Genomic DNA, 111,399 nt, shown 5'->3' with positions numbered 1-111,399 from the left:
GCTCCGGCCTGCAAAGCCTCTACGAGGCGCTGGCAGAGATCGACGGCGCCCAGGTTCCGCACCGCGACGCAGCCGCCATCACCAAGGCGGCCCTGGAGGGAAGTTGCGCCCTCAGCCGCGCGACGCTGGAGATGTTCTGCGCCATCCTCGGCTCGGTCGCGGGCAATCTCGCGGTGACCTTTGGTGCGCGCGGCGGCGTCTATATCGCCGGCGGAATCGTGCCGCGCTTTCCGGATTTCCTTGCGGCCTCGGCGTTCCGCGCGCGCTTCGAAGCCAAGGGCCGCTTCCAGGATTACCTGCGTAACATCCCGACCCGGCTGGTCACGAGACCCGATGCAAGCTTCCTCGGCCTCAAGATGTTCGCCGACCACAATCCGGATTGAGGCGCACGCCGGTTCCAGTCATGCACAGCTGATTGCAGCCGGCACCCGGTTCCACGCACGATCGTGCTTGCCCGATCGTTTCGGATGAGAAACAGTTCAGCCAGTGTGTGGCGTAGTTGCGGGGGCGTGACATGCGTAAGCAAGACATTGGATTCGACTATCACCGCTATCACCGTTTGCTGCTCGAGGCGGACGACGAGAGCAAGCGGCTGGCGCTGATCGAGCTGCTCATCGAGGAAAAGGCGCGCGACCGGCTGGCCGCGCAGCGCGCTTCGGATCGCGCTGCGATGACGGCCCGTACCATTGCCAACGTGCTGAAGAACGGTCGCAACTGAGACTTGCGGGACTTTGCCGGACCGGCGGCTGCTCGCGCGAGCACGCGCCTCGATTACGGTTCCCCTAACAATCCCTCGCAGGCTCGCGTCAAACTTTTTGCTCTAGAGCGGTTCATCGATTTATTGAATCGGGAGGGATTCCGTCGGGCGGCGGTTTGTGATTCAAGATGCTGGCTGGATCGGAGGCCAGCATCAGATGGTCCGACCTCTTTCGAATGATCTTCGTGAACGAGCCGTGAAGGCGGTGGAATCCGGCGAGAGTTGCCATGCTGTGGCGGCCCGGTTCGATGTTGCAGTGTCGTCCGTCGTGAAGTGGAGGCAGCGCTATCGCGCGACGGGTTCGGTGGCGCCGGGCAAGATGGGCGGTCACCGTAAGCCGGTTCTGGGGCCGCATCGAGCGTTCATCGTGGAGCGGATCAGGCAGACGCCACATCTAACGCTGCACGGGCTGAAGGACGAACTTGCCGCGCGAGGCGTGAAAGTCTCACACCATGCGGTATGGACCTTCCTGCGACGCGAAGGTCTCAGCTTCAAAAAAAACACTGTTCGCCCTTGAGCAGGGTCGCGCCGACGTCGCGCGGCGGCGGCAGCGCTGGCGCAGCTTGCAGGATCGCCTCGATCCAAGCCGCCTGGTGTTCATCGACGAGACCTGGATCAAGACCAACATGGCCCCGTTGCGCGGCTGGGGATCCAAGGGCGAGCGGTTGCGCGGCTTTGCGCCGCACGGTCACTGGCGAACCCTGACCTTCCTCGGTGCCCTACGCTCTGACCAGCTCACTGCGCCTTGCGTGTTCGACGGACCGATCAACGGCGAAAGCTTCCGCGCCTATGTCGAACAGCAACTCGTCAAAGTGCTCAAACCGGGCGACATCGTCGTCATGGATAATCTCGGTAGCCACAAGTCCCCGACCGTTCGGCAGATGATCCGGAAAGCCGGCGCAAGACTGTGGTACCTGCCGCCGTACTCACCCGACCTCAACCCGATCGAGCAAGTCTTCGCCAAGATCAAGCACTGGATGCGCATCGCACAGAAGCGCACGATCGACGACGCCTGCGACCACATCGGCAACCTCGTCAGAAGCGTTCTGCCCAGCGAATGCAGCAACTACTTCGTTAATGCCGGATACGCTTCTATCAAAAAATGAAACGCTCTAGAAGTTCCCTCACCTGATGCAATTCAGGGTCAACAAGGGGGCTGCCGTCGAAACGCGCATCGCCGATTCTTCGTTCAAGATCATCCTGCTGTTCTGCTGCGTGGGCCTCGTCGCCTCGTTTGGCGTGATGGCACGCGGCATCGATCTTGGCGCCGCCCTGATCTGAGGCTGCGGCGCAATTGCCTGAACTCATTGGCTGCCCTCAAGGCGGCCAATTTCGTTGACGATGTCAGCGCGGCCCCTCGCCGTCGCTCAGCGTGGCGCCTTCGCCATCGCTCAGTGGGGCAACTTGGCGATCACATCTGGAAACAGCGTGTCGATGATCGCCTTGAGCTGGTCGAGGGAAATCGGCTTGCGCAGGATCGGCCTGCGCCGGAGCAAGGACGGCAGCAGCTCCGGCCCGTAGCCGGTGGCGAACAGAAACGGCTTTCCGCGGCGCTCGATCAGGTCGGCAACGGGATCGACGTAGAGGCCCATCAGGTTGATGTCGAGGATCGCGAAATCGTATTGCGCGGTCATCGCGAAGGCGCTGGCGTCCCGGACATTGTCCGCTTCCGCGACGACATGGTGGCCGAGTTCCGCGACCATGTCAGCCATCATCATCCGGATCAACGCTTCGTCTTCGACCAGGAAAACGGAGAGTCCGCCCGCCATATCAACCCCGCATTCAGCTTGCGAAGCTAATCATACCTCAGCTGCAGAGAGCATTCACGAATTCGTGGCAGGCGCCGTTAATTCAGACGACCGCAATCCGATTCAACTTGATCAATCCAGCCCGCGCTCGTGGCTGAGGCGCACCATCTCCTGGATGAAGACCTGCTTCTGCTTGTCGTCGAGGCTCGAGTAAAGCGGCTCGGCGGCATCGGCAACATTGCGCTGGTCTGCGGCGCGGTCGATCAGGAACTGCGACTCGTTGCGCATCTGCTCGATGATGTCATCCGGCGGATCGCGCTTGGCGCGGGCAACCCGCAGGTTGAGCCGCTCTGCACCATTGTGCCCCAGGTAGTGCATCGCGCTCGAGAAGCCGAACCAGTGCTTCTCCTGATCGGGGGTGAGGTTCAACTCCGTCTTGATCCGCTCGATATAGGAATCGCTGTTGGCGACGATCTGCTCGGCACTCTGTTGCGGCGTGCCAGTCTGGGTGAGGACGGTAACGTCCTTGTTGTCCTTGTTATCCTGTGGCGTGTTCCTGGCTTCCTTGCTCGCCTTGGCGCCCTTCCCCGCCTTGGCGTTCTCCTTGGCGCTCTTGGCGTCCTTGTCCTTGCCGGCGCCTGGCTGCTTGGAATCCTTGCTGGCGTCCTTGCTCGTATCTTTGGCGGGCGGCGGCGCCTGATTGTTGTTATTGTTGACGCCGAGCACGCCGGTGAAGACGCCGACCACGCCGCCGATCGCACCGCCGAGCACGCCACCGACGGGACCGGCGGCCTTGTTGCCGGCCGCGGCGCCGTCCTGAACACCTTTGACCAGGCCTTGTGCATGCGCGACCGCGGCTGCGCCGAGCAGCAATGTGAGCACGCAGCCCAGCGCGAGCCATCGCCGCAAGTGAAGCCGTGCGGGCGGTGCCGGGTTGGTCATTCTGGTCTCCATCGTCGATCCGATTGTTCTGGCGGGGTGGAAGCCACCGGCCGGTTGCAACTCTACCGTTTTCGCCGCGCCGGGGTCTAGGCGCGGACGAGTGCTGTCCACGTCCGAAAACTCATTCGCAGGAAGCGGTTATGCAGGCTTATTCGAAACTGCGGCGTAATTGCGCACGTCAGGTCCGACACGCCCTGCCAGGAGTGTGCGTCGCAAAATCAGTTGCGGAGGTTCACGCCCCGTACGCGAGCTCTGCCGCATTCCCGGCCACAACGTTAGTTCTATACGTTGCGCGTTCGGCTTCCTCGACAGACGCGATCAATCATGATCTGATCGCGCTACCAATTTGCTGCGCCTCGCGTGATTTGCCGCGCGGTGACGGCATCAACAAGAAACGGCACGAAGAAACGCCAACAACAAAAGCAACAAGCAAACTCGGGAATTCAAAGGAAACGCCAGAACAATAAAACACCCAAGCGAGGAAACGAGATGTCACGCAAGACACTGACGCGACGTCAATTTGTGGCTGCCACTGCAATGTCCTCCACGGCGCTGATCGCGGCGCCCTACGTCCGGGGCGCCTACGCCGCCGGCAAACTCTCGATCGGCTTCTGGGACCATTGGGTACCAGGTGCCAACAAGGCCTCCACCGACCTCGTCAACGAATGGGCGGCCAAGGAGAAGGTCGAGGTCTCGATCGACTACATCACCAGCAACAACAAGAAGATCGAGCTGACCGCCGCAGCCGAGGCCCAGGCCAAGTCCGGTCACGATATTCTCCAGATGCCATCATGGTGGCCGCAGGCCTATGCCGAGCAACTCGAGCCGCTCAACGATGTGATGGAGCCGCTCATCAAGCAGAACGGCGAGGTCAACGGCACCGTCAAATATCTCGGCCAGTCCGGCGGCAAATGGCTCGCGGTCCCCGCGACGCCAGGAAGTCAGATCAAGGGACCCTGCTCCCGCATCGATCTGATGAAGAAATATGCCAACATCGACGTTCAGGAGATGTATCCGGCAGGAAGCCCGCCCAAAGCCGACAACTGGAACATGGAGACATTTCTGAAGGCGGCGGAAGCCTGCCACAAGGCTGGCTTTCCGTTCGGCATCGGCTTGGGCGAGACCACCGACAGCGTCGATACGGCCGGGGCGATCTTCCAGTCGTTCGGGGCCGACCTCGTCAATGCCAAGGGCGATATCACCGTGAAGACGGACGCGGTGCGACAAGCTCTGGAATACTACAAGAAGCTGATTTCCTTCCTGCCTCCCGACGCGCCGTCCTGGGACGATGCCTCCAACAACAAATGGCTGGTCTCCGGCAAGGGTGCGCTCATCATGAACCCGCCCAGCGCCTGGGCCGTCGCCAAGCGCGACGCGCCGCAGGTGGCCGAGCAGTGCTGGACGCACGGCTTCCCCTCCGGCCCGAAAGGACGTTTCGCGCCCTACCTGCCCTATTTCTGGGGCGTCTGGAGCTTCGGCAAAAACAAGGAAGCGGCCAAGAGCCTGCTCACTCATCTGTCGCAACCGTCGTCGATCGAGAAGTTCGTCGCGGTGAGCGGCGGTTACGATCTCCCGGCCTATGCGAACACGACCAAGTTGAAGACCTGGGCCGAAGAAGGGCCGCCCAAGGGTACGCTCTTCCACTATCCGGACCCGTATAAGCAGCAGACGCTGTCGATCGCCGCATCGCCCGCGCCGCCCAAGATCGCACAGCAGATCTACTTCCAGGCGACGTTGACCAAACTGGCCCTGCGTCACGCACAAGGCGAGAAGATGGAAACCGCGCTCGCCTGGGCCGAGGGCGAGTGCGAAGGCTTCATGCGGAGCTGATGCCGGGTGTGTGCCTTGGCGGTTCGCGCATGCTCGCGTGAGCCGCCGGGGCTGCGCTTGATCCTATCTCGACTGGAGCCGACCGTTGCGCCGGCTTCGCCACTCCACATCCTTCGAAAAAGGCTGACGTAATGGCCGATATCGTCGTTGAGCAAGGTCGCCTCGCCCGTGCTGCAGGCCCGCGCAAGCGGGCCAGTCTGCAAAATGCACTCGGGCGCAAATCGACCGTGGCGTTCTTCCTGACGCTGCCGCTGATCCTCCTGATCGCGGTGCTCGTGCTTTATCCCGCGCTCTACTCTGTCCACCTGGCGACCCTCAACAAGTCGATGCAGAAGTTCGTGGGCTTCGACAACTTCACCTTCCTGTTCAAGCGCGAGACGTTCTGGATGGTGGTGAAGCAGTCCTGCATCTTCGCCATCACCGCCGTCATCTTCAAGGCAATGATCGGCTTCATCGTCGCACATTTCGTGCACAACATCCCGGCCAAGGGCCAGCGCAAATGGCGCGGCATGCTTTTGGTACCCTGGGTGATACCGCCTGCGATGAGCACACTCGCATGGCTTTGGCTGTTCGATCCGTCCTACAGCGCCTTCAACTATACGCTCTCGTTCTTCGGCATCGGTCCCATCCCCTGGCTCGGCGATGCCTTCTGGGCGCGCTTCTCCATCATTCTCGTCAATGTGTGGTACGGGGCGCCGTTCTTCATGATCATGTATCTGGCGGCGCTGAAGTCGGTGCCCGACCAGCTCTATGAGGCCGCCGCCATCGACGGCGCCAACTGGTGGCAGCGGATCTGGTTCATCACGCTGCCGATGATGCGCAACATCATCGCCATCACCACCCTGTTTTCGCTGATCGTGACGTTCGCCAATTTCGACATCGTGCGCATCCTGACATCCGGCGGCCCGCTGGACACGACGCATCTGTTCGCCACGTGGGCATTCCAGGTCGGCATCCAGAGCAGCGACATTCCGCTCGGCGCCTGCGTCTCGCTCTTCATGGTGCCGATCCTTGCCGTCGCAGCGATCTTCATCCTGCGCGATGTCTCCAAACGCGGGAACGAAGCCTGATGAGCACGCTTGCAATCGACAAGGCCGGGCCGCGCCGCAAACTGGGCAGCATGAGCCGGGATCGCACCTGGGCCCTGCGATGGTCCTATTTCTTTCTGGTGCTGTTTGCGATCTTCTCGCTCATCCCGCCGATCTACATGCTGATTACCTCCTTGAAAGGCAGCGCGGAGATCTCGGCCGCCACCAATCCCTGGTGGGTGTTTCACCCCACCTTGTCGAACTACGCCGAGCTTCTCACGTCCAGCCAGTTCCTGCGCTTCTTCTGGAATTCTGCGATCGTCTCGATCGTGGTCGTGACCATCACCATGCTGATCAGCATCCCCGCCGCCTTCGCATTGGCGCGGATGAAGTTCTGGGGATCAACGACGCTTGCGACCGGAGTCTTCCTCACCTACCTCATCCCGGACAGCCTCCTGTTCATTCCACTGTTCAAGATGCTTGCGGTCATCCAGGACTTCACCGGGATCCCCCTGCTCAACAGATGGTATGTGCTGCTGCTCATCTATCCGACGCTGACCGTACCGTTCTGCACCTGGATCATGATCGGCTATTTCGCCTCGATCCCGAAAGAGCTCGATGAGGCCGCCATCATCGACGGCGCTTCCTGGCTCCAGACCTTGACACGGATCTTCATCCCGGTTGCGCTTCCCGGCCTGATCGCGGCGACGATCTTCGCCTTCACCGTATCCTGGGCGCAATTCCTCTACCCCCTGGTATTGACGACATCCGTCGACCAGTTCGTGCTTCCGGTCGGCATCACCAGCACGCTGATCAAGGGCGATGTCTTCAATTGGGGGCAGATCATGACCGGGGCACTGCTCGGCGCGGCCCCGCCGCTGATCATCTACGCCTTCCTGATGGATTATTACATTGCCGGCCTGACCGCCGGCGCGACAAAGGGTTGATATCGTATGGCCGAAGTTGCTCTGCGGAAAGTGATCAAGCGTTATGACGACGTCGAGGCCGTGCGCGGCATCGATCTCGACATTTCAGACCATGAGTTCATCGTGCTGGTCGGCCCCTCCGGCTGCGGCAAGTCGACGACGCTGCGGATGATCGCAGGGCTGGAGGACATCACCGACGGCGACATCATGATCGGCGGCGACGTCGTCAACGACGTGCCGCCGAAGGACCGCGACATCGCGATGGTGTTCCAGAACTACGCGCTCTATCCGCACATGACGGTCGCGGAGAACATGTCGTTCGGACTGCGCCTGAAGCACTATCCCAAGGCCGAGATCAAGGCGCGGGTGACGGAGGCCGCCCGCCTGCTCGACATCACCGACCTGATCGACCGCAAGCCGAAGCAGTTGTCCGGCGGCCAGCGCCAGCGCGTCGCCATGGGCCGGGCCATCGTTCGCAACCCGAAGGTCTTCCTGTTCGACGAGCCGCTGTCCAATCTGGACGCCAAGCTGCGCGTGCAGATGCGGATCGAAATCAAGAAGGTGCACCAGAAGGTGCGCACCACCACCGTCTACGTCACCCACGACCAGGTCGAGGCGATGACGCTGGCCGATCGCGTGGTGGTGATGAACAAGGGGCGCATCGAGCAGATTGGGACACCGAACGAGCTCTATCATAAGCCCGCGACGCGCTTCGTCGCCGGCTTCATCGGCTCGCCCGCGATGAACTTCATCCCGTGCCGGCTCGAGGAGGCCGGCGGCACGCTCCAGATCCGCCTCTCCGACCGCATCGCCTTCCCGCTGCCGCCGGCTCGCGCAGCGCGCTACAACGCACTGCCGCGCACCGACAAACTGCTGCTCGGCATCCGGCCCGAACATCTCACCGAGGCCCACGCGCACCTCGAGCCCGGCGAGGAAGCCTTCGACACCGTGCTCGACGTCACCGAGCCGATGGGGATGGAGACGCTGGTCTATTTCGCTCTCGACGGCACCCCCGTCTGCGGCCGCGTCGATCCCAATGCCGGCGCTGCGGACGGGGCTCCCATGCGTTTGGCGATGGACCTCAACAACATGCACCTGCTAAACGAGGAGACCGGCGTCGTGTTGTGACGCCGGCTCAAGAAACTTGAAGCAGGCGGGGAGCGATGGCGACCAACAAGAAGAAGATTTTCGTTACACAAACTTTGTCGCAAGGGGCACGCGCCCTCCTCACCCAGCGGGACGATATCGAGCTCGTCGAGTTTCCGAACCTGATCTCGGCGAAAGACTTCGAGGCCTTGCTGAAGAGCCATGCGCCGGTCCATGGCGTGGCGCTTGGTGCCACCGCCTTCGGCGAGACCGAGCTCGAGGCATCCGGGGATATGAAGGTCGTCACCCGCATTGGCGTCGGCTACGACGCCGTCGACGTGCCCGCCCTCTCCCGCCGCAAGGTGCCGTTGATGGTCGCCGGCAGCGCGAACTCGCCTTCGGTCGCCGAGCAGGCACTGTTCATGATGCTGACGCTGGCCAAGCGCGCAAATGAGATGCACGCCTGCGTCAAGGACGGTAAATGGGCTGATAGGCTCGGCATGCTGCCGTTCGATCTCTACGGCAAGACGGTTCTGATCATCGGCTTCGGCCGCATCGGCACCCGGACCGCCAAGCGCTGCCAGGCGATGGAGATGAAGGTCGAGGTCTATGATCCCTACAAGCCCGCCGCCGAGATCAAGGTCGCCGGTTGCGAGCCGGTCGCCGATCTCGACGCCGCGCTGCCCAACGCCGATTTCGTCACCATCCACTGCCCGAAGACACCGGAAACCATCGGCCTGTTCGACGCGGCGCGGATCGGCCGTATGAAGCCCAAATCCTATCTCATCAATACCGCGCGCGGCGGCATCGTGAAGGAGGCGGCACTGTACGACGCGCTGGTCTCCGGCAAGCTCGCTGGCGCCGGCATCGACGTGTTCGAGGTGGAGCCGCCGCCGGTCAGCAACGCGCTGTTCGCGCTCCCCAACGTCATCATGGCGCCGCATGTGGCCGGCGTGACAGTCGAGGCGGTGAGCCGCATGAGCGAGCAGACCGCACGCAACATCCTGAGTGTGCTGGATGGCGATCCAATCCGGCAGAACATCATCAACCAGGACGTCCTGGGCTGAGCAAACCGAAGGGCGGCCGGGCAAAGCGCGATGAATCGTCATCGCGCTTTCGGTTATTGTTCGAGCATGATCTTTTCGGAAAACCGTTGCGCACTTTGCGCTAACGCGACTCCTGGGATCCGGATCATGCTTGGCCGCCCGCCTTCGGAACGCCAGAATGCGTCCCATTTTGGTGCAGATCGAGCCCAAACTCAGCCTTAATCAAACCCGCGTAATAAGCCCGGCCGCGGCGGCAGTGGGACAGACTTGCCGGCCGCGTCGAGTTGGAGGATGGACCCTTTGTCAGAGATCGACCCGACCGACCACGCGCTGGCGACCATCGCCAGCATCCTGGAGCACCCCGAGCCCGTCCTCGTCGTCCGCGACACTGAGGCCGAGACCGAGACGGCTGCTGCCGATGAGCATCTGGCCGCCGACGAGAATCCGGTGGTCGAGGCGCAAGAGCATCCCGTGGTCGACGAGCAGCCGCTGGTGCCGGAGCATACCGACGCCGACGGCTACAGCAAGGTCGGCCCCGGGCCGATGGTGGCGATCCGCCTGAAATGGACGGTCCATCGTGGCGACGACGGCCAGTACTACGTCCACGAGACCATCGGCGAGCAATCCGCGCCCGTGATCAGCGGCCCGATGACGAGCGAAGCCGCCGTGCATTTCGTCGACGCGCACGAGGACGAAGCCCATCGGCGTTTCGAGCTGCTGCGCAGCGAGATCGCCGGCCGCAGCTCGCTCGCCGACTACGAGCGCAAGGGCGAAGCGTAAGGATTACTTCCTTCCCAGATAATCCTTCTTCGCGAGTTCGACGCCTGCGTGCCGCAGCAGGTCGTAAGCTGTCGTGACGTGAAAGAAAAATTGCGGGACGCTGAAGGTCAGCAGCAGCGTCCGCCCGGTAAAGGGCAGCTCGGTCCCGTTCCTCAGCCTGAAGAAGACTTGCTGCTCCGCCGCTCCGTCGATCGCGACGCGCGGCAGGCTTTCGATGAATTCGATCGACGTCGCGATGCGCGCCTGAAGCCCGGCCATGTCGTGTTCCAGCGCCGGCAGCGCCACCGGCTCGCGTTTCGCCAGCAGGGCCGGCGCGACCGTCGCGTGGCGGCAGGCTTCGCCGATCTGCTGGGCCAGATCGTACATGTTCGGCGACAGTCGCATCCCCAGCAGAACGGCAGGATTGAACTTGCGGGCCTCGGCGTAGGCAACGCCCTTGTCGAGCAGTGCGGACAGGTTGCGCAGATACGGCACGAAGAGGCCGACCGAGGCCTCGTACATCGAGATCGTCACTTCAAAATTCCTCTCAATTCCATCTCGCCAGCGGCTGGCGTCTGGTCTAAATCCACCTCTGACGAGCTGCACAATGACAGCTCGCGCAGGGGTGGAAAAGAGATGATCGTTCGAATGCCTGTTCGAATCCTGGCGGCTTTGGCCTTGGCGTTGCTGGCAAACCTTTCGGCTCACGCGCAGCAGGCGCCCTCGCGCCTCGACGAGATCGTCAAGCGCGGCACCCTGCGCGTCGGCATGACCGGCGACTACAAGCCATTCACCTATCTCGACAGGGCCACGCAGCAGTTCAGCGGTTTCGACGTCGACATGGCGGAAGCCTTGGGCAAGGCGCTCGGCGTCAAGGTCGAATTCGTACCGACGGCCTGGCCGAAGCTGATGAAGGATTTCGAGGCCGACCAGTTCGACATCGCGATGGGCGGCGTCTCGGTCACGCTCGACCGGCAGAAGAAAGGCTTCTTCTCGACGCCGATCATGCGCGAGGGCAAGACGCCGATCACGCGCTGCGCCGATGTCGGCAAGTACCAGACGCTTCCCGACATCGACAAGAAGGGCACCCGGGTGATCGTCAATCCCGGCGGCACCAATGAGCGCTTTGCGCGCGCCAACATCAGGGACGCCGACATCACCGTGTTCTCCGACAACACCGTGATCTTCGACGAGATCGCCAAGGGCAATGCCGACCTGATGATGACGGACGCCTCCGAAACCCGCTACCAGCAGAAGCAGCATTCCGGCGTCCTCTGCGCGGTGCATCCCGAAAAGCCGTTCGACTTCTCCGAGAAGGCCTATTGGCTCCAGCGCGACATGGCACTGAAGGCCTTCGTCGACCAGTGGCTGCACATCTCCATGGAGGACGGCAGCTACAGGAAAATCTACGCCGCCTGGTTCGACTAGGCTGCGTCCTCCTGCCGCTTGCCCCGGCCAAACTTTGGACCGGCTCCGGATGTATTGAACCCGGAACCGCCGGACAACGACTCATACGGACAACAGTGATCTAGATCACTTTTTGCGATCGAACCGGGGCGTAAGCGTCGGTGCGGGGACCACCTGTTCAGGAGATGGAAATGAGGAAGCTGTTGGCCGCGGCCGCATTCCTTTTGGCAAGCACAGCTGCCCAGGCGCAGTACACGTTCGAATATGGCGGGCGCACCATCCGCATCGATCCAGACCGTGGCACGGTGCAGATCCCCGGCGTGTACGACAACACCGGCCAAGGCAAGGCTAAGAAGACCAAGAACGATGCCAAGGGGGCGCCGAAAGCGGACCCACAGGCACCTCAACAGGCCAAGGCTGATCCGCAGACACCGGCTGATCCCGTAGCGGCCCCCGCACCTGCCGCTGCGGCTCCGGCGGCCGCGCAGACCCCAGTCCAAGCGCCTGTGGCCGCGGCTCCGCCGGGGCCTCCGGCCGCTCCTGCAAACAATGCCCCGGCTCAAGACGCGCTTGTGCCACCGCCTCAACCGGCTCCAAGCGCCGCCCCGACGGTCGCCGCGGCGCCGCCCGCACCGCCTCCACCGCCAGCCCCCACAGCGGCCGCCGCGCCGCCGGCACCGCCCCCAGCTCCGGCGCCTGCTGCTGCGCCCGCCCCCGTTCAGTCCGCCGCCGTCACCCCGCCGGCGCCCGCAGCCGCGCCGACGCGAGATCTCAATTCACCGCTCGGCATCTGGCTCACCGAGGAAAAGGAAGGAAAGGTCCGCATCGAGCAGTGCGGCAACAATCTCTGCGGCTATTCGGTCGACAGCAAATCGAACCAGAACGGCGAGCAGGTCCTGATCAACATGAAGCCCGGCAAGGAGCAGAAATGGTCCGGCCGCATCCTCGATCCCAACACCGGATCGACCTACGATTCGACGATCGCGATGAAGGGCACGGATCGGCTCCGCGTGCAGGGCTGCGCCTTCGGCGGCATGTTCTGCGGCGGCCAGACCTGGACGCGGGTGAACTGAGCCCAGGCTCGACTTCTGATGGCGACGAGAGGGGCCCCCTTGCGGGCCCCTTCTGCTTTGTAGGCAGCGCCGCTGCATAGGTGCGCCACCTCACAATGCCCTTTCGGGCGTGACTGCCCTCACATCAACCGCCCCCGGCCCCTGACACGATGCCCCAGGTTCAACCACAGGGGCGTGCCATGAACGCGTTTCGCAAGTGTCTTTTCGCCACGATCGTTGCCATCGCATTGCCGGCCGCTCAAGCGAGCGCCAGCACCTTCGACGGTGCATGGAATGTTCGCATCTCGTCGTCGAGCGAGACCTGCGGCAACGGCGCGACCGTCTCGATCGGCATCGCCAACGGCCAGATCGCATCGAGTAGCGCGATGGTGACGGCGTCGGGCCGCGTGGCGGATGCCGGCAGCATCAACGTCACCCTGAGCACCGGCATCAAGCGCGCCATCGGCTACGGCCGGCTCAGCGGTACGACCGGCTCCGGCACCTGGCGCGGCGCCCTGTGCACGGGAACGTGGACCGCTGAGCGGCAGTAATCTGGGCGTGGATCGGCGGCGACGTATCGCCTTGGGCGATGCGTCTTGTCCGGTCACGCGAGTCTAGCCCAGCGGCGCGCCGTACTCCGCGTCCGTGACCGGCTCCAGCCAGGTCGAGAACACGCCGTCGAGCGCTTCCTGCATGGCGATGTGGCACATGCCGTTGTCAGGCGTTGCGCCGTGCCAGTGCAGTTCGCCCGGTGGAATCCAGACGGTGTCACCGGGACGGATTTCCTTGATAGGGCCGCCCTTGGTCTGGACCCGGCCAACGCCCGAGATCACGTAGAGTGTCTGCCCGAGCGGATGATGGTGCCAGTTGGTGCGTGCGCCCGGCTCGAATGAGACTCGCGAGCAGTTCAGCCGCGCCGGCGCGGGCGCCATGATCACGGGGTCCTGCAACACGGTGCCAGTGAAGTGTTCCTTGGGCGCGCGGCGGGTCGGCCGCGTGCCTGCGACAGTGATCTCCATGGGGTCGTCCTCGCTTCTGTTCTGGTTACTTCTTGCTGGCGGCGTAGCGCGCCTTGGTCTCGGCATTCATGGGATAGAGGCCCGGCAGCACGGCGCCGTTGTTCACCTCGTTGACGATCCAGGCTTCCATCCGCTCCTGCTCGACGCCCTCGTTGAGGACGTGGTCGAGCATCGCCTGCGGGATCAGCACGCAGCCGTCCTGGTCGGCGACCACGATGTCGTTCGGGAATACGGCGACGCCGCCGCAGCCGATCGGCTCGCCCCAGCCGACGAAGGTGAGGCCCGCCACGGAAGGCGGCGCGGCATAGCCATCGCACCACACCGGAAGGTTGGTGCCGAGCACGCCCTCGACGTCACGCACCACGCCGTCGGTGACGAGCGCCGTCACGCCGCGCTTCATCATGCGGGCGCAGAGGATGTCGCCGAAGATGCCGGCGTCGGTGATGCCCATGGCGTCGACCACGGCAATGCATCCCTCCGGCATCGCCTCGATCGCGGTACGGGTCGAGATCGGCGACGACCAGGATTCCGGGGTCGCCAGGTCCTCGCGCGCCGGCACGAAGCGCAGCGTGAAGGCCGGCCCCACCAGTCGCGGCAGGCCCGGGCGCAGCGGGCGCGCGCCGCGCATCCAGACGTTGCGCAGGCCCTTTTTCAGCAGGACCGTGGTGATGGTGGCAGTGGTGATGCCGGCGAGGGTCTTGCGGGCTTCGGGGGACAGCGACATGGACGAAAACGAGCTCCGGATGGGCGGGAAAGAACGCCGCGCATCTTGCGAGCCGGGGGCTTGCCGTCAAGGGCCAAGACGGCACTGGAAACGCAGGGGTGCAGCGCAGTTATGCGACGCGATAACAAGGCTTTATCGCGGACCCCTGCATTAATTTATTGGACTTGCGGGCGCATTTACGCGAAGCAGGACAGCGCGGAACTCAAGGATGAGCCCGCGTTTCTCCAGCAGCCCGATTTCGACAACTCATGGCCGCGACGCTTCCCCCGCCCCGCCTTCTGCCCAGTGGCGACAGTGCCGTCACGGTCGAGTTCAGCCGCACCATCGACGACGCCGCCAACGAGCGCGTGCTCGCGCTCGACAAGGCGCTGGCGGCAAACCCCATCGACGGCATCACCGAGACCGTGCCGACCTATCGCTCGCTGCTGGTGCATTACGATCCCGGCACCATCGGCTTCGACGCGCTCGGCGACAAGATTCTCCCGATCGCCAGCCAGCCGTTGCCGCCAGCCATGAAGGCACGGCGCTGGCGCATTCCCGTCGCCTATGGCGGCGAGCACGGCATTGATCTGGAGGATGTCGCCAAGGCGCTGAACACCACGCCCGAGGACATCATCGCCCGCCATTCCGGAGGCGACTATCGGGTTGCGATGATCGGATTCACCCCGGGCTGGTCCTATCTCAGCGGCCTCGACAAATCCCTGCAGATGTCGCGGCGGCAGTCGCCGCGGCTGCTGACCCCCGCCGGCACGATCTCGATCGGCGGCATCCAGGCCGGGATCCAGTGCCTGGCCGCGCCAAGCGGCTGGCACCTGCTCGGCCGCACGCCTGTCAAAACCTACCAGCTCCACCGGAATCCGACCTTCCTCACTGAACCCGGTGATCGCGTGACATTTTTCGCCATCGACCACAAGACCTTCGAGGAACTCCACCGCGCCGCCGAAGCCGGCGAGATCGTCGCCGAGCAGGTGACGGCATGAGCCGGCTCGTCGTCGCCTCCATCGGGCCTGCAAGCTCCGTCCAGGACGGCGGCCGCCATGGCGCGCAGCGCTACGGCCTCACGGTCAGCGGCGCGATGGACCGGCTGTCGCTGGCGGCCGCGAACACGCTTCTCGGCAACGAGCCGTTCGCAGCCGCTGTCGAGATCGGCCCGTTCGGCGCCACCTTCACCGCCCGTGACGGCGCTGTGCGCGTTGCGATCGCGGGCGCGCCGCGCAATGCCGACGTCGCCGGGAAACCGGTGGCAATGGATACATCGGTGACGCTGAAAGACGGGGAGACACTGACACTGGGCTTCGCCCGCGGCGGTGCGTTCAGCTATCTCGCGATCGAAGGCGCCATCAAGGGCGAGCTGGTGTTCGGCAGCCTTGCGGTGAATGCACGCGCGGGCCTTGGCAGCCCCTACCCGCGCCCGCTCCAGGCCGGCGACGAATTCAATGTCGATACCGCGAGCGGCGCGCCCGAGTTGCGCATCGAACTGCCGAAGCCGGTGAGCGGCCCGATCCGCGTCCTGCTGGGACCGCAGGACGACGAGTTCGACGACGTCAACAAGGCGCTGTTCCTGGACAGCGAGTGGAAGATCTCGGCGACCTCCGACCGCATGGGCTACCGGCTCGAGGGGCCCGCGATCAAGCATCTGCACGGCCACAACATCGTCTCCGACGGCACCGTCATCGGCAGCATCCAGGTGCCTGGCGATGGCGCGCCGATCGCATTGATGATGGATCGCGGCACCACCGGCGGCTACCCGAAGATCGCGACCGTGATCACGGCCGACGTCGGCCGGCTCGCGCAGACCTCGGTGGGGACGGCGTTCCGCTTCCGAGAGGTCACGATGGCCGAGGCCCAGGACGAGGCGCGCAAGTTTGCGCAACTGATCCGGAACCTGCCCGATCGCCTGCGCCCGTCCGACACCATCGAACTCAATATCGAGGCGCTCAGCGATGCCAACGTTGCGGGCTATGCGGTGAGCGCCGTGGATGCCGGGACCTGGCAGGTCGTGGCGGAGCCGTAAAAGACAGGACGACCCAAGGTGGAGAGCACCCCATGAAGACGATCGATCTCAACTGCGACCTCGGCGAAGGTTTTGGCGCGTGGGAGATGGGCAACGACGCTGCGATGATCGACCTTGCAAGCTCCATTAACGTCGCCTGCGGCTTCCATGCGGGCGACCCCGACATCATGCGCCGGACGGTGGAGCTGGCAAAAGCGCGCGGCGTCTCGGTCGGCGCGCATCCCGGCTACCGCGACCTGCACGGCTTTGGCCGGCATCCGATCATGGGCATGAAGGCCTCCGAGATCGAGAACCTCGTCGCCTATCAGATCGGTGCGTTGCAGGCGATCGCGACCGCGGCCGGCCACAAGGTGACGCATGTGAAGGCGCATGGCGCGCTGTCCAACGTCGCCTGCGAGGACGACATGACGGCCAAGGCGATCGCCGCCGGCATCAAGGCCGTCGATCCCGGCCTGATCTTCGTCGTGCTCGCAAATTCGAAGCTGGTGAAGGCCGGCGAAGACGCCAACCTGTCGATGGTGCACGAGGTATTCGCCGACCGCGCCTATGAAGACGACGGCAACCTCGTCTCGCGCAAGAAGCCCGGCGCGGTGCTGCACGATGCCAAGGCGATCGCCGACCGCGTGGTGCGCATGGTGCAGGACGGCGCGGTGGTCTCGGTGACGGGCAAGGTCATCAGGATGCGGACGGATACCGTGTGCATCCATGGCGACACGGACGGCGCTGTCGAGATCGCGCGCACGCTGCGTCAGGCGTTGAAGGATGCGGGGATCGAAGTGGCGCCGTTCAAGCGCGGAGCGTGATCAGAACGGGTGCACCGACAGCGTGCCGAACACGATGGCCGCGATGACCGCAAACGCGCTGTAGAGCGCGGCATGATGAACGCTCGCCGCGGTCCGGCGCGAGAGCGAGCGCGCGTGGAAGTGCAGCCTGGCTTCCGCCGATAGTTCGCGCATGGTCGATCTCCAACGCCCCATTTGCGGGAGTATGAGGGATCAACCCGGGCTGTGGGCAAGACGGCGGCGGAAATAGCGATGCCGGTTCTCTGAAGGAGCCGCAACGCAGGCGTAAATTCTCTTCGCCCGCGAATTCCGAGAATCTTATTCGTTAGAATCCGAACCGATTGGAACCAACTCGGAGTCATCCAACTCAAAAAGCCGAAAACAACCCCATGCACAGTAGAAACGGGTTTCCGGCGTAACGCCCGGCGCTTGCGCCGCCGGAGCAATTCACGCTGATCTCATCGCGCCTTAGTAGACGTCAGCCTGGAAGCGCCCGGTCTTCTTGAGCTCGGCGACGAAACTGACGGCCTCGTCGGTCGAGCGAGCGCCGAATTGGGCGACGATATCGACCAGCGCACGCTCGACATCCTTGGCCATGCGCTTGGCATCGCCGCAGATGTAGAGATGCGCGCCCTCGGCGAGCCATGTCCACAGCTCACGGCCGACCTCGCGCATGCGGTCCTGCACGTAGAACTTCTTCTCGCCGTCGCGCGACCAGGCCAGCGACAGCCGCGTCAATTGGCCCGACGTCTTCATCGCATTGAGCTCTTCCTGGTAGAAGAAATCGCAATCGCTGCGCTGATGGCCGAAGAACAGCCAGTTCTTGCCGGGTGCGCCGGTCGCCTTGCGGTCGAGCAGGAAGGCGCGGAACGGCGCGATGCCGGTGCCGGGGCCGATCATGATCACGGGCGTCTTCGGATCCTCGGGCAGGCCAAAGCCGTGCGCCTTCTGCACATAGACCTTGAGCTTCTCGCCCTCATTGATGCGCTCGCCGAGGAAGGTCGAGGCGACGCCGATACGCTTGCGCTTGCCGATGACGTAGCGAACGGAATCGACCGTCAGGGACAGCTTGCCGGGCGTTGCATTGTGCGAAGACGAGATCGAATAGAGCCGCGGCTGGAGCGGCTCCAGCGCCTCGACGAAGGCCTCTGGATGCGGCCGCGTGCCGGAGAACTTCTGCAGCGCCGCCATGACGTCGAGGGTCGCCGCATCGCCATCGGGATCCTCGCCCTGCGCCAGCGCCCGCGCCTTTTCGCGCTGCGCACCGCCGGTGATGAAGGAGATCAGCTCGAACAGCGAGTCCGGTGCCGGCGACAGCGAGACGTCTTCGATCAGCACCTCGCGCAGCGTCTTGCCGTTGACCTTGGTCGTATGCGAGGCACCGAGAAGCGCAATGATCTGATCGACCAGGCCGATGTCGTTGCGCGCGAACACGCCAAAGCTGTCACCGACGACGTAGTCGAGCTTGCTCTCGGAGAGATCGAACTCGACGTGATAGGTTTCCTTCTCCGAGGCGCCCTTGTTGAGCAGGCGCCGTGACAGGAAGGTTGCCGCGACCGGATTGTCGCGGGAGCGGCCGGGCTCGGCGATCGTCACGGTCACGGCGGGTGCTGCCACCGCATCCGTCTTGTCGGGCGCTTTGGCTGCGGGTGCCTTGTCGAGCTCCTCGTACAGCGACTTCAGCATCCGCGCGGTTTCCTTGCCGCCGGGAACGCAGAGATTGAGCCGCGCTTCGCTGCGGCCCGCGATCGCCTCCGAATAGTCGTTGCAATTGTAGCCGCACTGGCCGCAATCCTGCTGCGCCATTGCCGCCATCATCTTGCGACGCACGGGGCGGCCTTCGGCGAGCTTCATCCGATCGGCGATCGGCATGGTCTGGTCGTGCCATGGCGCTTCGCCGTCGTCGCCGTCACCGGCTCGCATGACCGCGGCGCCCTGCTCGGCCGACAGGGGCGTCGCCACATCAGGCGACAGCAGCCCGGCAAAGAAGCCGTTCAGCCACGAACGCTGCGCGTCGGAGAACGGCGCGCTGGCGGGAATGATGTCGAGTTTCGGCGGAGGCGTGATCTGGTTCATGCGGACACCTGTGCATCGGCAAGCTTGCGCAGCGTTTCGCCGTCATGGCGGCGCGCAAAGGAGAGGAAGGACTCATCGGGCGAGGCGCGGTGGGCGATATAGGCCTTGAGCAGTCCCTCGACCGTCTTCGGCGCGTCCTCGGCCTTGAGGTCGTGATAGACCTCCTGCCCGACATCGGCATCGGGACCGAACCCGCCGCCGGTGAAGAGGTGATAGCCTTCCACCGTGTCCTCGTCGTTCACAGGCACGCGCGCGCCGATCAGGCCAATGTCGCTGATGTAGTGCTGCGCGCAGGAATGATGACAGCCGGTGACGTGGATGTTCACCGGCTTGTCCATGGCAACGCGCGGCTCGCACCAGTCACCGATCTCGGCAGCATTGCGCTTGGTATTGGAGGCCGCGAAGCGGCAGCCGGCATTGCCGGTGCAGGCGATCAGGCCGGCGCGGATATGCGAGGCCTCGACGGCAAGCCCGATCTGCTTGATCGCGGCGATGGCGAGCTCGACATTCTGGTCGGGCACGCCCGATATCAGCAGGTTCTGCCACACGGTCAGGCGGATCTCGCCGTCGCCGAGATCCTGCGCGACCTTGGCAAGGCCCCGCATCTGATCGCAGGTCATCTTGCCCAGCGGCAGCGACACGCCGATCCAGTTGAGGCCGTCCTGCTTCTGCTTGTGCACGCCGATATGCGCCATGCGGTCCGGCGCGGGCCGCGGGGCAAACGCCTCTTCCGGCACGCGCGTGAACGGGGTCTTCAGTTGGTCCTCGACCAGCTTGAGGAATCCGTCATGGCCCATCGCGTCGAGCACATATTTCAGCCGCGCCTTGTTGCGGTTGGTGCGATCGCCATGGTCGATGAACACGCGCACGATGGCATCCGCGACGGCGGTCGCCTGCTCCGGCTTGACGATGATGCCGGAGTACCTTGCGAAGTCCTTGTGGCCGGTGATGCCGCCCAGGCCAAGGCGGAACCAGATTCCGGGCTCGACGCCGAACCCGTCCTTCACCTCATACGCCGTGAAGGCGATGTCGTTGGTCTCTTCCAGCACCGCGATCTTGCCGGCGCCGTCGAAGGCGACGTTGAACTTGCGCGGCAGGCCGTAGAGCGAACGGTCGTTGAGGATGTGGTAGTGCCACTCGCGCGCGAACGGCCGCGTATCGATCAGCTCCTGCGGATCGATGCCGGCGGTCGGCGTGCCCGTGACATTGCGGATATTGTCGGCGCCGGCGCCGCGCGAGCACAGGCCGAGGTCCTGGATGCCCTCGATCAGCAGAACAGCATTCTTCGGCGGGATCTCGCGCAACTGAAGATTGGATCGCGTCGTGGCGTGGCTGTAGGGACCGCAGAGCTCGTCGGCGAGATCTGCAAGGCCCGACAGCTGCCAGTGCTTCATGATGCCGTTCGGAATGCGCAGCCGGCACATGTAGGAATCCTGCGTCGGCGCGACGTAGAAGATGCCGTAATAGCGCCAGCGGAAATTGTCCGCAGGGCTCGGCGGCGAATTGTCCGCCGCCTGCTGGCGCAGCCGCGGATAGGCATCGAAGGGATGCTCGTCGCGCTTGAATTTCTCCTGGTCGGCGAGCTTCCTGCCCGACGCGATGACCTTGTCCTGCGCCTTGATGTGCACGGCATCGGGACCAACAGGCTCGGCATTCGCCTTGCCGGCACCGCCGCCCAGACCGCGACCGACCCGGCTGATCTGCAGACCGGTCGTGAACCCTTCGAGATAGCGTTTCTGCTCGTCGGTAAAGTCGACTGAGAGCGTATCGATCTTCATGGTCGGTAACGAAGCTCCTGCGGCCACCTGAGTGGTATCGACGGAAAATTGCACGACCCGCGAGGAGCTCGGCTGGCTCGAGAGCCGGCTTTGCGCCTAACGGTCCGGTCAGCTTCGTTGCTGCGGGACTTGGCTCAGCAGGCATCTGTGACAGGCTGGCCGCACTGCAACATACAAGTTGCGTGCCAGCTTCGTTGATTTGAAAATTGATGTATTTTCAGATGATTACGGATACTTCCGTAAAGCCCTGGGCGGGAACTCCCACGAAATACGGGCAGTGCGCTCAAAATTTAGCCGCTGGACCCTCGCGCCCAAAAACAATGCAGGCCGAATCAGGGCCTCCAGCGCCCGACTGCGAAGGCCTCAAGATGCCCCCGAATGTTGTCGGGATCGAAGGCGGGGCCGGCGAAGGCGCCGAACGCCGCGGGAGCTTCGGTGGGCGGCCGCTGACCGAGGGCTGCGTCGTACAGATCCGGCCTGAACACGGCCATGGCGGTCCGGACGCCATCGGGCATCAGCGCGGTCTGCCCCCAGCGCACCATCTGGGCATAGAGCCAGGCGGCCTGGACCGGATCGGGGCGCCCTGCCCCTTCACGCCCGACCAGCAGGTAGCGAGCGCTTTCGCGGAAGGTCCCGTCGGGCGAGATCTTCAGGCGGCCCGTGAGCGTGCGCTGGATGACCTCGCCATCGACCCCGATCCGCTCGGGCTGCGCCAGAATCTGCGCCGCTTCGGTCAGGTTCGCGGGATCCTCGATGAACTCGGCCCCCTTCACCGCCGCGCGCACTAGGCCGGCGACCACATCCGGATTCTTGTCGGCCCAGACCTGGCGAACCGCCAGCACCTTCTCGGCGGCGCGCACCAGGATGTCGGAGACGAAATGCAGGATGTGCCCGATGCCGAGATCGACCGCGACCGAATTCCAGGGCGCGCCGACGCAGAACGCATCGACATGGCCGCTCTTGAGGCTGTCCACCATGTAGGGCGGCGGCAGCACCACCAGGCGCACGTCCTCGTCGGGATCGACGCCGGCCGCGGCCATCCAGAACCGCAATTGGTAATTGTGAGTCGAGAACGGGAAGGTCATGCCGAAGGTCAGCGGCTCGGCCCCCGCCTTGCGCCGTTTGGCGACCACCTTCGCCAGCGCTTTCGCCGTGACGAGCGGATCGAATCGGTCGCCGTCGATCTCCTCCATCAGCGCCGCATGAAGCGCCGGCGAGACCGTGATCGCATTGCCATTGATACCGAGATTGAAGGGCGCGGCAATCGGCACCTTGACGTGGCCGAGCCCGAGCGAGGATGCGATCGCCACGGGCGCCAGCAGATGCGCGGCGTCGAACAGGCCGATATTGAGCTTGTCGCGCACGTTGGACCAGGACACCTCGCGCACCAGCGTGACGTCGAGCCCCTCGGCGGCGGCGAAGCCCTTGTCGACGGCGACGATCAGGGCGGCGGCATCGACCAGCGGGATGAACCCGATGCGGAGGGAGGCGGTCATTTCAGCATCTCCGACGCGGTGATGATCGACTGGGCGATCTCACCGATTTTCTTCTTCTCGCGCATCGCGGTGGAGCGCAGCAGCACGTAAGCCTCGTCCTCGTTGAGGCCTTTCACCTTCATCAGGATGCCCTTGGCCTTCTCGATGATCTTGCGATCCTCGAGTTGCGACTTGGTGCGCTCCAGCTCCTCCTGGAGTTTTGCAAAGGCATTGAACCGGGACACGCAGAGGTCGAGGATCGGCTTGATGCGCTCCTTCTTCAATCCGTCGACGATGTAGGCGGACACCCCCGCCTCCACCGAGGCCTGGATCGAGGCGGAATCGCTCTGGTCGACGAACATCGCGATCGGCCGCCGCACGGCGCGGCTGACCTGGAACATCGCTTCCAGCACGTCGCGGCTGGGGTTCTCCAGATCGATCAGGATGATGTCGGGATCGACCGCATAAATACGGGCCAGCAGGCTCTGCATTTCGCTGATATGGACGAGCTGGGTGAACCCGGCCTCCCGCAGCCCCTCCTGGAGGATTGCGGCCCGGATCGGGCTCTCGTCGACAATCACGATTTTAGGCGACTGTTCGGCGCTCATTGCTCACTCACCACCGGCGAGTCATCCATAGCATGCCGGAGCGCGATGCAAAGGGTTGTAATTATGGGCAATTGGGACTAGCTCAGGCCTGTCAATCAGGCAGATTTGGATATGGATCAGACGGCTGCGCCCAAGGTCAGCTTCGTGTCGCTCGGGTGTCCCAAGGCATTGGTGGATTCCGAGCGCATCATCACGCGCCTGCGCGCCGAGGGTTACGAGCTCGCCCGCAAGCATGACGGGGCCGACATCGTCATCGTCAACACCTGCGGCTTCCTCGACAGCGCCAAGCAAGAATCGCTTTCGGCGATCGGCGAGGCCATGGCCGAGAACGGCAAGGTGATCGTGACCGGCTGCATGGGCGCCGAACCGGAAGCGATCGAGCAGGCCTATCCCGGCGTGCTCTCCATCACCGGTCCGCAGCAATATGAGAGCGTGCTGGACGCCGTGCACCGCGCGCTGCCGCCCGCCCACAATCCGCATCTCGATCTGGTGCCGCCGCAGGACATCAAGCTGACGCCGCGCCACTACGCTTACTTGAAGATTTCCGAAGGCTGCAACAACCGCTGCAGCTTCTGCATCATCCCGAAGCTGCGCGGCGACCTGGTCTCGCGGCAGGCCAACGACGTGCTGCGCGAGGCGGAACGCCTGGTCGGCGCCGGTGTGAAAGAGCTGCTGGTGATCTCGCAGGACACCTCGGCCTACGGCGTCGATCTCAAATACGCCGAGAGCCCCTGGAAGGATCGCCAGGTCCGCGCCAGATTCCTCGACCTTGCGCGCGAGCTCGGCGAGCTCGGCGCCTGGGTCCGGCTGCAATATGTCTACCCCTACCCCCATGTCGACGAGGTCATCGCGCTGATGAACGAGGGCAAGGTCCTGCCCTATCTCGACATCCCGTTCCAGCATGCGAGCCCCGAAGTGCTGAAGGCGATGAAGCGCCCGGCCGCGCAGGACAAGACGCTGGCGCGCATCAAGCGCTGGCGCGAAGAGTGCCCCGATCTCGCCTTGCGCTCGACCTTCATCGTCGGCTTCCCCGGCGAGACCGATGCCGATTTCGAATATCTGCTCAACTGGCTCGATGAGGCCGAGATCGATCGTCTCGGCTGCTTCAAATACGAGCCGGTCGCCGGCGCCACGGCGAACGCGATCGAGAATCCGGTGCCCGAAGAGATCAAGCAGGCGCGCTACGACGCGCTGATGGCTCGCCAGCAGAAGATCTCGGCGCGCAGGCTGAAGCGCAAGGTCGGCACCCGCCAGCAGATCATCATCGACGAGGTCGGCCCGACGGTGGCCAAGGGCCGCTCAAAGGCGGATGCGCCGGAGATCGACGGCGCGGTGTATCTGACCAGCCGCCGCCCCTTGCGCGTCGGCGAGATCGTCACCGCCAAGATCGAGCGCGCCGACCAGTACGATCTGCACGGCAGTGTCGCGGGATTCTGAGAGCCTTGGTGCACGCTGGCGCGTCCACAACGTCATGGCCGGGCTTGTCCCGGCCATCCACGCCTTGACGCGCGGCACGAAGAACGTTGATGCCCGGGACAAGCCCGGCCATGACGACCTCTTGAGAATGTTCGTATGCGATAGCGCAGCCGCTAACGTCGCTGGAACTACCGCTCCGTCACGCCTGCTTTCCGTCATGCGCGGAAAACACCTCCTTGGCTGCGAACAGCCCGTTCAGCGCCGCCGGGAAGCCCGCATAGACGGCCATCTGCATGATGATCTCCACGATCTCGTCGCGAGACAGCCCGACGTTCAGACCCGCCTCGATATGCACTTTGAGCTGAGGCGCGGCATTTCCGAGCGCCGTCAGCGCGGCGATCGTCGCGATCTCTCGATCGCGCAGGCCGAGGCCCGGGCGGCAGTAAATGTCGCCGAACGGAAACTCGATCACGTATCGTGCGAAATCCGGCGCGATGTCGGCGAGTGAAGCGACGACCTTTTCGCCGGCACTGCCATCAATGCGTGACAGGGCCCGCTGGCCGCGATCGAAGCGGCTTTCGGCTTGTGTGTGGGCGCGCGTCATTTTCCTTCGTCCTCTGTTCGTCGCCGGCATAGCCGGCGATCTTGGTATCAAGGACGAGCAGGCATTCCTGGAGTTCGGCAATCTGCGTGCGAACCTGCTCCCGGTGGACTTCCAGCATCTGCCGCCGGGTTGGCCCGGTGGCTCCGCCTTCGTCACGAAGCGCCGCATAACGCAACATGTCCCGGATCGGCATTCCCGTGGTCTTGAGCCGGCCAAGGAAAGCGATCCATGTGAGGATCGATGCGTCAAAGTCACGCTGGCCGGAGCGATCCCGGTCAGCGTATGGCAGCAGCCCGATGCGCTCATAATAGCGCAACGTGTGCGTCGACAGGCCGGTTCGTTTTGCGAGGTCGCCGATCTTCATGTGTGCCCGTTCTCGTACTGACGCACGTACAGATACCCCTTCGAGCGCACTCTAAGTCAAGGGGGATCGAAGGTGCGGTTCCCGCGAGGCGATTAGTCGCCGGCAAAAAAGATTCCCTCGATGTCTTCCGCTTCCCGGCCTCCGGCTAGACTAACCCACCCGATCAGTCCGCTCTTGTCCCGAACAAGGAAGTCGTAGCGCTCACTCTCGCGCTTGGCATCTGCGACGAGCACCTCAACGAACTCACCTTTCGGAATGGTGCCGACCGCATTCGTCGCAGCCTTATCGAAATAGAACGTCAGGTCATGCAGCGTCTTTGACTTGAGGCCGACGTAGTGAAACGGCTGGCTGACTTCCTTCAACCGATCGTCGTCAAGGCAGTACTTGCGTCGGTGGTCGAACATCGTATTGACGTGACCGGAAGCATAGACGCAACCGTCGCCCGGTATCTCGAATCGGACGCCTCCGATCTCGTCTCGATAAAGATCGGCCGCGCCTCCAACCAGGTTGAACACGCAATTGTAGTCGGCACTACCGCCGGAGCTGCAGACAACCAGAAAGTGCTTCTCCGACCGAAGGCGAAGCTTCGTCTCCAGAACGTAGGTGAGAATAACGCCGCCAGCATCCGCCTCATCGCTGTTTTTCTGTTCGCCCGGAGTGATCGCGTGGGGGCGCGTGAGCGCGGGATCGATGGCCAACATGACTGGAAGGTCGGCGACGGGAATTTCCACGAGCGCGGTTTGCGCGTCTGCGGCCGAAGCGGCAGTCATCAGCAGGATCGCGAGAATGAACCGGTGACAAAGGCCGCGCATCAGCAAACTACCCGGACGAGACGCTAACTCAATCAGCAACCTGATTGCACGGCTCCGTGACGGGATTCTGACGGCGTTCGTCACACCAGCCATTTCGGCACCCAGCGCTCCGGGCGCGGGGCGCGGGCGAGATCGGCCTGCGCTTCGGTCAGTTTGGCCGGCTCGCCATCGATGGTCGGGCGCACATCGTATGCGAAGTTCGGCATGATGCGGCCGTCGGCGTAGAGTCCGAAATTCATCGCATGCCACAACCCGAGCTCGGGCTGCGCGCGGCGCATCTCCTCGCGCAGATCGCGTAACAGGGATTCGATCGAGGCGGCTTCCTCGAACGGCTGCGGCCCGCGGGTCAGGACCCGCGCCCCGTACTGCTTGCCGACGATTGCGACCTCGAAGCGCGTCTTGTCCCAGGCGTTCTTGCCCTTCGGCAGATGCGCGGCGAGCCGCCAGCCGAGCTCGGCCATCAGGCGATGGTTGGCCCAATAATCTTCGCGATCCCGGCTCCATTTTTCCACGAAGCCGCGGAAGTCGGGAAGCTCCGCTACGCCGTCATCACACGCCGCCTTGTCGCCGACCGGCTGTCCGGCAAGCCATTGCGCGAGCTCTGCCGTCTGGCACTCGACCTCGTCATGCGGCTTGAGATCACTCCAGGCCTTGTCGAATTGCTGAGACGTCAGCTTCGCCAGCAAGCCGTCGAGGCTCGGCGCGAGCAGCTCGTAGTCGCCCTCGGAGCCCAGCCCCACGATCGGCGGATTGTCGCGATCGAGACCCGCGCCATACCAGCCGCCGACGGCCGAGCCGTCGGGCAGCCGCATGAACAGCGAGAACCTGTCGCGCAACGGACTGCCGTCGAAGATCGGAGCCTGATCGGAGAACTGGCCTTGCAGGGAGAAACAGCCGACGCTGCCCCAGGGGCGCCCGTTCAGCCAATCGGCAAAGTCGACCAGCAGGGATGGCGCCTCGATGCCCGGCGGAAACGCGCCGCGAATGCTGTCGAGGTCGATCGGATAAGGCGTATCGGACAAGGCTCTAAACTATCTGGTTGGTCCCGTCCCTCTTGGTGTGAGTCGGGTTAAGTTCGGTTCGAACCAATTCGCGTCCTGCGATCACAAACGCGCTAGAGGCGCGATTGTTTCCATCGAGAAACCTGACAGGATCGGACCGCGGTCGATACTCGGGATGTCTCGATGATCCTCTACCACAACACAACGGCGCGCGTGGCCGCCCTCGCTGCAATGTGACAGTATAGTGCATTCACGCAGGGGTCACGGACTCGTCCTAACTCTCGCTCGCTTTTCAACGCGAGCGAGGAACGAGGATGAGCCACCTCTCGGACATGCTGCGCACGCAGCGCTTCGACGATTACCGCTTTTACCACCAGAGCACCGTCAACCAGACCCTGCACCTGTTCAGTGCCGTGATCTTCCTAGGCTGCTATGCGCTGCTGTTCAAGGACCCGGCGCTTGCCGGCATCGTCGGGTGGCTCGCGATGCTGACGCGGCAGACCGGGCATTTCTTCTTCGAGCCGAACGGCTACGACGCCGTCAACGACGTCAGCAACGATTACAAGGAAGCGGTCAAGGTCGGCTACAACCAGACCCGCAAGATCATCCTGCTGCTGGTCTGGGGCAGCGCGCCGATCGCGCTGTACGCCTATCCCACGCTGTTCGGGCTGTTCGATCTTCCCACCGACCGCTTCGACTTCGTCCGCCATGTCGGCGCGCTCTGGCTTGCGATCGGCATCGGCGGCGGGCTTGCGCGCATGCTCCAGCTGTTCGTCACGCGCGACGTCATCACCGGGCTGGTGTGGGCGTTCAAGGTGCTGACCGATCCCTTCCACAACATCGCGCTGTACTGGAAATCGCCGCTCAAGCTGCTGCGCGGCGAGCTCATCGACAGCGCGATTGCCGATGCGGACTGGGGCGACGAAGATGCCGGGGAAGCCGCGCATCTGACCTGACCGATGCACGCCTGGCGGGTGTTTCGCAAAACGCCCGCTTGACAAGCCCTGCCATTGGCATGTATTGCCGCGCCCCATGATCAACGCTCGGACCCATCAGCGCACCGCAATGCTCCGTCGTCGCTTCCGCGACGATGAGAGGGTGCGCCATGTCCGACGACGCCGCTGAAGCACTGAATTCAGCGCAGTTTTCGAAAAGGCCGCACCCGCAAGGTGCGGCCTTTCTGCTTTTCGCACCCCGATTCCACCCGCCCCCAGAGGAGTTCGACATGACCACCGCCACGCATCCGTATGACGCGCTGATGGACATCACCGCACGGCCCAAGGCCGTGTTCGTCCGTGGCGCCGGCTCCTACCTCTGGGACGACAGCCGCAAGCGCTATCTCGATTTCGTGCAGGGCTGGGCCGTGAACTGCCTCGGCCATTCGCCGCCGGCGATCGCCGATGCGCTCACCGCACAGGCCAAGCGGCTGCTGAATCCGAGCCCTGCCTTCTACAACGCGCCGAGCCTCAACCTCGCCAAGGCGCTGGTCGACCACAGTGCCTTCGACCAGGTGTTCTTCACCAATTCCGGCGCGGAAGCCAACGAGGGCGCGATCAAGCTCGCGCGCAAATATGGCAGCCTGCACAAAGGCGGCGCGTTCGAGATCATCAGCTTCGAGGGCGGCTTCCATGGCCGCACGCTGGCGACGATGTCGGCCTCGGGCAAGAAGGCGTTCGAGCCGTTGTTCGAGCCGAAGGTCGCCGGCTTCAAGAAGGCGAAGCTGAACGACATCGCCTCGGTCAAAGGCCTGATCAACGACAACACCGTCGCGGTGATGCTCGAGCCAATCCAGGGTGAATCAGGCGTGTGGCCGGCGACCGATCAGTTCCTGCAGCAGCTGCGCACGCTGACCGAGGCGCACGGCCTGTTGCTGATCTTCGACGAGATCCAGACCGGAATGGGCCGGACCGGCAAGTTGTTCCACTACGAGCACACCGGAATCGCGCCCGATATCATGACGCTCGGCAAGGGCATTGGCGGTGGTGTCCCGCTCGCGGCCCTGCTCGCGACCGAGCGCGCCTCCTGCTTCGAGCACGGCGACCAGGGCGGCACGTTCAACGGCAACCCGATCATGTGCGCCGCGGGGCTTGCGGTGATGGAAGCGGTCGGCCAGCCCGACTTCCTGAAGGCAGTCGCCGAGACGGGCCTGCTGCTCGAAAGCGAGTTGCAGAAGGTCTCGGCCCGGCACGGCCTCGGCGGCGTGCGCGGCCGCGGCCTGCTGCTCGCGCTCGACCTCAAGCTGCCGATCGCGCCCGGGATCGTCGCGCAGGCGTTCGAGGCCGGTGTGCTCCTCAATGCCCCCCAGGTCGACACGCTGCGCTTCATGCCGGCGCTGAACGTCACGCGGGCCGAGATCGCCGAGATGGTCGATTGTCTGGACGGGATATTGACGAAAGCGGGAGCGGCCCGGCGCGTGGCTTAGTGGCGTAGGGTGGGCAAACCGAAGCGTGCCCACCATTCAAGTGAGATGGTGGGCACGGCGCTCCGCGCCTTTGCCCACCCCACGAAACCGATGGTGACGGAAGAGCTACGGCTTCAGAATCGACGCGCCCGTCGTCTTGCGGCTTTCGAGATCGATATGCGCCTTCGCGGCGTCCTTCAGCGCGTAGGCGTGGTTGATCGGCACGTGCAGCTTGCCGTTGATGACGGCGGAGAACAGCGTGTCGGCGCCTTCCAGCAGTTCCTTGCGCGTGCCGACGTAATCGTTGAGCTTCGGCCGCGTCGCGAACAGCGAGCCGTGATTGTTGAGCTCGGCGATCGAGAACGGCGGCACCGGCCCTGAGGCATTGCCGAACGAGACGAACATGCCGCGCGGCTTCAGGCACGACAGCGAGCCCGGAAAGGTCGCCTTGCCGACGCCGTCATAGACGACGTCGCAGCCCTCGTTGCGGCTGATCTGTTTTACGCGCGCGACAAAATCTTCTTCATTGTACAGGATGACGTGGTCGCAGCCATTGGCCTCCGCAAGCTCGGCCTTCTCGCGCGAGCCGACCGTGCCGATGACGTGCGCGCCGAGCGCCCTTGCCCACTGGCACGCAAGCAGCCCGATGCCGCCGGCCGCGGCATGGATCAACACGCGGTGATGCGGCTCGACCTTGAAGGTCTTGTGCAGGAGATACCAGACCGTCAGCCCCTTCAGCATCAACACGGCGCCCTGCTCGTGGGTGATGTGATCGGGCAGCTTGACCAGCTTCTCCCAGGGGATGTTGCGCTCGCCGGTATAGGCGCCGAGATTGTGGTAGTAGGCGACGCGGTCGCCGGGATGGAAGTTGGTCACGCCCGGTCCCACCGCCATGACCTCGCCCGAGGCCTCGTTGCCGACGATGAAGGGCAGCCCCGGCGCCTTGTAGAGACCGGTGCGATAATAGACGTCGATGAAGTTCAGGCCGACCGCATGCTGGCGGATGCGCACTTCGCCGGGTCCAGGCGCCGGCACGTCGACGCTCTCATAGACCAGGGCTTCGGGGCCCCCAACCTTGTGTACACGGACGGCTTTGGTCATTACCTGACCTCCTCTCGGTCTTCTCGCGGACGAGCGAAAGACATCGCGCCCGCCTTGTCAACTCGACGCCTGCAGGAACGGATCTGACGCGACTATTTGCCGGCTTTCCGGCGGTTGCGCTTCGCCAGCACATTGAAGAACTCGACCGCCGCCGAGAACGCGATCGCGAAATAGACGTAGCCGCGCGGGATGTGGAATTGGAATCCGTCCGCAACCAGCGCGACGCCGATTAGCACCAGGAATGCCAGCGCGAGCATCTTGGTGGTGGGATGCTCCGCGACGAATCGCGACACCGGCCCCGACGAAATGTACATGATCAGGCAGGCGATCACGACGGCCGCGATCATGATCTCGATGTCCTGCGCCATGCCGATCGCGGTGATGATCGAGTCCAGCGAGAACACGATGTCGATGACGATGATCTGGACGATCACCCAGAAGAAGGCGCGGCCAGCGGATTCACGGCCGCCCTCGCCGTCATCGGATTCGACCTCGGCATGGATCTCGTGCGTCGCCTTCGCGATCAGGAACAGGCCGCCGCCGATCAGGATGAGGTCGCGCCAGGAGAAGTCGTAACCGGCAAACGAGACCACCGGCGCGGTCAGCCCGATCAGCCAGACCAGCACGCTGAGCAGGATGATGCGGAACACCAGCGCCAGCGCGAGCCCGATCCGGCGGGCGCGGTGCGCCTGCTTTTCGGGAATGCGCGAGACGATCACCGACAGGAAGATGACGTTGTCGATGCCGAGCACGATCTCGAGCGCGGTCAAGGTGAGCAGCGCGGCCCAGGCTTCCGGGCTGGTTAGCAGATGCATCATGCGATGGATCTTGCCAGACGGATCATGGCGTCGCTGAAGCTGATCCACAGCGCGATGGCGCAGAGCGCGACCGTCACGCCGGTGCCGACGCGAAAATCCATCTCCAGCGTGTAGAGCCCGAGCACCGCCCAGACCGCGATCAGCGACATCGTCAGCCAGCGCAGCCGCACGACGCGGACCGGATGCAACACATGGAACGGCACGAAGGTCAGCACCACCAGCGTCGCCACCAGCAGCGTCGACCACAACGGCGGCCAGTGCAGCAGGAACAGGTAGAACGCCGCCGCGTTCCACAGCGCCGGAAAGCCGCGAAAATGATTGTCGTCCGCCTTCATGCGCAGATCGGCGAAATATAGTGCGCTGGTGACGATGATGGCGATGCCGAGCAGCGGCGCCGCCACCGGCAGCAGCAGGCCGCTCGCCACGATCGCATAGGCCGGCACGAACACATAGGTGACGAAGTCGACCACGAGATCGAGCACGTCGCCCGACCAGTTCGGCTGCACGTCCTTGACCTTCAGCAGCCGCGCGATCGGACCGTCGACGGCGTCGATGATCAGGGCGACGCCCAGCAACTGAAACATGCTCGCCCAATGCTCGCGCACGGCCTCCAGCATCGCCAGCAGCGCGATCGCCGCACCGAAGGCGGTGAAGATGTGCACCGAAAAGGCCGCGGCGCGGATCGCCGGTCTCGGTTTCAGGGAATCCTGCTGAATATCCATGGCTTCTGCTATCAGAATGGTACCGGTTTGCACATAAGCCATTGCGGCGCTCCGTCGCACAATTGGCCCCAAAATCACGGAAAAACAGCCGGGCTTGAATTTGCCGTGGAGCATGTCAAATGTCGTTCTCATGACAGAGGCATCGACACTCTTCGACGCGGCCGTGATCGGCGGTGGACCGGCGGGACTCGCGGCGGCGATCGCATTGGCGCAGGCGGGCGCGCGGACCGCGCTGGTGGCACGGCGCGTGCCGTATTCCGACAACCGCACCACCGCGCTGCTGGGCGCCTCCGTCGATCTGCTGGAGAGCCTCGACGTCTGGCCGCGCTGCAAGGACAAGTCGGCCGCGCTCGAAACCATGCGCCTCGTCGACGACACCGGCCGGCTGTTCCGCAGCCCCGAGGTCCGGTTCTCCTGTCACGAGATCGCGCTCGACGCCTTCGGCTACAACATCGACAACCGCTCGCTGATGCTGGCGCTGGAAGAACGTGCCGCCGAATTGCCCGGGCTCGTGCGTTTCGACGACGAGGCCGAAAGCATCGTCATCGGCGCCGACGATGTCACCATCCGCACCGCCTCCGCACAATTTCTCTCGGCCCGGCTCGTGGTCGGCGCGGACGGCCGGCATTCGCTATGCCGGGAAGCCGCCGGCATCGAGGTGACACGGCGCGACCTGACGCAGACCGCGCTGACCTTCAACGTCGGCCACGCGCGCCCGCACCGCAATGTCTCGACCGAGTTCCATACGCCGCATGGACCCTGCGTGTTCGTGCCCCTGCCCGGCGACCGCTCCAGCGTGGTCTGGGTCTCGGCGCCCGCGGAGGCCGAGCGGCTTCGTGGCTTGAGCGACGCGGAACTGTCCGCCGCGATCGAGAAGCAGTCGCATTCCATTCTGGGACGCATGACGGTCGAGCCCGGCCGTCACCTGTTTCCGCTCGCGATCGAACGCCCCAAATCCTTCGGCCGCGACCGTATCGCACTGGTCGGTGAGGCCGCCCATGTGGTTCCGCCGATCGGCGCCCAGGGCCTCAATCTCGGCCTGCGCGATGCCGCCGATATCGCCAGGCTCGCGGGCGAAGCCATCGCTGCGGCACAGGACCCCGGTGCGGACGAGGTGCTCAAGCGCTACGACCGCGCGCGGCGCCCGGATATCCTGAGCCGCACGTTCGCGATCGACATCGCCAACCGCTCCCTGCTCAACGACTTCCTGCCGCTGCAGCCGGTCCGCGCGGTCGGCATGCACCTGCTCGGCGCCATCGGCCCGCTCCGGCGCTTTGCGATGCGTGAGGGGCTGACGCCGACCTGGCGGCGCTAGCTGGATAGCGCTCATCACGGAAACGCCAGCCGGCCGGTCTGCAGCAACCACATCACGCTGGTCAGCGTGACCACCGACGCAAACGTCCCGAGCAGCACGGCAACGGATGCGGATTCGATCCAGGCGTCGTTCTGCCGGGCAATCACGAACACGTTCAGCGCCGGCGGCAATGAGGCCATCAGCACCGCGGTCGCGGCCCAGGGCTGCGCGAACGGACCGAACGCCAGCATCAGCCCGAACGCGGCGAGCGGGTGAAACAGCAGCTTGATTGCAATCACGCCCGGCACCTCCCATGGCACCCGGTCGAACGGGCGCAGCGCCACCGTCACGCCAAGCACGAACAGCGCGGTCGGCGCCGCCGCGTTCTGGAGGAAGGTGATGGTGCGATCGAGCGCCACGGGCATCTCGATATGCAGCGATGCGAAGGCCGCGCCAAAGCAGGCCGACATGATCAGCGGGTTGAGCACGATCTGTTTCAGCACGACGCCAAAGGCATGAATGATCGAGGGATGATCGCGGTCGGAGAGCTCGATCAGCAGCGGCACGATCGTGAACAGGAAGATGCTGTCGCAGCAGAATATCAGCGCGGTCGGCGCCGACGCCTTGGTTCCCAGCACCGCGAGCGCGAGCCCCGGCCCCATATAGCCGATATTGCCATAGCCGCCGGAGAGCCCGGCGAGCGTCGCCTCACGCAGCGTCAGGCGGCCGAAAACCTTCCCCACGACCAGCGCCAGGGTGAACGCGGCGACCGTCGACAGCGTGGTCGCGACGAGGAACGGCGGGTTGTTCAATTCCGAGAACGGCGTCTTCGACATGATCGCAAACAGCAGCGCCGGCAGCGACACGTAGAGCAGGAAGAAGTTCATCCAGGCGAGGCCTGATTCCGGCAGGGATTTGACCTTGCCGCAAGCGAAACCGACAAAGATCAAGCCGAAATAAGGTAGAGCTAGATTGAGGATATCGGCCATTGATGAAGTGTTTTCTGAAGACCTTGCGGCTATCTGCCCGGCAACCGCGGGTTAATTCCAGACAAGGGCACTAGCATCGGCCACAATCCTGGTCTATCGACGGGAAATGATTAAAGCGCGGACCGCGAAATTCCAGATCGGACAGGTCGTTCGCCACCGGATCTTCTCGTTCCGGGGGGTGATCTTCGACATCGATCCGGAATTCAACAACACCGAGGAATGGTGGCTGTCGATCCCCGAGGAGGTGCGGCCCCACAAGGACCAGCCGTTCTACCACCTGCTCGCGGAGAACGCGGAATCGGAATACGTCGCCTACGTCTCCGAGCAGAACCTGCTGCCGGACGATTCCGGCGAGCCGGTCCGGCATTCCCAGGTCGCCGAGATCTTCATCAAGGACAAGGCCGGCGGCTATCGCCAGCGCAATCCGTCGCTGAATTGATGTTTGGACCGGCGCCGATGTTCACCTCTCCCCGGCGGGGAGAGGTGAACAGACCGGTCAGAAAAAAAGGCGCTCGATCCGAGCGCCTTTTTCCTGTCTGGGCAAAACGTCCCGATTACTTCTGACCGGCCGGAGCTGCGCCCGGCGCACCGCCGCCCTGCTCAAGCTTCTTGCGCTGCTCGTCCGCCTTCTTCTGAAGCTCTTCCTGGAGCTTCTTCTGGGTTTCCTCGAACACCTTCGGATCGGTCGGCGGACCGTCATAGGCCTTCTGGAATTCGCCGGCGAGCGGCAGCGGCAGGGTCAGGGGCGCGCCGTTGGCATTGATCGCCTGGACAACGAGATTCTGGCCCTTCTTCATGCTGTTGATGAACTCGGGCGTGGCCTCGTAGTCCGACATGCAGCCATTCTGGAAGCAGATCACATAGGGGCTCTGCAGCGGCGCGTTATTGTCCACGATGATGCGTGTGCCGTGCACGAGCTGCATGCCGAGTGGCAGCGTCACGCGCAGGATCTTCTTGGGTTCGCCTTCCGGCTCGATGATGACCGCCGCGATGACCGGCTGGCCCGACTCGATGCGGCCGTCCTTGCCGGTGAAGCAGACCTGCTTGGCGTTGGCATCCTGGCCCTTGAGACAGAACTTGGTCCAGGGGGCGTAGATCAGCTGGATCTGCTGATCAGCCGGCTGGGCCGCGCCCTGCTGCGCCGGAGCGCCCGCAGCGGGAGGCTGAGCGGGCGCCTGGGCTGCCGGCGCGGGAGCCTTCGGAGCTGCCTTGGGAGCGGCTTTCGGGGCCGGAGCCGCCTTGGGCGCACCGGGGGCCGGCGCCGGGGTCTGGGCCTCGGCGGCAAACGGAACGGCCAACGCCGTCGCCGTCAACAAGGCGAGAAGTCGCCCGCGCGGCCGGACGGACGCGGCCAAGTAACGGAAATTCATTGCGGAAAACCCTTTCTGAACGGGAAGTGCCCGAACCGCTCCGAAGCGCCGAACCTGGCCGCCTTGGGCGCGGCTCTCTCCCCGTCAATTGAGGCGGATAAGTGACGGGCTCGACGCTCTTGCGCGATTGCCCGCCTTCTTAGCGTGGCCGACGGAAAGATCAATGCCGACAACCATTTTTGACTGCATCCGGGCCTGCTCCCGGTGAAATTCCCTGTGATAGGATTCAGGCCCTGCCGGTCTTCGAATCAACGTGTGCCGATGTTCATGTTCCAGCGCCTTTTCGAGGGCTCCGGCGTCCGTCTCTGCGCGTTCGCGCTGGCGGTCGCGTTGTCGGCAAGCACAGCGCGGGCCGAGCAAGCCCATGCGATCGCCATGCATGGCAAGCCGGCGATGCCGGCCGACTTCACCCAGATGCCCTACACCAATCCGGACGCCCCCAAGGGCGGCCGGCTGACCTGGGGCATTCTCGGCACCTTCGACAGCCTCAATCCCCTCATCGTCAAGGGATTGGCGGTGCAGCAGACGCGAAACTACGTGGTCGAGAGCCTGCTCGCACGCGGCCAGGACGAGGCGTTCACGCTCTACGGCCTGCTCGCCAGAACCGTCGAGACCGACGACGAGCGGAGCTATGTCACCTTCCGCCTCGATCCCCGCGCCCGCTTCTCCGACGGCAAGCCCGTGCGCGCCGAGGACGTGCTGTTCTCCTGGCAGCTGCTGCGCGATCACGGCCGCCCCAACCACCGGCAATATTACGCCAAGGTCGCCAAGGCCGAGGCCCCCGATGCGCTCACGGTGCGCTTCGACCTCACCGGGGCCAACGACCGCGAGCTGCCGCTGATCCTCGGCTTGATGCCGATCCTGCCGAAGCATGCCGTCGATGTCGCGACCTTCGAGGAGACGACGCTGGCGGCCCCCATCGGCTCGGGCCCCTATCGCGTCACGGCGGTGAAGCCCGGCGCCAGTGTGACCCTGACCCGCAATCCCGATTATTGGGGGCGCGATTTGCCGATCAATCGCGGGCTCTACAATTTCGACGAGATCAGGCTCGATTATTTTCGCGAGGCCAACGGCCAGTTCGAAGCCTTCAAGCGCGGCCTCTATGATTTCCGCATCGAGCACGAGCCGCTGCGCTGGCACGACGGCTACGATTTTCCGGCCGCGAAAAGCGGCGAGGTGATCCGCGACACCATGAGGCCGGGCGTCCCGCAACCGTCCGAATTCCTGGTGTTCAACACGCGCCGTCCGATCTTCGCCGACATCCGCGTGCGCCAGGCGCTGACGCTGCTGTTCGATTTCGAGCTGGTCAACCGCAGCTACTTCTTCGGACTTTATGCGCGCGTCGCCGGTTATTTTGCCGGCTCGGACCTCTCGGCCTATGGCAAGCCTGCGGATGCGCGCGAGCGCGAGCTGCTGAAACCCTTTGCTGCGCAGATCCCACCCGACATCCTGGACGGCAGCTACCGCCTGCCCGTCACTGACGGCTCCGGCCGCGACCGCACGACGCTGCGGGCGGCTCTGAAGCTGTTGTCGGAAGCCGGCTATGATCTCGACGGCACCGTGCTGCGCAACCGCGCGACCAAGGTCCCCTTCAGCTTCGAGATGCTGGTCACGACCCGCGACCAGGAACGCATCGCGCTCGCGTTCCAGCGCGACCTCAGGCGCGCCGGCATCGAGCCGAGCGTGCGGACGGTCGACCCCGTGCAATTCGACCAGCGCCGGCTCAGTTATGAATTCGACATGATCCAGAACCGCTGGGATCAGTCGCTGTCGCCCGGCAACGAGCAGTATTTCTATTGGGGCAGCGCGGCCGCGGACAATCCGGGCACCCGCAACTACATGGGCGCCAGGGATCCGGCGGTCGATGCCATGATCGGCGCACTGCTCGAGGCCCGTGATCATACGGACTTCGTCTCCGCGGTCCGGGCGCTCGACCGCGCCTTGATCTCCGGTTTCTACACAATCCCGCTGTTTAACGTATCCGAGCAATGGATCGCGCGCTGGAATCGGATAGAACGACCAAAGGCCACCGCGCTGTCCGGCTACCTGCCGGAGACTTGGTGGTCGCAGCAGCAAGCGAAGTGACGCCGTGAACCAGCCAGCGCCAGCCGTATCGCCGACACTCGACACGCTGTTTCAGCGCACTCTGATGCGGCAGCCACACGCGCCCGCTTTGCTCGACCCCCTCAACAAGGCCCGCGTGACCGGCCATCAGCCGCGGCGGATGACCTATGCCGAGGCCGACACCGCCATCGAGGCGCTGTCGGCGCATTTCGTCGAATCGGGGCTGCCGGCCAATTCCGTCATCGCGATCCAGTTGCCGAATACAGTCGAGTTCGTGCTGACCGTGCTGGCCGCCCATCGCGCCGGGCTCGTCGTCGCCGTGCTGCCCCTGCTTTGGCGCCATGCCGAACTGACCGCGGCGCTCAACCGCACCGCAGCGCGCGCCATCGTCACCATGAGCAAGGTCGATGGCGTCAGCTATGCCGACCTCGCGATGCATGCCGCGGCCGAAGCCTTCTCGATTCGATATGTCTGCGGCTTCGGCACCGACCTGCCCGAAGGCATGGCCTCGCTTGACGACGTGCTGGCGCGCCCGCCGGGCACCGCGCGCGCCGTGATCCAGGATGGCCGCAAGGCGGCGATGATCTCGTTCGACGTCACCGCGGAGGGTTTTCGCCCGGTGCCGCGGCCGCATTTCAGCCTGATCGCCGGTGGCCTGGCGATGTCGCTCGAAGCCGACATCAGGCAGGGCGCGACGGTGATGGCGGCGTTCACGCCGATGTCGTTCGCAGGCCTCGCCTCCTCGCTGGCGGTGTGGCTGCTGTGCGGCGGCGCGCTGGCGCTGCATCATCCGTTCGAGAACGACGTGCTGGAGCAGCAGATCAACACGCAAGAATGCGAGGTGCTGATCGCGCCGGCGCAGCTCGCGCTGCGGCTCGGCGATTCCAGCCTCGCGGCGCGGCTGCCGAGCTTGCGCAACGTCATCGGCCTGTGGCGTGCGCCCGAGCAGGTGGCCACGAGCGAGGCCTGGACCTCGCCGCACGCGCCGCTGACCGACGTCTATCTGTTCGGCGAGGCAGGCCTTTTCGGCGCCCGCCGCGGCGAGGACGGCATGCCGGTGCCCGTCATGCCCGGCCCGCACGGCGCCCCGCGCGAGCAGTCGGGCTCCTCCATCGCAGGTGAGATCCTTGTGACGCCGAAGGGCACCCTCGGTCTGCGCGGGCCGATGGCACCGATCGCGGCCTATGCCCCGCCGCAACCGGCCGGCGACGCCCTGATCGCGCAGCCGCCGCGCGACTATGTCGACACCGGCTACGCCGCGCGGATCGACCGTGCCAGCGGCGCGATCTGCATCACCGCGCCGCCCTCCGGCATCATGGCCGTCGGCGGCTACCGCTTCCTCTCCAATGACCTCCAGGAATGGGCGCGGCGGCTCGGCCAGGGCGCCCTGCTCACCGCGCTGCCGGACCGGCTCTCGGGTCACAGGCTGGCAGGCCGGGCCCAGGACAATGCCCGCGCCCGCGAAGCGCTCGGCGAACTCGGCCTTAACCCCCTGATGGTCGAGGCTTTTCGCGACCGCTCCGGGGCGATCTAGGCACAAATTCGCCTGAACCATTGACGCTGCATTAAGGCGGCCGGACTAGATTGCGCAGCATCTGTTGCGTGATCAGAGTGCGAGATGTCCCAGGCGGGCCCGATCCTGTTTGTGTCCGATGCCGAACGGCCGGCCTTCCTTGCGGCGCTGGACGAGGCGCGCCTCTTTCCCGTGGTCGACAGCGACTGGGCCAGCGCGGCGCGCGCCGTCGAGCAGGTGCAGCCCGCCGTGGTTCTCGCGGCGATGTCCGGCGAACACGAGCCGCACATGGCGGCGCTCGCGACGAAGATCGCGGACCAATCGCCTTACCTGCCCTTCGTGGCCCTCGATGCGACGGGCACGCTGCCGCACAACGCCCTGCCCTTTTCCTCGCGCAGCGGAAATTCCGACCGCCTGATCGCACGGCTCCGCGCTGCACTGCGCGTCCGCACCCTTCATGCGACCGTGATGCGCCGGCAGCCGGAAGCGAAGGTCGCGCTGCCGGAGGGCGATCCCGTGCGCGATGCGACCGTGCTCCTGATCGGCCGCGGTTCGGCTTATCCCGCGCTTTCCGTCGCACTCGGAGAGCGCGTTGGCGTCGTCGGCGCGCTCTCGATCGAGGCCGCCGCGAAGCATCTCAACACCCGCGAGATCGACGGGGTCGTGCTCGCCGAAGGTTTTACCGCGCGCGTCACCGATGCCTTCCTCACGGTGCTCGCCGAGGACACCCGCTTCCGCAACCTGCCCGTGGTGGTCACCGCACACCAGCTCGCGCAGAGCTATGACCTGCCCAATCTCGAGCTGATCCCGGGCGAGCCGGCGAAGGTCGCCGCCAATGCGCTGCCGCTGATCCGCCAGCGCGCCATGGAAGGCCAGATGAGCCGCACCCTGCGCTCGATCGATGCCGGCGGCTGGCTCGATCCGCGCAGCGGCCTGCTCACGGTGGAAGCCTTCGCCCGCGATTTCGCCAAGGCGGTCGAGCAGACGCTCGCCCGCGGCGGCGGCCTCTCGGTCGCCCGCTTCGCCTTCGACCCCGGCAATTCCCGCGCCCAGCTCGATGCCGCGCGCATCCTGAGCCGCCTGATGCGGCAGATGGATTTCGGCGCGGCGCAGAAGGATGGCTCGGTGATCGTGGTGTTCGCGGAAACCGACTTCCGCACCGCCCACATGATCGCCCGCCGCCTGTCGGCGGTGATGCGGCACACCTCGAACGGCAAGCACGAGATGCGCAGTGATCCCGTCGTCAGCGTGGACTCGCTGTCGCCTTCGGACACGGCAAGGTCGCTGCTGGCGCGGCTGTCGGCCGATGCGTCACGGGCGGCGTCGTAGCTACAACTTCGCTGTCGTAGGGTGGGCAAAGCGAAGCGTGCCCACCTCATCCATCCGATAAAAATGGTGGGCACGGCGCAAGGGCGCCCTTGCCCACTCTACGAGGCTGCGGTCGGAGCTCGGTCGCTCAAGTCATCACGAGCTTGATCTGTCCGTCCTCAACGGTTCCCATCGCGAGAGCGTCGCGAGCCATCTTCTCGACGGCCGGCCAATTCGCCATCAGGTATCTCTGCGCCTGTACTTTGGTGGGGAAATTGGTTTGCAGAATACAGCTCTGCCGCGCGTTCCCATTCGCGATCTGGAAGGACACGACTTGGGGCCCCTCCCGAAGCTCTTGCTCGGTGGGCTGGGGAAGTTTGCGCATGCTGCTCCTTCTCGGGGCTCAGCGAACCGGTACGGCGACCCCGGACGCCGGATCGGCGGGAGCCGTCCCGGCCGCGATCTTCCTGGCTTTCGACAGTTGCTTCGAGTCAAGGCCCGGCTGCGTATTGCGGACCGCCTCCGTCAGCATCAGCCGGAGCTCTGCCTTGGACATGGGTGCTTGTCGCGTGGTCGATTTCTGCCAATTGCTCATAGAATGCATATGGGGATCTTTGCGCGAAATGCCACCATTCGCATGCTCATTCGCGAAGAGGTGGCAGCCGGCGCAAAAAACCCGCGGCCGGTGAACGGTCGCGGGTCCGGATATCCGAAGCTCTGCCAGTACATCCGTGGTCAAAGCAACGTCATTGCGATTGCAGTAGCCTAGTCGGCCCGCAGGTTCTCCGCAGCAGACTTGCCGGTGCGGCGATCTGCGACGATTTCGAAGGAAACCTTCTGCCCCTCGTTGAGGGTGCTCATGCCGGCGCGTTCAACGGCGCTGATATGAACGAAAACATCCTGGCTTCCCTGGTCCGGCTGAATGAAGCCGAAACCCTTTTGGCTGTTAAACCACTTCACAGTTCCCGTCGTCATGGGGGTCGTCCTTTGAGATAGATAATCGTATGGCCGCACTCAAAAGCGCGGTCGGTGTCGTCGAGATCTGGAGGGAGGGTCGTCAGTCAGGCGCGCTTGAAAGCGGCGAGGCCAAGTCGTTCGGCCGAAACTCGATGAATTGAACATAGCTACTGTTCGGCCATTCCGCAAGTGGCCACAGGTCTTTGTCTTCGGCTCCAGGTGCAGCGCACCTTTTCGCGCTGCGCCGCCTCTGGAAACACTATAGCACCTACGCCGCCTTCTTGCTCTGCGCGAGCTGTGCCAGCTGTCGCATGATCTCGGTGGTGCCGGCGAGGCGTTCCTCCGGTGTCTCCCAGTCCTGCAGGAACACCACCTTCATGTCGGGCCGGACCTTCGCGGCCTGGCCGTGACTGCGGATGAACGACACCAGACGATCGGGATGCGCGAACGAGCTGTCACGGAAGGCGATGACGGCGCCCTTCGGACCGGCATCGATCTTCTCGACATTGGCCTGGCGGCAGAACGCCTTGATCGCCGCGACCTTGAACAGATAGCGCACCTCGTCCGGCAGCACGCCGAAGCGGTCGCGCATCTCGGCGCCAAAGTTCTCGATCTCCTCCTCGGTGTCGAGATCGGCGAGCCGCCGGTACAGCGACAGCCGCACCGAGAGGTCGCCGACGTAGTCTTCCGGAATGAGCACGGGCATGCCGATGGTGATCGACGGCGACCAGCGGTCGGCCGCGGGCTCGGAGACACCGGCCTTGAGGTTGACGATCGCCTCCTCCAGCATCGACTGGTAGAGCTCGAAGCCGACCTCCTTGATGTGGCCGGACTGCTCTTCGCCGAGGAGATTGCCGGCGCCGCGGATGTCGAGGTCGTGCGAGGCGATCTGGAAGCCTGCGCCCAGCGTCTCCAGCGATTGCAGCACGGTGAGCCGGCGCTCGGCCTGCGCCGTGATCTTCTGCTGCGACGGCAGCGTGAACAGCGCGTAAGCGCGCAGCTTGGAACGGCCGACGCGGCCGCGCAGCTGGTAGAGCTGGGCGAGGCCGAACATGTCGGCGCGATGCACGATCAGCGTGTTGGCGTTGGGGATGTCGAGGCCCGACTCGACGATCGTCGTCGACAGCAAGATGTCGAACTTGCCGTCGTAGAACGCGGTCATGATGTCCTCGATCACTGCGGGCGGCATCTGGCCGTGCGCGACCGCGACCTTCATCTCCGGCACGTTCTTGTCGAGGAAGTCCTTGACCTCGGCGAGATCGTCGATGCGCGGCACCACATAGAACGCCTGCCCGCCGCGATAGCGCTCGCGCAGCAGCGCTTCGCGGATCATCAGCGGATCGTGCGGAGCTACGAAGGTGCGGACCGCAAGGCGATCGACCGGCGGCGAAGCAATGATGGAGAGCTCGCGGACGCCGGTGAGAGCGAGTTGCAGGGTACGCGGAATCGGCGTCGCCGACAGCGTCAGCACATGCACCTCGGCGCGAAGCGCCTTCAGCCGTTCCTTGTGGGTGACGCCAAAATGCTGCTCCTCATCGACGATGACGAGGCCGAGGTCGCGGAACTTGATCGCCTTGCCGAGCAGCGCGTGGGTGCCGACGACGATGTCGACGGAGCCGTCGGCGATACCCTTCTTGACCAGGTTGAGCTCCTTGGCCGGGACCAGGCGCGAGGCCTGCGCCACGTTCACCGGAAAGCCCTTGAAGCGCTCGGTGAAGGTCCGGTGATGCTGGCGGGCCAGCAGCGTGGTCGGCACAACGACCGCGACCTGCTTGCCTTCGAGCGCGACGGCAAAGGCCGCGCGCAAGGCGACTTCCGTCTTGCCGAAGCCGACGTCGCCGCAGATCAGCCGGTCCATCGGACGACCCAGCTCGAGATCCTTCAGGGTGGATTCGATCGCCCCGAGCTGGTCCTCGGTCTCGTCATAGGGGAAGCGCGCACAGAACTCGTCATAGAGGCCCGGCTGCACCGGCAGCTTGGGCGCCTCGTGCAGATGGCGCGCGGCGGCGATCTTGATCAGTTCGCCCGCGATCTCGCGGATGCGGTTCTTGAGTTTGGCCTTGCGGGTCTGCCAGCCACTGCCGCCGAGACGGTCGAGCTCGACCGTGGTCTGGTCGGAGCCGTAGCGCGACAACAGCTCGATGTTCTCGACGGGGAGGAACAGCTTGGCGTCGGCGGCGTAATGCAGCTCGAGACAATCATGCGGCGCGCCGGCAACGTCGAGCGTCTGCAGGCCGACGAAGCGGCCGATGCCGTGATCGGCGTGGACGACGATGTCGCCAGCGGCAAGGCTGGTCACCTCCGAGATGAAATTATCGAGCTTGCGGCTGGCCTTGCGTGGCCGCACCAGGCGGTCGCCCAGGATGTCCTGCTCGCTGATGATGGCGATCTCGTCGGTCTCGAAGCCGCTTTCGAGGCCGAGCACGGCGAGCATGGTCTCGTTGCGCGGGGTCGCCTGCACCGTGCGCCAGCTGTTGACGCTGGTGGTGTGGGTCAGCTTGTGGTCGCGCAGCATCGACGTCATGCGGTCGCGCGAGCCTTCGCTCCACAGCGTGACCACGACCTTCTTGCGCTGGGCATGCAACGCCATGACGTGGCTGACCACCGCCTCGAACACGTTGACGCTGCTGTCGTTGCGCTCCGGCGCGAAGTCGCGGCCCTTGCGGGCGCCGGCATCGACGACGCTGGTGCCATCGGCCGGCACGGAAAACTGCGTCAGCCGCGCCAGCGGAATGTCGCCGAGGCGCTTGGTCCACTCATCCTCGGTCAGATAGAGCCTATCAGGCGGCAGCGGCTTGTAGATGGCGCCGCCGCCCGGGCGCTCCATCGCATCGCGGCGGGCCTGGTAATAGTCGACGATCTGCTTGAAACGCTCGCGAACGGCGTCCTCGGCCTGCGGCTCGATCGCGACGGCCGCCCCTTGCAGATAGTCGAACAGCGTGTCCATCCGGTCCTGGAACAGCGGCAGCCAGTGCTCCATGCCGGGATGGCGACGGCCTTCGCTGACGGCCTCGTACAGCGCGTCGTCGCGCTCCGGCGCGCCGAACTCGGCGACATAGCCCATGCGAAAGCGGCGGATGGTCTCGGTGACGAGCTGGAATTCCGAGATCGGGACGAGATCGAGCGCGCGCATGTCGAGCAGCGTGCGCTGGGTCTCGGCGTCGAAGGTGCGGATCGATTCCAGGCTGTCGCCGAAGAAATCGAAGCGCACGGGCTGGTCGAGGCCCGCCGGAAACAGGTCGAGGATGCCGCCGCGCACGGCATATTCGCCGGGCTCGCGCACAGTCGAGGAACGGTTGTAGCCGTTGTGCTCGAGCCAGGCGACGATGGTGTCCATCGGCACCACGTTGCCGGGCGCGACCGATAGCGCCTGCGCCGCGACGAGTTCGCGCGCGGGCACGCGCTGCACGATGGCGTTCACCGTGGTGAGCACGATCAGCGGCTTGTCGCTGCCGGTCAGCGGCGCCAGCCGCGCCAGCGTGGTCAGGCGCTGCGCCAGGATACCGCCATGCGGCGAGACACGATCATAGGGCTGACAGTCCCAGGCCGGGAACTGCAGCACCGGCAGATCGGGCGCGAAGAATTGCAGCGCGCGTTCAAGCTGCTGCATCCGCGCCCCGTCGCGGCAGACGACCGCAAGGCTGACCGCCGGCTTCTTCGGCCGCGCCGCGATGGCGCGCGCGAGATCGGAGATGACGAGGCCCTCGGCGCCTTCCGCGACGTTGGCAAGCGTCAGCGCGCGGCCGGGCGTCAGCAGCTCGGCCGGCGACTTCGAACCAGGTTTCATAGATCGCCGTCCGTGATCGGGAACGCCTTGATGCGGGCGAACAGCGGACCGGTGACATGAGCCGGCAGCACCTTGTCACCGGTGATGGCGGCATAGAGATCGGGATCGGACTCCTCGAGCAGAGTCTCGAGCTCGGTCAGCTCGCCATCGGACAGATTGCCGATCTCTGCATCCGCGAAGCGGCCGAGGATCAGGTCCATTTCGCGCGTGCCGCGGTGCCAGCAGCGGAACAGAAGCCGCTTGCGGCGGTCGTCCAGCCCGTTGCTCGATCGTGTCGTTCCCGTCATGTCTCAGATCCAGTCAAACGCCGAAAGCCCGGACGTGCCGGGCCGGGGTGATATAGCCATTGCGACCGGCCGTGTCAGCCCTCGATTTGGGCTTTCGATTTGATCTGGCCCGATGCCCGCGCGCGGACACGAAAAAAGACGTGGATGCCCCGCATAAAGCCGGGCATGACGGGGCGAAACGATCCTAGATTCACCTGATGCGCCCCAGCCTGCTCAATCCGCTGTTTGCTCCCGTGACCAGCCTGCCCGGCGTCGGTCCGAAGCAGGACAAGCTGCTGCAGTACCTGCTCAGCCGCAACGAGTCGCCACGGCTGGTCGATCTGTTGCTGCATCTGCCGAGCCAGGTCATCGACCGCCGGGCGCGGCCGAAGATTCGCGATGCCGTCCAGGGAGCCATGGTGACGCTGGAGGTCACCATCGACCGTCACCGCCCGCCCCCGCCGCGCAACGCGCGCGCGCCCTATCTGGTCTATGCCAGCGACGACACCGGCGACGTCGTGCTGACCTTCTTCCGCGCCAAGCCCGGCTATGTCGAAAAGCTGCTCCCCGTCGGCGAGAAGCGCTACGTCTCCGGTACGCTGCAGATGTATGACGGCATCCCGCAGATCGTGCATCCCGATCGCGTGCTGGACGAAGAGGCGATCTCGAAACTCTCGGGCATCGACCCCGTCTATCCCCTGACCGAAGGCCTTGCGCTCGGCTCGCTGCGCCGCGCGGTCGCGCAGGCCTTGCAGAAGCTCCCGGCCTTGCCGGAGTGGATCAGCCCGGAGGTGATGCGCCGCTGCAATTTCCCGGCGATCACCGAAGCGCTCAATCGCGTGCATCAGCCGGTAGAGCTTACGGACATCCTGCCCGAGAAACCATTCTGGTCGCGCCTTGCCTTCGACGAGCTGCTGGCGGGCCAGCTCGCGCTCGCGCTGATCCGAGCGCAATTGCGCCGCCCGGCCGGCGTGCGCAACGCCGGCGACGGGCACCTCCGCAACAAGATCATCGATGCCCTGCCCTATGCGCTGACGCTGTCCCAGCGCGAAGCGGCCGCGGCGATCGCCAATGACCTGCAGCAGCCCGTGCGCATGCTGCGGCTGCTCCAGGGCGACGTCGGCTCCGGCAAGACCGTGGTGGCGCTGCTCGCTGCCGCCGCCGTCACGGAGGTCGGCAAGCAGGCCGCGCTGATGGCGCCGACCGAAATCCTGGCGCGCCAGCACATCAAGACCATCGCGCCGCTCGCCGAGCGTGCGGGGATGCGGGTGGCGATCCTCACCGGCCGCGAAAAGGGTAAGGATCGGCGCGAGATCATCGCGCAGCTGGCCGACGGCGAAATCGACCTGCTCGTGGGCACGCACGCGCTGATCCAGGACGATGTGATCTTCCATGATCTCGCGCTCGCCATCGTCGACGAGCAGCACCGTTTCGGCGTGCGGGAGCGCCTCGCGCTGACGTCGAAGGGCGAAGCGGTCGACGTGCTGGTGCTGAGCGCAACCCCGATCCCGCGCACGCTGGTGCTGACCTATTTCGGCGACATGGACATCTCCGAGCTGCGCGAAAAGCCCGCCGGCCGCCAGCCGATCGAGACCCGCACCATCTCGATGAGCCGCCTCGAGGAGGTCACCGACAGCATCGGCCGCGCGCTGCAAGCGGGCAAGCTGGTCTACTGGATCTGTCCGCTGGTCGAGGAATCCGAGGCCGAGGGCACCGAGCACCTCACCAACGCAACCAAGCGCTTCGAGAACCTGCAGAAGCGCTTCGGCGATCGCGTCGGCCTCGTCCACGGCCAGATGAAGGGCACCGAGAAGGATCGCGTGATGGGCCAGTTCGCCGCCCACGAGATTGGCCTGCTGGTCGCGACCACCGTGGTCGAGGTCGGCGTCGATGTGCCTGCCGCAACCATCATGGTGATCGAGAATGCCGAACGCTTCGGCCTTGCCCAGCTGCATCAGCTGCGCGGCCGGATCGGACGCGGCTCGGAAGCCTCGACCTGCCTCTTGCTCTACAGCGAGCCGCTCGGCGAGATGTCGAAGGCGCGGCTGAAGGTGATCCGCGAGACCACCGACGGTTTTCGCATCGCCGAGGAAGATTTGAAGCTGCGCGGCGAAGGCGACGTGCTCGGCGTGCGCCAGAGCGGCCTGCCCGGCTACCGCATCGCGCGCCCCGAGATCCACGGCCAGCTCATCACCCAGGCGAGAGACGAGGCGCTGCGCATCCTCAAGGACGATCCGAAGCTGAAGGGCGAGCGCGGCGAGGCGCTGCGCTGCCTGCTGTATCTCTACGAGCGCGACGAGGCGATCCCGTTGATCGGAGCCGGCTAGCCTGCTGCTCTTCGGCGCCCGACCTCATAGGCCGCCAGATGCGCGCGCGCCAGATCCAGCAGCGGCGTGTCGATGCCGAGCGCACGGGCCCGGTTGGCCATATCGCCGAGAATGTGCTCCGCTTCCGTGATCGAACCGCGCTCGATATCGCGCAGCATCGAGGCCTTGAGCGGCGAGTCCAGGGTGGTGAAGAGTTTTCGGTCGAACTCGATGAACGGCGCGCGCGGCTCAAATCCCGAAGCCGTCGCGACGGCGCAGCATTCGGCGAACAGGCGGAAAATGGACTGCTCGCCGTTCGGCACGGCCAGGATGTCGCCGATGCTCGCGCGCATCAGGCAGGTGATGCCGGCGAGCGTGCTGAGCTGGACGAACTTCTCCCACATGTCCTGCATGATCGCTTCGCTGGCGCGCACGTCGACACCGGGCACGTGGAGCAGTGTCTCCAGCGCGAGCGCACGCTCGCTCAGCGAACCATTGATCTCGCCGAAGACAATGGTCTGATTGGCCATGAATTGAACGACGCGCCCCTCCGCATCGAGCCCGGCACTGACATTCGCGAGCCCGCCGAGGACGCGGCTCGCGCCGAACCTCGCGGTCAGGGCGTCGATATGCTTCAGCCCGTTGAGGATCGGCAGGATCATCGTGCTGGAACCGACCGCCGGCGCAAACTGGCTCATGGCGTCGTCGAGCGAATAAGCTTTCACCCCGACGAGCACGACGTCGAACGTTTCCTTGAGATCGTCAGCCATGATGAATTTCGGCTGCACGGCAAAGTCGCCATGCGGGCTCACGACCTGCAGTCCATTCCGGCGCAGTTGCTCGGCGCGCTTCGCGCGAACAAGGAAGGTCACGTCGCCGCCGGCCCTGACCACGCGAGCGCCGTAATAGCCTCCAAGCGCTCCCGCACCGATCACGAGCAATCTCATTCGAACTCCCATTCCTGCTTCCGCGGAACCAATAACAGATGGCACCCGCTGCTTGGAGGCTTACCCCTGCCCCGCGGCGGGCCTCGATTTAAGGGCGGTGAGTGGTCGCCTGACGATCAGTTCTTCTTCCGCGCGATACCTGCTGCGAAAGCCTTCATCAACTCAGTCTCCGCCGCCTCGCCTTTCGCGTCGTCAGCGAGATGCTCGAACCAGCGCGCAAATCCCTCGTAGATCTGGCTGGCGGGATGATCGGGTCCGAGGAAGCCGGAAATCTCCCGCATCTCCGCGACCCAGCGATAGGCCTTCGGGATCATGTCCGGCAGGGCCACTTCGAGCCGGGCCAGAACGGCCGGCTGGCTCAGCGCGAGTTCGTCGCGCAGCGCATCCGCCGCGCCCGCTTTCGTTGCTGCAACCACCATGGCCGAGCCGATGCCGGCGAGGCCCTTGACGATGCCGGCATAGGACATCTTGAGCGCGGAGGCTGCGCCGACCGGTCCCTCGACGATTCGAACGTCGAGACCGAAATCCTTCAGCACCGCAACGTCGCTGGCGTGCTCGCCCGACAGGTAGAACGCCGGGCCCTTGCCGCCGGGCTGCGGCGGGAAGCCGATGATGCCGCCATCGACGAACGGGGCCTGCGCCGATCCGATGATCTCCTCGATCCGCTGCACGGTGTCGACATTGACGGCATTGCAATCGACCACGACCGGCTTCTTCTCGCGCCGGATGATCAGTGCCGCCAGCCGCTCGGCCAGCGCAACCGCCTCGCCTGGCGGCACGATCGAAAGGATGATGTCGGCATCAGCGATCGCGTCGTCCTCGGCGCCGATCATGCCGGCGTCTGCGGCACGTTTCAGCGTGGCTCCACTGCGCCCCTTCAATGACGTCAGCACGCGCGCGCCGTTCTCGCTGAGCCGGCGGGCCACCGCGCTGCCCATGGCGCCGGGCGCGAGGATCGCAATGGTTTTGGACATCGTGCACTCCAGGTCGAACTCCGAGCGAGGCGCTCAATTCAACCGGAACACTAGCAGAGGATGCGAACGCCTGCGTGACCGACCGCCATCCCGCGCGGGAATGGCCTTATTCCGCCTTCGCAGGCTCGGGCTGCAGCGTGGAGGCATTGGCAATGCGCGCGGCATTCGCCATGCCCGCCAGCGCCGCCGCTTTCTTCGGGTCAGGCGCCGAGCCCGGTTGCACCACGCCGGCCGACATGATCAGCGTCGCGGCATCCTCGGTGCTCATCTCGACCTCGACGATCTTGCTCTTGGGCACGTAGAAGAAGAAGCCCGTGGTCGGGTTCGGCGAGCACGGCAGGAACACGGAGACATGCTCCTCCTGTCCCGGCAGGCTGCGCGCGACCTCTTCGTTCGGCGACTGCGAGATCAGCACGATCGACCACATGCCCGGCGAGGGAAACTCGACCAGACCCACTTTGCGAAAGCTCGAGCCCTTGCCCGAGAACAGCGTCTCGAACACCTGCTTCAGGCCACGATAGATGGCGCGGACCGCCGGAATCCGGCCGAGGAAGGTCTCGCCAATATCGACCAGCGTCCGGCCGATCAGATTGGCGGCGAGGAATCCCACCAGTGTCAGCGTGAAGAATGCGACAATCAGTCCCCAGCCGGGAATGACGTAAGGCAGATAGGTTTCCGGCCGATAGGCCAGCGGCACGAACGGCCGCACCACGCCGTCAACCCAGGTGACGAACCACCAGACCAGATAAAGGGTGATCGCGATCGGCCCCGTCACAATGAGGCCGGTCAGGAAGTAATTGCGGAATCGGCCCATCAGGCCGGTATGCGGTTCGGGCGCAGGATCAAGCGGCGCAGTCGTGTCGTCGCGGGCGGTCATTCGGGTTCCAGGTCGGTCGCTGCAGTCAAGCTAGGGTCTTCTAGCAGGTTTTGGAAGACCACCTAGCGTTCCGGCCGGATCCCTTCTGCCTATTCCACGGTCACCGATTTCGCGAGGTTGCGCGGCTGGTCGACGTCGGTGCCCATGATGACAGCCGTATGGTAGGCGAGCAGCTGCACCGGGACGGCATAGACCATCGGCGTGAACGCCGCCGCCATGTCGGGCATGACGATGGTGACGAGGGATTCGACCGTCGCCTCCTCCGCGCCCTTGGCGTCGGTCATCAGGATGATCTTGCCGCCGCGCGCGGCGACCTCCTGCATGTTGGAGACGGTCTTTTCGAACACCCGGTCGTAGGGCGCGATCACGACGACCGGCATGGTCTCGTCGATCAGCGCGATCGGGCCGTGCTTGAGTTCGCCGGCGGCGTAGCCCTCGGCGTGAATGTAGGAGATCTCCTTCAGCTTCAGCGCGCCTTCGAGCGCCAGCGGGAAGCTGGTGCCGCGGCCGAGATAGAGCACGTCGCGCGATTTTGCGATCTCGCGCGCCAGCTTCTCGATCTGCGGCTCGGTGGTGAGCGCATCCGACATCAGGCGCGGGATCTCGACGAGGCCGTGGACGAGCTTGGTCTCGTCCTCGTCGGATAGTTCGCCTCTAGCCTTGCCGGCCGCGATGGCAAGGTTTGCCAGCACCATGAGCTGGCAGGTGAAGGCCTTGGTCGAGGCGACGCCGATCTCGGGGCCCGCCAGCGTCTGCAGCACGGTCTCGCTCTCGCGCGCGATGGTCGAGGTCGGCACGTTGACGACGGCGACCGTGTGCACGCCCTCGGCCTTGGCGTAGCGCAGCGCGGCCAGCGTGTCGGCGGTCTCGCCCGATTGCGAGATGAAGATGGCCAGATCGCCCTTGCGCAAGGGCGCCTCGCGATAGCGGAATTCGGAGGCGACATCGACCTCGACCGGCACGCGCGCAAAGCGCTCGAACCAGTACTTTGCGACGAAGCCGGCATAGCTCGCGGTGCCGCACGCCGTGATGTTGATGCGCTGGATATTCTTGAAGTCGAACGGCAGCTTGACCGGCAGCGCGACGCGCTCGGTCGCCATGTCGACATAGCGCGCCAGCGTATGACCGACGACTTCCGGCTGCTCGTGGATTTCCTTGGCCATGAAGTGGCGGTAATTGGCCTTGTCGACCAGCGAGGTCGAGGCGGCGTGCTTGATCTTCTCGCGCTGGACGGCGTTGCCGTCCTTGTCGAAGATCGTCGCGCTCTTGTGGGTCAGCACGACCCAGTCGCCGTCCTCGAGATAGCTGATCGTGTCGGTGAACGGTCCGAGCGCGATGGCGTCGGAGCCGAGATACATCTCGCCGTCGCCATAGCCGATCGCGAGCGGCGGGCCGTTGCGGGCGCCGATCATCAGATCGTCCTCGCCGGCGAAGATGAAGCCGAGCGCGAAGGCGCCGCGCAGCCGCCCCAGTGCCAGCTTCACCGCCTCGACCGGCTTGTTGCCGCGCCTGAGCAGGTCGTCGACGAGATGCAGCACGATCTCGGTGTCGGTCTGGGTGTGGAAGACCGTGCCGTTCTTCTCGAGCTCCTCGCGCAGCTCGCGGAAATTCTCGATGATGCCGTTGTGGACCACGGCGACACGCTCGGTCGCATGCGGATGGGCGTTGTTGACGGTCGGCTTGCCGTGGGTGGCCCAGCGGGTGTGACCGATGCCGGTCGTGCCCTTGAGCGGCTCGGCTTCGAGCCGCTTCTCCAGATTCTTCAGCTTGCCCTCGGCGCGGCGGCGCTCGAGATGGTTGCCTTCGAGCGTGGCGATGCCCGCGGAGTCATAGCCGCGATATTCAAGACGTTTGAGCGAATCCACCAATTGCTCTGCAACCGGCTCGCGCCCGAGAATGCCGACAATCCCGCACATGCGGATCAATATCCCCCAAATCGTCGAAAAATCGCCTAAACGACGCGCTCGGTTTTTAGCGAAGTTCGTAAGGAACCAGATACTCAATAATTATTGCTGATTGAGACAGCGCGGTCGAGCAGACTGCGTCGAATTGGCCGGTGATGAGTCGCATTGATTAACGTCCTGTCAACGAATTTGACCAACGATTCCCTCTCTGGGAGATATGACCATGAAAGGCTCATCCGACCGCAAAGGTCTATCATCGACATTCGTGCGCGCCAGCGAAACCACCGGCACGCACCTTGCGCATTGGCCGCCGCCTCAGCGAAGCATGGAGCGAGGCAAGGAAAGCAAGCCCCTCCTCGTCACGCAGGCTGCCGGCGAACCGGCAAAGCGCGCCAGGGGGCGCGGCTGGCGCTTGAACCGCGCGATGTTCTCGGACGTCGCCGACGACGATTAGCGAGGCTCACTTCTCCGGCTTCTTGCCGCTTGTCTTCATCTCGCGATAGCGCGTAGCGCCGCCTTCCCGGATGGTCTGCTGGTTTCGCTCCAGCGCCATCGCGTCGTCGGGCACATCGCGCGTGATCACCGAGCCGGAGCCGATATAGGCGCCGTTGCCGATTCTGACGGGCGCCACCAGCGAGGAGTTGGTGCCGACGAAGGCGCCCTGCCCGATAATGGTCTTGTGCTTCTTGAAGCCGTCGTAGTTGCAGGTGATGGTGCCGGCGCCGATGTTGGAATTGGCGCCGACGGTGGCATCACCGATGTAGGAGAGATGGTTGACCTTGACGCCGGCCTCCAGCGTCGCCGCCTTGGTCTCCACGAAATTGCCGATCCGCGCGCCGTCGCCAAGCGAGGTGCCGGGCCGCAGCCGCGCATACGGACCGATCGAGACGTTCTTGCCGAGCGTGGTCTGCACGATATGCGAGAAGGAATGGATCACGGTGCCGTCGGCGATCGACACGCCGGGGCCGATCACAACGAACGGCTCGATCGTCACGTCCTTGCCGAACACGGTGTCGGCGGACAGGTAAACCGTCTCAGGCGCGATCAGCGTCACGCCGGCTTCCATGGCTGATTTGCGCAGCCGCGCCTGCATCACGCCTTCCGCTTCGGCGAGCTGCGCCTTGGTGTTGATGCCGCGCACCTCGTCCTCGCCGGTCTCGATCACCACGGACTCCCATCCCTGTTCGCGGACGATGCCGACCGCATCCGTCAGATAATATTCGCCCTTGGAATTGGCATTGCCGATCTTGTCGAGGATCGCCAGCGCGCGGCGGCCGTCGATCGCCATCACGCCGGCATTGCACAGATCGATCTTGCGCTCCGCTTCGCTGGCGTCGGCCTGCTCGCGGATCGCGACCAGGCGGTCGCCCTCGACGATGAAGCGGCCATAGCCGGTGGGATCAGCGGCGCGAAAGCCGAGCGCGGCAACGGCCGCCCCCTTGGCAAGCGGCGCGCGCAGCCGCGCAAAAGTCTCGGCCGAGATCAGCGGCGTATCGCCGAACGCGATCAGCAGATCGTCGACGCCGCGCGCGATGGCCTCGCGTGCCGCCAGCACCGCATGCGCGGTGCCGAGGCGCTCGCTCTGCACGAAGGTCAGCGCGTCCGGCCGGATGCGCCTCGCCTCATCCGCGACCGCCTGGTGGTCGGGGCCGATCACGACGGCGAGCGAGGTGCCGGTTCCCCTCGGTGCTGCGGCAAGCACATGCGCGAGCAGCGTTTGGTGTGCGACCGGATGCAGCACTTTCGGCAGTTGGGAGCGCATGCGCGTGCCTTCACCGGCGGCGAGCACGATCGTGAGGCTGGAGCGGACGGTCATCGAAATCCTGTCAGATGCGGCCGAATCAATGGGCGGCGGGGCCAGCGGCGTCATGAGCTGCTTGCCTTGCTACCCCCGCAAACACCCGGAATTCAAGTGCGACACGCTTTTCCTGTTAATGTTCCCTGATTGATTCGGGGAAGCTGTTCGGGGCTGGGCACTTAACGTTCATGGCAAAGGATTCCGACCCATTGGCGGACGCCTTCGGCGACAAGGAGACCGGCGGGCTGTTCTCCGGATTCCTGGCCGAGGAAAACGAGTTCGACCGCCGCACGATGTGGCGGCTGGGCTCGTGGGGCTTTGCCGCCATCGTCGCGATCACCGTCGCGGTCATGTCCAACCAGGCCCAGCTCGGCTGGCACCGCGACCAGATCGCGGCCGCCGATCTGTCGCGCCAGGCCGACCGGCTCCAGTTGCTGACCAAGGAAAGCCAGAGCGAGGCCCGCCGCCTCGCCTCCGCCATCGAGACTCTGAACACCGATCGCGACCGGCTCTATTCGCGCGTCACCGTGCTGGAGCAAGGGCTCGATTCCGTCACCGGCGCCATTGCCAGGCAGGTTGCCAAGCCACAGGACACGCCGGCAGCCGACGCGCAGTCCGCGCCAGCGGCGCCCAGCGTCGCGCCGGTCGCCTCGATGCCCGCGCCATCCACCGACAAGCCGCGCGCGTCGAAGGACCAGGCGAAGGAGCCGGGAAAGGACGCTGTGAAGGACGCGGCCAAGGAGCCCTCGAGCCCGCCGCCGCAAACCGCTTCTGCCGCTTCGCTCGTATCGCAGGCCCCGGCAACGACGTCGGCCCTGCCGCTGGTGCCGTCCAAGTCGATGATGGCACCGCCTGATCCCGCCGCATCCCGACTGGCTCAGCCCGAGGCAACCGAGAAGTCGACCGAGAAGAAGCCCGAGCCGGCGCCCGCCCCGACCGAAGTCGCGGTCGCAGCAGCCAAGCCGCCCGAAGCAGCCGAGACCGAGTCACCGGCGATCGCCGTCCAGCAGACGCGCTTTGCGATCGATCTCGGCGGCGCCAATTCGATCGACGGCCTGCGTGCGCTCTGGCGCGGCCTGAGCAAATCCAATCCGGAGATCGCCGCGCTGCGGCCGATCATCATGATCAAGGAAGGCACCACCGGCGTCGGCATGCAGCTGCGCCTGGGGGCCGGCCCGCTCGTCAACGCCGCCGCGGCCGCAAAGCTCTGCGCGGGCCTTGCCGAGAACGACCGTCACTGCGAGACCACCGTGTTCGACGGCCAGCGCCTGTCGCTGCGCGGTCAGGACAAGGGACAGGAGAAGACGCAGGACAGGGTCCAGGACAAGAACGCCGAGAAGAACCAGGACCCGGCGCCGCAAGCCGAGACCGCACCGGCGCCCGCCCCCGCCGCCAAGCCGGACAAGCACCGCCGGGGCTATTCTTCCAAGCGCTCGTCGAAGCGCGAGGAGCCCGTAGCTGTGCCTGCGCCCGTGGCGCAGCCGGCAGCACCTGCCAAGCCGGAAGCGTCGGCGGGATCGACGCTGTCGTCGTTCTTCAGACGGTAGCTCGTCTCGAAAGCAGCAAAATCCATCAGCAGAATCGGTGGAAGTTCTCACGCAAACTCGCGCGAAACTTGCGCCTCGCCTGTTGCCCCTCCGCGTCATCCCGACCATATTGCGCCCATGACAAAAAAGCCCTTCCGCCTCACGCCCTACCAGGTGCAGTTCCTGATCGTCGTCGGCTTCGCCTCCGTCGGCTATGCGCTTTACTTGCGTTATCTCGGGATCGAACTGTCCACGGTCGGGCTCGCCTGCGACGCCGGCCTGCAGACGATGATCTGCAAGGCGCGCTCGGTCTCGACGGTGCTGTTCAAGAATTCGGTGTTCGGCATCGTCGCGCTGGTGGCGGCGACGCTGAACCTGATGCGGCCGTCGATCGTGCTGCTCACGGTCGGCATCATCGCCGCCGGCCTCGGCATCGTGCTCTACAACGTGGTGCTGGCGGGCCTTGCGATCGGCCTGTTCATTCTTGGATTTGCTCGGCCCGCGCCCGCCACAGCGTGAGCGCGAACAAGAGATAAATCGCGCAGGTCCACAGCGACTGCCAGTTGTCGCGGCCTTCGTTGAAGAGCACATAGGTCGCCGACAGCGCGAGCACCCCGGCGAACACGGACTCCGCGATCGGACGCTGGCCGATCTGCGGCCGGTTCAGCATCAGCAGCGCGAACGGCACCACCGCCATCGTCAGCGAGGCGTAGGGGAAGTCGTGGTATCGCGGGTCGAACACGAAGGCGAGCGCGGTCTGCGCCGCGATCACCGCTGTCACCGCCAGCGTCAGGCCGAGCACGGCGGTCAGCTTCGACCATTTGCGGCCCTCGCGCGGCCCGAGCAGATCGAGGAAAGTCGGAAGGCTGCGGCCGATCACCATCGCCTGCGCGCAGAAGATCGGCGACAGGATGCCGGCGAGCAGCAGCGCGCCCCAATGCAGCCAGCCCGCCCAGCCGTAGCTCTCATAGTACATCTTGTCGGCGCCGACCCCGAGCAGGATGCCCGCTGACGTCGCCGAGATGGCGACACCGAGCCAGGCCGGGAAGCGCGGCGTCCAGGGCCGCCGCCGCAGCGTCAGGCCCGCGACCGCGAACACAAGCACGCACAGCCCCATGCCGGCGCCCATGTACCATTTCCAATACGGGAAATTGCTGATCGGCTGGCCCGGGGGATATTTCAGGTTGCGGCGAACCGAGTCGTAGAGACCCCAATAGCCGCCGACGGTGCCTTCCAGCTTGCGCTTCCAGGGCTGGTCGTAGGACTCGATCAGATTGACGCGGAACTTCTGCGCCTTCGCCAGGCTCAGGATTTCCGAGACGACGCGGGCCTGGTTGGCGCGCGACGGCAGCGCGCCCTCGCGCATGCGTCCCTCGCTCGGCCAGCCGGTCTCACCGATCAGGATCTCCTTGCCGGGGAAGGCCACCGCCATCCGCTCGCGGATCGCCTCGACATGGCTTGCTGCGAATTTCGCCTTCACCGGAAAATCCTCCCAATAGGGAAGGATGTGGATCGTGACGAAGTCGACGGCGTCATAGACCTCGCGATTGCGGAGCCAGAACTCCCAGACGTCGGCGTAAGTGACGGGCACGCTGACCTGCGCTTTCACCGAGCGTATGATGGAGACAAGGTCCGCCGTCGTCATCTCGCCGCGCAGCAGCACCTCGTTGCCGACGATGATGCTGGTGATGACACCCGGGAAATCCTTGGAAAGGCGGACCGCGAGCGCGGCCTGCTCAAAATTCTTGCTGCGGTTGCTGGAGAGCCAGATGCCCTGGAGCACCTTCAGCCCGCCGATCCTCGCCGCGATCGCAGGCACCTGGTCGAGCCCGTTCTCCATCGAATAGGTGCGGACGCAGTCGGTGATGTCCTTCAGCTGGCGCAGATCCTGCTCGATCTGGTCGGCCTCGATATGAGTCCATGCGTTGAGCGGCGACTGCTCGCCGCGGAACGGCGCGTAGGAGACGCATTGAACTTTGTCGCTGGGATCGATAGGCGCGCGCGCGAGCGTGATCGGTGTGGCAAGCCACCACCACGCGGCGGCAATCGCGCCCAGTGAGACGAGCAGAAGCGCCAGTGGCGTACGAAGTGAAATCGGTTCCATCCTCCGCGGAGCGCCGTCGATTACCTGCTCGCACGCCGTCTGCCAAGGGGGTAACGGGCGACCGATCCGCTCCTCCCCCGGCGAATTCGGCTGCGGCCGTTCGACCGAGGCCTAGGATCGTGACTTTGCTGGACAAAATTCGAAATACAGGTCATGGGATTTTGCGGGACTTTTCCGCCCCATTGGAGACCCATTTGGACGCCATCACCGGCGCATCCGCGGGATTCCTGACGCGGGCGGTCAGCGGAGATATTGGGGAATTCATGCGGCAACGGGTGCGTCAGTTACGAAATGCGGTCCTGCGGCAGTTCGCCGCCACCTTGGCCGTCTCCTCGCTGGTCGTGATAGTCGGTCTCGGCGGCGCTTCCGCCCAGAGCGGTACGCCGGCCCCCGATCAGGGCAAGGCCGCCGCCCAGCCCGCCGACGCCGCCGCCAAGGACGCCGCCCAGAACCAGCGCCGCACCGACGAGTTCGCCGAAGCCGCCCAGGTCATCAACGGCCCGGCCGGCAATCCCGAATGCGTGTGGCTCGGCCGGCGCGTGGTGCGGCTGATGTGGCGCGACGACCTCGATACCGCGTTCCGCCATCTCGACCTCTACGACCGCTTCGGCTGCCCCGGCGGCCACATCCAGGCGGCCTTCCGCTGCCTGACCCGCTTCGGCGGCCAGATCGATCCCAAGGTCGCCGAGACCCTGGACAGCCGTGTGCACGCTTGCTGGATCAACCCGGCGTCCCAGCCGCAGCAGGCGGCGGCCGCAGCTTCCCAGCCGGCAGCGCCGACGTCGGGCAGCGCACAGCCGCAGCCGGCCGCCAGCCCCTCGCCCGCGGCAAGTCCGACACCGGCGCCCCCAAAATAGCCGCGATCGTTTCAGCCGCCGTTCATGAACGATCGGCGATAGCTATCGACGGCACTGCCGCGCGTTTGCAAGGAGCCATGCCCTCATACCGTCATGAGGCCATGACAGTTGTGAAACAGCGCGGCAGAGGTATGCTCCATTTGCCGCGGACTCGGTCGGATCTCGGGGTCGGATCCGCTTCCCTGCCACCCCAGCCCCTTTTGGTTTAGCCGCGATGCGCGTTGTCGCCGCCGTTCTGTTGCTCGTGACCGCGCTCCATGCCGGGCTGTGGGGAGTCCTGCGCGACAAGGAACCCGCGCCGGACTTCAAGGGCCTGCTGCCGAGCCTCTCCTACACTCCGTTCGAACCCGGCCATGTCGTCGACAACAACGTCGATCCCGACAAAATTCGCGCCGACATGAAAAAGCTCTCCACCATCACGCGTGCCATCCGCTCCTACTCGGCGACGGAAGGCAACGAGCTGGTGCCGCCAATCGCCGCCGAATTCAGCATCAAGGTCACGGTCGGCGCCTGGATCGACAAGGACCCGGATCGCAACGAGCGCGAGATCAAGGCCGCCATCGAACTCGCCCGCAAGAACAGCAACGTCAACGGCGTCGTCGTCGGCAACGAGGTGATCTATCGCGGCGAGCAGAAGGTCGAAGACCTCATCGACATGATCAAGAAGGTGAAGGGCTCGGTGCGCGTGCCCGTGACCACCGGCGAGATCTGGAACATCTGGCGCGACAATCCCGACCTTGCCTCCAACGTCGACTTCATCGCCGCCCACGTGCTGCCTTATTGGGAAAACTTCCGCTCGGACCAGGCGGTCGACCAAGCCGTCGACCGCTACAATTTGCTGGGCGAGGCGTTCAAGGGCAAGCGCATCGTGATCGCCGAGTTCGGCTGGCCAAGCCAGGGCTACAATCTGCGCAATGCCGACCCGGGTCCGTTCCAGCAGGCGCTGACCTTGCGCAACTTCGTCAGCCGCGCCAACGCCATGGGCATGGAATACAACATCGTCGAAGCGATCGATCAGCCCTGGAAATACTTCGAAGGCGGCGTCGGTCCCTACTGGGGCATCCTCAACGCCAGCCGCGAGCCGAAATTCGCATGGACCGGCCCGGTGGAGAATCCCGACTATTGGAAGCTGATGACGATCGCGCTTCTGGTCGGCGTTCTCCTTTCGCTGCCGATCCTGCGGATTCAGCAGCCGACCGCGCGGCAGGCGTTCCTGCTGTCGGCGACCGCCAACGGCGTCGGCGCCTGGGCCGCCACCGTGTTCGCGTTCTGGAACGGTCACTATTTCATCTTCGGCTCGGCCTTCGCGCTGACGCTCGGCATGATCCTGCTTGTTCCGCTGGTGCTGATCGCGATGGCGCGCATCGACGAGATCGCGGCCGTCGCGCTCGGCCGGCCGCCGCAGCGGCTGCTCAGCAAGAGCAAGCCGGTCGAGAACGTGCCGGAGAATTACTGCCCGAAGGTCTCGATCCACATCCCCGCTTATTTCGAGCCGGTCGAGATGCTGAAGCAGACGCTCGATGCGCTGTCGCGGCTGAACTATCCGAACTACGAATGCGTCGTCATCATCAACAACACGCCGGACCCCGCCTTCTGGCAGCCGATCCAGGACCATTGCCGCGCGCTCGGTGAACGCTTCAAGTTCATCAATGCCGAGAAGGTGCAGGGCTTCAAGGCCGGTGCGCTCCGCATCGCGATGGACCGGACCGCCGTCGATGCCGAGATCATCGGCATCCTCGATGCCGACTATGTCGTCGATCCCGACTGGCTGAAGGACCTCGTTCCGGCGTTCGCCGACCCAAGCGTCGGCCTGGTGCAGGCGCCGCAGGAGCATCGCGACGGCGATCTGTCGATCATGCACTACATCATGAACGGCGAATATGCCGGCTTCTTCGACATCGGCATGGTCCAGCGCAACGAGGTCAACGCCATCATCGTGCACGGCACGATGTGCCTGATCCGCCGGGCCGCGATGGACATGGCCGGCGGCTGGTCGAGCGACACCATCTGCGAGGATTCAGACCTCGGTCTGGCGATCCAGGAGCTCGGCTGGACCACCCATTACACCAACCATCGCTACGGCCAGGGCCTGCTCCCCGACACCTACGAGGCCTTCAAGAAGCAGCGCCACCGCTGGGCCTATGGCGGCCTGCAGATCGTCAAGAAGCACTGGCGGCATTTCCTGCCCGGCAAGAGCCGGCTGACGCCCGACCAGAAGCGCGAATACGGCCTGGGCTGGCTGAACTGGCTGGGCGCCGAAAGCCTCGGCGTGGTCGTTGCGCTGCTCAATCTCATCTGGGTGCCGATCGTCGCCTTCGCCGACATCGCCATCCCCGACAAGATCCTGACGCTGCCGATCATCGGCGCGTTCATCGTCTCGCTCGCCCACTTCCTGTCGATGTACCGCGCGCGCGTGGCGATCAAACCCGGCCAGATGCTGGGCGCCATGATCGCCGCGATGAGCGTGCAGTGGACGGTGTCGCGCGCGGTGGCGCAGGGCCTCATCACCGAGCACATCGCGTTCGCGCGCACCTCCAAGGGCGGCCTGTCCAGTATGTCGATCGAGTTCCAGGCGTTCTGGGAGGCCGTGATCGGCGCCCTGCTGCTGATCGGCGCCGGCGTCCTGATCGCCTCCAACAGTTTCCGGCAGATCACCGAGATCTATATCTTCGCCGGCGTCCTGGTGCTGCAGAGCCTGCCGTTCCTGGCGGCGGTGGCGATCGCCATCCTCGAGCTCAGCCGTATCAACTCGTTCCAGTTCTGGCGCGACAGCGCGATCCGCACCGCCGAGCTGATCGGCCTGCGCCCGGTCGCGCTGCCGACGCCCGCCGGCACCGTGCAGCCGGTGCCGAGCGAGGTCCGGCGCGAGGCGAAGTGACGGGGATGGCAGTTCGGCGTGGATGACGGCCCGTCAACCGGGTTGAAAATCTGCCCTTAAGCTGCGGATGGCGCGAGCAAATCCCCGCTCCTGCCGCGAGTTTCGGCAGCCGCCCCTGCTATTGACCTCGGCGCCCCATCCCCCTACACAGCGCGGGCCGAAAGCATGATCCGGAAACAGCCGGTTTTCCCCGCATCGCAAATTGAGCGCAGCGGCAAGACATGCTTCTCGAATGTCCGAAGACGATGGCGATCGATCGCAAAGCCATCAGCGGCCATGGGAGCGCGTAGCTCAGCCGGTAGAGCACGTGACTTTTAATCACGGGGTCCTGGGTTCGAGCCCCAGCGCGCTCACCAAATAAGACCAATGACTTGGCTAAATTTTGAAGACGCCGAGAAAACCGCGTGTCAGCCAATCGAATGCCGTGCAGGCGGTCCAGGATTGCGGCCCGATAGTTGTTTGCCATGAACAGCAAGGCGCATTAAACCCGGCCAAATCCGGCAACCAGTAAAGTGCTGACATCCTAAATCCCGATTTGATCAGAAAGTCATGAATGTCGAATCGACGGAGGGTGATCTTCCTGCTGGTTTCCGTGGTGATCGTCGGGGCAATCGTCGCGGGTGCTCGTTACTATCTCAGCAGATGTCATGGCATGGACGCGTGTGCGGCCGCCGACGCCGAAAGCCATGAGCGAGATAAGCCGACCGAACCACAATAGGCGTCTGCGCAAATTCGCGCCGCGCCGCGGCACGTCAAAGGCTGCGGGGTGATCCACCGGCCTGCAACCTTGGAGAAAATGGTCCCTGGGTCAGATCATCGGCATTTTTCGAGCCGGGGAATTGTGCTTGGTCATCCCCCTCAACTTTTGAGTTCGTTTCGCCCCCTCCCCACGCCGTTGCCAACCAACGCCAATGGGCGCACGCTGTCCCGGCGCGCAAGACGCATCTCAGGGAGAGCGACATGAAGGAACCGGGCCTCGACGGCCGCCACCGTGACAAGGATGGCACGATCGACAAGAAGCACGGCAACACGCTGGTCGGCACGCTGCGCAAGATCTACGGCAAGGGGTTTGCAGCCGGCTATCCGGATACGACACAGCTCAGTGAAGTCCTGGCTCAGTTGAACGAGACGTCGCTCAGCCAGCTGCGCCGCGATCACGACACCGGGCATCTCGGGCACAAGATCGATCAAGCCTCGAAGTGACCCGTCCTCAGCTTTCCGGGGCTGAAACCGTGGCCGGCACGCTCAGCGGAGCGCCTCCAACCGAAACGGGCCCGACGGATTTCGACTGCCGGACCATCCGTTTGCGCATCGCCGCGGACAGCCCGTAGCGCGCATTCGCTCGCCGGATGGAGGAGGTGACGTCCGACAACATTGCATTTTGCAACGAGTCCACCTTCGCGATGAGCGTGGACAATTGCGAAGATATCTTCCTCACGTCGACCCGTTCGTCGGTGATGCTCTGCCTCAGCGAGAGCAGCACCATCGAATCCTGCTGCAGCAGGGCCGCATTTTGCTGCAATTTCTGGTTGTTCTCCTGCAGCGAAGCCGTGTGCTGCTGCTGGGCCGATTGAATGTCCTTCAAGGCAGCGGCAACCGGATCCGGCTTTGGCACGGAGGCTTCCCGACGTGGAAGCATTTCAGCCAGACTGCCGACATTCAGCGACGAAAAATTGGACGGCAACGTGTAGACGGCCGCCGAGCCATTGATGGCCAGGGCACACACCGACAGCGCCAGGATCGATTTCCGGCTGGACCGCTTGATCGGTTCCGGAGTTTCCGGAACTGCAGGGTCGGGTGCTGCAGCTGCCGCTGCAAGTGCGGCGGGGTCGAACTGTTCGACCAGGCCTTGCGCTTCGGATGTCGTGGTCACGGGCATTGACCTCAAATGAGAGCAAAAGGAAGCCGACGCCGAAACGTCCTCGCGACGCCCCCTCTACGCAGCACCCACTTACAACTAACTATCCATAATTGTAGGTTTTTCGGCTTAATTCCACGTTAGCGACGTGGCCGTCCGCCAAGCCCGGCCACTCCGGTCGAATACGGAGTGGGTGCGACGGAATCGGTCATGGGCAGCCTGCTTTGCAGCGCTACAAAGCTGGAGACAACGCCTGCAGAAAGTGTAGGATTCACGAAAATCGGGAGGAACGGCATGTTTGAAATCAGCGGTTTCGACACGGCGGGAGTCGTCAGTCTCAAGCGGCCGACGCTCGCCGCCGCCCTCAAGAAAGCCAAGGAGCTTGTCGAGGACGGATGCTGGGACGTTCAAGTCGTTGATCCCGGTGGCCAGGTCTACACGTCGTTCGAGGAGCAAGCCGCTTAACCGCGCACGCTCCGGGCCTTCCGACAACCGGCGTGAAAAACCCCAGCGCTTGGTGGAGCGCTGGGGCGTTTTCGAAATATCGATCGATAAATATCGATTGGCGAAATATCGGCTGGTCGAGCAATGGCACGTTGATAGCAGCGATCGCGCCGGGCGTTTGTGAACTGCTTCACACGGCAGCGCCAATGACTGCCAATGTGCAGAACTCCCGACCGGCTTCCCGCGTCTATTGTTTGTGTGATTGGACGCCGCGCGCTAACTTGAGCCTTTTTACGGAGGCTCATTTGAGACCAGTCATTTTCATCGCCGCTATCGCGCTGCTTGCAATGGCCCCTGCCCGCGCGCAGCCGCTGGTCGATCCGAGCAAGGTCGCTCCCGAATTTCGGGAGGCGGCCGAAAAGCGGCGGGCCGAGCAGATCCGCCAGCGCGAATGCGCGCTGAAGGCGGATCTCGAGAAGGTGCTGCCGCGCGATCGCACCGACTATCTCAACCATTGCCTCGATGCGATCGCGGCCAAGCAATAATTCAAGCAATCGCTGCGGTCGGATCAGCACCGACGCGCGATGCCTGCGGCCTATCAGGCGGTGGGGCGATGACGTGCGGTCGCGAGACCGGGTCAGCTCCCCTGACCATTCAACCTTTCTTCAGACCTTTGGGCTCACCTGACGATCCATTTTCCATTTGATCATTGTTGTCCGATGAGTTCCGTCCCGATTCAGTGCAGGCGCTGCAAGGGCGTGTTTCGTGACCGCGCCGGACGATTGCAGGACGGCTATTCGAGGCAATGTCCGGGTTGCGAAGTGGTGCTGTTCTTCGCCGAGGACTCGCAACATCCCTTCATCAAGCGCGCGATGCGCGACGCACGCAAAGTCCGCAAGGAGCTGCGCGAGGCCCAGGCAGCGAGGCGCCTTGCTCCGGAGGCACCGGCCGCGACATCGCGCTCGTCCGAGGGCCGCAGGCGAACGGCGGGCCGATCCGAGTAAGGCGCAACGCGGTAGCTACCCGCCAGTCAACGACCACCCCGTTCACCGGCTGCGTGACTTCCTCGGAAACAGCCGATCGCGGATATAGCGCGAGGTCGGCGTCAGGCGGATCCCGCGCGGCTTCTGCCATACGGCGCGGTCGATCTCCTTCTTGTCGCCGATCGCCAGCCTGCCCTTGGCGCCCTTGGCGATGAAGATCGCGTCGCTCATCTTGCGGCCGGAGCGCTTGTTCTTGGCCGTCACTTCCTTCCAGAGGCTGATCCTGCCGAGCTTCAGCTTGGGCAGCTCCTCCTTGATCTCCCGGCGCAGGCAGTCCTTGTCGGACTCGCGCGCGCGCTTGCGGCCGCCCGGGAACATCCACAGGCCGTCCGACCGTCGCCTGACCAACAATACCTTGCCGCGTTTCGCGGCAACCAGCTTGGAAGACTTCGCCATTGCTGCCGTAAATGGAAAACAGAATCGTCCCATGGTAACTTGTCTAGTCGAATAGACAAGTTATGGGGGCGAGTTGATCACAGGCCGCAGGCGGTGAGAACTTTGCGCGGCACGACGCGCAGATCGCGCCGGCAAGGCCGGGATCAGCCTTCGCCCGCCGTCTTCTCCGCTCCCGCCCGGTCTTCCGTCCTGATCCAGGCCATCATCATCTCCCAGGCCACCGAGAGAATGATCGGCCCGATGAACAGGCCGACGATGCCGTGGGCGAGCGTTCCGCCGATCACGCCGACAAAGATCACAATGGTCGGCGTGGTCAGGCCACGCCCCATCACCAGCGGCTTCAGCATGGTGTCGAGGAAGCCGACGACGACGAGAAACACCGTGAGCAGCAGCGCCGTGGTGACGTCCTTGGCGGTCCAGATCCAGATAATCACCGGCAACAGGACGAGGAAGGCGCCGATCTGAACGATCGAGAGCAGCAGCACGATGAAGGCGAGCAGCCCTGCGCTCGGCACCGCCGCGAGCTTGAAGCCGATGCCGGCAAGCAGCGCCTGCACGATCGCGACGCCGATCACGCCCTGCGCAACCGCGCGGATGGTTGCGCCCGCAAGCCCCAGGAAATGCTCGGTCTGCTCGGGGACGATGCGAAACAGGAAGCCGCGGCCGGCTGCAACCAGCCGCGGCCCATGCGGAAACAGGAAGCCGGCGACGAACACCGAGACCAGAAACTGGAGCGTGCCGAGGCTCGCATCGCCCGCGAGCGACAGCAAGGGTCCCGCCAGCGGCTGGAGAAAGGGCGCGACCTCGCGCAGCACCGCGCGGATGTTGGCATAGGCCTGCTCCCAAAGCTCAAAGAGCCAGGGGCCGACGACCGGCCACGATTTGAGCTGCTCCGGCGCCGACTGGAGCGCGAGGTCACCGGTGCCGAGCTGGTGCGCCAGTTCACGCGCACCGTCCACCGCGCTGATGCCGAGCCAGGTCGCCGGGCCAAGGACGATGCCGAGCGTAATCAGGGTGAGGATCAATGCTGCGGTCTTCGGGCGGCCGCCAAGCATCCTGGCGACCCAGCTGAAGGCCGGGTAGAACGCCACCGCGAGCACGCCGCTCCAGGCCAGGATCGGCACGAACGGGCGGATGATCAGGAAGGTCCAGATGATCAGCAGGGCAAGCAGGCCGAGCCGGATCACGAGCTGGATGATGTCCTCTCCCGTCAGGAGCTGACGGAGACTTTTCACGGCCACGGCTTTCCTTGCGGCATTGACGCGGGTTCCGGCACTTGCGCGGGCAGCCGTTATTGCCAGCCCCGCATCCGGCGTCAAGACGACGGGGCCGGCGCCGGCGCAAGCGATCGGACCGCTGCGCCGCGGGCGCGGCGTCAAACGTCGCCGGGCGGGTTCGCCCGGCCGGCCGAGCGGTGGCGCTCCGTCCGCTCAGAAGTGGTAGTTCACGCCCACGGTGCCGGTCTGGATGTTCAGCTTCACATTGGCCGGCGTCACCGCCAGATTGCCTGTCGTCACCGGCTGCTCGGTGATCGCGCCGAAGCCGAGATAGTTGTACTCGGCCCGCACCGACCAGTTCGGCATGAATATCCATTCCACGCCGCCGCCGGCGAGCCAGCCGGCGCGGTTGAAGCTGCCGGAGGCGGAGCCGGCGAGCGGGCCGGCAAGTCCGTTATCGGCGCTGTACCTGTCGCGCGTGAAGGCCGCGCCGCCGCCGAGCGCAGACGCCAGAACCAGTTTCCTCCCCATGACCTCACCCCCAACTTGCCCGCCCTCCGACCGGGGTGACGAGGTGAAATCTAGCTGCGGGATCAAGCGCGCGCTTGGACCTGCCGGCGGCGCGATTTGGACTGGCGGGCGCTCCGCGCGCATGCCCGCCGGGTTTGGCTAACGGCGATTAACCGGAATTTCGCCGACCGGTTTACGCCGCTGCAAAAGCTCGCGCCTACGCTTTGTCTCAAGGTCCCAAAAACAATTTCGGTGCAATGGCCAACAGCATCTGGACGATCGAAGAATTCACCTGCCCCGGTTGCGGCATGAACTACACCGCGACCAGGGAGGAGCACGCCGAGCCGCATTCAGGCCAGTTCAAATGCAGCATCTGCAGCGGCGAGGTGCACGCATGGTCAGGGAAGCATCACTTCTTCGGCTGGAAGGCGGTGAAGACCAAGCCGCCGGTGTTCGGCCGGCGCTGGGCGGGCGTGAGGTGGTAAGGCAGGCGCGGCCGGCAAGTTGGCCGAGCCTGATGGCAACGATCGCCCCGGGGCATACCAGTGTTGCGCGTTGCGCGAGACAATAGCGATCCCTTGATCATGGCAACGGCTCCGGCATGAAAAAACCCGCAGCGGATTTCTCCACGCGGGCGTTACGAATTTTTCGATGATGCCACTCTGCCAGTGTTTTGCCCGACGTGTCAAATCCGGACGAGGCAGTGCGAAGCGCAGTCGCGATATCTGTGAGCGGTTCACGTCAGACAACGTCCGAGAAGGGCCTGCCTGCAAGCGGCTGAAAATGGCGAATGCTTTCAATGTCCGCGCTACTGTGCATGGGGTTGTTTTTCAGCTTTTGATTGAGGGCATGCGAACGCGAGCATTTCAGGGCCGGCGCGCGGAATCCGGCCGGGCTCGGCGGCGAGCGCTTTGCCGTGGCGCAGGGATGAGGAACTGACGCTTCTGCTCAGCGACGACACCCGCTAAACTCCCCCTCCCCGCAACAGAATCCGACATGCAATGACCGCACCCTTCGTTCCCCAGATCGCCCTCTATCGCAACTGGCTCGCCGCACAGCGTGGCCTCACCTTCGCGAACTACGAGGAGATGCGGCAGTGGTCGGTGCGCGATCTCGACGGCTTCTGGCGCAGCATCTGGGACTATTACGATCTGCAATCGCCAACGCCGTTTGCCGCCGTGATCACCGAGCGCAAAATGCCCGGCGCGGTCTGGTTTCCCGGCGCGCAGGTCAACTACGCGCGGCAGGTGTTCCGGCACGTCGAGGCGGCTCATGCCGCAGGCCTGCCTGCGATCGTCAGCAGCGGCGAAGACGGCAGGCTGACGGAAACGAGCTGGCCCGAGCTGCGGCGCAAGGCGGCAGCGCTCGCGCTGCATCTGAAAGACCGGGGTATCAAGCCCGGCGACCGCATTGCCGCCTATCTGCCCAACATTCCCGAGACCATCATCGCGTTCCTCGCAAGCGCCAGCCTCGGCGCGGTCTGGAGCGTCTGCGCGCCGGACATGGCCGCGCCCGCCGTGATCGACCGCTTCAAGCAGATCGAGCCGAAGGTGCTGATCGCCTGCGACGCCGTCACCTATGCCGGCCGGCGGCATGACCGCAAAGACGTTGTAGGTGAGCTCCGTCGCTCCCTGCCCACGGTCGAGCATGTCATCCTGCACAGCGAGACCGGCGCGCCGGCAGCCCCGGATGCTCTGCTCTCCGATATCCTCGCAAGGACCAGCGCCGCGATCGACGCGTTCGAGCCGGAATGGCTGCCGTTCGATCATCCGCTCTGGATCGTCTATTCCAGCGGCACCACCGGCCTGCCGAAACCGATCGTGCACGGCCATGGCGGCATCGTCATCGTCGTGCTCGCACTGCTCGGCCTGCACAACGATCTCGGCTGCTCCTATCACGGGAACTCGTTCGGCGAGCGCTATCACTGGTACTCTTCGACCGGCTGGATCATGTGGAATTCGCAGGTCGGCGGCCTGCTCAGCGGCACCACCTGCTGCATCTTCGACGGCAGCCCCGGCGGCGCCAGGGACAAGCCGGACTGGACCACGCTGTGGCGCTTCGTGGCGCAGGCGAAAGCGACCTTCTTCGGCGCCGGCGCGGCGTTCTTCGCCAGCTGCGCCAAGGCCGAGATCGATCTGGCCGCGGCCGGCGACCTCTCGCGGCTGCGCTGCCTCGGCTCGACCGGCTCGCCGCTCAGCGCCGACACCCAGGCCTGGTTCAACGAGCGCTTCGCCGCGTTGTCGAAGACCAACGGCCGCGCCGCGCAGGCCGACATCTGGTGGGCCAACATCTCCGGCGGCACCGATTTCGCCGGCGCCTTCATCGGCGGCAATCGCGAACTGCCGCAGACGCCCGGCGCGATGCAGTGCCGCTCGCTCGGAGCCGCGGTGGAAGCCTTCAGTGAGCAGGGCCATGCCGTGATCGACGAGGTCGGCGAGCTCGTCTGCACCGAGCCGATGCCCTCGATGCCGCTCTATTTCTGGAACGACAAGGACGGCGCCCGCTATCGCTCCAGTTATTTCGAGACCTATCCGGACAATTTCGACGGCAGCGGCCGCGGACCGGTGTGGCGGCACGGCGACTGGCTCAAGGTCAATCCGGACGGCTCCTGCATCATCTACGGCCGCAGCGACGCCACCATCAACCGCCACGGCCTGCGCATGGGCACGAGCGAGCTCTATTCCGCGATCGAGGCGTTGCCGGAGGTGCTCGACAGCCTCGTCGTCGACCTCGAATATCTCGGCCGCGACAGCTACATGCCGCTGTTCGTCGTGCTGCGCGAGGGCGTCGTATTCGACGGCGCGATGCGGGCCAGGATCAACAAGGCGATCGAGGCCGGTCTGTCCCGACGCTTCCTGCCGAACGACATCTTCGCCGTCGCCGAGATCCCGCGCACGCTCTCGGGCAAGAAGCAGGAGCTGCCGATCAAGAAGCTGCTGCTCGGCCAGCCGGTCGAGAAGGTCATCAACAAGGAGGCGATGGCCAATCCCGGCTGCCTCGACTGGTATCTCGCCTTCGCGCGCGACTATCTCGCAAGGACCGCAGCGTGAAGCTGCGATCAACCTCCGCCAAAATTGGAGGGATCGAGATTCCTGTTCTCCGACGGCGGAATCGGTGGCCACCCGGGAAATTTGTACCAGCCGGGCGGCACCGGCGCGTTCTCCGCCGGATGGGCCACGACACGGTCGCGCGGACGCACGTGACGTATCGGCACAGCGACAGCCGACGCGCATGTTGAAATCAACAGGGCCAAGGCCAGGACAGACCGCATCGCGTGTGCTCCAGACATCCACCCGAGCTTCCATTTGGGGAGGGAACCACGCTCCAACGACGCACCGCGACGTCACGATATCTCACATCGCCGGCATCGCAGGTGCCGCGAGGCACCCGATCACCCCAATTGCGCCTTTGGCATTTGGAGTCCGTTCACCGATCGCCGCTAGATCAGGACGGATCCTTCGCGACGAGCACCAGAAATGGCCGACCTCAACGCCGTCCTCACCAGGCTCAACGACCGTCTGCTCCGCCTCGAGGGCGAGCTGTTCGTGCTGCGCTCGCTGGCGCGCGCGACGCTGACGGCGGGCGACGACCATGCAGTGCGGATGCGCAAGCTGGTCGAGGCAGCGAAAGTCGCGCTCGACGACGAGGCAAAGCGTGCGCTGGACAAGCCGACACGGAAATATGTCGATGCAGCCACCGCGCTTGTGGATGAATTGCTGGTCGAGCCGACCCAGGCGCGGCCGCTGTTCACCGTCATCGACGGCGGCCGGCGCGACTGATCACGTCAGATCGGACGTGTCGCACCGGGATCCGCGGATTCAGCCTTGAGCCGGCTGAGCCCCTCCTCGATGATCGCGATCTCCTCGTCGATCTGGCCGATTGGCAGGCTGAAATCGTAGCCGGACTTGCTCTTCAGATCGACCGCGAGCCGCTGCCTGTGCATCATCAGCGCGTCGAGGCCACGGCGGTTCTTCAGCCGCACATAGGCGTTGACGATCTGCTCAATTGCGTTCGGCATGAAATCGGTCCCGGCAAAAAAGCCCGCGCGGCGCACCCGCGCCGGCGGGACATTTTTGGTGTCGCGGTACGCAATACAAATCCGCGACGGATTCGTCGATACGCCGGGCTGGTTGAGAACGCGTTACCGTCACATGATTTCTTGACGCGCGGCATGAAAAAGCCGCTGGCGATCACGCCAGCGGCCAAAGCCGGGTTCGAAAACGGATTCGGAATGAAATTTGGCCAGCCCCGGTTGGTGCATGTTCTAACGGCAGACGACGGATTCCTTCTGTTAAAATTGAAACACAGGAACCGGCGCGCCGTCGGTTTATCGTCCACCGTGGCGGAGCGGCAACGCTAGTCCGTGACGCAGAAATACGTCCGCGGCAACCTGCGATATGCGCCGTAGCGATAATACGGCCGGTAGGCGTAGCCACGATAGAGCGCCGGCGGCCCCTCGCCGTAATAGGCGTCGTGATAGAAATTGGTGGCGGGTCCCCGGGCGCATTGTTGATAACCGGCGCAAACGCCGGGCGGGTGGTGACAGGGCGTGCGGACGTGTTATCGGGAGGATGACGCAGCTGCGAGACGGATCGGACACCCATGCGCATTACCCTTGTCGGCTCCCGCCATTTCGGCGTGACCACCCTGAACATGCTCCGGGAACACGGGGTCTCGATCGTGCGGGTCGTGGTGGCCGATGCCGAGGATCGCCTCGCCGCGACCGCGAAGGCGGCCGGAATCGAGGTGGTGGTGCAGGCCGATCCGAAACTCGTGGTCGCCTCCGAGATCGCCCCCGACACCGACCTGATCATCACCGCCCACAGCCACGCCCGGATCGGCAAGGATGCGCTCGCCGCCGCCAGGCTCGGCGGGATCGGGTACCACCCCTCGCTGCTGCCGCGACACCGCGGCAAGGCCGCCGTGGAGTGGACCATCAAGGAGGGCGATCCGATCGCCGGCGGCACCATCTATCATCTCGCCGACCGCATGGACGCTGGCGCGATCGCCGCCCAGGAGTGGTGCTTCGTGAAGAAGGGCGAGACCGCGCGCGAACTGTGGGAGCGTGCCCTCGCCCCGCTCGGGCTCAAGCTGCTGGCCGACGTGATTGATTATGCCAAGGTCCACAAGGCGCTGCCGTCCAAGACTCAGGACGAGCAGTTCGCGACCTCCGCGCCGAGTCTCTCCTGAGGTTTACCCTTAACGTAAAGCCGCGTTGATTTTGCTTCAAAAATCGGAACGAAAAACGCAAATAAACCATTGTTTCAACAGGAACAATTTTCGCTTTGGCATCGTAACAAATTTCCGTCACATTTCGTCCGAATAAGCGTCAGCATATCAGACACATTGAAGGACGAATTTATGCGTTTTGGTCGCATCGCGGCGTTCTGTGCCGCTTCACTTTTCGCCGGCACCCTCGCCGCCCCCGCTTTCGCCCAGAGCCCCTATGACGGCAACTGGCAGGTCACCATCGTCACCAAGAGCGGCACCTGCGAGCCGACCGCAAGTTCTCTGCTGACGGTTGCCGACGGCAGGATCACTGCGCCCGGCGCTAACGTTTCCGGCACCATCGGCCGTGAGGGTCTTGTGAAAGTTTCGATCAATGGTGCATATGCCAACGGTCAACTCAACGGCAACGCCGGATCGGGGAAGTGGAATGGAGCATCTGCAGGCATACCGTGCAGCGGGCGGTGGGAAGCATCGCGCCAATAAACCAATTACGGCTCGCGCCTGGAACTGGCGGCTGCTGATCGCGGCCACGGTTATGTTTGCTGCGGGGATCGTCGGCTCGGAAAGCAAGGCGCAGTCCGGCCCGTTTGCTCCGATGGCCGGCAACTGGAGCGGCGGCGGTACCGTCATGCTGGATGACGGTTCGACCGAGCGGATCCGCTGCCGGGCCAAATATGCCCCGATCGGACCGACCATGGAAATGTCGCTGACCTGCGCCAGCGATGCCTATAAGTTCAACCTCGGCGCCAGCGTCAGGGCCGAGGGGAGCGCCATCACCGGCAGCTGGTCCGAGACCAGCCGCAACATCTCCGGCTCGCTCCAGGGCCGCGGTGGCGGCGGAAACTTCGAAGTGGTCGCCTCGGCCGCCGGCTTCAACGCCAACATCGCGCTGAAGACCAGTGGCAACAGGCAGAACGTCACGATGCGCGCAGACAGCCAGTTCCGCGGCGCCAACATCTCGATGTCGCGCTAAGCCGCCACGCCCGAATGACAAATCGACTCGGCGACCTCGCCGGGTCGATTTTTTATGCGTTCGGGACGAACGCCGTGACCTCGATCTCGACCTTGGCCCGGTCGTCCACGAGACCGCCGATATAGAGCAGCGTCGAAGGCGGGAAATTGCGCCCCAGCGTTTCCTTCCAGGCCGCGCCGATGCCGGCACCCGCGGTCTCATATTCGCTGCGGCTGGTGAGGTACCAGGTCAGGCGGACGATATGTTCGGGACCCGCGCCGGCCTCACCCAAAAGTTTGATGATCCGCGTCAGCGCGGTTGCGACCTGCGCCGCCATGTCGGGCGCGTAATTGCCGGTCTCGTCGCCGCCGGTCTGTCCGGCCAGCACCACCCAGCGACCCGGCCCTTCCGCCACCACGCCATGGGAAAAGCCGCGCGGTTTTTTCCATTCGGCCGGCTGCAAGATGCGCATGAGCGAATATCTCCCGTCTCTTGTCGTTGTTCGCCCATGCCTTAGCACGCCGCCCCGCATCGCTGCATCCGCAGATTTGGCCGTTGCAAACGGCGGCGATGTCGCCGATACCCGCCCTCCCTCAGGCTCGATCTCCCGCACCCGCACCGATGAACGCGACCCCGTCCAAAGCGATGGCTGCACTGTGGATGGCCGGTTGGCTGGCGCTGATGCTGGTCATGGCGGTCGCCGGACGCGAGACCACGCGCGAGCTCAACGTCTTCGAGATCATGGAAGTGAGGTCGGTGATCGGGTTCACGTTGCTCCTGCCGATCATCTACCGGTCCGGCGGCTTCAAGGCGGTCGCGACCAGACGCCTGCCGCAGCACCTCGCGCGCAACGGGGTCCATTATTTCGCGCAGCTCGGCTGGTTCTACGCGCTGACGCTGATCGGGATCGGCCAGGTGGTGGCCATCGAATTCACCATGCCGATCTGGACCGCGCTGCTGGCCGCAACGTTCCTCGCCGAGCGCATGACCGTCTGGAAGATCGCCGCCATCGTGCTCGGCATCGTCGGCGTGATCATGATCGTGCGGCCCGCCACCGGCGAGATCAATCCGGGGCAACTGATCGCGCTCGGCGCCGCAATCGGCTTCAGCATCTCCATGATCCTCGCAAAATCGCTGACCCGGACCGAGAGCGCCTTGTCGATCCTGTTCTGGATGATCGTGGTGCAGTTTGTCGTGGGCCTGCTGCCGACGCTCTATGTCTGGACCTGGCCGTCCGCCACGCTCTGGGGCTGGCTGTTCGTCATCGGGGTCTGCGGCACATTTTCGCACTACTGCCTCGCTAGCGCGCTCCGCTATGCGGATGCGACCATCGTGGTGCCGATGGACTTCTTGCGGGTTCCGCTCACGGCAACCGTGGGTTGGCTGCTGTATTCAGAGCGGCTCGACTCCTGGACGGTATTTGGCGCCGCGATGATCCTCTGCGGCAATCTCCTGAATTTGAAGCCCGCACCGCCGATTACCGCCCGCGCGCGGTGAACCGGACGCCGCCTCGCGCGACAAAACAAGGTGGTCGAGCGTGATTTGGATCACGTTGGAGGGGCATTCCATCGTGCACATTCGGCCGCGAAGCAATGGGTTGGGCGAGCTGTCGTTTCGCTAGCGCGAAACCGGGCGTGTCGTGTAAGTTCGTTGCCAATTTGTTGCTGCCTGCAATTCGATTCTGGGGATTTCAGATGCGCTATCTCACCCTCCTCGCTTCGCTGATGTGCATGGCGCTGTCGGTCAGCGCCGCGAAGGCCGACCGCCGCGTCGCTTTCGTCGTCGGCAACGGCTCCTACAAGAACGTCGCGCAATTGCCGAACCCGCCGATCGACGCCAAGGCGATGGCGTCGACGCTGCGCAATGTCGGCTTTGAGGTGATCGAAGGATCCAACCTCACCCGCGACCAGATGACCGAGAAGCTGCTGGATTTCGGCCGCAAGGCGCAGGGCTCCGACGTCGCCGTGTTCTATTACGCCGGCCACGGCATCGCCGTCAGCGGCAGCAACTATCTCCTGCCAGTCGATGCCGACATCAAGTCGGAGATGGACGTCAAGCTCGGCGCAGCCATCAACATCGACCTGACGCTCGAGCAGACCATGGGGGATGCCAAGGTCAAGCTCGTCTTCCTCGATGCCTGCCGCGACAATCCGTTCGCCGCCAAGATCAAGTCGAACTCCGCCACCCGCAGCGTCAACGTGCAGAGCGGCCTTGCCGAGATGAAGTCCGGCGAAGGCACACTGATCGCGTTCGCCACCGGGCCGGGCCAGACCGCGCTCGACGGTCAGGAGGGCAACAACAGCCCCTTCACCCGCGCGCTGATCGACAACATCACCAAGCCCGGCGTCGAGATCCAGCAGGCGATGACGTCGGTGCGCGCCCAGGTCAACGAAGAGACCCGCAAGGGCCAGCTTCCCTGGGGCCACACCAACCTGATCGGCGCGGTCTATCTCAACCCTTCGCAGCAGACACAGGTGGCCAACGCGGCGCCGACCGCTTCCGGCGTAGTGCCGGCAGCGGCCGGCAGCTCTGACGGCGTCGAGCTCGAGTACTGGCGCTCGGTCAAGGAATCCAACAAGCCGGAAGAGCTCAACGCCTATCTCTCGGCCTATCCGAACGGCCAGTTCAAGGCGCTGGCCCTGGCGCGGCTCGCGGCGATCAAGAGCGGCCCGTCCACGGCCACCCGCAACCTCAACTCCGGTATCGATCCGGCGACCTTCACCGATGACTCGACCCAGCTCACCGAGGACCAGATCGGCCTTGACAAGGGCCAGCGCCGCGACGTGCAGCGCCGCCTGACCGGGCTCGGCTTCGACACCAAGGTGACCGGCGTATTCAGCGACGACACCCGCACGGTTCTGAAGCGCTGGCAGGCCGCCCGCGGCTATCCGTCGACCGGCTACCTCAACAAGCTCCAGCACAAGGCCCTGCTCTCCGAGATCGTGGCGGCCCCGGCCACCGCGAGCGACGACAGCCCGAAGCCGGCGCGGCGTGCTCCGGCCCAGGCCCAGAGCGCACCGGCACCGGCCCAGCATCGCAACAGCGGTGGCGGCGGCGATGCCGGCGCGGCCTTTGTCGGCGGCGTCGTCGGCGGCATGATGGGCGGCATGTTCCGCCGCTGAGGCAGGCAGGATACAGCATGCAAAAGCCCGGCTCGCGCCGGGCTTTTCGTTTTCGTTGGTCGCGCTCACCGTGGGGCCGAAAGCCTACTTCCCCGCAGCCTTGCGCAACGCCTCGTTGATACGGTCCTGCCAGCCGGGTCCGCCCTCCCTAAAGAACTCCAGCACGTCCTGGTCGATCCGCAGGCTGACCTGTTCCTTGATCCCCGGCGCCACGTTCGGCTTCGGCGGCGCGACGACGACCTTGGCCGTCACCTTCTTGAATGCCGCCTCGGCCTCGGTCCTGGCATCGCCCAGCGTGCGCGGTCGCCTCGGGGGTTGATCCGCCATGTCCTAGATTCCCTCAAACAGAGCCGTCGAAAGATACCGCTCGGAAAAGGATGGCACTATAGCCAGGATGGTTTTTCCCGCAGCTTCCGGCCGCTTGCCGATCTGGAGCGCCGCCGCGATCGCCGCGCCCGAGGAGATCCCGCCCGGAATGCCCTCATGCCGCGCCAGCGCGCGCGAGGTCTCGATCGCCATCGTCGAGCTGACCTTCACGATCTCGTCGATCACCGAGCGGTCGAGAATGTCGGGCACGAAGCCGGCGCCGATGCCCTGGATCTTGTGCGGCGTGTGCTGGCCGCCCGACAGCACGGGACTCTCCTCCGGCTCGACCGCGACGACGCGCAGCGAAGCCTTGCGCGGCTTCAGCACCTGGCCGACCCCGGTGATGGTGCCGCCGGTGCCGACGCCGGCGACGAAGTAATCGATGTTGCCGCCGGTATCGTTCCAGATCTCCTCCGCGGTGGTGCGGCGGTGGATCTCCGGATTGGCGAGGTTCTTGAACTGCTGCGGCATCACCGAGTTCGGCGTCGTCTTCAACAGCTCCTCGGCCGTCGCGATCGCGCCCTTCATGCCCTGCGCGGCAGGCGTCAGCACCAGCTCGGCGCCGAGAAAGGCGAGCATCTTGCGCCGCTCGATCGACATCGATTCCGGCATCACCAGCTTCAGCCGGTAACCGCGTGACGCCGCGACGAAGGCGAGCGCAATGCCGGTATTGCCGGAGGTCGGCTCGATCAGCACGGTGTCCGGCTTGACGACACCGGCCTTCTCCATCGCGATGATCATGGCCGCGCCGATGCGGTCCTTCACGCTCGCGGCCGGATTGAAATATTCAAGTTTTGCCAAAATGGTCGCGTTGACGCCGTGCGCGCCTGGCAGCCGTCGCAAGCGCACGATCGGGGTGTCGCCGAAAGCCTCGACAATCGAGTCGTAGATCCGGCCACGGCCGGGTTGGTGCGCTGCACCCGTGGTGGACGATGCGTCCATGATGAACTCCCTGTGACGACAGTTTGCGCTTTGATCGAAGCTCTTCCCGCAGTTACGGACAGCTTGCGGCGACACGCAAGCGACAATGCGGCACATGTTAAATACGCTGCGTCGCAAAATCACGTGAACTGAAATTAGCAGAAAACCAACGCATTTGTGTTGCGACCTCGTCAACTGATTCTGCTTATGTTAAACTCTGTTTTTGAAGCAGGGAGGTCACCACGATGTCAGCAATTGCTGAAGTGCTGTCGACCGTAGTGCAAAGGCGTGATCCGCGCTGCAGCGAGTTGCCTACCTGTCCCGTCTGCGCCGACTCCATGGTCGCTGCAGAAGCCTCCGCCTACGTCTCGGACCACGTGATCAGCTATCTCTGGACCTGCGACAATTGCGGTTATGGCTTCGTGACCAAACACGCCGTCAAGCAGCGGATCGTCTGCAACTGACGCCCACCACGCTTCAGCGCGGGGCGATATCGCCCCGCGCCCAGTCCTCGCGCGTACGCTGGTAGAACTCCTCGAACGTTCCGCGTGCGATCGCGTTCCTGATGCCCTGCATCAGGAACTGGTAGTAGGCGATATTGATTTCCGACAGCAGCATCGCCCCGAGCGTCTCGCCGGCCTTGACGAGATGATGAAGATAGGCGCGTGCGTAGCTGCGCGCCGACGGCCACGAACTCTCCTCGTCAAGCGGACGCGGATCGTCGGCATGGCGCGCATTGCGCAAATTCACCTGACCGAAACGGGTGAAGGCTACGCCATGGCGGCCGTTGCGCGTCGGCATCACGCAATCGAACATGTCGATGCCGCGCTTGACCGCTTCGAGAATATCGTCCGGCGTGCCGACGCCCATCAGGTAGCGCGGCCGGTCGGCCGGGAGTGCCGGCGCGGTCTCGTCGATCATCGCCAGCATCACGGCCTGCGGCTCGCCGACGGCGAGACCGCCGATCGCGTAGCCGTGGAAGCCGATCGCAGTGAGGCCTTCGGCGCTGGCATGACGGAGCTGCGGGATATCGCCGCCCTGCACGATGCCGAACAGCATGTAACCCTCAGGCGCGCTCTCGAAGGCGCGCTTGCTTCGCTCGGCCCAGCGCAGCGACAATTGCATCGCGCGGTCGATGTCGTCGCGCTCGGCCGGCAACCGCACGCATTCGTCCATCTGCATGGCAATGTCGGAGCCGAGGAAGCGCTGCACCTCGATCGAGCGCTCCGGCGACAGCTCCACCTTGGCACCGTCGATATGCGAGCGGAAAGTAACGGCGTGCTCGGTCACCTTGCGCAGGTCCGACAGCGACATCACCTGGAAGCCGCCGGAATCCGTCAGCATCGGACCGTTCCAGCCGGTGAACTTCTGCAAGCCGCCGAGCGCGGCGATCCGCTCGGCGCCCGGACGCAGCATCAGGTGATAGGTGTTGCCGAGCACGATATCGGCTCCGGCATCGCGCACCTCGCGCCAGTGCATGCCCTTCATGGCGCCGGCGGTTCCGACCGGCATGAAGGCTGGCGTCCGCACCACGCCGTGGGGCGTGGTCAGGCGACCGGTGCGGGCGGCGCCATCGGTCGTGAGCAGTTCGAAATGATTAGGCAGATTGTTGTTGGGCAGATTCATGGCCGTGCTTATTGCGTGTCAGGCGAGGCCGATCAACCCGCTCTGGCCGCGCGATGCATCAGAGTGGGACACATTTGACGCGGACTTGATGGCGCCGCGGCTTGCAAAATAAAACGATACAGTGTAGTTTTTTCTTGGGGCTGGACGGGATGCTGCGGCAGATTTTGCCGGCGGCTGCAAATGCGTGATCGCCAGCCACCGACGATGCCCTCCGCTTCATGTTCGACCGAAATGTCCGTCCCCTCGCGTGGCCAGACAAGGCAGACAGGTGCCCGCCTGATCGGATCTCTGGTGCTGACCTGCAGCCTGGCGCTCTCCGCCTGCACCTCCCTGCCCCGCACGCCCTATACGGCCGCCAACGCCACCACGTCGCGCGTGCTCGATATCGACGGCTTGCGCCGCTACACCGACGACCCCGTCACGAAATTCAGCTTCCCCCTGACCAGGAGCTATCTGGCGCTCTCTGGCGGCGGCGCGGATGGCGCCTATGGCGTGGGCGTGCTGAACGGCTGGAGCGCGGCCGGCACTCGCCCGGCCTTTTCGGTCGTGTCCGGCGTGAGCACCGGCGGCCTGATCGCGCCCTTTGCGTTTCTTGGATCGCAATACGACGACACGTTGAGGGAGGTCTACACCAGCGGCATCGCCGAAAGCCTGCTGAACGATCCCAGCATCATGCGCGTGCTGTTCAGCTCCGGCCTGTTCGGCAATAAACGGCTGCGCGAATTGGTGGCGCGCTATGTCGGGCCGGAGATCCTCGAGCAGGTCGCGCGCGAAAACGCCAAGGGCCGACGGCTGCTGATCGTAACGACCGATCTCGACACCCAGCGAACCGCCATCTGGGACATGGGCAAGATCGCCGCCGTGGGCACGCCCGAGGCGCTCAAACTGTTTCGCGACGTGATGGCAGCCTCCGCCAGCATCCCGCTGGTGTTTCCGCCTATCCTGATCGAAGCCGAGGGCCAGGGGCGCAGATTTCAGGAGATGCACGTCGACGGCGGCGTGACGGCGCCGGTGCTGACGCTGCCGGAGGCCCTGCTCTTCCAGGGACGTCTGCCCGGCAACGCGAAGATGGACATCTACATTCTCGTCAACAAGAAGATCGAACGCAACTTCGAGCTGGTCTCCAACAGCACCATTGACGTCGCCTCACGCAGCCTGTCGTCGATCACCCAGTCGCAGACGCGGTCCATCATCTTCTCGACCTATGACTTCGCGAAGCGCAACAATCTGGGCTTCCATCTCTCCTACATCGCGCGCGATTATCCCGCGCCGCCCTCGGAAGGCTTCGACACCCCCTATATGCGGGCGCTGTATCAGTACGGTTATGAGAAAGCGGCGGCAGGACAGGCCTGGACGTCGACGCTCCCCTAGGACTCACACGCCGGAACGACGTCCTTTCAAGACCGTTGACGATACGGCCAATTCGGCCAGATTCGCGATGACGCCCCCGTTCCTGCGCGTTATAGAGCGAATGACCATTGTTACGACCCCGCAGGAATCATTGGGCATGGGATTGGCTGCGACCAGGACAAGACCGGCAGCGTCACGGCGCGACGTGCCGAAATCGCGCGGCGGACGGCCAACGAAAAGCGCCGCCATCGAGCGCGACCAGCGGCTGATCGAGGTCGCCACCCGCCTGTTCCTGGATCGCGGCTTTGACGCCACCTCGCTGGATGCGGTCGCCGAAGCTGCGCGCGTGAGCAAGCCGACCGTCTACTCCCGTTATGGCGACAAGCGCGGCCTGTTCACGGCGGTGCTGAGGCGCGAAATCGCGCGATGGCTTGCCCCGCTGTCGGCGGCGGCCGAGACGCAGCTCGGCAGTTCGTCCGACATCTCCGTCGAGCAGCGGTTGGTCGAGATCGGGCGGGAAATGCTGACATTCACCTGCGGGCCGGACGCCATGGCCTTCAGCCGCATGATGACGTCACAAGCCATCAATTTCCCTGACATCGCCAAGCTCGGCAAGGAAGAAGGCTGGCTCAAGGCCGTCGCCACGACCGCGCGCTTCTTCGATCATCTGGCGGCCCAAGGCGCCCTCGACGTCGAAGACACCACCATAGCCGCCGAGGTGTTTCTCGACGTCGTCGTTGGCCACACCCACCGCTTGGCGACGTTCGGAACACCGATGGAAATAAAACCCGCCGAGAAGCGGATGCGCGTCGCGATCAAGCTATTCCTGGCCGGCGCGCTGGGACCGGCCGGCCGCGTCAAGGATGCCGCCAAAGCCGCTCCGCGGCGCCGTCCCTCCCGCTGACAATTCCGTGAGATTGCGGCCTGTCCCCCACAGGGACACGCCTGCGGCATTGACCAAAATAAAACGATACGGTATGGTTTAGTTATAAGCGATACGGACCGTTTTTTTCACCAGCCCCAAGGTGGTCCGGACCGCTAAGACCGCCGCGACGGGTACAGCCCGCCACGACGCTCCGCGGCCGGCCGATGCCCAAGGTCGGCCGCGAATTCTTTACGATCATCCGGCACACTCGCTGGCCGAGGGTTTCGCGCATGACGACAGCAAAACGATGGACTTCGCGACTGCTCGCGATCGCCTTGCCAGCGCTACTCCTCGCACCGCCCGCACAGGCGGTCGTGACCGCGGGCACGCCGACCGCGCTTCACGGCAACACAGATGGTGATGCCGAGGCGGACCGCCAGGCGGTCAGCCGCGAAATCGAACGATTCCGCAGCTCGTCGATTTCGATCAGCCAAGCCATGGCGATTGCGGAAGCCCGTCACGCCGGCGCCACGACGGCGGATGTCAGTTTTGACGGAGGCTCCGGCGTGCCGGTCTACCGGGTGAAGACCCTGCACAACGACCGGATCTGGCGCCACACCATCAACGCCACGACCGGCGAGCTCATCGGCGGCGAGGCCGCCCTCCCCCTCACCGAGCTCGACCTCGACGATCGCAGCAACCTCGCAGCGCTCGGTGCGATCAGGCACCGTCTCGCGGATGCGGTGCATGTCGCCGAGCGCGCGGCTTCGGGCAAGGCGATCAGTGGCGGGCTGGTGCGTGAAGGCGGCCGGCTGAATTTTTCGATCGTCGTCATCAGCGGCGATGACCTCAAGGAGGTCATCCTGGAGCCGCCGGGCGCTCGGGGCAAATAGCGCCGGCCACAATCCCGCCGAAAAGCATTGACGGGCGCCAGACTCTCCCGCATAAGTCGCCGCCATGTTCACGACCACCAAACGCACGACCAAAACCACCACGGCCTTCGGGGCCCGGGGAGGCGTGCGCTTGTAGTCGTCGACTAAAACGCAATCAGCTCTACCGAAGCCCCGCCCATGATGGTCCGGGGCTTTTTTGTTGTCTAAATCGCAATTCAATGGAGGACAAAGTGAGTAACGATCCCGTCGTCGCGATTGTCGGCGTCACCGGTGCGGTGGGCGCCGAATTCATCGCCACCATGGACAAGCGCGGCTTTCGCGTCGGCAAGCTCAAGGCGCTCGCAAGCGCCCGCTCGGCCGGCAAGACGGTATCGTTCCGCGGCAAGGACGTCGTCATCGAGGAGCTGACCGAGCGCGCCTTCGACGGCGTCGACATCGCGCTGTTCTCCGCCGGCGGCACCATCTCCAGGAAGTACGCGCCGCTCGCGGTCAAGGCCGGCGCGGTCGTGGTCGACAACTCCTCCGCCTTCCGCATGGACCCGAACGTGCCGCTGGTGATCCCCGAGATCAACGCCAACCGCATCCGCGACCACAAGGGCATCATTGCGAACCCGAACTGTGCCGCGATCACCGCGCTGGTGCCGCTGTGGCCGATCCACCAGAAGAACCGCATCAAGCGCGTGATCATCTCGACCTATCAGGCGGCAAGCGGCGCCGGCGCCGCCGCGATGGACGAGCTCGTCGAGTCCACCCGCGCCAGCCTCAACGGGCAGGTCTATACGCCCAAGGTGATGCCGCACCCCTACGCCTTCAATCTCTTCAATCACAACACCGCGGTCGATCCCGACACCGGCTACAACGACGAAGAGACCAAGGTCATCAAGGAGACCCGCAAGATCTTCGAGGACGACAGGATCGCCATCGGCGTGACCTGCGTCCGCGTGCCGGTTCTGCGCGCCCATTGCGAGGCCATCACCTTCGAATGCGAGAAGCCGATCACCGAGGACCAGGTCCGCGCCATCATGGCGCAGGCCCCCGGCGTGAAGGTGATCGACGACCGCGTGAAGAACTACTTCCCGATGCCGATCGACGCTTCGGGCCAGGACGACGTCCTGGTCGGCCGCATCCGCAAGGACCTCAGCGATCCCAGTGGACATTCGATCTCGATGTTCGTGGCGGCGGATCAGCTGCTCAAGGGCGCGGCGCTGAATGCGGTGCAGATCGCGGAGCTGTTGCCGCAGCGAGTGATGGCGTAACCCACCACTTCTTTCGCCGCAGAAACAAAAGAGGTGGGTTACGCCTTACGGCTAACCCACCCTACGGCGCTGCCCGAAACAGCAAACACGCATCCCCATACGAATAAAACCGATACCCGCTCGCGATCGCGTGCGCATACGCCTGCTGCATCGTCTCGAGCCCGGAGAACGCCGACACCAGCATGAACAGCGTCGACTTCGGCAGGTGGAAATTGGTCAGCAGGATATCGACGGCGCGAAAGCGATAGCCGGGGGTGATGAAGATCGAGGTCTCGGCCATGAACGGCTGGATGGCGCCGTCCTCGCTGGCAGCGCTTTCAAGCAGCCGCAATGATGTGGTGCCGACGGCGATGATGCGGCCGCCATTCTTCCGCGCGGTGTTGAGCTTCTCCGCGGTCTCGGCCGAGATCGTGCCCCACTCGGCGTGCATCTTGTGGCCTTCGGTGTCGTCCACCTTCACGGGGAGGAACGTCCCTGCCCCGACATGCAGCGTCACGCGGTTGATGCCGATGCCGCGTTCGCGCAGCGCCTGCTCCAGCGCCGGGGTGAAATGCAGGCCGGCGGTCGGAGCAGCGACCGCGCCTTCGTTCGCGGCGAACATGGTCTGGTAGTCGGCGAGGTCCTGATCGTCGGGCGTGCGCTTGGAGGCGATGTAGGGCGGTAGCGGCGGACTGCCGAGATCGGCGATCGCCTGGTCGAGCGCAGGCCCATGGAACGAGAATGACAGTGTCACCTCGCCCTCCACGCCCTTGGCCTCGACCTCGGCGTCGAGATGGCCGAGCAGGCAGACTTTGCCTTCATTGCCGAAGCGGATGCGGTCGCCGGGGGTGAGCTTCTTCGCCGGCTTCACCAGCGCCTGCCAGCGCGAGCCGTCGAGGCGCTTGATCAGGGTCGCCTCGATCCTCGGCTCGGTCTCGCGCCCGATGCGGCGGCCCTTGAGCTGCGCCGCGATCACCTTGGTGTCGTTGACGACGAGCTGGTCGCCGGGCTTCAGCCATTGCGGCAGGTCGGCGATGATCTGGTCACGCAGCGCGCCGCCCTCCACGACCAGCATCTTCGCGGAGTCGCGCGGGCTTGCCGGGCGCAACGCGATGCGCTCGGCAGGCAGCTCAAAGTTGAAGAGATCGGTGCGCATTACGCCGCTGCGCCTCAATTGGCGTCATTCCGGCGCGCGCAAAGCGCGAACCCGGAATCTCGAGATTCCCGGTTCGATGCTGCGCATCGCCCCGGAATGACTGCTACGAGATCACTCCGCGTCGGCAGCCATCCGCGCCTTGACGATCTTGTCGGGGTTCTGCACCGGCTCGCCGCGCTTGATCTTGTCGACATTCTCCATGCCCTCGGTGACCTTGCCCCACACCGTGTACTGGTTGTCGAGGAAGCGGGCGTCGTCGAAGACGATGAAGAACTGGCTATCGCCGGAATCGGGACTGGCGGCACGGGCCATCGAAGTGGTGCCGCGCACATGCGGTTCCTTGTTGAACTCGGCCTTCAGCTTCTTGCCGGAGCCGCCTGTGCCGGTGCCCTGCGGACAGCCGGTCTGCGCCATGAAGCCTTCGATCACGCGGTGGAACACGATGCCGTCGTAAAAACCTTCGCGGACCAGTTCCTTGATGCGCGCGACATGGCCGGGCGCGAGGTCGGGACGCATCTCGATGGTGACGGGGCCCTGGGTGGTCTCGAGGATCAAGGTGTTTTCGGTGACGCTCATGCTCGTCTCTCTTGCGTTGGAGGTGAAGTCTTGTCAGGTGACGTTCTGCGGCTACGGAACTGGATCGCGAATGGACGTCCCGCGGCGGCGCCGGCCATTGCATCGGTAAATGGCATTGGCGTGCAGCGTTGCAACGCCTCCATCACCGCGATCCGGTATTGCAGCCGGTCATTGTCGGAGGCCTCCGCGGATTCATAGGAAATCCTCGGATGGCCCAGAATATTTCCGGACCGGTTAAAGCTCACGACGACGGTGATGTCGAGTGGGCGCGCCCTGGCCGGCGGCGGCGGCCTCCAGCAGGTGCGCAAATGCCGGAAGATGTCCTGGATGGTATCGACCTGCCCGTCCCCGGCGGCCGCGCCGGAGGCAGCCATCAGCAGCATCGCGGCGACCAGCAGAAGCCTGTTGCCGCAACGCGCCATCTCCCACCCTATTTGATGTCGGAGGCGACCTGCACCTTCACCATTTTGTCGGGGTCGGTGACGCTGCCGCTGGGTGAGCCGGGCGGCGCCTTCTTCAGCTTGTCGACGACGTCCATGCCCTGCACGACTTCGCCGATCACGGTGTACTGGTTATCCAGGCTGCCGCCGTCGGCGAACATGATGAAGAACTGCGAGTTGGCGGTGTCGACGCTGTCGCCGCGCCGGGCCATGCCGACGATGCCGCGTGCGAAATGCACCTTTGAGAACTCCTGCTTCAAGTTCGGATATTTAGAACCACCGGTGCCGTTGAAATTCTGGCCGTCCCCGGTCTGCGCCATGAAGCCGTCCATGACGCGGTGGAACGGAACGTTGTTGTAATAGCCCTCGCGCGCGAGCTGCTTGATGCGCTCGGCGTGCTGGGGCGCGAGGTCGGGCCGCAGCTTGATGACGATGCGGCCCTTGGTGGTGTCGATGACGATGGCGTTCGCCTTGTCGAGGTTGGCCGGCAATTGCTGCGCCACCGCCGGCACCGCGAATACAAGCGCCGCAAGAACTGCGAAAATTCGGATCATGAGAACTCCGGATCAGAGATGAAAGAGGAAACGCGCCGTTATCAGGCGAATTTTGCCTTGAGCTGTGCCGCGACGAGCGGCGGTACGAAGGCCGAGACGTCGCCCCCCATGCCGGCGATCTGACGCACCAAAGTGGCGGTGATCGGGCGGACCGCCGGAGAGGCCGGCAGGAACACCGTGTGCACCTCGGGCGCCATGGTCCCGTTCATGCCGGCGAGTTGCATTTCGTAGTCGAGATCGGTGCCGTCGCGCAGGCCACGAATCATGATGGTGGCGCCGTGCGTGCGGGCGGCAGTGACCGCGAGATCGTCGAAGGTCACGGCTTCCAGCACGCAGCCGGCTGCAGCGGCCACCGGCCCGCAGACCTCGTGCAGCATCTTGAGCCGCTCCTCGGTCGTGAACAGCGGCTTCTTGCCGGGATGGACCCCGATGGCGACCACCAGCCGGTCGCACAGGGGAACACTGTGCCGGACCACGTCCAGATGGCCGTTGGTGATGGGGTCGAAGGAACCTGGATAGAAGGCAATGCGCGGCATGGCCCCGTCCTACCGCGCCCCGCCCGGCCCGGCAAGCCGGACCGGTTTCCCGCCCAGTCATTCCGCCAGGTCGTGTCTGAATCGCGCCGATTGTTTCGTCCTGAGGGCGGCCGCGAAACAAAACGGAGCGCGAACGAAACCATTTCCCGCCTCCGCGAAGACGTCCGGAAACTGGCCATGGTTACTAATCCACCCAACGAGGATGTGAATCTTTCGACTTTCTGCGATTTCGATGTGAGTCAAATCAACGACTTAGCTTGCTCGAAAACGGCATAAATCGAATTGTCTCTCATGCTCAACGAATGACGGGCCGCACACTGGGCGTAGCGGCCGCATCACAGGGGACCGTCGATGATCAAGACCCTTTCAGCGATTGCGATCGCCGCTTTTGTGGCTGCTGCCCTCACCGTCCTTCCCGGCTTCGCTCCATCAGTCGAAGCGAGCGTCCCGCAGCCGCTCGCCAAGGGCGACCGGCTCGATATCCGCAACATCGGCAAGGACTGCTCGCAGCAGGCATGGCCGAACTTCGAAGCCTCGTGCCTGCGCCGCGCCGGCACCAAGGCCAACATTCGCGAGGCGCGCCTGGTGACGGCCGACCGCACGCCGTAGGCGGGCTGTCAGCTTCGCGTCACATAAATCCCATGGATATTTGCGACGTCCCGTCGCAGACTGCCTGATGCTCGCGCCCGTCGGAATGACCCGCCGGGCGCGATCCCATTGAGGGGTTGCACTTGTCCAGCACGCCCGCGGTCGCTTCCGGCCATCGTCCGGCCCCCCTCCCGATAGCAATGACCATGGGCGCCCTCGGGGTGGTCTATGGCGATATCGGCACCAGCCCCCTCTACGCCCTGAAGGAAGCCGCCAAGGCGGCCGCTCATGGCGGCACATTGAGCCACGACGCTGTTCTGGGGATTGCCTCGCTGATCCTGTGGGCGCTGTTGCTCATCATCTCGTTCAAATATGCGCTGCTGATCCTGCGCGCGGACAATCGCGGCGAAGGCGGCATCGTCGCGCTGCTGGCGCTGCTGCATGCCCGCCACGCCCAACCCGGCACCTGGCGAGCCCATCTGCTGGTGGTGGGCCTGATCGGCGCCGCGCTGCTCTATGGCGACGGCGCGATCACGCCGGCGATCTCCGTGCTCAGCGCGATCGAAGGCCTCAAGGTCGATGCCCCCTCGCTTGCACCACTAGTCGTACCCGTCACGGTCGTCATCCTGATCGGGCTGTTCATAATGCAGAAGCAGGGAACCGGATTCATCGGCCGCATCTTCGGCCCGGTGATGCTGGCCTGGTTCGTCGTGCTCGCCGCGCTCGGCATCCACGGTATCGTCAAGGCCCCGGCGGTGCTGGCCGCGCTCAGCCCGCTCTATGCCTTCGAGTTCCTGATCCACCAGGATTTCCACGTCTCCTTCGCCATCCTCGGCGCGGCGTTTCTGGCGGTGACCGGCGGCGAGGCCATGTATGCCGACATGGGGCATTTCGGCCGCTTCCCGATCCGGCTCGCCTGGTTCGCAATCTGCCTGCCGGCGCTGGTGCTGAACTATTTCGGGCAGGCCGCGCTGCTGATCACCGATCCGACCATGATCGAGAATCCGTTCTTCCAGCTCTGCCCCGACGCCCTGCACTATCCGCTGGTCGCCTTTTCCGCGGTCGCGACCGTGATCGCCTCGCAGGCGATCATTTCCGGCGTGTTCTCGCTGACCCAGCAGTCGATCCAGCTCGGCTTCCTGCCGCGCATGCAGATCCGCCACACCCAGAGCGACGCCATCGGCCAGATCTACGTGCCGCTGGTGAACTGGTTGCTCGCCGCCGCAACACTTGGTGCGGTGCTGAGCTTCGGCACCTCGGACGCGCTCGCCGGCGCCTACGGCATCGCTGTGTCGCTGCTGATGGCGATCACCACGCTGCTGGCCGCGCTGCTCGCGATCCAGTGGGGTTTTTCGCCCTGGCTCGTCGTCGCCGTGAACGGATTCTTCTTCGTGATCGACATGATCTTCTTCTCGGCCAACTCGATCAAGCTGTTCGAGGGCGGCTGGTTTCCGCTGCTGCTCGCCGCGCTCGTCGCCTTCCTGATGTTGACCTGGCGGGCCGGCGTGAAGCTGGTCGAGGCCGCGCGGGCGCGGCTGCGCCAGCCCGAGGAGGATTTGATCGAGACCGCGGTCAACAAGTGCAGCGCAAGGCTGCCCGGGACCGCCGTGTTCCTGGCCTCCGCGCCGCGCGGCGTGCCGCTGACCCTGACGCAGTTCGTCAAGCACAACCGCGTGCTGCACGAACGCATCGTCCTCGTCACCGTCCTGATCGAGGATGCTCCTCACATTGCCGACGAGGAGCGCGCCGAGGTGATCGAGATCATCACCGGCATCACCCGCGTGATCCTGCATTACGGCTTCATGCAGAACCCGACGATCTATGACGGGCTCAAGCTCACCTGCCGCCAGGGCAAGCTGCCCGGCCTCGACCTCTCCGACGTCACCTACTATGTCGGCCGCGAGACCATCATCCCGCGCGAGGACGTCCCGGGCATGTGGGTCTGGCGCGAAGGCGTGTTCGCATTCCTCCAGCGCAACGCCGAACGCTCCGCGGCGTTCTTCGGCGTGCCGACCAAGCAGGTGGTGGAGTTCGGGACGGAGCTGGAGATTTAGGGAAATTCGTAGCCCGGATTTCGCTTCGCGCCTTGCGGGCTGCGAGGGGTGAATGATCACTCCCCGCTCGTCTCCCCATTGGCGCCGTTCCCGCTCTCAGCCTCTTCGGTGATGTGCTCGACCGACACCACATGCTCGTCCTCGGCGGTGTCGAACACGATCACGCCCTGGGTCGAGCGGCCGGCGACGCGGATGCCTTCGACCGGGCAGCGGATCAGCTGGCCTTTGTCGGTGACCAGCATGATTTGATCGGCATCCTCCACGGGGAAGGATGCAACGAGGTTGCCGTTGCGGTTGTTGACGCTCATGGCGACGATGCCTTTGCCGCCGCGGCCCGTGGTGCGGTACTCGTAGGACGAGGTCCGCTTGCCGTAGCCGTTGACGGAGACGGTGAGCACGACCTGCTCGGCCGCCGACATCTCGATGTAGCGCTCCTGCGGAAGCTGGAAGCTGCCGGAGGTCGTCTCTTCGGCCTCGGCATCCACCGCAGCCTCGTCGGCCACGGCTTCGCCGGCGACCGCACGGCGCATCTTCAAATAGGCAGAGCGTTCGTCCGAGGTGGTTTCGACGTGGCGCAGGATCGCGAGCGAGATCACCTTGTCGCCCTCGGCAAGCGCGATGCCGCGCACACCCATCGAGGTGCGCCCGGTGAACACACGAACGTCGGTGACGGGGAAGCGGATGCACTGGCCGCCGGCGCCGGTGAGCAGCACGTCGTCGTGCTCGGTGCAGATCTGAACGTCGACGATCGCTTCGTTCTCGTCGAGCTTCATGGCGATGATGCCGGAGCGGCGGACGTCGACGAAGTCGGACAGCTTGTTGCGCCGGACGTTGCCGCCGGTGGTCGCGAACATCACGTCGAGGTTGCCCCAGGTCGATTCATCCTCGGGCAGCGGCATGATGGTGGTGATGCGCTCGCCCTGCTCCAACGGCAGGATGTTGATCAGCGCCTTGCCGCGCGCGTTCGGCGCGGCCATCGGCAGCCGCCAGACCTTTTCCTTGTAGACCTGGCCGCGCGACGAGAAGAACAGCACCGGCGTGTGCGTGGAAGCCACGAACAGGCGGCTGACGAAATCCTCGTCGCGGGTCTGCATGCCGGCGCGGCCCTTGCCGCCGCGGCGCTGGGCCCGGTAGGCCGACAGCGGGACGCGCTTGACGTAGCCGGCGTGGGAGACGGTGACGACCATGTCCTCGCGCTGGATCAGGTCCTCGTCCTCGACCTCGCCTTCCTGCTCGATGATGACAGTGCGGCGCGGCGTGGCGAACTCGGCCTTCACCTCGGCAAGCTCGGTCTTGATGATTTCAAGCACGCGCTCGCGCGAGCGCAGAATGTCGAGATAGTCGGCGATCTCGCCGGCGAGCTTGTCGAGCTCGTCGCGGATTTCGTCGCGGCCGAGTGCGGTGAGCCGCTGCAGGCGCAGGTCCAGAATGGCCCTCGCCTGTTCCATCGACAGCCGGATCGTGCCGTTTTCGCTGATACGATGGCGCGGATCGTCGATCAGCGTCAGCATGTCCTCGACGTCCCGGGCCGGCCAGTCGCGCGACATCAGGGTGTCGCGGGCGGTGGTCGGATCGGGCGAGGTCCGGATGACGCGGATCATCTCGTCGATATTGGCGACCGCGATGGCGAGACCGACCAGGATATGGGCGCGATCGCGCGCCTTGGCGAGCAGGAACTTGGTGCGACGCGTGACGACCCGCTCACGGAAGTCGACGAAGATCGCCAGCAGGTCCTTCAGATGCATGATCCGCGGACGGCCGCTGTCGAGCGCCACCATGTTGACGCCGAAGCTCGTCTGCAGCGGTGTGAACCGGTAGAGCTGGTTCAGCACCACGTCCGGCACGGCGTCGCGCTTCAATTCGATCACGACGCGATAGCCGTCGCGGTCGGATTCATCGCGCAGGTCGCCGATGCCCTCGATCTTCTTTTCCTTGACCAGCTCGGCGATGCGCTCGACCATCGTCGCCTTGTTCACCTGGTAGGGAATCTCGGTGATGATGATCGCCTCGCGCTCCTTGCGGATGGTCTCGATCGCGACCTTCCCCCGCATCATGATCGAGCCACGGCCGAGGTGATAGGCGGCGCGGATGCCCGCGCGCCCGAGAATGACGCCACCGGTCGGAAAATCCGGTCCGGGCACGATGTTGATGAGTTCGTCGACGGTGAGCGCGGGATTGTCGATCAGCGCCACGCAGGCGTCGATGACTTCGCCGAGATTGTGCGGCGGAATGTTCGTGGCCATGCCGACCGCGATGCCGCCCGCGCCGTTGACCAGGAGGTTCGGGAACTTGGCCGGAAGAACCGACGGCTCGGTCTCGTTGTTGTCGTAGTTCGGCTGGAAGTCGACGGTGTCCTTGTCGATATCGGCCAGCAGGGCCAGCGCCGACTTGGTCAGCCGCGCCTCGGTGTAACGATAGGCGGCCGGGGGATCGCCGTCGACCGAGCCGAAATTGCCCTGACCGTCGATCAGCGGCACCCGCATCGAGAAGTCCTGCGCCATGCGGACCATGGCGTCGTAGATCGACTGGTCGCCGTGCGGATGATACTTACCGATGACGTCGCCGACCACGCGGGCGGATTTGACGTACTTCTTGTCGGGCGTGTGGCCCTGCTCGTGCATCGAGTACAGGATGCGCCGGTGCACCGGCTTCAGGCCGTCGCGGGCATCGGGCAGCGCCCGCGCCACGATCACGCTCATGGCGTAGTCGAGATACGACTTCTTCATCTCCTCGAAGATGGAGACGGGTCGAATATCCGAGGGTTGCGCCGGCTGGTCGCCGGGCTTGTCGTCGTCGTCAGCCAAGGGGGAATCCGGTGAGGTTTTATCTGGGAATCATATAGCGCATCGCCCCCCTGATAACCACCCTCGCGGGGGTCAAGGGAAGCGCTTTTTCCGCTTATTTTTCCAACGACTTAAGGCCTTACAAGCAACGCCCTGGAAGAACCCGGAATCGGCATTCCCAAGCCGCCCGCACCGCCGGGCAAGTCGCGCGGCGAGCCCACCCCGTCAGCCCGTTTGCCGATCGGCGATCCAAGCTCACCTCAAACATGAAGCGGGCCCGGAAATCCCGAGCCCTTCCTGCCGATTAGTGAGATTTGCTCATACGAAACGGGAAGCGCCGCCGATCCTGCCGGCGCGTCCTCGTCTTGCGACCGCCGTTCTCAGAACGGGATGTCGTCGTCCATGTCGCTGTTGCGGCCGCCGCCACCGCCGGCGGCAACCGCACGGCGCGGCGCGCTGCTGACGGGCCCGGAGGAGCCGAAATCGCCACCCGGCTCGTCGCCGAAGCTGCCGCCTCCGCCGCCGCTCCGGCCGTCGAGCATCGTCAGGGTCGAGTTGAAGCCCTGCAGCACGACCTCGGTGGAGTACTTCTCGACGCCGGCCTGATCGGTCCATTTGCGGGTCTGGAGCGCGCCTTCGATGTAAACCTTGGCGCCTTTCTTCAGGTACTGCTCGGCGACCTTGCAGAGTCCTTCATTGAAGATCACGACGCGGTGCCACTCGGTCTTTTCCTTGCGTTCGCCGGTCGCCTTGTCGCGCCAGGTCTCGGAGGTCGCGATGCTCAAATTCGCGATCGGCCGCCCGTCCTGGGTGCGGCGGATTTCAGGATCCTTGCCGAGATTTCCAACCAGAATGACCTTGTTGACGCTTCCCGCCATGCCGCTCTCCACTCCGAATGCCACTGAATCTCAAAGGCGGGGTCCGCGCGAAACGGTCCTCTGCCACCCTGTTGAGGCGAACCCTATACGCTCGCGAGGGCGGATCAGCCCGTCACCCCTCAGGTTATCCCCATATATAGCATCGACGATGGGCTTGTTCCAGATTTGTTCTCAACTGGGTCTGTGGTGAGTAACTGCTGAATCAACTGGCAGAGTGGAACTTAAACTGGACTACGGCGACGGAACCCGATGGAACTTTTTTGGGTTCCCGGTAAGACGAAAAATCACTTAACATTCATTTACTTAGTTCCATTTCGTTCGTTCGCGACTGTGGTATTTCGGAGACGGACTCTGGCGCCAAATCGGGCTAGCTTTGCCTCGGAATTAGATCGTATGGGCATCGCGCCTGATGGTCCGCTTTGGGGAATTTTGTGAAGCGGACAAACATGGGAGAGACCGTAATGAATAAAACTTTGCTGGTTGCATTGGGTGCCGCTGCGTTGGGCTTGGCGGCTCCTGCGAATGCGGCTGATATGGCCGCGCGTCCCTACACCAAGGCGCCGATGGTCGCGCCCGCCCCGATCTACAACTGGACCGGCTTCTATGCCGGTGTGCAGGGCGGCGGCGGCTGGGGCCGTAGTGACGAGACCTTCTTCGACGCTCCGAATACGGCGATCTTCGCCGGGACCCAGAAGTATGACACCAGCGGCGGCTTCGTCGGCGGCGTGTTCGGCTACAATTGGCAGTCCGGCCCGGCCGTATTCGGCATCGAGGGCGACTACCACTGGGCTGACATCAGCGGCCGTTCTGCCGAGATCAATGCCGGCGTCGGTGACACCTACTTCACGAAGATTCGCGGCTTCGGCGACATCAAGGGCCGTCTCGGCTACTCGACTGGTCCCGCGCTCTGGTTCGTCAGCGGCGGTGCAGCGGTCGGTGACATCCAGCACCGCTACGATGGCATTCCCGGAAACGTCTTCGTCCAGAATGACTGGCGTTGGGGTTGGACGGTCGGTGCCGGCGCCGAATACATGTTCGCTCCGAACTGGTCGGCCAAGGTCGAGTACAACTACATCGATTTCGGCAAGAGCTCGATCCAGTACAGCGGGATTCCGACCGATCGTTCGGAGTGGAAGGACACCGTCCACACCATCAAGGCAGGCGTGAACTATCATTTCAACTGGGGCGGCCCGGTCGTCGCGAAGTACTGATATCCTTCTGATATCACTTGCAGATCAAAGGCCGGCCTCGCGCCGGCCTTTTTGCTGAGGGCAAGCCGCCGGATTAGTGCGTCAGTAACCATTACATTCTGCAACCGCTGTGGCTTTTGAGAGACACAACTTGCGGCTTCAATGGTGTAAGCCGACGTCAGTTGGACCAACGCGTCCGATGTCCTTCCGAACGCACGGAAGGCAGAAACAGAAACCGGGACTGGGATTAGGTTGATTATGAAGAAGGTTTTGTTGGCTTCGGCCTGTTTGTTCGCTCTCGCCGCTCCGGCTTCGGCCGCTGATCTCGCGGCCCGCCCCTACACCAAGGCACCGGTGGCTGTGGCCTCGGTCTACAACTGGACCGGCTTCTATCTCGGTATCGTCGGTGGCGGCGCCTGGGAGAACGGCTCGGGCGATCCGAAGATGAAGGGTGGCTTCGTCGGCGGCACCGCCGGCTACAACTGGCAGACCGGCAATGTCGTGTTCGGCATCGAGGCCGATGGCGCCTGGGCCGATGTCAGCGCTTCGGCGACCGGCCCCGTTGCCGTCCCCGGCTTCGGCGTTGTGACCACCACGCTCACCTCGAAGACCGATGCGATGGGCACCGTGCGCGGCCGCATCGGCTACGCCGTCAACCAGGTCCTGTTCTACGGCACCGGCGGCTACGCCTGGATCGACAACAAGCTGTCTCTGTCTGCGCTCGGCGTGACCGCGTCGGACAGCAAGTGGCACTCCGGCTGGACCGTCGGCGCCGGCGTCGAAGCGTTCTTCGCGCCGCAGTGGTCGGTCAAGGGCGAGTACCTCTATCGCAGCCTCGGCGGCGAGACCTACTTCTCGGGCGTCCTGCCCACCGGCACGCTCAACCTCCACACCGTGCAGGTCGGCGTGAACTATCACTTCGGGGGCCCGGTGGTCGCCAAGTACTGAGCGAAGTACTGATCTTCGCGCCCAACGCCATCGCGTTACGAAAGGCCGGCCTCGCGCCGGCCTTTTTGTTTTTCACGCGTACCAGTATGGGCCGGCCGCTCCCGCACGTTTTCGGCGAGATGTGGCGACTCGGTAACACAACCTTTGGCTTCAATGGTGTAAGAGAGTGACGTCAGTTGGGTCATTGGGTCCGCCGCTCTTCCGCCGTGCGGAAGGCGACAAAGAGAAACGGAACTGGGGAATCGAAATGAAGAAGATTTTGTTGGCTTCGGCCAGCCTGTTCGCACTCAGCGCGTTGGCTCCCGCATCGGCGGCCGATCTGGCGGCCCGCCCTTACACCAAGGCGCCGGTCGCGATGGCCTCGATCTACAACTGGTCCGGCTTCTATATCGGCGCCAACGCCGGTGGTGCCTCGAGCCACAATTGCTGGGACGTCAACAATATCGCCGGCGTTGCGGGTCCGGACACGGCCGAGGGCTGTCACAATGCAACCGGCGCCGTCGTCGGTGGCCAGATCGGTTATCGCTGGCAGTCCACCAACTGGGTGTTCGGCCTTGAGGCCCAGGGCGACTGGGCCAACCTGAAGGGCTCGAATACCAGCCTGGCGCTCGCGCCGCTGGTCAACGAGACCAAGATTGATGCGATCGGCCTGTTCACCGGCCAGGTCGGCTATGCCTGGAACAACGTGCTCTGGTACGTGAAGGGTGGCGCCGCCGTCACGCACGCCAAGTACAACGGCAGTGTGATCGGCGTGGTCATCGACAGCGCAAGCGAGACGCGCTGGGGTGGTGCGGTCGGCACCGGCCTCGAATTCGGCTTCGCGCCGAACTGGTCCGTTGCGATCGAATACGACCATCTGTTCATGGGCAAGCGCAACAACTCGTTCACGATTCTCGGTTTCAACGACCGCATCGACAATATCAAGCAGGACATTGACATGGGCACCGTCCGCCTCAACTACACCTTTGGTGGCCCGGTGGTCGCCAAGTACTAAGCGAAGTACTGATCTTCGCCTCCAACGCCATCGCGCTACGAAAGGCCGGCCTTGCGCCGGCCTTTTTGTTTTCGCGCTGACGAGCATCCAACCGTCAAGGAATCGTGGGGCGCGAATCGCACCCGCGCATTGGCTTGGTGAGTTGGGGATCTGACATGAAGATTTGTGCGCTGGCCGCGGCCGGCTTGTTCGCACTCGGCGCGATCGCGCCGGCGGCGGCTGCCGATCTGCCGCTGTATTCCAAGGCGCCGGTAGCGCCTGTCCTCGCCTACGACTGGAGCGGCGTGTATGCCGGCATCAACGGTGGCGGCGGCTGGGCCCACGCCTGCTGGAACGTGACCAGCGCGCTCGGCCTCGCGGTTGATCCAGCCGTCGGCGAAGGCTGCCACAACGCAGGCGGCGGCACGATCGGTGGACAGGTCGGCTATCGCTGGCAGAAATCGCGCTGGGTGTTCGGCATCGAGGGCCAGGGCAACTGGGCCGACTTCAAGGGCAACAATGTCAGCGTGGCACTGGCCCCGCTGACCAACCAGACCAGGATTGACGCCTTCGGCCTCTTCACCGGCCAGATGGGCTACGCCGTCGACAGCCTGCTGCTCTACGGCAAGGCCGGCGCGGCCGTGGCGCACGACAAATACGACACCTTCTTCCCGGGCGTGCCTGCACTCGCGTTCAACAGCGTCAACCAGACCCGCTGGGGCTACACCATCGGCATCGGCGTGGAGTGGGGCTTTGCCGAGAACTGGTCTGTCGGCGGCGAGTACAATCATGTGTTCCTGGGCCATCACAGCGCCGACTTCGCCACACTCACTGGCGGATTTCTCGCGCGCACCGACCGGATTGGCCAGGACATCGACATGGGCCTGATCCGCATCAACTACCGCTGGGGCGGCCCGCTCGTCGCCAAATACTGACCCCCATTACGAAGCCCCAAGGACTCCTCCAGGTCCTGCTCAAGCGCGGATTCCTCCGTGTCCGCGTCCGAACGAGAACGAAGGGCCGGCCTCGCGCCGGCCCTTCGCCTGTTCCCTTGTGCTCCGCTCCTGCCAGTTGCCGCCAAGGCGCCAACAATCCGTTGACGATTCGCAAGTCCCACTGGAAATCCGTCCTCGTTCTTCCTACGTTCGCTGCCAACCCCATCGGCGCCGATCCCGGTTCCGGGCGAAGCGCGCCTTCAACATTGGCGCGATCGCGCGCTTTTGGGATTCCTTGAGGACCAGCGGGATGGATGAAGTGATCAAGGCGAAGCGCCAACAGCAGAACGCGGGCTCGAGCCTGCGCGCAATTACGATCCGTGGCGCGCGCGAGCACAACCTCAAGAACATCGACGTCGAGATTCCCCGCGACAAGCTGGTGGTGTTCACCGGCCTGTCAGGCTCCGGCAAATCCTCGCTCGCCTTCGACACTATCTATGCCGAGGGCCAGCGCCGCTACGTCGAGTCGCTGTCGGCCTATGCCCGCCAGTTCCTGGAGATGATGCAGAAGCCCGACGTCGATCAGATCGACGGCCTGTCGCCGGCGATCTCGATCGAGCAGAAGACGACGTCGAAGAATCCGCGCTCCACCGTCGGCACCGTCACCGAGATCTACGATTACATGCGTCTGCTCTGGGCGCGCGTCGGCGTGCCCTATTCGCCCGCCACCGGCCTGCCGATCGAGAGCCAGACCGTCTCGCAGATGGTCGACCGCGTGCTGGCGCTGCCCGAAGGCACCCGGCTCTATCTGCTCGCGCCGGTCGTGCGCGGCCGCAAGGGCGAGTACCGGAAAGAACTCGCCGAATGGCTCAAGAAGGGCTTTCAGCGCGTCAAGATCGACGGCAGCTTTCATGAGCTGGCGGAGGCGCCTGTTCTCGACAAGAAATTCCCGCATGACATCGACGTCGTGGTCGACCGCATCGTGGTGCGCGCCGACATCGGCCAGCGCCTCGCCGAGAGTTTCGAGACGGCGCTCAAGCTCGCCGAGGGCCTCGCCGTGATCGAATATGCCGATGCACCGGCGTCAGCGGGCGACGAGAAGAAATCGGACAAGAAGACCGCAAAAATCCACGACAAGAGCGGCCCCGAGCGCATCCTGTTCTCGGAGAAATTCGCCTGCCCCGTCTCGGGCTTCACGATCCCCGAGATCGAGCCGCGCCTGTTCTCGTTCAACAACCCCTATGGCGCCTGCCCGGCCTGCGGCGGCCTCGGCGTCGAGCAGCATGTCGACGAGGACCTCGTCATCCCCGACAAGGAGCTTGCCATCGGCAAGGGCGCGATTGCGCCCTGGGCCAAGTCGTCGTCGCCCTATTACGTGCAGACGCTGACGGCGCTCGGCAAGCACTACAAGTTCGCGCTGACCACCAAATGGAAGGATCTGCCGAAGAAGACCAAAGACGCGATCCTGCATGGCTCCGGCGAGGACGAGATCAAGTTCTCCTACGAGGACGGGGTGCGCTCCTACGACACCAAGAAGCCGTTCGAAGGCGTCATCACCAACATCAACCGCCGCTATCGCGAGACCGAGAGCGAATGGGCGCGCGAGGAACTCTCGAAATATTTCCACGACGTGCCCTGCGGCGCATGTAGCGGCTTCCGCCTGAAGCCCGAGGCGCTCTGCGTCAAGATCGGCGGCAAGCACATCGGCGAGATCTCGGAGCTCTCGGTCAAGGGCGCCGGCGCCTGGTTCGAGACCGTGCCGGAGGCGCTGAACACGCAGCAGAACGAGATCGCCGGACGAATCCTCAAGGAAATCCGCGAGCGCCTCACCTTCCTGCTCGACGTCGGCCTCAACTATCTCACGCTGTCCCGCTCCTCCGGCACGCTGTCCGGCGGCGAGAGTCAGCGTATCCGCCTGGCCTCGCAGATCGGCTCGGGCCTGACGGGCGTGCTCTACGTGCTGGACGAGCCCTCGATCGGCCTGCACCAGCGCGACAACGCGCGCCTGCTCGACACCCTGAAGCGGCTGCGCGACCTCGGCAACACCGTGATCGTGGTCGAGCATGACGAGGACGCCATCCTGCTCGCCGACTACGTGCTCGACATCGGCCCCGGCGCCGGCATGCATGGCGGCCACATCATCGCCGAGGGCACGCCGGCCGAGATCATGCGCAACCCGAAATCGCTGACGGGCAAGTACTTGACCGGCGAGCTCGAGGTCGAGGTGCCCGAGCGGCGCCCGCCCAACCATCGCCGCACCATCAAGGTGGTGAACGCGCGCGGCAACAACCTCAAGAACGTCACGGCCGAGATTCCGCTCGGCCTGTTCACCGCGGTCACCGGCGTCTCCGGCGGCGGCAAGTCGACGCTGCTGATCGACACACTCTACAAGGCCATCGCCCGCAAGCTGAACAACGCCAGCGAGGGTGCCGCGCCCCACGACCGAATCGAGGGCCTCGAGCACATCGACAAGATCATCGACATCGACCAGTCGCCGATCGGCCGGACGCCGCGCTCCAACCCCGCGACCTATACCGGCGCCTTCACGCCGATCCGCGAATGGTTCGCCGGCCTCCCGGAGTCGAAAGCGCGCGGCTACGAGCCCGGCCGTTTCTCCTTCAACGTCAAGGGCGGCCGCTGCGAGGCCTGCCAGGGCGACGGCGTCATCAAGATCGAGATGCACTTCCTGCCCGACGTCTACGTCACCTGCGACGTCTGCAAGGGCAAGCGCTACAACCGCGAGACGCTGGAAGTCCTGTTCAAGGGCAAGTCCATCGCCGACGTGCTCGACATGACCGTCGAGGAAGCCGCCGAGTTCTTCAAGGCGGTGCCGCGCGTGCGCGAGACGTTCCAGACCCTGCACCGGGTCGGGCTCGACTACATCCATGTCGGCCAGCAGGCCACGACGCTGTCCGGCGGCGAAGCCCAGCGCGTCAAGCTCGCCAAGGAATTGTCCAAGCGCGCCACCGGCCGCACGCTCTACATCCTGGACGAACCCACCACCGGCCTGCACTTCCACGACGTCAAGAAGCTCCTGGAGGTGCTGCACGAGCTGGTCGCGCAGGGCAACACGGTCGTCGTCATCGAGCACAATCTCGAAGTGATCAAGACCGCCGACTGGGTCATCGACCTCGGCCCCGAAGGCGGCGACGGCGGCGGCGAGATCGTCGCCTGGGGCCCGCCGGAAGACATTGCCAAGGCGCCGCGGAGCTACACGGGCAAGTTCCTGGCGCCCGTGCTGAAGAAGGCAAGGAAGCCGAAGCGCGGGAGGACGAGCGAGGCGGCGGAGTAGACTGTGGCGTCGACGTTCAAGAGTCGAGCCCTGTTAGCTGCCAACAAATTCGATCACCGCCTCGCCTCGGGCGACGGCTTCGACAATTTGCGGCATGGCGCTCAGAAATTGGCGGATCAGTGCGCGATTGTCGATATTGCCGACGCGCACCTAGAGCACGATCGGTCCCTGCCGCTTTGCGGCGCGAAGAAGCGAGAAATCGCGATCCTTGGTGACAAGAACAGCCGATCGAGAAATGGCCTCGTTCCAGATCACCCCGTCCAGCGCATTTGCCATCCCGAAATCGACGACGTGGGTTGTATCGTAACCAGCGTAACGCATAGCTTCCGCAAGCGCGGGTGGAAGCTGCGCATCGATCAGATAAAGCAAGCTATTTGGCCGCTATGATGGGGCGATCGACCTGACGGGCGGCATAGGCGAGCACGGCGTCGATGTCGGCCTCTTCTAAATACGGATAGTCTTCAAGGATGCTGTCACGGGACTGTCCCGCGGAGAGCAGTCCCAGGACGTCGGCAACCGTGATGCGCAAATCGCAAATGCACGGGCGTCCATGCATACGCTGCGGATCAACCGTAATTCTTGCCAGGAGCTCCGACATCTGTCACCTCTGAGAAGGTCAATATATCACCTCCGATGGCCTGTGTCAGCGCATCGCCGGCAGGCCCGATTCTCGGCCCGCCCAGCCCTCCTCCATGCCCTATTCCCTCGCCATCTTCGATCTCGACGGCACGCTGGCCGACAGCTTTCCGTGGTTCCTGCGGACCATCAACGACATCGCCGATCACTTCGGCTTTCGCCGCGTGCGGGACGAGGATGTCGAGGGGTTGCGGCAAGCTTCGACGCGGGAGATCCTCAGCCGGCTCGAGGTGCCCTTGTGGAAACTGCCGGCGATCGCGCGGCATGCGCGGCGGCTGAAGGCGGAGGCTGCGGCGGAGATTTCGTTATTTGCCGGCGTCGAGGCGATGCTGCGGACACTGGCCGAGAGCGGGGTGCAGCTTGCGTTGGTAACATCCGACAGCGAGGCCAATGCGCGCGAGAAGCTTGGCGAGGCCGCCGCGCTGTTCTCGCATTTCGACTGCTCGGCGTCGCTGTTCGGCAAGCCTGCAAAATTTCGCCGGGTCGTCCGGCGCGCGGGCGTCGAGCCCGCCAAGGTCATCGCGATCGGCGACGAGGTCCGCGACATCGAGGCGGCGCGAGCGGTGGGCATTGCCTGCGGCGCTGTGTGCTGGGGTTATGCGGCGCCGGCGGCGCTGCGGGCGCGGGAGCCGGACTACGTGTTCGAGCGGATCGACGAGATTGCGGACGCGGTGCGCCGAAATCTTGGGGTGGGTTAGCCGAAGGCGTAACCCACCACTTCTCTATCCGGGTGGAGAGTAAAGAGGTGGATTACGCCTTACGGCTAATCCACCCTACACCCACCTACTCCGTCCTCCGCAAGAACGCCCCGAACGCGCGCGGGCCGTCGCCGGTTTTGACCTCGCCGATCACCTTCAGCTCGGCCGCATCGATGATCACGAGCGTGTTGCTCTCCCAGCAGGCGACGACGATGCGCTTGCCGTCGGCGGTCGCATTGATACCCTCGGGATAATCGCCGACGTTGATACGCTTCACCAGCTTCAGCGTCGCCAGATCGAACACGCTGACGGTGCCGCCATATTGGTCGGTGACGAAGCCGCGCCCCTGCGTCAGCGCCACCGCATAGGGGCGCATCCCGACCGGCACGCGGCCGATCTCGGCCCCAGCGGCGATGTCGATCACCGAGACGTCGTCAGAGCCGACATTGGCGGTGTAGGCGCGCTTGCCCTCGGCATCTATGGTGACGCCGAACGGGCGGGTGCCGACCTTGATCATCGCATTACGCTGGCGCGTCGTCGTATCCACCACCGAGACGCTGTCGTCGTCGCGGTCGGCCGAGAGCAGCAGCTTGCCGTCCGGCGTCACAGCGAGGCCCGACGGCGAGGCTCCGACCGCGATGCTGGCGGTGACGCTGCGTGAGGCCGCATCGATCACCCGCACTGCGGCTGCATACCAGTCGGCGACATAGACCGTCTTTCCATCGGGCGCGACCGCAATGCCGAGCGGGCCGCCGCCGACCTCGATGCGGCCGGCGACCTGCCGCGCTGCCGCGTCCACCACCGTCACCGCCTTGGCATCCGGGCTCGTGACATAGGCAAAGCGCCCGTCCGCGCTGACGGCGACGCCCGCGGGCTTGCCGCCGATCGGGATGGTCGCGACGCTACGCGCGGTGGCGAGGTCGACGACCATCAGATCGTCGCTGAGCTGGTTGGTGACGAACGCTTCCTCGGCGGAGGCGCAGCCAAACCCTGTGAGGCAAAGGCTGGCGGCGAGCGCCGCCAGGACCCGCGCCCGCACGGTCAGCTTCCGCTCTCGATCTTCTTCTTCAGCGCCTCGAGGCCGACCTTGTACAACCCGCTCACCGCCTTCATCGCAGCCTCGTCGTTCAGTTCCGGCGGCGGATCGTTGTTGGGAAAGCCGCGGTAGAACGCGCCGGCCCATTCCACCTTCGCCTTACCGTCGGGCGCGGGCGACACCGTGATCGTCGAGGAATAATTGGTGACCGGCAGCACCTTCACGTCGACCTTGGTGATCCGGTACGAATAGCTCAGCATGTCGGGCTCGTATTTGTAGAGCTCCTCCTCCACCGTCGCCCCGCCCTGCAGCGTCAGCTTGCGCGTCGCGCCGATCTCGTTGCCCTTCTCGCCCTCGGTCTTGGTGACGGGCGGAAGCCAGCTCATGTCCTGGAAATTGCCGATCGCCGCCCACACCTTGGCCTGCGGTGCGTTGATCTCGATGGATTCCCGCACCTTCTGCCGGGTCGGGCCGTGGGCCGAAACCGGCTCAAACGCGGCGTTGAGAGCCATTGCCGCCACCGCCAGCGCCGCCACTCCCGCGATCGCCGTTCCGCTTCGCATCCGCATGTCGTTTCCTCACCCTTGAATCTGCGCGACTTGGTGCGCGCTGGCCTCATCGTAGCGCATTTTGCGGCCATGGGGAGACCCGTTCGTGGCGCCGTCGCGGCGGAAAGCTTGGACGCATCCACAACCTCTTGCGGGGCCCGGCGGGCAAAACACCCATGGCAGGGTCAACCACGCCAGATGAAAATAATTCTCTTTATCCGTATTTCGGATTATCATATAACGAGCCATCCCACCCCGGCCGAGGGGCGCATCGCGATCGTCACGACACGCGGGGTGGGACGTGGTGGACGCAGGCGGCGCCGGCGCGAAGGTGGTTTGCAGGGCGGGTCAGACCGTGAGCAAACGCGTCGCGCATACGACCGGTGCAGCCTGCGTACGGCAAAATCGTGTGGTCCTGGCGCCCGCAGGCTGGCGTCAAGCGTTGCGGTGATGCGGCGGCCCGACCGGGCGCGTGCATCAACCATCCGCAAGGCGACGGGGGCAATAGTGCATCGCTCCCCGGGGAGAGCGCGACATAAGCCGTAACCCCGCTGCGCAGGGAAGGCCGGATGTTTGGCTTCACCTGTATGCCACTGTGCAGCCTCTTGTAGCGCAATTTTCGCACAGTGGACCGCGGGTGCCAGCCGGCACCCGGCCTTCCCTGCGCCCTCGGCACTTCTGGGGGTGGCAAATGCAGCAAAGCTCGGGCGAAATACGCCGCGAGGACGAGAGTCTATGTCAGCCGTTCAACAGCAGTCTCGCACTCCAGACGCAGCGCAGCGCCCGCAACTCCACACTCCGCAATGACGTGGAGAGACCACGCGTCTGCCGCGTGCCTCGCCTACTCCGCCAGGGTCGCCTCCACGAACCCGCGCGGATCGTCGCAAAACTCCCGCATCACCCGGTAATGATCGGTCTGCTCCACCGTAACAGGCTCCAGGCCGTATTTCCCCAGCCGCAGCAGCTGCGCATTGGGATAGGCCATCAGCAGCGGCGCATGGGTGGCCATGATGACCTGGCAGATGCGGGACTCCTCTATGCGCCGCAGCAGCTTCAGGAGTTCGATCTGGCGCGCCGGCGAGAGCGCCGATTCCGGCTCGTCGAAGATGAAGATGCCCTGACGCTGGCAGCGCTCCTCGAAGAAGCGCAGGAAACCCTCGCCATGGGAATGCGACGGAAAATCGGGACCAGCCTGGCCGGCATCGCGTGCGGCCTTGTCGAGATAGCGCGCCACCGAGAAGAAACTCTCGGCACGAAAGAACCAGCCATTGGTGATCTTCGGCAGCCAGCTTGCGCGCAGGGCTTTGGAAAGTTGGCCGCCCATCTTCTCCCGCGCTTCGGAGTGGTCGACCGGCATGTAGCCCTTCCCGCCGCCGGCATCGTCGTAGCCGGCGAGCGCTGCGATCCCCTCGAGGATCGTCGACTTCCCGGTGCCATCTTCTCCGACGATGATGGTGATGGCCGCCTCGAAGTGGAGCTCGAAATCATCCGGAAAGATCGGCAGGCAAAACGGATAGGCCTCGCGACCGCGAACTTGCGACGGGTCGAGCCAGACCCGTTTCAGGTAAGGCGCCGGCAGGTTGATCGTTCGACCGCTTCTTCGGCTCGTGCCCCGCCTCCAGCCTAATCCGCCCTATTCTCCCGACAAGAACATATCAGGAACACAATCCTCGCGAAAGCTGCATTTGAGAAACATACGGACACAAATTGAAACAAAGCCGGCACCCGTCACCGGGCGCCCAATTAAGAAGACGAAGTTACGACTGAGCTTGCTGGCATGAGGCCAGCTCCCACCTCGCGACCCCGCAATGATTGACGGACGTCCGGGACCGTACGACGCCGCGAGGAATGCGCGATGGTATCAACGTATTTCGGTTACAACTACATCACGCGCAATCTCAAGCAGTCCCTGGCACGGGTCGAACAGCAAGCGGACGTCGCGCGAGAGGCTGCCTACTACAAGGCCAACATCGGCAAGGTGAAGACCGTCGATGATTTCATGAAGGATTACCGCCTTTATCATTACGCGATGAAGGCATACGGCCTGGAAGACATGGCGTACGCCAAGGCCTTCATGAAAAAGGTGCTGGAAAGCGACCTCAACGACTCCAAGAGCTTCGTCAACCAGCTGGTCGACAAGCGGTACCGGGAGTTTGCCGCGGCATTTTCCTTCAACGGCAGTGCGACGCCGGTCGCACAATCGGACACCCAGACCGACGAGATGATTGGCCTCTACACCGCGACCAAGAAGCACGAGGTCGACGCACTGACGAGTGACCAGAATTACTACAGCGCCCAGATCGGCAACATCACCACTGCAGACCAGCTCCTGAACAACGATCGTCTTCGCAACTATGTCTATTCGGCATTCGGGATCGACGAAAGCAAGTGGCCGCCCGGCACGATCAGCCAGGTCCTGCGCAGCGATCCCTCCGATCCAGCCAGCTACGTCAACACCACCTTCGCGTCCCAGCTGAGCGGCCTCAACGCGTCGCTCGCCCAGGCGCAATCGGATATCAGCGCGGCCAATTCGAACATCGCCAATTATACCGCCCAACTCTCGCAGCCAGGCGCCAACGTGCCCCAGTTGCAGGTCCAGATCCTGGTCGAGAAATATCATCTGGAGACGGCAACGAAGAGCGTTTCCAGCCTCAACGACCAGATCGGAGCGATCGGCAATTTCGTCGACCTGGCCGGCGCGTTCGAGTTCTTGCCCGACGGGTCGCTTCCGGCAGGTACGCCCGCGCAGACCGCCGCAAATATCACGCTCACGAAGAAACAGTTCGACGACAGCAAGGCCGACATCTACTCGGCGGCAAGCCCGATCTACGAAGCCGTGGCGATCAAGCAATTCAGGACGGACCTCCTCAAGATCAATTCGGTCCAGGCGTTCCTGTCGACACCGGGCGTGTATGATTTTGCGCTGGGCGCCGTCGGCCTCGACCCCGACAAGGTCTCGCAGGACGTTATCAAGAAGGTCCTCGAAAGCGACATCAACGATCCCAAGAGCTATGTTTATACCCTCAAGGACACCCGCTACGTCCAGCTCGCGCGCGCCTTCAACTTCGATGCGAAGGGCAATCTGACGACCCCCCTGGTGGCGCAGGATTCGGCTGAAGTCCTTCAGATTGCGAAAGACTACGTCATTCAAGCAGTGAAGAGCGCAAGCACGGCGACTCCACAGCAGCAGGCGGCGGTTAAGGCACAAGCCGCCAAGGATGCGACGGAATATCAGCAGGCGATCGCAGGCATCGACAAGGTGTCCGATCTTCTTGCAAACCGGCCGATGGTCGATCTGATTCTCCTGGCCAAGGGCTTGGACCCCAAAAAGGTCAGCGACGATTTCCTCAAGAAGGTCTTCGCCTCCGACCTGAACGACAAGAAGAGCTTCGTGAACACGCAGAGCGATCCCCGCTTTGCCGAAATCGTGGCGTCGTTCAATTTCGACAGCAAGGGCAACGTCGCACGCCTGCCGATGATGGGTCCTCAGAAGCGCGATCAATTCCGGGAAACCCAGACGAACTATCTCGAGCAAAGCCTGGAGCTGCAGCAGGGGGATACGAATCCCGGCGTCCGCCTGGCGCTGTATTTCAAGCGGAAGGCGGGAGACATCACGTCCGCATACGACATCCTCGCCGACAAGGCCCTTTCCGAGGTGTTCAGGACCACCTTCAATCTGCCCGATTCAATGGCTGCGATGCCGATCGATCAGCAGGCCAAGTTCGTGGACAAATTCATGAAGATCAAGGATCTCTCCGATCCCGCGAAGGTGGACAAGCTGCTGAGCCGGTTCTCCGCAATGTACGACGTCAAGAACAGCGACAGCACCGGCCAGGGTCAATCGCCCCTGCTCAATCTCTTTCAGGGATCGAACTCAGGCATATCGAGCATGAGTGAGGCCACGTACCTGGCCATCGCCAAGCTACGTGCACATTAATGGTCGCTCGGGACTACTAGCCCAACACTTCGAGCACCAATTCCATGGTCATGAGCACGGGATTGTCGCCACGGATCAGACGGCCCTCTGCAATGCCGCCCGTGTAGTCGATCAACGCGACGTCGAGCGCCGCTTCCAGAGCACCGGACTCTCCCGGCACGATCGCACCGGCCGTTATCGCCAGCTCGGTTGCAAACGGCTCGGTCACGCCGCCGTGGGTGAAGCGCGCGCCGATGGTCGAGCCGACTCCGCCGTGGATCTTCGCGTGCGCGATGCCGCGCGCGCGGCAAAACTCTTCGAGGCAGCCGGCGAAATCCTGGTTCGGGCGCAGCCGCAGCGCGAAGACCCGGCTCGTTGCGCGAGCGCCGGTGCTCGTGGCAGCGACCGGTCCGAACAGCTTGAAGTTGGTCTCAGGATCGGGCTCGGCGGTGAAGATCGCACCATCGATGCCGAAGGCCGCGACCTCGAACGCCTCGGCAACGATCGTCTCGTCCGGCAGCATGTGGCCGCCGCTCGCCTTGCCGTCCGCCTCCGTCCACAGCCCGTGACAGTGAAAGAACGGCGCACCGTCGCGCGTGCCGAGCGTCATGCTGCCGAGCCTGGTCCGCGTCACGCCGCCAGGCCGATACGTATCGCTGTAGAACGCGGCGTTCTCGCGGGTCTTCGACAACGCCGGCATCACGTATGCGAACGGCCCGAGCGTACCGCTGCCGAAATTCAGCACGCCCCCCGCAAAGCCCTCCGCGGCAAAACCGCGGCGCGCGGCTTCCAGCAACGGCACCCCTGCTTGAAGCGTGAACGAGAAGGCGCGTCCGCTCGCCTCCACCCATTGGATGCGCTCAGTGGCCGGCAAGCCCGGCTGCTTGATACTTCGCATCGCGTATGCTCAGCCCACCTTCGTCTTGTCGAGATCGAGCAGCCCGCGCGCCTCGAGCTCGTCGCGCACCATGCGCTTCGGGATCTTGCCGTAGCCGGACTTCGGCAACGCTTCCCAGAAGAAGAACCGTTTCGGCATCTTGTAGCGCGGCACCTTCGGCAGCAGGAACGCCGCCATCTCCGCTTCGCTCACCGGTGTCTCGCCCTCGCGCGCAACGCAGACGGCGATGCCGACCTCGCCCCAGGTCGCATCGGGCACGCCGAGCACGGCGACCTCGCCGACCGCGGGATGGGTCAAGATCTTCTCCTCGATCTCGCGCGGATAGATGTTGGAGCCGCCGGAGATGTACATGTCGGAGGCGCGTCCCGTGATGTAGAGAAAGCCTTCCTCGTCCATATGGCCGAGATCGCCGGTGCGGAACCAGCCATTGCGGAACGCCTTCGCGTTGGCGTCGGGGTTGTCGTAGTAGCCGGCAAGCACGGCAGGGCCGATCACGCAGATCTCGCCGCTCTGGTTGGCCACGAGCTCGCGACCCTCGTCGTCCTGAATCGAGACCTGCATGCCGGTGCGCTCGAAGCCGCAGGTGCCGATCTTCGCATGTGGCCCGTCCTCGGGATCATGCAGCGCCGCCGGCAGCACCGTGATGTTGCCGGTGACCTCGCCGAGCCCGAAATACTGCACGATGACCTTGCCGAGCTTCCTCAGCGCGGCCTTCTGGTCCTCACGATACATCGGCGCGCCCGCATAGATCACGTGCCGCAGCGAGGAGTGGTCGTATTTGTCGGCGGCGGGATGCTCGACCATCATCTTCAGGATGGTCGGCACGGTGAAGAGATTGGCGACGCGATGCGTCTCGATCAGGCGGAAGGCCTCGTCGATGTCGAACTTCTCTGTGGGCAGCAGAATGGTGCAGACGCCGCGCGCGGTCTGCACCAGCTGATGCACGCCAGCGCCGTGCGACAGCGGCGCCACCACCAGCGACGCATCCGATTCCGTAACGCCGGGGGTGAGATCGGCGAGATGGTTGGTGACGACAAAGCCCATCTGGCCGTGGGTCAGCACCGCGGCCTTGGAGCGGCCGGTGGTGCCGGACGTGAAGAAGAACCAGCAGGGATCGTCGTGCTCAACCGCAACGTTCGCGACCACGCGGCCTGCCTGCGAGGCGATAGCGTCGGCCACCGAGCGTTCGCCGAACGGGGCCTTGCCGTCGAGGCTCCAGGTGAATTCCAGCGCACCGCCCTTCACGCTCGCCGCGTGCTCGGGAAAATCGACATGACACAGAAACGCCTTCGCGCCAGAGGCCTGCGCGAGATAGGTGACCTCATCCGGCATCAGCCGAAAATTGGTGGGCACCCAGACCGCGCCGAGCCGGAACGCCGCGAACATCGAAAAGAACATCTCGTCGCTGTTCTTGGAATGGACGAGGATGCGGTCGCCCTTGGCGATGCCGCGCGCGGCGAGCGCCGCCGCCAGCGCCGAGACCTGGGCCTCGATCTGGTGCCACGTCCAGGATATCTCACCCCAGACGAAGCCGGGACGCGCCCCATGCCGCCGCGCATTCTGGGTCAGCATGTGAGCGAGATTCATGACGCGGCGGGACATGCGCAGGGGCTGCATCGGGCTTCCTCTTCGACGGCAGACGGCGCACCGGCCGCCCGCTCATTGCAGCCCATTTATCGTCATCGAACCTGCCCCTGCAAGGCCGCTGGCCAGTGTGGCGTTCATGCGCTTGTTGAACGAATTTTAAACATGATCGGCGCAACCTCGTTCAGTTCTCGCGTACGGAGTGCCGCATCATGGTCAAAGCGCCCGCCCTCCTCCTGTTGTCGCTGGCGCTCGCCGGATGTGCCGTGGCCCCGCAGGCTCATCTCGCCACCGATCCTGCCTTGAGGCCCGCGCGCTATGCCTGGGATGGCGCCGGCGAAAACCCCAATCAGCCACGTTCTGCCTCGGGATCATCGCGTTCGACGCGCGCCGCATCCGAGCGCGACACATCGCAAGCCGGACTTCAGCCCTATTCGAAGGAATGGTGGCAGGCTCAGGACGGCATCGAGGCCGAGCACGACGCCAGGGTCAACCGCTCCCTCGTCATCTGCCAGGGCTGCCTGCGCCCGCAGCCGCAGCCCGAAGACGCACGTCTGGCCAAAGCGACCGATTGAACCGAACCGCCCTCACATCGGTCTACCAACATACGCGCTGACACCGGCCTCTCCGGCCTGTCGACGCACGCCATCGTCCCAAGGATATCTCATGCTCACCCGCCGGACCTTCGTCGTCACCTCCCTGCTAGCCACGACCTCCCCGGCATACGCCGTGATACCCACCCCCAGCGATCCCGTCGCCATCCTGACCGCGATCTACACCCGCGCGGCCAAGGGCAAGGGCGATGGCGGCGGCGCCTTCGTTATCGCAAACAAGGTCGCCAAGAGCCAGTATCTCTCCAAGGCGCTGATCGCGCTGTGGGCCAAGGCGGATGCGCATACGCCGAAGGGCGACGTCGGGCCGATCGATTTCGATCCCGTCACCAATTCGCAGGAACCGGACGTGAAATCGTTCAAGGTTGACGCCGAGAAGATGGAGGCCGAAAAGGCGATCGTCGCGGTGACCATCACCGGCCATCGCAACGACCGCAAACCCGCCGATTTGATCGTGCGTTACGACTTCGTGCGCGGGGCCAATAGCTGGCGGATCGACGACATCAGAGGCTCGTCCGACGGCGAAG

At 64.5% G+C, this 111,399-nt stretch carries 112 protein-coding genes and 1 tRNA gene (2 of these 113 running past the window's edge); 60 read left to right on the top strand and 53 right to left on the bottom strand.

What is annotated here, in order from left to right; translation table 11 throughout:
- The 4 genes from glk to WHZ77_RS16765 form a co-directional block, all read left to right on the top strand.
- On the top strand, positions 1-383 hold the final stretch of the coding sequence (glk, locus tag WHZ77_RS16780; RefSeq protein ID WP_375314616.1) for a glucokinase. Its footprint begins 589 nt before the window's first position; the window shows 383 of its 972 coding nt (coding positions 590-972); the start codon falls outside the window, past its left edge; it ends in the stop codon at positions 381-383.
- A gap of 131 nt (positions 384-514) precedes the next feature.
- Positions 515-718, top strand: coding sequence for a hypothetical protein (locus WHZ77_RS16775; protein ID WP_375314615.1), 204 nt, complete (start codon positions 515-517; stop codon positions 716-718).
- 196 nt (positions 719-914) lie between these two features.
- A protein-coding gene (locus tag WHZ77_RS16770) for an IS630 family transposase (protein ID WP_375309229.1) occupies positions 915-1,863 on the top strand; the annotation gives its coding sequence in 2 pieces (ribosomal slippage) (positions 915-1,250 and positions 1,252-1,863; 948 coding nt in all).
- Positions 1,864-1,888: 25 nt separating this feature from the next.
- Positions 1,889-2,038: a hypothetical protein gene (locus tag WHZ77_RS16765; protein WP_375314614.1), complete on the top strand. Its 150-nt coding sequence runs from the start codon at positions 1,889-1,891 to the stop codon at positions 2,036-2,038.
- A 110-nt stretch (positions 2,039-2,148) separates the two neighbouring features.
- Here the strand turns inward: WHZ77_RS16765 and WHZ77_RS16760 are convergent, their stop codons facing one another.
- Entirely contained in the window at positions 2,149-2,526 is a 378-nt protein-coding gene (locus WHZ77_RS16760; protein WP_375314613.1) for a response regulator, read from the bottom strand.
- A 111-nt stretch (positions 2,527-2,637) separates the two neighbouring features.
- Positions 2,638-3,447: a Spy/CpxP family protein refolding chaperone gene (locus WHZ77_RS16755; RefSeq protein ID WP_375314612.1), complete on the bottom strand. Its 810-nt coding sequence runs from the start codon at positions 3,445-3,447 to the stop codon at positions 2,638-2,640.
- A gap of 489 nt (positions 3,448-3,936) precedes the next feature.
- On the opposite strand from WHZ77_RS16755, the gene WHZ77_RS16750 reads away from it, so the two are divergent.
- The 6 genes from WHZ77_RS16750 (at position 3,937) to WHZ77_RS16725 (ending at position 10,143) form a co-directional block, all read left to right on the top strand.
- A complete protein-coding gene (locus tag WHZ77_RS16750; RefSeq protein ID WP_041748307.1) occupies positions 3,937-5,277 on the top strand; it encodes an ABC transporter substrate-binding protein in 1,341 nt (446 codons plus the stop codon).
- 131 nt (positions 5,278-5,408) lie between these two features.
- Positions 5,409-6,347, top strand: a complete 939-nt coding sequence (locus WHZ77_RS16745) for a carbohydrate ABC transporter permease (RefSeq protein ID WP_375314611.1) — start codon at positions 5,409-5,411, stop codon at positions 6,345-6,347.
- Positions 6,347-7,252: a carbohydrate ABC transporter permease gene (locus tag WHZ77_RS16740; protein ID WP_375314610.1), complete on the top strand. Its 906-nt coding sequence runs from the start codon at positions 6,347-6,349 to the stop codon at positions 7,250-7,252. The genes WHZ77_RS16745 and WHZ77_RS16740 overlap by 1 nt, the downstream gene beginning before the upstream one ends.
- Positions 7,253-7,258: 6 nt before the next feature.
- Positions 7,259-8,359, top strand: coding sequence for an ABC transporter ATP-binding protein (locus WHZ77_RS16735; RefSeq protein ID WP_375314609.1), 1,101 nt, complete (start codon positions 7,259-7,261; stop codon positions 8,357-8,359).
- Between the two features lie 35 nt (positions 8,360-8,394).
- Positions 8,395-9,384: a hydroxyacid dehydrogenase gene (locus WHZ77_RS16730; RefSeq protein ID WP_375314608.1), complete on the top strand. Its 990-nt coding sequence runs from the start codon at positions 8,395-8,397 to the stop codon at positions 9,382-9,384.
- A gap of 279 nt (positions 9,385-9,663) precedes the next feature.
- Complete coding sequence (locus WHZ77_RS16725; RefSeq protein ID WP_375314744.1) at positions 9,664-10,143, top strand: hypothetical protein; 480 nt, start codon at positions 9,664-9,666, stop codon at positions 10,141-10,143.
- A 3-nt stretch (positions 10,144-10,146) separates the two neighbouring features.
- Here the strand turns inward: WHZ77_RS16725 and WHZ77_RS16720 are convergent, their stop codons facing one another.
- Positions 10,147-10,644, bottom strand: coding sequence for a DUF1993 family protein (locus tag WHZ77_RS16720; protein WP_375314743.1), 498 nt, complete (start codon positions 10,642-10,644; stop codon positions 10,147-10,149).
- Positions 10,645-10,770: 126 nt separating this feature from the next.
- Here WHZ77_RS16720 and WHZ77_RS16715 point away from each other — a divergent pair, with 126 nt between their 5' ends.
- The 3 genes from WHZ77_RS16715 (at position 10,771) to WHZ77_RS16705 (ending at position 13,132) form a co-directional block, all read left to right on the top strand.
- Positions 10,771-11,550, top strand: a complete 780-nt coding sequence (locus tag WHZ77_RS16715) for a transporter substrate-binding domain-containing protein (RefSeq protein WP_375314607.1) — start codon at positions 10,771-10,773, stop codon at positions 11,548-11,550.
- Between the two features lie 170 nt (positions 11,551-11,720).
- On the top strand, positions 11,721-12,602 hold the full coding sequence (locus tag WHZ77_RS16710; RefSeq protein ID WP_375314606.1) for a DUF2147 domain-containing protein: 882 nt from the start codon (positions 11,721-11,723) through the stop codon (positions 12,600-12,602).
- A 179-nt stretch (positions 12,603-12,781) separates the two neighbouring features.
- On the top strand, positions 12,782-13,132 hold the full coding sequence (locus WHZ77_RS16705) for a hypothetical protein (protein WP_375314605.1): 351 nt from the start codon (positions 12,782-12,784) through the stop codon (positions 13,130-13,132).
- 63 nt (positions 13,133-13,195) lie between these two features.
- Here the strand turns inward: WHZ77_RS16705 and WHZ77_RS16700 are convergent, their stop codons facing one another.
- Together WHZ77_RS16700 and WHZ77_RS16695 are read right to left on the bottom strand one after the other, a co-directional pair.
- Positions 13,196-13,600, bottom strand: coding sequence for a cupin domain-containing protein (locus WHZ77_RS16700; RefSeq protein WP_375314604.1), 405 nt, complete (start codon positions 13,598-13,600; stop codon positions 13,196-13,198).
- A gap of 25 nt (positions 13,601-13,625) precedes the next feature.
- Positions 13,626-14,324, bottom strand: coding sequence for a ribonuclease activity regulator RraA (locus tag WHZ77_RS16695; protein ID WP_011087336.1), 699 nt, complete (start codon positions 14,322-14,324; stop codon positions 13,626-13,628).
- A gap of 248 nt (positions 14,325-14,572) precedes the next feature.
- Between WHZ77_RS16695 and pxpB the strand changes: the two genes are divergently transcribed.
- The 3 genes from pxpB to WHZ77_RS16680 are packed head-to-tail and all read left to right on the top strand — an operon-like array spanning position 14,573 to position 17,141.
- Positions 14,573-15,304 (top strand): 5-oxoprolinase subunit PxpB, encoded by a 732-nt coding sequence (gene pxpB / locus WHZ77_RS16690; RefSeq protein ID WP_375314603.1) that lies wholly within the window; start codon positions 14,573-14,575, stop codon positions 15,302-15,304.
- Positions 15,301-16,338 carry a biotin-dependent carboxyltransferase family protein gene (locus WHZ77_RS16685; RefSeq protein ID WP_375314602.1) on the top strand — a complete coding sequence of 346 codons (1,038 nt, stop codon included), beginning with the start codon at positions 15,301-15,303 and terminating at the stop codon, positions 16,336-16,338. The genes pxpB and WHZ77_RS16685 overlap by 4 nt, the downstream gene beginning before the upstream one ends.
- Before the next feature lie 32 nt (positions 16,339-16,370).
- Positions 16,371-17,141, top strand: coding sequence for a LamB/YcsF family protein (locus WHZ77_RS16680; RefSeq protein ID WP_375314601.1), 771 nt, complete (start codon positions 16,371-16,373; stop codon positions 17,139-17,141).
- Here WHZ77_RS16680 and WHZ77_RS16675 read toward each other — a convergent pair whose 3' ends face one another.
- The 5 genes from WHZ77_RS16675 to WHZ77_RS16655 all read right to left on the bottom strand — a co-directional run bounded on the left by WHZ77_RS16675 (position 17,142) and on the right by WHZ77_RS16655 (position 23,057).
- The gene (locus WHZ77_RS16675; RefSeq protein ID WP_375314600.1) at positions 17,142-17,294 is read right to left on the bottom strand and encodes a hypothetical protein; all 153 of its coding nucleotides are present in this window, start codon (positions 17,292-17,294) and stop codon (positions 17,142-17,144) included. It lies immediately after the preceding gene.
- A 294-nt stretch (positions 17,295-17,588) separates the two neighbouring features.
- On the bottom strand, positions 17,589-19,196 hold the full coding sequence (locus WHZ77_RS16670) for a sulfite reductase subunit alpha (RefSeq protein WP_375314599.1): 1,608 nt from the start codon (positions 19,194-19,196) through the stop codon (positions 17,589-17,591).
- Positions 19,193-20,974: a NirA family protein gene (locus tag WHZ77_RS16665; protein WP_375314598.1), complete on the bottom strand. Its 1,782-nt coding sequence runs from the start codon at positions 20,972-20,974 to the stop codon at positions 19,193-19,195. The genes WHZ77_RS16670 and WHZ77_RS16665 overlap by 4 nt, the downstream gene beginning before the upstream one ends.
- 332 nt (positions 20,975-21,306) lie before the next feature.
- Complete coding sequence (locus tag WHZ77_RS16660) at positions 21,307-22,470, bottom strand: CmpA/NrtA family ABC transporter substrate-binding protein (protein ID WP_375314597.1); 1,164 nt, start codon at positions 22,468-22,470, stop codon at positions 21,307-21,309.
- Positions 22,467-23,057 (bottom strand): ANTAR domain-containing response regulator, encoded by a 591-nt coding sequence (locus tag WHZ77_RS16655; RefSeq protein ID WP_375314596.1) that lies wholly within the window; start codon positions 23,055-23,057, stop codon positions 22,467-22,469. Before WHZ77_RS16655 ends, WHZ77_RS16660 begins: the two co-directional genes overlap by 4 nt.
- Positions 23,058-23,168: 111 nt before the next feature.
- Here WHZ77_RS16655 and rimO point away from each other — a divergent pair, with 111 nt between their 5' ends.
- Positions 23,169-24,494, top strand: coding sequence for a 30S ribosomal protein S12 methylthiotransferase RimO (rimO, locus tag WHZ77_RS16650; RefSeq protein ID WP_375314595.1), 1,326 nt, complete (start codon positions 23,169-23,171; stop codon positions 24,492-24,494).
- A 178-nt stretch (positions 24,495-24,672) separates the two neighbouring features.
- Here the strand turns inward: rimO and WHZ77_RS16645 are convergent, their stop codons facing one another.
- The 4 genes from WHZ77_RS16645 to WHZ77_RS16630 form a co-directional block, all read right to left on the bottom strand.
- Positions 24,673-25,077, bottom strand: a complete 405-nt coding sequence (locus WHZ77_RS16645) for a carboxymuconolactone decarboxylase family protein (protein ID WP_375314594.1) — start codon at positions 25,075-25,077, stop codon at positions 24,673-24,675.
- Positions 25,010-25,441: a MerR family transcriptional regulator gene (locus WHZ77_RS16640; RefSeq protein ID WP_375314593.1), complete on the bottom strand. Its 432-nt coding sequence runs from the start codon at positions 25,439-25,441 to the stop codon at positions 25,010-25,012. Before WHZ77_RS16640 ends, WHZ77_RS16645 begins: the two co-directional genes overlap by 68 nt.
- A 92-nt stretch (positions 25,442-25,533) precedes the next feature.
- Positions 25,534-26,346 (bottom strand): SH3 domain-containing protein, encoded by an 813-nt coding sequence (locus WHZ77_RS16635; protein ID WP_375314592.1) that lies wholly within the window; start codon positions 26,344-26,346, stop codon positions 25,534-25,536.
- Complete coding sequence (locus tag WHZ77_RS16630) at positions 26,334-27,275, bottom strand: hypothetical protein (RefSeq protein WP_375314591.1); 942 nt, start codon at positions 27,273-27,275, stop codon at positions 26,334-26,336. The genes WHZ77_RS16635 and WHZ77_RS16630 overlap by 13 nt, the downstream gene beginning before the upstream one ends.
- 293 nt (positions 27,276-27,568) lie before the next feature.
- Between WHZ77_RS16630 and WHZ77_RS16625 the strand changes: the two genes are divergently transcribed.
- A complete protein-coding gene (locus WHZ77_RS16625; RefSeq protein ID WP_375314590.1) occupies positions 27,569-28,210 on the top strand; it encodes a hypothetical protein in 642 nt (213 codons plus the stop codon).
- Positions 28,211-28,479: 269 nt separating this feature from the next.
- Positions 28,480-29,676, top strand: a complete 1,197-nt coding sequence (locus tag WHZ77_RS16620) for an acetylornithine transaminase (protein ID WP_375314589.1) — start codon at positions 28,480-28,482, stop codon at positions 29,674-29,676.
- Between the two features lie 105 nt (positions 29,677-29,781).
- Here WHZ77_RS16620 and WHZ77_RS16615 read toward each other — a convergent pair whose 3' ends face one another.
- From WHZ77_RS16615 to pcsA, 3 genes are all read right to left on the bottom strand, one after another.
- Positions 29,782-30,756, bottom strand: coding sequence for a quinone oxidoreductase (locus WHZ77_RS16615; RefSeq protein ID WP_375314588.1), 975 nt, complete (start codon positions 30,754-30,756; stop codon positions 29,782-29,784).
- Positions 30,757-30,848: 92 nt separating this feature from the next.
- A complete protein-coding gene (locus tag WHZ77_RS16610) occupies positions 30,849-31,574 on the bottom strand; it encodes a TerC family protein (protein ID WP_375314587.1) in 726 nt (241 codons plus the stop codon).
- Complete coding sequence (gene pcsA / locus WHZ77_RS16605; RefSeq protein ID WP_375314586.1) at positions 31,571-32,338, bottom strand: phosphatidylcholine synthase; 768 nt, start codon at positions 32,336-32,338, stop codon at positions 31,571-31,573. The genes WHZ77_RS16610 and pcsA overlap by 4 nt, the downstream gene beginning before the upstream one ends.
- An 88-nt stretch (positions 32,339-32,426) precedes the next feature.
- On the opposite strand from pcsA, the gene WHZ77_RS16600 reads away from it, so the two are divergent.
- Positions 32,427-33,611 carry a UbiH/UbiF family hydroxylase gene (locus WHZ77_RS16600; protein WP_375314585.1) on the top strand — a complete coding sequence of 395 codons (1,185 nt, stop codon included), beginning with the start codon at positions 32,427-32,429 and terminating at the stop codon, positions 33,609-33,611.
- 14 nt (positions 33,612-33,625) lie between these two features.
- On the opposite strand, the gene WHZ77_RS16595 is transcribed toward WHZ77_RS16600, so the two are convergent.
- Complete coding sequence (locus WHZ77_RS16595; protein ID WP_015686014.1) at positions 33,626-34,579, bottom strand: AEC family transporter; 954 nt, start codon at positions 34,577-34,579, stop codon at positions 33,626-33,628.
- 106 nt (positions 34,580-34,685) lie between these two features.
- Here WHZ77_RS16595 and hspQ point away from each other — a divergent pair, with 106 nt between their 5' ends.
- Positions 34,686-35,018, top strand: a complete 333-nt coding sequence (hspQ, locus tag WHZ77_RS16590) for a heat shock protein HspQ (protein WP_375314584.1) — start codon at positions 34,686-34,688, stop codon at positions 35,016-35,018.
- Positions 35,019-35,133: 115 nt separating this feature from the next.
- Here the strand turns inward: hspQ and WHZ77_RS16585 are convergent, their stop codons facing one another.
- Positions 35,134-35,949, bottom strand: a complete 816-nt coding sequence (locus WHZ77_RS16585; protein WP_375314583.1) for an invasion associated locus B family protein — start codon at positions 35,947-35,949, stop codon at positions 35,134-35,136.
- Positions 35,950-36,210: 261 nt separating this feature from the next.
- Between WHZ77_RS16585 and WHZ77_RS16580 the strand changes: the two genes are divergently transcribed.
- From WHZ77_RS16580 to WHZ77_RS16570, 3 genes are all read left to right on the top strand, one after another.
- Positions 36,211-38,034: an extracellular solute-binding protein gene (locus WHZ77_RS16580; RefSeq protein WP_375314742.1), complete on the top strand. Its 1,824-nt coding sequence runs from the start codon at positions 36,211-36,213 to the stop codon at positions 38,032-38,034.
- A 4-nt stretch (positions 38,035-38,038) separates the two neighbouring features.
- Positions 38,039-39,547, top strand: coding sequence for an AMP-binding protein (locus tag WHZ77_RS16575; protein ID WP_375314582.1), 1,509 nt, complete (start codon positions 38,039-38,041; stop codon positions 39,545-39,547).
- An 84-nt stretch (positions 39,548-39,631) separates the two neighbouring features.
- On the top strand, positions 39,632-40,855 hold the full coding sequence (locus WHZ77_RS16570) for a GGDEF domain-containing protein (protein WP_375314581.1): 1,224 nt from the start codon (positions 39,632-39,634) through the stop codon (positions 40,853-40,855).
- A 127-nt stretch (positions 40,856-40,982) separates the two neighbouring features.
- On the opposite strand, the gene WHZ77_RS16565 is transcribed toward WHZ77_RS16570, so the two are convergent.
- The 5 genes from WHZ77_RS16565 to WHZ77_RS16545 all read right to left on the bottom strand — a co-directional run bounded on the left by WHZ77_RS16565 (position 40,983) and on the right by WHZ77_RS16545 (position 45,865).
- Positions 40,983-41,219, bottom strand: coding sequence for a hypothetical protein (locus WHZ77_RS16565; RefSeq protein WP_375314580.1), 237 nt, complete (start codon positions 41,217-41,219; stop codon positions 40,983-40,985).
- A gap of 18 nt (positions 41,220-41,237) precedes the next feature.
- Positions 41,238-41,390: a hypothetical protein gene (locus WHZ77_RS16560; RefSeq protein WP_375314579.1), complete on the bottom strand. Its 153-nt coding sequence runs from the start codon at positions 41,388-41,390 to the stop codon at positions 41,238-41,240.
- A 209-nt stretch (positions 41,391-41,599) separates the two neighbouring features.
- On the bottom strand, positions 41,600-41,809 hold the full coding sequence (locus WHZ77_RS16555) for a cold-shock protein (RefSeq protein WP_015686006.1): 210 nt from the start codon (positions 41,807-41,809) through the stop codon (positions 41,600-41,602).
- A 250-nt stretch (positions 41,810-42,059) separates the two neighbouring features.
- On the bottom strand, positions 42,060-45,578 hold the full coding sequence (gene mfd / locus WHZ77_RS16550) for a transcription-repair coupling factor (protein ID WP_375314578.1): 3,519 nt from the start codon (positions 45,576-45,578) through the stop codon (positions 42,060-42,062).
- Complete coding sequence (locus WHZ77_RS16545) at positions 45,575-45,865, bottom strand: succinate dehydrogenase assembly factor 2 (RefSeq protein ID WP_041748301.1); 291 nt, start codon at positions 45,863-45,865, stop codon at positions 45,575-45,577. The genes mfd and WHZ77_RS16545 overlap by 4 nt, the downstream gene beginning before the upstream one ends.
- Before the next feature lie 197 nt (positions 45,866-46,062).
- On the opposite strand from WHZ77_RS16545, the gene recG reads away from it, so the two are divergent.
- Positions 46,063-48,171, top strand: a complete 2,109-nt coding sequence (gene recG, locus WHZ77_RS16540; protein WP_375314577.1) for an ATP-dependent DNA helicase RecG — start codon at positions 46,063-46,065, stop codon at positions 48,169-48,171.
- Here the strand turns inward: recG and panE are convergent.
- The 4 genes from panE to glmS all read right to left on the bottom strand — a co-directional run bounded on the left by panE (position 48,168) and on the right by glmS (position 52,864).
- Positions 48,168-49,097 carry a 2-dehydropantoate 2-reductase gene (gene panE / locus WHZ77_RS16535; RefSeq protein ID WP_375314576.1) on the bottom strand — a complete coding sequence of 310 codons (930 nt, stop codon included), beginning with the start codon at positions 49,095-49,097 and terminating at the stop codon, positions 48,168-48,170. The genes recG and panE overlap by 4 nt on opposite strands.
- A gap of 116 nt (positions 49,098-49,213) precedes the next feature.
- A complete protein-coding gene (locus WHZ77_RS16530; protein ID WP_375314575.1) occupies positions 49,214-50,071 on the bottom strand; it encodes a DUF1932 domain-containing protein in 858 nt (285 codons plus the stop codon).
- Positions 50,072-50,177: 106 nt separating this feature from the next.
- Complete coding sequence (locus WHZ77_RS16525) at positions 50,178-50,948, bottom strand: DUF502 domain-containing protein (RefSeq protein WP_375314574.1); 771 nt, start codon at positions 50,946-50,948, stop codon at positions 50,178-50,180.
- Between the two features lie 89 nt (positions 50,949-51,037).
- Positions 51,038-52,864 carry a glutamine--fructose-6-phosphate transaminase (isomerizing) gene (gene glmS, locus WHZ77_RS16520; protein WP_375314573.1) on the bottom strand — a complete coding sequence of 609 codons (1,827 nt, stop codon included), beginning with the start codon at positions 52,862-52,864 and terminating at the stop codon, positions 51,038-51,040.
- A gap of 211 nt (positions 52,865-53,075) precedes the next feature.
- On the opposite strand from glmS, the gene WHZ77_RS16515 reads away from it, so the two are divergent.
- Positions 53,076-53,306: a hypothetical protein gene (locus WHZ77_RS16515; RefSeq protein WP_375314572.1), complete on the top strand. Its 231-nt coding sequence runs from the start codon at positions 53,076-53,078 to the stop codon at positions 53,304-53,306.
- Between the two features lie 6 nt (positions 53,307-53,312).
- Here WHZ77_RS16515 and glmU read toward each other — a convergent pair whose 3' ends face one another.
- Positions 53,313-54,668, bottom strand: a complete 1,356-nt coding sequence (gene glmU / locus WHZ77_RS16510; RefSeq protein WP_375314571.1) for a bifunctional UDP-N-acetylglucosamine diphosphorylase/glucosamine-1-phosphate N-acetyltransferase GlmU — start codon at positions 54,666-54,668, stop codon at positions 53,313-53,315.
- Between the two features lie 170 nt (positions 54,669-54,838).
- On the opposite strand from glmU, the gene WHZ77_RS16505 reads away from it, so the two are divergent.
- Together WHZ77_RS16505 and WHZ77_RS16500 are read left to right on the top strand one after the other, a co-directional pair.
- Complete coding sequence (locus tag WHZ77_RS16505; RefSeq protein ID WP_375314570.1) at positions 54,839-56,197, top strand: hypothetical protein; 1,359 nt, start codon at positions 54,839-54,841, stop codon at positions 56,195-56,197.
- A 117-nt stretch (positions 56,198-56,314) separates the two neighbouring features.
- Positions 56,315-56,695: a hypothetical protein gene (locus WHZ77_RS16500; protein ID WP_143845525.1), complete on the top strand. Its 381-nt coding sequence runs from the start codon at positions 56,315-56,317 to the stop codon at positions 56,693-56,695.
- On the opposite strand, the gene WHZ77_RS16495 is transcribed toward WHZ77_RS16500, so the two are convergent.
- Positions 56,655-58,280 (bottom strand): beta-(1-6) glucans synthase, encoded by a 1,626-nt coding sequence (locus tag WHZ77_RS16495; RefSeq protein WP_375314569.1) that lies wholly within the window; start codon positions 58,278-58,280, stop codon positions 56,655-56,657. The genes WHZ77_RS16500 and WHZ77_RS16495 overlap by 41 nt on opposite strands.
- 263 nt (positions 58,281-58,543) lie before the next feature.
- Between WHZ77_RS16495 and WHZ77_RS16490 the strand changes: the two genes are divergently transcribed.
- From WHZ77_RS16490 to WHZ77_RS16475, 4 genes are all read left to right on the top strand, one after another.
- Positions 58,544-59,137, top strand: coding sequence for a beta-1-3, beta-1-6-glucan biosynthesis protein (locus WHZ77_RS16490; RefSeq protein ID WP_375314568.1), 594 nt, complete (start codon positions 58,544-58,546; stop codon positions 59,135-59,137).
- Positions 59,138-59,351: 214 nt separating this feature from the next.
- A complete protein-coding gene (locus tag WHZ77_RS16485; protein ID WP_375314567.1) occupies positions 59,352-62,015 on the top strand; it encodes a glycosyltransferase in 2,664 nt (887 codons plus the stop codon).
- A gap of 280 nt (positions 62,016-62,295) precedes the next feature.
- Positions 62,296-62,371, top strand: a tRNA-Lys gene (locus tag WHZ77_RS16480).
- A gap of 604 nt (positions 62,372-62,975) precedes the next feature.
- Complete coding sequence (locus tag WHZ77_RS16475; RefSeq protein WP_375314566.1) at positions 62,976-63,218, top strand: hypothetical protein; 243 nt, start codon at positions 62,976-62,978, stop codon at positions 63,216-63,218.
- 7 nt (positions 63,219-63,225) lie between these two features.
- On the opposite strand, the gene WHZ77_RS16470 is transcribed toward WHZ77_RS16475, so the two are convergent.
- Positions 63,226-63,894 (bottom strand): hypothetical protein, encoded by a 669-nt coding sequence (locus tag WHZ77_RS16470; RefSeq protein WP_375314565.1) that lies wholly within the window; start codon positions 63,892-63,894, stop codon positions 63,226-63,228.
- Between the two features lie 189 nt (positions 63,895-64,083).
- Here WHZ77_RS16470 and WHZ77_RS16465 point away from each other — a divergent pair, with 189 nt between their 5' ends.
- The 3 genes from WHZ77_RS16465 to WHZ77_RS16455 all read left to right on the top strand — a co-directional run bounded on the left by WHZ77_RS16465 (position 64,084) and on the right by WHZ77_RS16455 (position 65,321).
- The gene (locus tag WHZ77_RS16465; RefSeq protein WP_375314564.1) at positions 64,084-64,338 is read left to right on the top strand and encodes a hypothetical protein; all 255 of its coding nucleotides are present in this window, start codon (positions 64,084-64,086) and stop codon (positions 64,336-64,338) included.
- A 326-nt stretch (positions 64,339-64,664) separates the two neighbouring features.
- On the top strand, positions 64,665-64,862 hold the full coding sequence (locus WHZ77_RS16460) for a hypothetical protein (protein WP_375314741.1): 198 nt from the start codon (positions 64,665-64,667) through the stop codon (positions 64,860-64,862).
- Between the two features lie 213 nt (positions 64,863-65,075).
- Positions 65,076-65,321: a hypothetical protein gene (locus WHZ77_RS16455; protein WP_375314563.1), complete on the top strand. Its 246-nt coding sequence runs from the start codon at positions 65,076-65,078 to the stop codon at positions 65,319-65,321.
- A 42-nt stretch (positions 65,322-65,363) separates the two neighbouring features.
- Here the strand turns inward: WHZ77_RS16455 and WHZ77_RS16450 are convergent, their stop codons facing one another.
- The 3 genes from WHZ77_RS16450 to WHZ77_RS16440 all read right to left on the bottom strand — a co-directional run bounded on the left by WHZ77_RS16450 (position 65,364) and on the right by WHZ77_RS16440 (position 67,504).
- Positions 65,364-65,756 carry an NUDIX hydrolase gene (locus WHZ77_RS16450; protein ID WP_375314562.1) on the bottom strand — a complete coding sequence of 131 codons (393 nt, stop codon included), beginning with the start codon at positions 65,754-65,756 and terminating at the stop codon, positions 65,364-65,366.
- A 143-nt stretch (positions 65,757-65,899) separates the two neighbouring features.
- Positions 65,900-66,997 (bottom strand): AI-2E family transporter, encoded by a 1,098-nt coding sequence (locus WHZ77_RS16445; protein ID WP_375314561.1) that lies wholly within the window; start codon positions 66,995-66,997, stop codon positions 65,900-65,902.
- Positions 66,998-67,186: 189 nt separating this feature from the next.
- Entirely contained in the window at positions 67,187-67,504 is a 318-nt protein-coding gene (locus WHZ77_RS16440) for an outer membrane protein (RefSeq protein ID WP_375314560.1), read from the bottom strand.
- 236 nt (positions 67,505-67,740) lie between these two features.
- On the opposite strand from WHZ77_RS16440, the gene WHZ77_RS16435 reads away from it, so the two are divergent.
- From WHZ77_RS16435 to WHZ77_RS16425, 3 genes are all read left to right on the top strand, one after another.
- Positions 67,741-67,968: a hypothetical protein gene (locus tag WHZ77_RS16435; RefSeq protein WP_375314559.1), complete on the top strand. Its 228-nt coding sequence runs from the start codon at positions 67,741-67,743 to the stop codon at positions 67,966-67,968.
- Positions 67,969-68,484: 516 nt separating this feature from the next.
- On the top strand, positions 68,485-70,533 hold the full coding sequence (locus tag WHZ77_RS16430) for an acetoacetate--CoA ligase (RefSeq protein ID WP_375314558.1): 2,049 nt from the start codon (positions 68,485-68,487) through the stop codon (positions 70,531-70,533).
- A 426-nt stretch (positions 70,534-70,959) separates the two neighbouring features.
- On the top strand, positions 70,960-71,262 hold the full coding sequence (locus WHZ77_RS16425) for a hypothetical protein (protein ID WP_375314557.1): 303 nt from the start codon (positions 70,960-70,962) through the stop codon (positions 71,260-71,262).
- 5 nt (positions 71,263-71,267) lie between these two features.
- Here the strand turns inward: WHZ77_RS16425 and WHZ77_RS16420 are convergent, their stop codons facing one another.
- Positions 71,268-71,501 (bottom strand): hypothetical protein, encoded by a 234-nt coding sequence (locus WHZ77_RS16420; RefSeq protein WP_375314556.1) that lies wholly within the window; start codon positions 71,499-71,501, stop codon positions 71,268-71,270.
- Positions 71,502-71,654: 153 nt separating this feature from the next.
- On the opposite strand from WHZ77_RS16420, the gene WHZ77_RS16415 reads away from it, so the two are divergent.
- From WHZ77_RS16415 to WHZ77_RS16400, 4 genes are all read left to right on the top strand, one after another.
- Complete coding sequence (locus WHZ77_RS16415; RefSeq protein WP_375314555.1) at positions 71,655-71,843, top strand: hypothetical protein; 189 nt, start codon at positions 71,655-71,657, stop codon at positions 71,841-71,843.
- Positions 71,844-72,085: 242 nt separating this feature from the next.
- Positions 72,086-72,673 carry a formyltransferase family protein gene (locus WHZ77_RS16410; protein WP_015685972.1) on the top strand — a complete coding sequence of 196 codons (588 nt, stop codon included), beginning with the start codon at positions 72,086-72,088 and terminating at the stop codon, positions 72,671-72,673.
- A gap of 171 nt (positions 72,674-72,844) precedes the next feature.
- The gene (locus WHZ77_RS16405; protein WP_375314740.1) at positions 72,845-73,195 is read left to right on the top strand and encodes a hypothetical protein; all 351 of its coding nucleotides are present in this window, start codon (positions 72,845-72,847) and stop codon (positions 73,193-73,195) included.
- A complete protein-coding gene (locus WHZ77_RS16400; RefSeq protein ID WP_375314554.1) occupies positions 73,140-73,685 on the top strand; it encodes a hypothetical protein in 546 nt (181 codons plus the stop codon). The genes WHZ77_RS16405 and WHZ77_RS16400 overlap by 56 nt, the downstream gene beginning before the upstream one ends.
- Before the next feature lie 52 nt (positions 73,686-73,737).
- Here WHZ77_RS16400 and WHZ77_RS16395 read toward each other — a convergent pair whose 3' ends face one another.
- Complete coding sequence (locus tag WHZ77_RS16395) at positions 73,738-74,136, bottom strand: RidA family protein (RefSeq protein ID WP_375314553.1); 399 nt, start codon at positions 74,134-74,136, stop codon at positions 73,738-73,740.
- Between the two features lie 149 nt (positions 74,137-74,285).
- Here WHZ77_RS16395 and WHZ77_RS16390 point away from each other — a divergent pair, with 149 nt between their 5' ends.
- Positions 74,286-75,161, top strand: coding sequence for a DMT family transporter (locus WHZ77_RS16390; protein ID WP_375314552.1), 876 nt, complete (start codon positions 74,286-74,288; stop codon positions 75,159-75,161).
- A gap of 197 nt (positions 75,162-75,358) precedes the next feature.
- Complete coding sequence (locus tag WHZ77_RS16385) at positions 75,359-76,786, top strand: caspase family protein (protein ID WP_375314551.1); 1,428 nt, start codon at positions 75,359-75,361, stop codon at positions 76,784-76,786.
- Positions 76,787-76,870: 84 nt separating this feature from the next.
- Here the strand turns inward: WHZ77_RS16385 and WHZ77_RS16380 are convergent, their stop codons facing one another.
- Both WHZ77_RS16380 and cysK read right to left on the bottom strand, forming a co-directional pair.
- On the bottom strand, positions 76,871-77,113 hold the full coding sequence (locus tag WHZ77_RS16380) for a BrnA antitoxin family protein (protein WP_375314550.1): 243 nt from the start codon (positions 77,111-77,113) through the stop codon (positions 76,871-76,873).
- A 3-nt stretch (positions 77,114-77,116) separates the two neighbouring features.
- On the bottom strand, positions 77,117-78,094 hold the full coding sequence (gene cysK / locus WHZ77_RS16375; protein ID WP_375314549.1) for a cysteine synthase A: 978 nt from the start codon (positions 78,092-78,094) through the stop codon (positions 77,117-77,119).
- Between the two features lie 224 nt (positions 78,095-78,318).
- Between cysK and WHZ77_RS16370 the strand changes: the two genes are divergently transcribed.
- Positions 78,319-78,537, top strand: coding sequence for a hypothetical protein (locus tag WHZ77_RS16370; protein WP_375314548.1), 219 nt, complete (start codon positions 78,319-78,321; stop codon positions 78,535-78,537).
- Between the two features lie 13 nt (positions 78,538-78,550).
- Here the strand turns inward: WHZ77_RS16370 and tgt are convergent, their stop codons facing one another.
- Positions 78,551-79,699: a tRNA guanosine(34) transglycosylase Tgt gene (gene tgt, locus WHZ77_RS16365; protein ID WP_375314547.1), complete on the bottom strand. Its 1,149-nt coding sequence runs from the start codon at positions 79,697-79,699 to the stop codon at positions 78,551-78,553.
- 231 nt (positions 79,700-79,930) lie between these two features.
- Here tgt and WHZ77_RS16360 point away from each other — a divergent pair, with 231 nt between their 5' ends.
- The 4 genes from WHZ77_RS16360 (at position 79,931) to WHZ77_RS16345 (ending at position 84,063) form a co-directional block, all read left to right on the top strand.
- Positions 79,931-81,070 carry a patatin-like phospholipase family protein gene (locus tag WHZ77_RS16360; RefSeq protein WP_375314546.1) on the top strand — a complete coding sequence of 380 codons (1,140 nt, stop codon included), beginning with the start codon at positions 79,931-79,933 and terminating at the stop codon, positions 81,068-81,070.
- Positions 81,071-81,206: 136 nt separating this feature from the next.
- On the top strand, positions 81,207-81,953 hold the full coding sequence (locus WHZ77_RS16355; RefSeq protein WP_375314545.1) for a TetR/AcrR family transcriptional regulator: 747 nt from the start codon (positions 81,207-81,209) through the stop codon (positions 81,951-81,953).
- Positions 81,954-82,204: 251 nt separating this feature from the next.
- The gene (locus WHZ77_RS16350) at positions 82,205-82,807 is read left to right on the top strand and encodes a PepSY domain-containing protein (protein ID WP_041748886.1); all 603 of its coding nucleotides are present in this window, start codon (positions 82,205-82,207) and stop codon (positions 82,805-82,807) included.
- 218 nt (positions 82,808-83,025) lie between these two features.
- Positions 83,026-84,063, top strand: a complete 1,038-nt coding sequence (locus WHZ77_RS16345; protein ID WP_375314544.1) for an aspartate-semialdehyde dehydrogenase — start codon at positions 83,026-83,028, stop codon at positions 84,061-84,063.
- 61 nt (positions 84,064-84,124) lie between these two features.
- Here WHZ77_RS16345 and queA read toward each other — a convergent pair whose 3' ends face one another.
- From queA to coaD, 5 genes are all read right to left on the bottom strand, one after another.
- On the bottom strand, positions 84,125-85,198 hold the full coding sequence (gene queA, locus WHZ77_RS16340) for a tRNA preQ1(34) S-adenosylmethionine ribosyltransferase-isomerase QueA (protein WP_375314543.1): 1,074 nt from the start codon (positions 85,196-85,198) through the stop codon (positions 84,125-84,127).
- Between the two features lie 111 nt (positions 85,199-85,309).
- The gene (locus WHZ77_RS16335; protein ID WP_071913717.1) at positions 85,310-85,774 is read right to left on the bottom strand and encodes a peptidylprolyl isomerase; all 465 of its coding nucleotides are present in this window, start codon (positions 85,772-85,774) and stop codon (positions 85,310-85,312) included.
- Positions 85,771-86,196 (bottom strand): hypothetical protein, encoded by a 426-nt coding sequence (locus WHZ77_RS16330; RefSeq protein ID WP_375314542.1) that lies wholly within the window; start codon positions 86,194-86,196, stop codon positions 85,771-85,773. Before WHZ77_RS16330 ends, WHZ77_RS16335 begins: the two co-directional genes overlap by 4 nt.
- An 8-nt stretch (positions 86,197-86,204) precedes the next feature.
- Entirely contained in the window at positions 86,205-86,768 is a 564-nt protein-coding gene (locus WHZ77_RS16325) for a peptidylprolyl isomerase (RefSeq protein WP_143845551.1), read from the bottom strand.
- Between the two features lie 41 nt (positions 86,769-86,809).
- A complete protein-coding gene (coaD, locus tag WHZ77_RS16320; RefSeq protein WP_015685953.1) occupies positions 86,810-87,304 on the bottom strand; it encodes a pantetheine-phosphate adenylyltransferase in 495 nt (164 codons plus the stop codon).
- 351 nt (positions 87,305-87,655) lie between these two features.
- On the opposite strand from coaD, the gene WHZ77_RS16315 reads away from it, so the two are divergent.
- Positions 87,656-87,913: a hypothetical protein gene (locus WHZ77_RS16315; protein ID WP_375314541.1), complete on the top strand. Its 258-nt coding sequence runs from the start codon at positions 87,656-87,658 to the stop codon at positions 87,911-87,913.
- Positions 87,914-88,092: 179 nt separating this feature from the next.
- A complete protein-coding gene (locus WHZ77_RS16310; protein WP_375314540.1) occupies positions 88,093-89,946 on the top strand; it encodes a potassium transporter Kup in 1,854 nt (617 codons plus the stop codon).
- A gap of 56 nt (positions 89,947-90,002) precedes the next feature.
- Here WHZ77_RS16310 and gyrA read toward each other — a convergent pair whose 3' ends face one another.
- Positions 90,003-92,750, bottom strand: a complete 2,748-nt coding sequence (gene gyrA, locus WHZ77_RS16305) for a DNA gyrase subunit A (protein ID WP_375314539.1) — start codon at positions 92,748-92,750, stop codon at positions 90,003-90,005.
- Positions 92,751-93,109: 359 nt separating this feature from the next.
- Positions 93,110-93,607 (bottom strand): single-stranded DNA-binding protein, encoded by a 498-nt coding sequence (locus WHZ77_RS16300; protein WP_375314538.1) that lies wholly within the window; start codon positions 93,605-93,607, stop codon positions 93,110-93,112.
- A 461-nt stretch (positions 93,608-94,068) separates the two neighbouring features.
- On the opposite strand from WHZ77_RS16300, the gene WHZ77_RS16295 reads away from it, so the two are divergent.
- The 5 genes from WHZ77_RS16295 to uvrA all read left to right on the top strand — a co-directional run bounded on the left by WHZ77_RS16295 (position 94,069) and on the right by uvrA (position 100,945).
- Positions 94,069-94,818, top strand: a complete 750-nt coding sequence (locus WHZ77_RS16295) for an outer membrane protein (RefSeq protein ID WP_375314537.1) — start codon at positions 94,069-94,071, stop codon at positions 94,816-94,818.
- A 237-nt stretch (positions 94,819-95,055) separates the two neighbouring features.
- Positions 95,056-95,745: an outer membrane protein gene (locus WHZ77_RS16290; protein ID WP_375314536.1), complete on the top strand. Its 690-nt coding sequence runs from the start codon at positions 95,056-95,058 to the stop codon at positions 95,743-95,745.
- A 247-nt stretch (positions 95,746-95,992) separates the two neighbouring features.
- Positions 95,993-96,739, top strand: a complete 747-nt coding sequence (locus tag WHZ77_RS16285; protein WP_375314535.1) for an outer membrane protein — start codon at positions 95,993-95,995, stop codon at positions 96,737-96,739.
- A gap of 155 nt (positions 96,740-96,894) precedes the next feature.
- Positions 96,895-97,653, top strand: a complete 759-nt coding sequence (locus tag WHZ77_RS16280; protein ID WP_375314534.1) for an outer membrane protein — start codon at positions 96,895-96,897, stop codon at positions 97,651-97,653.
- A gap of 310 nt (positions 97,654-97,963) precedes the next feature.
- Positions 97,964-100,945: an excinuclease ABC subunit UvrA gene (uvrA, locus tag WHZ77_RS16275; RefSeq protein ID WP_375314533.1), complete on the top strand. Its 2,982-nt coding sequence runs from the start codon at positions 97,964-97,966 to the stop codon at positions 100,943-100,945.
- A gap of 150 nt (positions 100,946-101,095) precedes the next feature.
- Here the strand turns inward: uvrA and WHZ77_RS16270 are convergent, their stop codons facing one another.
- The gene (locus tag WHZ77_RS16270) at positions 101,096-101,266 is read right to left on the bottom strand and encodes a DUF5615 family PIN-like protein (protein ID WP_375314739.1); all 171 of its coding nucleotides are present in this window, start codon (positions 101,264-101,266) and stop codon (positions 101,096-101,098) included.
- Positions 101,267-101,315: 49 nt separating this feature from the next.
- Entirely contained in the window at positions 101,316-101,543 is a 228-nt protein-coding gene (locus WHZ77_RS16265) for a DUF433 domain-containing protein (RefSeq protein WP_375314532.1), read from the bottom strand.
- A 94-nt stretch (positions 101,544-101,637) separates the two neighbouring features.
- On the opposite strand from WHZ77_RS16265, the gene WHZ77_RS16260 reads away from it, so the two are divergent.
- Positions 101,638-102,279: an HAD family hydrolase gene (locus tag WHZ77_RS16260; RefSeq protein ID WP_375314531.1), complete on the top strand. Its 642-nt coding sequence runs from the start codon at positions 101,638-101,640 to the stop codon at positions 102,277-102,279.
- Between the two features lie 85 nt (positions 102,280-102,364).
- On the opposite strand, the gene WHZ77_RS16255 is transcribed toward WHZ77_RS16260, so the two are convergent.
- The 3 genes from WHZ77_RS16255 to WHZ77_RS16245 form a co-directional block, all read right to left on the bottom strand.
- The gene (locus WHZ77_RS16255; RefSeq protein ID WP_375314530.1) at positions 102,365-103,318 is read right to left on the bottom strand and encodes a cytochrome D1 domain-containing protein; all 954 of its coding nucleotides are present in this window, start codon (positions 103,316-103,318) and stop codon (positions 102,365-102,367) included.
- A 2-nt stretch (positions 103,319-103,320) separates the two neighbouring features.
- Positions 103,321-103,884, bottom strand: coding sequence for an SRPBCC family protein (locus WHZ77_RS16250; protein WP_375314529.1), 564 nt, complete (start codon positions 103,882-103,884; stop codon positions 103,321-103,323).
- 820 nt (positions 103,885-104,704) lie between these two features.
- Positions 104,705-105,442 (bottom strand): AAA family ATPase, encoded by a 738-nt coding sequence (locus WHZ77_RS16245; protein ID WP_375314738.1) that lies wholly within the window; start codon positions 105,440-105,442, stop codon positions 104,705-104,707.
- A 276-nt stretch (positions 105,443-105,718) separates the two neighbouring features.
- On the opposite strand from WHZ77_RS16245, the gene WHZ77_RS16240 reads away from it, so the two are divergent.
- Positions 105,719-107,800: a DUF1217 domain-containing protein gene (locus WHZ77_RS16240; RefSeq protein ID WP_375314528.1), complete on the top strand. Its 2,082-nt coding sequence runs from the start codon at positions 105,719-105,721 to the stop codon at positions 107,798-107,800.
- A 16-nt stretch (positions 107,801-107,816) separates the two neighbouring features.
- Here the strand turns inward: WHZ77_RS16240 and WHZ77_RS16235 are convergent, their stop codons facing one another.
- Both WHZ77_RS16235 and WHZ77_RS16230 read right to left on the bottom strand, forming a co-directional pair.
- Positions 107,817-108,677: a PCC domain-containing protein gene (locus WHZ77_RS16235; protein ID WP_375314527.1), complete on the bottom strand. Its 861-nt coding sequence runs from the start codon at positions 108,675-108,677 to the stop codon at positions 107,817-107,819.
- A 9-nt stretch (positions 108,678-108,686) separates the two neighbouring features.
- A complete protein-coding gene (locus WHZ77_RS16230) occupies positions 108,687-110,294 on the bottom strand; it encodes an acyl-CoA synthetase (protein ID WP_375314526.1) in 1,608 nt (535 codons plus the stop codon).
- A 179-nt stretch (positions 110,295-110,473) separates the two neighbouring features.
- Here WHZ77_RS16230 and WHZ77_RS16225 point away from each other — a divergent pair, with 179 nt between their 5' ends.
- Together WHZ77_RS16225 and WHZ77_RS16220 are read left to right on the top strand one after the other, a co-directional pair.
- Positions 110,474-110,836 (top strand): hypothetical protein, encoded by a 363-nt coding sequence (locus WHZ77_RS16225; protein ID WP_375314525.1) that lies wholly within the window; start codon positions 110,474-110,476, stop codon positions 110,834-110,836.
- Positions 110,837-110,927: 91 nt separating this feature from the next.
- Positions 110,928-111,399 carry the 5' portion of a DUF3828 domain-containing protein gene (locus WHZ77_RS16220; RefSeq protein WP_375314524.1) on the top strand. 44 nt of this gene lie beyond the right edge of the window, so only the first 472 of its 516 coding nucleotides appear in the window; the start codon lies at positions 110,928-110,930; its stop codon lies off the right edge, out of view.

It is taken from the genome of Bradyrhizobium sp. A5, from assembly GCF_042076515.1.
Classification (GTDB): Bacteria; Pseudomonadota; Alphaproteobacteria; order Rhizobiales; family Xanthobacteraceae; genus Bradyrhizobium; species Bradyrhizobium cosmicum.
This window is presented reverse-complemented; position numbering and strand designations above follow the sequence as displayed.

Bases quoted from the DNA above. Each gene is read 5' to 3' on its own strand.
- WHZ77_RS16775 (WP_375314615.1), top strand. From the start codon at position 515: ATGCGTAAGCAAGACATTGGATTCGACTATCACCGCTATCACCGTTTG.
- WHZ77_RS16765 (WP_375314614.1), top strand. From the start codon at position 1,889: ATGCAATTCAGGGTCAACAAGGGGGCTGCCGTCGAAACGCGCATCGCC.
- WHZ77_RS16760 (WP_375314613.1), bottom strand. From the start codon at position 2,526: ATGGCGGGCGGACTCTCCGTTTTCCTGGTCGAAGACGAAGCGTTGATC.
- WHZ77_RS16755 (WP_375314612.1), bottom strand. From the start codon at position 3,447: ATGACCAACCCGGCACCGCCCGCACGGCTTCACTTGCGGCGATGGCTC.
- WHZ77_RS16750 (WP_041748307.1), top strand. From the start codon at position 3,937: ATGTCACGCAAGACACTGACGCGACGTCAATTTGTGGCTGCCACTGCA.
- WHZ77_RS16745 (WP_375314611.1), top strand. From the start codon at position 5,409: ATGGCCGATATCGTCGTTGAGCAAGGTCGCCTCGCCCGTGCTGCAGGC.
- WHZ77_RS16740 (WP_375314610.1), top strand. From the start codon at position 6,347: ATGAGCACGCTTGCAATCGACAAGGCCGGGCCGCGCCGCAAACTGGGC.
- WHZ77_RS16735 (WP_375314609.1), top strand. From the start codon at position 7,259: ATGGCCGAAGTTGCTCTGCGGAAAGTGATCAAGCGTTATGACGACGTC.
- WHZ77_RS16730 (WP_375314608.1), top strand. From the start codon at position 8,395: ATGGCGACCAACAAGAAGAAGATTTTCGTTACACAAACTTTGTCGCAA.
- WHZ77_RS16720 (WP_375314743.1), bottom strand. From the start codon at position 10,644: ATGTACGAGGCCTCGGTCGGCCTCTTCGTGCCGTATCTGCGCAACCTG.
- WHZ77_RS16715 (WP_375314607.1), top strand. From the start codon at position 10,771: ATGCCTGTTCGAATCCTGGCGGCTTTGGCCTTGGCGTTGCTGGCAAAC.
- WHZ77_RS16710 (WP_375314606.1), top strand. From the start codon at position 11,721: ATGAGGAAGCTGTTGGCCGCGGCCGCATTCCTTTTGGCAAGCACAGCT.
- WHZ77_RS16705 (WP_375314605.1), top strand. From the start codon at position 12,782: ATGAACGCGTTTCGCAAGTGTCTTTTCGCCACGATCGTTGCCATCGCA.
- WHZ77_RS16700 (WP_375314604.1), bottom strand. From the start codon at position 13,600: ATGGAGATCACTGTCGCAGGCACGCGGCCGACCCGCCGCGCGCCCAAG.
- WHZ77_RS16695 (WP_011087336.1), bottom strand. From the start codon at position 14,324: ATGTCGCTGTCCCCCGAAGCCCGCAAGACCCTCGCCGGCATCACCACT.
- pxpB (WP_375314603.1), top strand. From the start codon at position 14,573: ATGGCCGCGACGCTTCCCCCGCCCCGCCTTCTGCCCAGTGGCGACAGT.
- WHZ77_RS16685 (WP_375314602.1), top strand. From the start codon at position 15,301: ATGAGCCGGCTCGTCGTCGCCTCCATCGGGCCTGCAAGCTCCGTCCAG.
- WHZ77_RS16680 (WP_375314601.1), top strand. From the start codon at position 16,371: ATGAAGACGATCGATCTCAACTGCGACCTCGGCGAAGGTTTTGGCGCG.
- WHZ77_RS16675 (WP_375314600.1), bottom strand. From the start codon at position 17,294: ATGCGCGAACTATCGGCGGAAGCCAGGCTGCACTTCCACGCGCGCTCG.
- WHZ77_RS16670 (WP_375314599.1), bottom strand. From the start codon at position 19,196: ATGAACCAGATCACGCCTCCGCCGAAACTCGACATCATTCCCGCCAGC.
- WHZ77_RS16665 (WP_375314598.1), bottom strand. From the start codon at position 20,974: ATGAAGATCGATACGCTCTCAGTCGACTTTACCGACGAGCAGAAACGC.
- WHZ77_RS16660 (WP_375314597.1), bottom strand. From the start codon at position 22,470: ATGACCGCCTCCCTCCGCATCGGGTTCATCCCGCTGGTCGATGCCGCC.
- WHZ77_RS16655 (WP_375314596.1), bottom strand. From the start codon at position 23,057: ATGAGCGCCGAACAGTCGCCTAAAATCGTGATTGTCGACGAGAGCCCG.
- rimO (WP_375314595.1), top strand. From the start codon at position 23,169: ATGGATCAGACGGCTGCGCCCAAGGTCAGCTTCGTGTCGCTCGGGTGT.
- WHZ77_RS16645 (WP_375314594.1), bottom strand. From the start codon at position 25,077: ATGACGCGCGCCCACACACAAGCCGAAAGCCGCTTCGATCGCGGCCAG.
- WHZ77_RS16640 (WP_375314593.1), bottom strand. From the start codon at position 25,441: ATGAAGATCGGCGACCTCGCAAAACGAACCGGCCTGTCGACGCACACG.
- WHZ77_RS16635 (WP_375314592.1), bottom strand. From the start codon at position 26,346: ATGGCTGGTGTGACGAACGCCGTCAGAATCCCGTCACGGAGCCGTGCA.
- WHZ77_RS16625 (WP_375314590.1), top strand. From the start codon at position 27,569: ATGAGCCACCTCTCGGACATGCTGCGCACGCAGCGCTTCGACGATTAC.
- WHZ77_RS16620 (WP_375314589.1), top strand. From the start codon at position 28,480: ATGACCACCGCCACGCATCCGTATGACGCGCTGATGGACATCACCGCA.
- WHZ77_RS16615 (WP_375314588.1), bottom strand. From the start codon at position 30,756: ATGACCAAAGCCGTCCGTGTACACAAGGTTGGGGGCCCCGAAGCCCTG.
- WHZ77_RS16610 (WP_375314587.1), bottom strand. From the start codon at position 31,574: ATGATGCATCTGCTAACCAGCCCGGAAGCCTGGGCCGCGCTGCTCACC.
- pcsA (WP_375314586.1), bottom strand. From the start codon at position 32,338: ATGGCTTATGTGCAAACCGGTACCATTCTGATAGCAGAAGCCATGGAT.
- WHZ77_RS16600 (WP_375314585.1), top strand. From the start codon at position 32,427: ATGACAGAGGCATCGACACTCTTCGACGCGGCCGTGATCGGCGGTGGA.
- WHZ77_RS16595 (WP_015686014.1), bottom strand. From the start codon at position 34,579: ATGGCCGATATCCTCAATCTAGCTCTACCTTATTTCGGCTTGATCTTT.
- hspQ (WP_375314584.1), top strand. From the start codon at position 34,686: ATGATTAAAGCGCGGACCGCGAAATTCCAGATCGGACAGGTCGTTCGC.
- WHZ77_RS16585 (WP_375314583.1), bottom strand. From the start codon at position 35,949: ATGAATTTCCGTTACTTGGCCGCGTCCGTCCGGCCGCGCGGGCGACTT.
- WHZ77_RS16580 (WP_375314742.1), top strand. From the start codon at position 36,211: ATGTTCATGTTCCAGCGCCTTTTCGAGGGCTCCGGCGTCCGTCTCTGC.
- WHZ77_RS16570 (WP_375314581.1), top strand. From the start codon at position 39,632: ATGTCCCAGGCGGGCCCGATCCTGTTTGTGTCCGATGCCGAACGGCCG.
- WHZ77_RS16565 (WP_375314580.1), bottom strand. From the start codon at position 41,219: ATGCGCAAACTTCCCCAGCCCACCGAGCAAGAGCTTCGGGAGGGGCCC.
- WHZ77_RS16560 (WP_375314579.1), bottom strand. From the start codon at position 41,390: ATGTCCAAGGCAGAGCTCCGGCTGATGCTGACGGAGGCGGTCCGCAAT.
- WHZ77_RS16555 (WP_015686006.1), bottom strand. From the start codon at position 41,809: ATGACGACGGGAACTGTGAAGTGGTTTAACAGCCAAAAGGGTTTCGGC.
- mfd (WP_375314578.1), bottom strand. From the start codon at position 45,578: ATGAAACCTGGTTCGAAGTCGCCGGCCGAGCTGCTGACGCCCGGCCGC.
- WHZ77_RS16545 (WP_041748301.1), bottom strand. From the start codon at position 45,865: ATGACGGGAACGACACGATCGAGCAACGGGCTGGACGACCGCCGCAAG.
- recG (WP_375314577.1), top strand. From the start codon at position 46,063: ATGCGCCCCAGCCTGCTCAATCCGCTGTTTGCTCCCGTGACCAGCCTG.
- panE (WP_375314576.1), bottom strand. From the start codon at position 49,097: ATGAGATTGCTCGTGATCGGTGCGGGAGCGCTTGGAGGCTATTACGGC.
- WHZ77_RS16530 (WP_375314575.1), bottom strand. From the start codon at position 50,071: ATGTCCAAAACCATTGCGATCCTCGCGCCCGGCGCCATGGGCAGCGCG.
- WHZ77_RS16525 (WP_375314574.1), bottom strand. From the start codon at position 50,948: ATGACCGCCCGCGACGACACGACTGCGCCGCTTGATCCTGCGCCCGAA.
- glmS (WP_375314573.1), bottom strand. From the start codon at position 52,864: ATGTGCGGGATTGTCGGCATTCTCGGGCGCGAGCCGGTTGCAGAGCAA.
- WHZ77_RS16515 (WP_375314572.1), top strand. From the start codon at position 53,076: ATGAAAGGCTCATCCGACCGCAAAGGTCTATCATCGACATTCGTGCGC.
- glmU (WP_375314571.1), bottom strand. From the start codon at position 54,668: ATGACCGTCCGCTCCAGCCTCACGATCGTGCTCGCCGCCGGTGAAGGC.
- WHZ77_RS16505 (WP_375314570.1), top strand. From the start codon at position 54,839: ATGGCAAAGGATTCCGACCCATTGGCGGACGCCTTCGGCGACAAGGAG.
- WHZ77_RS16500 (WP_143845525.1), top strand. From the start codon at position 56,315: ATGACAAAAAAGCCCTTCCGCCTCACGCCCTACCAGGTGCAGTTCCTG.
- WHZ77_RS16495 (WP_375314569.1), bottom strand. From the start codon at position 58,280: ATGGAACCGATTTCACTTCGTACGCCACTGGCGCTTCTGCTCGTCTCA.
- WHZ77_RS16490 (WP_375314568.1), top strand. From the start codon at position 58,544: ATGCGGCAACGGGTGCGTCAGTTACGAAATGCGGTCCTGCGGCAGTTC.
- WHZ77_RS16485 (WP_375314567.1), top strand. From the start codon at position 59,352: ATGCGCGTTGTCGCCGCCGTTCTGTTGCTCGTGACCGCGCTCCATGCC.
- WHZ77_RS16475 (WP_375314566.1), top strand. From the start codon at position 62,976: ATGAAGGAACCGGGCCTCGACGGCCGCCACCGTGACAAGGATGGCACG.
- WHZ77_RS16470 (WP_375314565.1), bottom strand. From the start codon at position 63,894: ATGCCCGTGACCACGACATCCGAAGCGCAAGGCCTGGTCGAACAGTTC.
- WHZ77_RS16465 (WP_375314564.1), top strand. From the start codon at position 64,084: ATGGGCAGCCTGCTTTGCAGCGCTACAAAGCTGGAGACAACGCCTGCA.
- WHZ77_RS16460 (WP_375314741.1), top strand. From the start codon at position 64,665: ATGGCCCCTGCCCGCGCGCAGCCGCTGGTCGATCCGAGCAAGGTCGCT.
- WHZ77_RS16450 (WP_375314562.1), bottom strand. From the start codon at position 65,756: ATGGCGAAGTCTTCCAAGCTGGTTGCCGCGAAACGCGGCAAGGTATTG.
- WHZ77_RS16440 (WP_375314560.1), bottom strand. From the start codon at position 67,504: ATGGGGAGGAAACTGGTTCTGGCGTCTGCGCTCGGCGGCGGCGCGGCC.
- WHZ77_RS16435 (WP_375314559.1), top strand. From the start codon at position 67,741: ATGGCCAACAGCATCTGGACGATCGAAGAATTCACCTGCCCCGGTTGC.
- WHZ77_RS16430 (WP_375314558.1), top strand. From the start codon at position 68,485: ATGACCGCACCCTTCGTTCCCCAGATCGCCCTCTATCGCAACTGGCTC.
- WHZ77_RS16425 (WP_375314557.1), top strand. From the start codon at position 70,960: ATGGCCGACCTCAACGCCGTCCTCACCAGGCTCAACGACCGTCTGCTC.
- WHZ77_RS16420 (WP_375314556.1), bottom strand. From the start codon at position 71,501: ATGCCGAACGCAATTGAGCAGATCGTCAACGCCTATGTGCGGCTGAAG.
- WHZ77_RS16415 (WP_375314555.1), top strand. From the start codon at position 71,655: ATGAAAAAGCCGCTGGCGATCACGCCAGCGGCCAAAGCCGGGTTCGAA.
- WHZ77_RS16410 (WP_015685972.1), top strand. From the start codon at position 72,086: ATGCGCATTACCCTTGTCGGCTCCCGCCATTTCGGCGTGACCACCCTG.
- WHZ77_RS16405 (WP_375314740.1), top strand. From the start codon at position 72,845: ATGCGTTTTGGTCGCATCGCGGCGTTCTGTGCCGCTTCACTTTTCGCC.
- WHZ77_RS16400 (WP_375314554.1), top strand. From the start codon at position 73,140: ATGGAGCATCTGCAGGCATACCGTGCAGCGGGCGGTGGGAAGCATCGC.
- WHZ77_RS16395 (WP_375314553.1), bottom strand. From the start codon at position 74,136: ATGCGCATCTTGCAGCCGGCCGAATGGAAAAAACCGCGCGGCTTTTCC.
- WHZ77_RS16390 (WP_375314552.1), top strand. From the start codon at position 74,286: ATGAACGCGACCCCGTCCAAAGCGATGGCTGCACTGTGGATGGCCGGT.
- WHZ77_RS16385 (WP_375314551.1), top strand. From the start codon at position 75,359: ATGCGCTATCTCACCCTCCTCGCTTCGCTGATGTGCATGGCGCTGTCG.
- WHZ77_RS16380 (WP_375314550.1), bottom strand. From the start codon at position 77,113: ATGGCGGATCAACCCCCGAGGCGACCGCGCACGCTGGGCGATGCCAGG.
- cysK (WP_375314549.1), bottom strand. From the start codon at position 78,094: ATGGACGCATCGTCCACCACGGGTGCAGCGCACCAACCCGGCCGTGGC.
- WHZ77_RS16370 (WP_375314548.1), top strand. From the start codon at position 78,319: ATGTCAGCAATTGCTGAAGTGCTGTCGACCGTAGTGCAAAGGCGTGAT.
- tgt (WP_375314547.1), bottom strand. From the start codon at position 79,699: ATGAATCTGCCCAACAACAATCTGCCTAATCATTTCGAACTGCTCACG.
- WHZ77_RS16360 (WP_375314546.1), top strand. From the start codon at position 79,931: ATGTCCGTCCCCTCGCGTGGCCAGACAAGGCAGACAGGTGCCCGCCTG.
- WHZ77_RS16355 (WP_375314545.1), top strand. From the start codon at position 81,207: ATGGGATTGGCTGCGACCAGGACAAGACCGGCAGCGTCACGGCGCGAC.
- WHZ77_RS16350 (WP_041748886.1), top strand. From the start codon at position 82,205: ATGACGACAGCAAAACGATGGACTTCGCGACTGCTCGCGATCGCCTTG.
- WHZ77_RS16345 (WP_375314544.1), top strand. From the start codon at position 83,026: ATGGAGGACAAAGTGAGTAACGATCCCGTCGTCGCGATTGTCGGCGTC.
- queA (WP_375314543.1), bottom strand. From the start codon at position 85,198: ATGCGCACCGATCTCTTCAACTTTGAGCTGCCTGCCGAGCGCATCGCG.
- WHZ77_RS16335 (WP_071913717.1), bottom strand. From the start codon at position 85,774: ATGAGCGTCACCGAAAACACCTTGATCCTCGAGACCACCCAGGGCCCC.
- WHZ77_RS16330 (WP_375314542.1), bottom strand. From the start codon at position 86,196: ATGGCGCGTTGCGGCAACAGGCTTCTGCTGGTCGCCGCGATGCTGCTG.
- WHZ77_RS16325 (WP_143845551.1), bottom strand. From the start codon at position 86,768: ATGATCCGAATTTTCGCAGTTCTTGCGGCGCTTGTATTCGCGGTGCCG.
- coaD (WP_015685953.1), bottom strand. From the start codon at position 87,304: ATGCCGCGCATTGCCTTCTATCCAGGTTCCTTCGACCCCATCACCAAC.
- WHZ77_RS16315 (WP_375314541.1), top strand. From the start codon at position 87,656: ATGATCAAGACCCTTTCAGCGATTGCGATCGCCGCTTTTGTGGCTGCT.
- WHZ77_RS16310 (WP_375314540.1), top strand. From the start codon at position 88,093: ATGACCATGGGCGCCCTCGGGGTGGTCTATGGCGATATCGGCACCAGC.
- WHZ77_RS16300 (WP_375314538.1), bottom strand. From the start codon at position 93,607: ATGGCGGGAAGCGTCAACAAGGTCATTCTGGTTGGAAATCTCGGCAAG.
- WHZ77_RS16295 (WP_375314537.1), top strand. From the start codon at position 94,069: ATGAATAAAACTTTGCTGGTTGCATTGGGTGCCGCTGCGTTGGGCTTG.
- WHZ77_RS16290 (WP_375314536.1), top strand. From the start codon at position 95,056: ATGAAGAAGGTTTTGTTGGCTTCGGCCTGTTTGTTCGCTCTCGCCGCT.
- WHZ77_RS16285 (WP_375314535.1), top strand. From the start codon at position 95,993: ATGAAGAAGATTTTGTTGGCTTCGGCCAGCCTGTTCGCACTCAGCGCG.
- WHZ77_RS16280 (WP_375314534.1), top strand. From the start codon at position 96,895: ATGAAGATTTGTGCGCTGGCCGCGGCCGGCTTGTTCGCACTCGGCGCG.
- uvrA (WP_375314533.1), top strand. From the start codon at position 97,964: ATGGATGAAGTGATCAAGGCGAAGCGCCAACAGCAGAACGCGGGCTCG.
- WHZ77_RS16270 (WP_375314739.1), bottom strand. From the start codon at position 101,266: ATGCGTTACGCTGGTTACGATACAACCCACGTCGTCGATTTCGGGATG.
- WHZ77_RS16265 (WP_375314532.1), bottom strand. From the start codon at position 101,543: ATGTCGGAGCTCCTGGCAAGAATTACGGTTGATCCGCAGCGTATGCAT.
- WHZ77_RS16260 (WP_375314531.1), top strand. From the start codon at position 101,638: ATGCCCTATTCCCTCGCCATCTTCGATCTCGACGGCACGCTGGCCGAC.
- WHZ77_RS16250 (WP_375314529.1), bottom strand. From the start codon at position 103,884: ATGCGGATGCGAAGCGGAACGGCGATCGCGGGAGTGGCGGCGCTGGCG.
- WHZ77_RS16240 (WP_375314528.1), top strand. From the start codon at position 105,719: ATGGTATCAACGTATTTCGGTTACAACTACATCACGCGCAATCTCAAG.
- WHZ77_RS16235 (WP_375314527.1), bottom strand. From the start codon at position 108,677: ATGCGAAGTATCAAGCAGCCGGGCTTGCCGGCCACTGAGCGCATCCAA.
- WHZ77_RS16230 (WP_375314526.1), bottom strand. From the start codon at position 110,294: ATGCAGCCCCTGCGCATGTCCCGCCGCGTCATGAATCTCGCTCACATG.
- WHZ77_RS16225 (WP_375314525.1), top strand. From the start codon at position 110,474: ATGGTCAAAGCGCCCGCCCTCCTCCTGTTGTCGCTGGCGCTCGCCGGA.